This window comes from Methylobacterium phyllosphaerae (genome assembly GCF_001936175.1).
Taxonomy (GTDB): Bacteria; Pseudomonadota; Alphaproteobacteria; order Rhizobiales; family Beijerinckiaceae; genus Methylobacterium; species Methylobacterium fujisawaense.
The window spans coordinates 1,068,706-1,180,028 of record NZ_CP015367.1; the positions used below are offsets into that span (position 1 = coordinate 1,068,706).

Annotated in this window: 101 protein-coding genes, 2 tRNA genes and 2 pseudogenes (2 of these 105 only partly in view); 56 read left to right on the forward strand and 49 right to left on the reverse strand. The window is 73.2% G+C overall.

Annotated features, from left to right (window positions below; all coding sequences use genetic code 11):
* Positions 1 to 755: the 3' portion of a sigma-70 family RNA polymerase sigma factor gene (locus tag MCBMB27_RS04665; protein WP_043382349.1), read on the forward strand. The gene continues 7 nt to the left of window position 1, outside the view; the window shows 755 of its 762 coding nt (coding positions 8–762); its start codon lies off the left edge, out of view; it ends in the stop codon at positions 753 to 755.
* Between the two features lie 238 nt (positions 756 to 993).
* Here MCBMB27_RS04665 and MCBMB27_RS04670 read toward each other — a convergent pair whose 3' ends face one another.
* The 3 genes from MCBMB27_RS04670 to MCBMB27_RS04680 form a co-directional block, all read right to left on the reverse strand.
* Positions 994 to 1,239 carry a hypothetical protein gene (locus MCBMB27_RS04670; protein ID WP_075379958.1) on the reverse strand — a complete coding sequence of 82 codons (246 nt, stop codon included), beginning with the start codon at positions 1,237 to 1,239 and terminating at the stop codon, positions 994 to 996.
* Between the two features lie 73 nt (positions 1,240 to 1,312).
* On the reverse strand, positions 1,313 to 1,630 hold the full coding sequence (locus MCBMB27_RS04675; RefSeq protein WP_075379959.1) for a hypothetical protein: 318 nt from the start codon (positions 1,628 to 1,630) through the stop codon (positions 1,313 to 1,315).
* 67 nt (positions 1,631 to 1,697) lie between these two features.
* A complete protein-coding gene (locus tag MCBMB27_RS04680; RefSeq protein WP_075379960.1) occupies positions 1,698 to 2,255 on the reverse strand; it encodes a metallophosphoesterase in 558 nt (185 codons plus the stop codon).
* A 471-nt stretch (positions 2,256 to 2,726) separates the two neighbouring features.
* Here MCBMB27_RS04680 and MCBMB27_RS30510 point away from each other — a divergent pair, with 471 nt between their 5' ends.
* The 3 genes from MCBMB27_RS30510 (at position 2,727) to MCBMB27_RS04695 (ending at position 4,668) form a co-directional block, all read left to right on the forward strand.
* On the forward strand, positions 2,727 to 3,113 hold the full coding sequence (locus MCBMB27_RS30510; protein WP_236952902.1) for a DNA glycosylase family protein: 387 nt from the start codon (positions 2,727 to 2,729) through the stop codon (positions 3,111 to 3,113).
* Between the two features lie 37 nt (positions 3,114 to 3,150).
* Positions 3,151 to 3,226 (forward strand) — tRNA-Ile (locus tag MCBMB27_RS04690).
* Between the two features lie 338 nt (positions 3,227 to 3,564).
* Entirely contained in the window at positions 3,565 to 4,668 is a 1,104-nt protein-coding gene (locus MCBMB27_RS04695) for an adenylate/guanylate cyclase domain-containing protein (protein ID WP_043355495.1), read from the forward strand.
* A gap of 65 nt (positions 4,669 to 4,733) precedes the next feature.
* On the opposite strand, the gene MCBMB27_RS04700 is transcribed toward MCBMB27_RS04695, so the two are convergent.
* From MCBMB27_RS04700 to MCBMB27_RS04750, 11 genes are all read right to left on the reverse strand, one after another.
* Positions 4,734 to 5,108 (reverse strand): hypothetical protein, encoded by a 375-nt coding sequence (locus MCBMB27_RS04700; protein WP_053609755.1) that lies wholly within the window; start codon positions 5,106 to 5,108, stop codon positions 4,734 to 4,736.
* A complete protein-coding gene (locus tag MCBMB27_RS04705; protein ID WP_043355491.1) occupies positions 5,105 to 5,854 on the reverse strand; it encodes an SEL1-like repeat protein in 750 nt (249 codons plus the stop codon). The genes MCBMB27_RS04700 and MCBMB27_RS04705 overlap by 4 nt, the downstream gene beginning before the upstream one ends.
* The gene (locus tag MCBMB27_RS04710; protein ID WP_075379961.1) at positions 5,851 to 7,701 is read right to left on the reverse strand and encodes a reverse transcriptase family protein; all 1,851 of its coding nucleotides are present in this window, start codon (positions 7,699 to 7,701) and stop codon (positions 5,851 to 5,853) included. Before MCBMB27_RS04710 ends, MCBMB27_RS04705 begins: the two co-directional genes overlap by 4 nt.
* Before the next feature lie 328 nt (positions 7,702 to 8,029).
* The gene (locus MCBMB27_RS04715; protein WP_075379962.1) at positions 8,030 to 9,694 is read right to left on the reverse strand and encodes a hypothetical protein; all 1,665 of its coding nucleotides are present in this window, start codon (positions 9,692 to 9,694) and stop codon (positions 8,030 to 8,032) included.
* Complete coding sequence (locus tag MCBMB27_RS04720; protein ID WP_075379963.1) at positions 9,691 to 12,834, reverse strand: hypothetical protein; 3,144 nt, start codon at positions 12,832 to 12,834, stop codon at positions 9,691 to 9,693. The genes MCBMB27_RS04715 and MCBMB27_RS04720 overlap by 4 nt, the downstream gene beginning before the upstream one ends.
* Before the next feature lie 195 nt (positions 12,835 to 13,029).
* Positions 13,030 to 14,970: an SWIM zinc finger family protein gene (locus MCBMB27_RS04725; RefSeq protein WP_075379964.1), complete on the reverse strand. Its 1,941-nt coding sequence runs from the start codon at positions 14,968 to 14,970 to the stop codon at positions 13,030 to 13,032.
* A 9-nt stretch (positions 14,971 to 14,979) separates the two neighbouring features.
* Positions 14,980 to 16,110: a VWA domain-containing protein gene (locus tag MCBMB27_RS04730; protein ID WP_075379965.1), complete on the reverse strand. Its 1,131-nt coding sequence runs from the start codon at positions 16,108 to 16,110 to the stop codon at positions 14,980 to 14,982.
* Positions 16,107 to 19,997 carry a DUF4132 domain-containing protein gene (locus MCBMB27_RS04735; protein ID WP_075379966.1) on the reverse strand — a complete coding sequence of 1,297 codons (3,891 nt, stop codon included), beginning with the start codon at positions 19,995 to 19,997 and terminating at the stop codon, positions 16,107 to 16,109. The genes MCBMB27_RS04730 and MCBMB27_RS04735 overlap by 4 nt, the downstream gene beginning before the upstream one ends.
* Before the next feature lie 14 nt (positions 19,998 to 20,011).
* Positions 20,012 to 23,911, reverse strand: coding sequence for a DUF4132 domain-containing protein (locus tag MCBMB27_RS04740; protein WP_075379967.1), 3,900 nt, complete (start codon positions 23,909 to 23,911; stop codon positions 20,012 to 20,014).
* A 47-nt stretch (positions 23,912 to 23,958) separates the two neighbouring features.
* Entirely contained in the window at positions 23,959 to 26,259 is a 2,301-nt protein-coding gene (locus MCBMB27_RS04745; protein ID WP_075379968.1) for a DUF5682 family protein, read from the reverse strand.
* Positions 26,256 to 27,365: an ATP-binding protein gene (locus MCBMB27_RS04750; RefSeq protein WP_053609763.1), complete on the reverse strand. Its 1,110-nt coding sequence runs from the start codon at positions 27,363 to 27,365 to the stop codon at positions 26,256 to 26,258. Before MCBMB27_RS04750 ends, MCBMB27_RS04745 begins: the two co-directional genes overlap by 4 nt.
* A 634-nt stretch (positions 27,366 to 27,999) precedes the next feature.
* Between MCBMB27_RS04750 and MCBMB27_RS04755 the strand changes: the two genes are divergently transcribed.
* Both MCBMB27_RS04755 and MCBMB27_RS30145 read left to right on the forward strand, forming a co-directional pair.
* A complete protein-coding gene (locus MCBMB27_RS04755; RefSeq protein WP_075379969.1) occupies positions 28,000 to 28,296 on the forward strand; it encodes a hypothetical protein in 297 nt (98 codons plus the stop codon).
* Between the two features lie 455 nt (positions 28,297 to 28,751).
* Entirely contained in the window at positions 28,752 to 28,895 is a 144-nt protein-coding gene (locus MCBMB27_RS30145) for a hypothetical protein (protein WP_167380411.1), read from the forward strand.
* Positions 28,896 to 28,919: 24 nt separating this feature from the next.
* On the opposite strand, the pseudogene MCBMB27_RS04760 reads toward MCBMB27_RS30145, so the two are convergent.
* The 4 genes and pseudogenes from MCBMB27_RS04760 to MCBMB27_RS30900 all read right to left on the reverse strand — a co-directional run.
* Positions 28,920 to 29,069: pseudogene (locus MCBMB27_RS04760) on the reverse strand (methyl-accepting chemotaxis protein); the annotation flags it as partial.
* 355 nt (positions 29,070 to 29,424) lie between these two features.
* Complete coding sequence (locus tag MCBMB27_RS04765; protein ID WP_075379970.1) at positions 29,425 to 30,465, reverse strand: AraC-like ligand-binding domain-containing protein; 1,041 nt, start codon at positions 30,463 to 30,465, stop codon at positions 29,425 to 29,427.
* A gap of 236 nt (positions 30,466 to 30,701) precedes the next feature.
* Positions 30,702 to 30,881 carry a hypothetical protein gene (locus tag MCBMB27_RS30895; RefSeq protein ID WP_043355788.1) on the reverse strand — a complete coding sequence of 60 codons (180 nt, stop codon included), beginning with the start codon at positions 30,879 to 30,881 and terminating at the stop codon, positions 30,702 to 30,704.
* Positions 30,882 to 31,039: 158 nt separating this feature from the next.
* Positions 31,040 to 32,001, reverse strand: a pseudogene (locus MCBMB27_RS30900) (catalase family protein); the annotation flags it as partial.
* 171 nt (positions 32,002 to 32,172) lie between these two features.
* Here MCBMB27_RS30900 and MCBMB27_RS29455 point away from each other — a divergent pair.
* The 3 genes from MCBMB27_RS29455 (at position 32,173) to MCBMB27_RS04785 (ending at position 33,480) form a co-directional block, all read left to right on the forward strand.
* On the forward strand, positions 32,173 to 32,349 hold the full coding sequence (locus MCBMB27_RS29455; protein ID WP_159020300.1) for a hypothetical protein: 177 nt from the start codon (positions 32,173 to 32,175) through the stop codon (positions 32,347 to 32,349).
* Positions 32,350 to 32,557: 208 nt separating this feature from the next.
* Complete coding sequence (locus MCBMB27_RS04780) at positions 32,558 to 32,911, forward strand: hypothetical protein (RefSeq protein ID WP_043382308.1); 354 nt, start codon at positions 32,558 to 32,560, stop codon at positions 32,909 to 32,911.
* 311 nt (positions 32,912 to 33,222) lie between these two features.
* Positions 33,223 to 33,480: a hypothetical protein gene (locus MCBMB27_RS04785; protein WP_043756558.1), complete on the forward strand. Its 258-nt coding sequence runs from the start codon at positions 33,223 to 33,225 to the stop codon at positions 33,478 to 33,480.
* A 17-nt stretch (positions 33,481 to 33,497) separates the two neighbouring features.
* On the opposite strand, the gene MCBMB27_RS04790 is transcribed toward MCBMB27_RS04785, so the two are convergent.
* Positions 33,498 to 33,677 (reverse strand): hypothetical protein, encoded by a 180-nt coding sequence (locus MCBMB27_RS04790; protein WP_043355784.1) that lies wholly within the window; start codon positions 33,675 to 33,677, stop codon positions 33,498 to 33,500.
* Between the two features lie 246 nt (positions 33,678 to 33,923).
* Positions 33,924 to 34,406, reverse strand: coding sequence for a DUF2721 domain-containing protein (locus tag MCBMB27_RS04795; RefSeq protein WP_043355782.1), 483 nt, complete (start codon positions 34,404 to 34,406; stop codon positions 33,924 to 33,926).
* A gap of 1,024 nt (positions 34,407 to 35,430) precedes the next feature.
* On the opposite strand from MCBMB27_RS04795, the gene MCBMB27_RS04800 reads away from it, so the two are divergent.
* Positions 35,431 to 36,261 (forward strand): outer membrane protein, encoded by an 831-nt coding sequence (locus tag MCBMB27_RS04800; protein ID WP_083683394.1) that lies wholly within the window; start codon positions 35,431 to 35,433, stop codon positions 36,259 to 36,261.
* Between the two features lie 244 nt (positions 36,262 to 36,505).
* Here the strand turns inward: MCBMB27_RS04800 and MCBMB27_RS04805 are convergent, their stop codons facing one another.
* Entirely contained in the window at positions 36,506 to 37,066 is a 561-nt protein-coding gene (locus tag MCBMB27_RS04805) for a hypothetical protein (RefSeq protein ID WP_053609767.1), read from the reverse strand.
* A gap of 497 nt (positions 37,067 to 37,563) precedes the next feature.
* On the opposite strand from MCBMB27_RS04805, the gene MCBMB27_RS04815 reads away from it, so the two are divergent.
* From MCBMB27_RS04815 to MCBMB27_RS04835, 5 genes are all read left to right on the forward strand, one after another.
* Positions 37,564 to 37,833, forward strand: coding sequence for a GCG_CRPN prefix-to-repeats domain-containing protein (locus MCBMB27_RS04815; RefSeq protein ID WP_043756560.1), 270 nt, complete (start codon positions 37,564 to 37,566; stop codon positions 37,831 to 37,833).
* 337 nt (positions 37,834 to 38,170) lie between these two features.
* Complete coding sequence (locus MCBMB27_RS04820) at positions 38,171 to 38,713, forward strand: sigma-70 family RNA polymerase sigma factor (protein WP_043389281.1); 543 nt, start codon at positions 38,171 to 38,173, stop codon at positions 38,711 to 38,713.
* Complete coding sequence (locus MCBMB27_RS04825; protein ID WP_075379974.1) at positions 38,710 to 39,480, forward strand: anti-sigma factor family protein; 771 nt, start codon at positions 38,710 to 38,712, stop codon at positions 39,478 to 39,480. The genes MCBMB27_RS04820 and MCBMB27_RS04825 overlap by 4 nt, the downstream gene beginning before the upstream one ends.
* Positions 39,481 to 39,568: 88 nt before the next feature.
* Positions 39,569 to 40,243 (forward strand): helix-turn-helix transcriptional regulator, encoded by a 675-nt coding sequence (locus MCBMB27_RS04830; protein ID WP_236952904.1) that lies wholly within the window; start codon positions 39,569 to 39,571, stop codon positions 40,241 to 40,243.
* Positions 40,244 to 40,466: 223 nt separating this feature from the next.
* On the forward strand, positions 40,467 to 40,694 hold the full coding sequence (locus MCBMB27_RS04835) for a YjiS-like domain-containing protein (protein ID WP_075379975.1): 228 nt from the start codon (positions 40,467 to 40,469) through the stop codon (positions 40,692 to 40,694).
* Between the two features lie 25 nt (positions 40,695 to 40,719).
* Here MCBMB27_RS04835 and MCBMB27_RS04840 read toward each other — a convergent pair whose 3' ends face one another.
* Entirely contained in the window at positions 40,720 to 41,739 is a 1,020-nt protein-coding gene (locus MCBMB27_RS04840; protein WP_043354137.1) for a zinc-dependent alcohol dehydrogenase family protein, read from the reverse strand.
* 258 nt (positions 41,740 to 41,997) lie between these two features.
* Between MCBMB27_RS04840 and serA the strand changes: the two genes are divergently transcribed.
* The gene (serA, locus tag MCBMB27_RS04845; protein WP_075381875.1) at positions 41,998 to 43,221 is read left to right on the forward strand and encodes a phosphoglycerate dehydrogenase; all 1,224 of its coding nucleotides are present in this window, start codon (positions 41,998 to 42,000) and stop codon (positions 43,219 to 43,221) included.
* A gap of 227 nt (positions 43,222 to 43,448) precedes the next feature.
* On the opposite strand, the gene MCBMB27_RS04850 is transcribed toward serA, so the two are convergent.
* The 4 genes from MCBMB27_RS04850 to MCBMB27_RS04865 form a co-directional block, all read right to left on the reverse strand.
* Entirely contained in the window at positions 43,449 to 45,422 is a 1,974-nt protein-coding gene (locus MCBMB27_RS04850; protein ID WP_075379976.1) for a family 2A encapsulin nanocompartment cargo protein cysteine desulfurase, read from the reverse strand.
* Positions 45,409 to 46,860 (reverse strand): family 2B encapsulin nanocompartment shell protein, encoded by a 1,452-nt coding sequence (locus tag MCBMB27_RS30870; RefSeq protein WP_075379977.1) that lies wholly within the window; start codon positions 46,858 to 46,860, stop codon positions 45,409 to 45,411. Before MCBMB27_RS30870 ends, MCBMB27_RS04850 begins: the two co-directional genes overlap by 14 nt.
* 433 nt (positions 46,861 to 47,293) lie before the next feature.
* Positions 47,294 to 48,166: a serine O-acetyltransferase gene (gene cysE / locus MCBMB27_RS04860; protein ID WP_075379978.1), complete on the reverse strand. Its 873-nt coding sequence runs from the start codon at positions 48,164 to 48,166 to the stop codon at positions 47,294 to 47,296.
* 13 nt (positions 48,167 to 48,179) lie between these two features.
* The gene (locus tag MCBMB27_RS04865; protein WP_043354144.1) at positions 48,180 to 48,386 is read right to left on the reverse strand and encodes a hypothetical protein; all 207 of its coding nucleotides are present in this window, start codon (positions 48,384 to 48,386) and stop codon (positions 48,180 to 48,182) included.
* A gap of 535 nt (positions 48,387 to 48,921) precedes the next feature.
* On the opposite strand from MCBMB27_RS04865, the gene MCBMB27_RS04870 reads away from it, so the two are divergent.
* The 3 genes from MCBMB27_RS04870 to MCBMB27_RS04880 all read left to right on the forward strand — a co-directional run bounded on the left by MCBMB27_RS04870 (position 48,922) and on the right by MCBMB27_RS04880 (position 50,798).
* Positions 48,922 to 49,200 carry a hypothetical protein gene (locus tag MCBMB27_RS04870; RefSeq protein ID WP_043389298.1) on the forward strand — a complete coding sequence of 93 codons (279 nt, stop codon included), beginning with the start codon at positions 48,922 to 48,924 and terminating at the stop codon, positions 49,198 to 49,200.
* Positions 49,201 to 49,255: 55 nt separating this feature from the next.
* Positions 49,256 to 50,485, forward strand: a complete 1,230-nt coding sequence (locus MCBMB27_RS04875; protein WP_075379979.1) for a hypothetical protein — start codon at positions 49,256 to 49,258, stop codon at positions 50,483 to 50,485.
* Positions 50,486 to 50,576: 91 nt separating this feature from the next.
* Positions 50,577 to 50,798, forward strand: coding sequence for a hypothetical protein (locus tag MCBMB27_RS04880; RefSeq protein ID WP_075379980.1), 222 nt, complete (start codon positions 50,577 to 50,579; stop codon positions 50,796 to 50,798).
* A gap of 27 nt (positions 50,799 to 50,825) precedes the next feature.
* On the opposite strand, the gene MCBMB27_RS04885 is transcribed toward MCBMB27_RS04880, so the two are convergent.
* Genes MCBMB27_RS04885 through MCBMB27_RS04905 form a run of 5 tightly spaced genes read right to left on the reverse strand, consistent with a single transcriptional unit; the run spans position 50,826 to position 55,896 of the window.
* Positions 50,826 to 51,626, reverse strand: coding sequence for an ABC transporter ATP-binding protein (locus MCBMB27_RS04885; protein WP_075379981.1), 801 nt, complete (start codon positions 51,624 to 51,626; stop codon positions 50,826 to 50,828).
* Positions 51,627 to 51,633: 7 nt separating this feature from the next.
* Positions 51,634 to 53,001, reverse strand: a complete 1,368-nt coding sequence (locus MCBMB27_RS04890) for an ABC transporter substrate-binding protein (protein ID WP_075379982.1) — start codon at positions 52,999 to 53,001, stop codon at positions 51,634 to 51,636.
* Between the two features lie 33 nt (positions 53,002 to 53,034).
* Entirely contained in the window at positions 53,035 to 54,069 is a 1,035-nt protein-coding gene (locus tag MCBMB27_RS04895; protein ID WP_075379983.1) for a branched-chain amino acid ABC transporter permease, read from the reverse strand.
* 7 nt (positions 54,070 to 54,076) lie between these two features.
* Positions 54,077 to 54,970, reverse strand: coding sequence for a branched-chain amino acid ABC transporter permease (locus MCBMB27_RS04900; protein ID WP_075379984.1), 894 nt, complete (start codon positions 54,968 to 54,970; stop codon positions 54,077 to 54,079).
* Complete coding sequence (locus MCBMB27_RS04905) at positions 54,967 to 55,896, reverse strand: ABC transporter ATP-binding protein (RefSeq protein ID WP_043756571.1); 930 nt, start codon at positions 55,894 to 55,896, stop codon at positions 54,967 to 54,969. The genes MCBMB27_RS04900 and MCBMB27_RS04905 overlap by 4 nt, the downstream gene beginning before the upstream one ends.
* A 425-nt stretch (positions 55,897 to 56,321) precedes the next feature.
* Here MCBMB27_RS04905 and MCBMB27_RS04910 point away from each other — a divergent pair, with 425 nt between their 5' ends.
* Together MCBMB27_RS04910 and MCBMB27_RS04915 are read left to right on the forward strand one after the other, a co-directional pair.
* Entirely contained in the window at positions 56,322 to 57,053 is a 732-nt protein-coding gene (locus MCBMB27_RS04910; protein WP_075379985.1) for a Crp/Fnr family transcriptional regulator, read from the forward strand.
* A 57-nt stretch (positions 57,054 to 57,110) separates the two neighbouring features.
* Positions 57,111 to 57,827 carry an HWE histidine kinase domain-containing protein gene (locus MCBMB27_RS04915; protein ID WP_043355062.1) on the forward strand — a complete coding sequence of 239 codons (717 nt, stop codon included), beginning with the start codon at positions 57,111 to 57,113 and terminating at the stop codon, positions 57,825 to 57,827.
* A gap of 49 nt (positions 57,828 to 57,876) precedes the next feature.
* Here the strand turns inward: MCBMB27_RS04915 and MCBMB27_RS04920 are convergent, their stop codons facing one another.
* Together MCBMB27_RS04920 and MCBMB27_RS04925 are read right to left on the reverse strand one after the other, a co-directional pair.
* Positions 57,877 to 58,656 carry a Crp/Fnr family transcriptional regulator gene (locus tag MCBMB27_RS04920; RefSeq protein ID WP_043389319.1) on the reverse strand — a complete coding sequence of 260 codons (780 nt, stop codon included), beginning with the start codon at positions 58,654 to 58,656 and terminating at the stop codon, positions 57,877 to 57,879.
* A 308-nt stretch (positions 58,657 to 58,964) separates the two neighbouring features.
* Positions 58,965 to 59,183 (reverse strand): DUF6894 family protein, encoded by a 219-nt coding sequence (locus MCBMB27_RS04925; protein WP_043355064.1) that lies wholly within the window; start codon positions 59,181 to 59,183, stop codon positions 58,965 to 58,967.
* A gap of 326 nt (positions 59,184 to 59,509) precedes the next feature.
* Between MCBMB27_RS04925 and urtA the strand changes: the two genes are divergently transcribed.
* The 7 genes from urtA to MCBMB27_RS04960 all read left to right on the forward strand — a co-directional run bounded on the left by urtA (position 59,510) and on the right by MCBMB27_RS04960 (position 66,266).
* Positions 59,510 to 60,805 (forward strand): urea ABC transporter substrate-binding protein, encoded by a 1,296-nt coding sequence (gene urtA, locus MCBMB27_RS04930; RefSeq protein WP_043355066.1) that lies wholly within the window; start codon positions 59,510 to 59,512, stop codon positions 60,803 to 60,805.
* A 280-nt stretch (positions 60,806 to 61,085) separates the two neighbouring features.
* Positions 61,086 to 62,660 carry an urea ABC transporter permease subunit UrtB gene (gene urtB, locus MCBMB27_RS04935; RefSeq protein ID WP_075379986.1) on the forward strand — a complete coding sequence of 525 codons (1,575 nt, stop codon included), beginning with the start codon at positions 61,086 to 61,088 and terminating at the stop codon, positions 62,658 to 62,660.
* A 5-nt stretch (positions 62,661 to 62,665) separates the two neighbouring features.
* The gene (gene urtC / locus MCBMB27_RS04940) at positions 62,666 to 63,820 is read left to right on the forward strand and encodes an urea ABC transporter permease subunit UrtC (RefSeq protein ID WP_075379987.1); all 1,155 of its coding nucleotides are present in this window, start codon (positions 62,666 to 62,668) and stop codon (positions 63,818 to 63,820) included.
* Positions 63,817 to 64,614, forward strand: a complete 798-nt coding sequence (urtD, locus tag MCBMB27_RS04945) for an urea ABC transporter ATP-binding protein UrtD (RefSeq protein ID WP_075379988.1) — start codon at positions 63,817 to 63,819, stop codon at positions 64,612 to 64,614. Before urtC ends, urtD begins: the two co-directional genes overlap by 4 nt.
* Before the next feature lie 2 nt (positions 64,615 to 64,616).
* Positions 64,617 to 65,312 (forward strand): urea ABC transporter ATP-binding subunit UrtE, encoded by a 696-nt coding sequence (gene urtE, locus MCBMB27_RS04950; RefSeq protein WP_075379989.1) that lies wholly within the window; start codon positions 64,617 to 64,619, stop codon positions 65,310 to 65,312.
* A 371-nt stretch (positions 65,313 to 65,683) separates the two neighbouring features.
* Positions 65,684 to 65,821 carry a hypothetical protein gene (locus MCBMB27_RS04955; RefSeq protein ID WP_236952905.1) on the forward strand — a complete coding sequence of 46 codons (138 nt, stop codon included), beginning with the start codon at positions 65,684 to 65,686 and terminating at the stop codon, positions 65,819 to 65,821.
* Between the two features lie 160 nt (positions 65,822 to 65,981).
* Positions 65,982 to 66,266, forward strand: a complete 285-nt coding sequence (locus MCBMB27_RS04960; RefSeq protein ID WP_075379990.1) for a hypothetical protein — start codon at positions 65,982 to 65,984, stop codon at positions 66,264 to 66,266.
* A 31-nt stretch (positions 66,267 to 66,297) separates the two neighbouring features.
* On the opposite strand, the gene MCBMB27_RS04965 is transcribed toward MCBMB27_RS04960, so the two are convergent.
* The 3 genes from MCBMB27_RS04965 to MCBMB27_RS04975 form a co-directional block, all read right to left on the reverse strand.
* The gene (locus MCBMB27_RS04965; protein WP_075379991.1) at positions 66,298 to 67,944 is read right to left on the reverse strand and encodes a hybrid sensor histidine kinase/response regulator; all 1,647 of its coding nucleotides are present in this window, start codon (positions 67,942 to 67,944) and stop codon (positions 66,298 to 66,300) included.
* Positions 67,945 to 68,429: 485 nt separating this feature from the next.
* Positions 68,430 to 69,263 (reverse strand): hypothetical protein, encoded by an 834-nt coding sequence (locus MCBMB27_RS04970; RefSeq protein WP_075379992.1) that lies wholly within the window; start codon positions 69,261 to 69,263, stop codon positions 68,430 to 68,432.
* Positions 69,264 to 69,345: 82 nt separating this feature from the next.
* Entirely contained in the window at positions 69,346 to 69,978 is a 633-nt protein-coding gene (locus MCBMB27_RS04975; protein ID WP_043389341.1) for a LuxR C-terminal-related transcriptional regulator, read from the reverse strand.
* 274 nt (positions 69,979 to 70,252) lie between these two features.
* Here MCBMB27_RS04975 and MCBMB27_RS04980 point away from each other — a divergent pair, with 274 nt between their 5' ends.
* From MCBMB27_RS04980 to MCBMB27_RS05035, 12 genes are all read left to right on the forward strand, one after another.
* Entirely contained in the window at positions 70,253 to 70,846 is a 594-nt protein-coding gene (locus tag MCBMB27_RS04980) for a hypothetical protein (RefSeq protein WP_075379993.1), read from the forward strand.
* Positions 70,847 to 70,849: 3 nt separating this feature from the next.
* On the forward strand, positions 70,850 to 71,950 hold the full coding sequence (locus MCBMB27_RS04985; RefSeq protein WP_075379994.1) for an AAA family ATPase: 1,101 nt from the start codon (positions 70,850 to 70,852) through the stop codon (positions 71,948 to 71,950).
* Between the two features lie 69 nt (positions 71,951 to 72,019).
* Positions 72,020 to 73,972 (forward strand): AAA family ATPase, encoded by a 1,953-nt coding sequence (locus tag MCBMB27_RS04990; protein ID WP_075379995.1) that lies wholly within the window; start codon positions 72,020 to 72,022, stop codon positions 73,970 to 73,972.
* Between the two features lie 22 nt (positions 73,973 to 73,994).
* The gene (locus MCBMB27_RS04995; protein ID WP_043355316.1) at positions 73,995 to 75,356 is read left to right on the forward strand and encodes a hypothetical protein; all 1,362 of its coding nucleotides are present in this window, start codon (positions 73,995 to 73,997) and stop codon (positions 75,354 to 75,356) included.
* Entirely contained in the window at positions 75,353 to 76,804 is a 1,452-nt protein-coding gene (locus tag MCBMB27_RS05000) for a peptidoglycan-binding protein (RefSeq protein ID WP_075379996.1), read from the forward strand. The genes MCBMB27_RS04995 and MCBMB27_RS05000 overlap by 4 nt, the downstream gene beginning before the upstream one ends.
* Before the next feature lie 9 nt (positions 76,805 to 76,813).
* Positions 76,814 to 78,160 (forward strand): hypothetical protein, encoded by a 1,347-nt coding sequence (locus tag MCBMB27_RS05005; RefSeq protein ID WP_075379997.1) that lies wholly within the window; start codon positions 76,814 to 76,816, stop codon positions 78,158 to 78,160.
* A 53-nt stretch (positions 78,161 to 78,213) separates the two neighbouring features.
* On the forward strand, positions 78,214 to 78,987 hold the full coding sequence (locus MCBMB27_RS05010) for a hypothetical protein (protein WP_236952906.1): 774 nt from the start codon (positions 78,214 to 78,216) through the stop codon (positions 78,985 to 78,987).
* Positions 78,988 to 79,053: 66 nt separating this feature from the next.
* A complete protein-coding gene (locus MCBMB27_RS05015) occupies positions 79,054 to 79,854 on the forward strand; it encodes a hypothetical protein (RefSeq protein WP_075379998.1) in 801 nt (266 codons plus the stop codon).
* 121 nt (positions 79,855 to 79,975) lie between these two features.
* A complete protein-coding gene (locus tag MCBMB27_RS05020) occupies positions 79,976 to 80,395 on the forward strand; it encodes a hypothetical protein (protein ID WP_052083589.1) in 420 nt (139 codons plus the stop codon).
* Between the two features lie 138 nt (positions 80,396 to 80,533).
* The gene (locus MCBMB27_RS05025; RefSeq protein WP_236952907.1) at positions 80,534 to 81,424 is read left to right on the forward strand and encodes a lysozyme inhibitor LprI family protein; all 891 of its coding nucleotides are present in this window, start codon (positions 80,534 to 80,536) and stop codon (positions 81,422 to 81,424) included.
* Between the two features lie 158 nt (positions 81,425 to 81,582).
* Entirely contained in the window at positions 81,583 to 82,386 is an 804-nt protein-coding gene (locus MCBMB27_RS05030; RefSeq protein ID WP_236952908.1) for a hypothetical protein, read from the forward strand.
* On the forward strand, positions 82,383 to 82,727 hold the full coding sequence (locus tag MCBMB27_RS05035) for a hypothetical protein (protein ID WP_043356615.1): 345 nt from the start codon (positions 82,383 to 82,385) through the stop codon (positions 82,725 to 82,727). The genes MCBMB27_RS05030 and MCBMB27_RS05035 overlap by 4 nt, the downstream gene beginning before the upstream one ends.
* Positions 82,728 to 82,736: 9 nt before the next feature.
* Here MCBMB27_RS05035 and MCBMB27_RS05040 read toward each other — a convergent pair whose 3' ends face one another.
* Genes MCBMB27_RS05040 through MCBMB27_RS05055 form a run of 4 tightly spaced genes read right to left on the reverse strand, consistent with a single transcriptional unit; the run spans position 82,737 to position 86,030 of the window.
* Complete coding sequence (locus MCBMB27_RS05040; protein WP_075380000.1) at positions 82,737 to 83,036, reverse strand: hypothetical protein; 300 nt, start codon at positions 83,034 to 83,036, stop codon at positions 82,737 to 82,739.
* Positions 83,020 to 84,147 (reverse strand): hypothetical protein, encoded by a 1,128-nt coding sequence (locus MCBMB27_RS05045; protein WP_236952909.1) that lies wholly within the window; start codon positions 84,145 to 84,147, stop codon positions 83,020 to 83,022. The genes MCBMB27_RS05040 and MCBMB27_RS05045 overlap by 17 nt, the downstream gene beginning before the upstream one ends.
* Complete coding sequence (locus tag MCBMB27_RS05050) at positions 84,144 to 84,557, reverse strand: DUF4383 domain-containing protein (RefSeq protein WP_075380002.1); 414 nt, start codon at positions 84,555 to 84,557, stop codon at positions 84,144 to 84,146. The genes MCBMB27_RS05045 and MCBMB27_RS05050 overlap by 4 nt, the downstream gene beginning before the upstream one ends.
* 18 nt (positions 84,558 to 84,575) lie before the next feature.
* Complete coding sequence (locus MCBMB27_RS05055; protein ID WP_043356621.1) at positions 84,576 to 86,030, reverse strand: FAD-binding oxidoreductase; 1,455 nt, start codon at positions 86,028 to 86,030, stop codon at positions 84,576 to 84,578.
* An 883-nt stretch (positions 86,031 to 86,913) separates the two neighbouring features.
* On the opposite strand from MCBMB27_RS05055, the gene MCBMB27_RS05060 reads away from it, so the two are divergent.
* Complete coding sequence (locus MCBMB27_RS05060; RefSeq protein ID WP_043356624.1) at positions 86,914 to 87,168, forward strand: hypothetical protein; 255 nt, start codon at positions 86,914 to 86,916, stop codon at positions 87,166 to 87,168.
* A gap of 118 nt (positions 87,169 to 87,286) precedes the next feature.
* Here MCBMB27_RS05060 and MCBMB27_RS05065 read toward each other — a convergent pair whose 3' ends face one another.
* The 5 genes from MCBMB27_RS05065 to MCBMB27_RS05085 all read right to left on the reverse strand — a co-directional run bounded on the left by MCBMB27_RS05065 (position 87,287) and on the right by MCBMB27_RS05085 (position 93,519).
* Entirely contained in the window at positions 87,287 to 90,535 is a 3,249-nt protein-coding gene (locus MCBMB27_RS05065; protein WP_075380003.1) for an efflux RND transporter permease subunit, read from the reverse strand.
* 11 nt (positions 90,536 to 90,546) lie between these two features.
* Positions 90,547 to 91,890: an efflux RND transporter periplasmic adaptor subunit gene (locus MCBMB27_RS05070; RefSeq protein WP_075380004.1), complete on the reverse strand. Its 1,344-nt coding sequence runs from the start codon at positions 91,888 to 91,890 to the stop codon at positions 90,547 to 90,549.
* A gap of 125 nt (positions 91,891 to 92,015) precedes the next feature.
* A complete protein-coding gene (locus MCBMB27_RS05075) occupies positions 92,016 to 92,396 on the reverse strand; it encodes a hypothetical protein (protein WP_075380005.1) in 381 nt (126 codons plus the stop codon).
* A 406-nt stretch (positions 92,397 to 92,802) separates the two neighbouring features.
* A complete protein-coding gene (locus MCBMB27_RS05080; RefSeq protein WP_075380006.1) occupies positions 92,803 to 93,129 on the reverse strand; it encodes a YnfA family protein in 327 nt (108 codons plus the stop codon).
* Between the two features lie 186 nt (positions 93,130 to 93,315).
* On the reverse strand, positions 93,316 to 93,519 hold the full coding sequence (locus MCBMB27_RS05085) for a DUF1289 domain-containing protein (RefSeq protein WP_075380007.1): 204 nt from the start codon (positions 93,517 to 93,519) through the stop codon (positions 93,316 to 93,318).
* A gap of 88 nt (positions 93,520 to 93,607) precedes the next feature.
* Between MCBMB27_RS05085 and MCBMB27_RS05090 the strand changes: the two genes are divergently transcribed.
* The gene (locus tag MCBMB27_RS05090; protein ID WP_043389372.1) at positions 93,608 to 93,886 is read left to right on the forward strand and encodes a metal/formaldehyde-sensitive transcriptional repressor; all 279 of its coding nucleotides are present in this window, start codon (positions 93,608 to 93,610) and stop codon (positions 93,884 to 93,886) included.
* Positions 93,887 to 93,896: 10 nt separating this feature from the next.
* Positions 93,897 to 95,030 (forward strand): nickel/cobalt efflux transporter, encoded by a 1,134-nt coding sequence (locus MCBMB27_RS05095; protein ID WP_075380008.1) that lies wholly within the window; start codon positions 93,897 to 93,899, stop codon positions 95,028 to 95,030.
* A 174-nt stretch (positions 95,031 to 95,204) separates the two neighbouring features.
* Here MCBMB27_RS05095 and chrA read toward each other — a convergent pair whose 3' ends face one another.
* Positions 95,205 to 96,446 carry a chromate efflux transporter gene (chrA, locus tag MCBMB27_RS05100; RefSeq protein ID WP_075380009.1) on the reverse strand — a complete coding sequence of 414 codons (1,242 nt, stop codon included), beginning with the start codon at positions 96,444 to 96,446 and terminating at the stop codon, positions 95,205 to 95,207.
* Positions 96,447 to 96,866: 420 nt separating this feature from the next.
* Here chrA and MCBMB27_RS05105 point away from each other — a divergent pair, with 420 nt between their 5' ends.
* The 7 genes from MCBMB27_RS05105 (at position 96,867) to MCBMB27_RS30905 (ending at position 103,899) form a co-directional block, all read left to right on the forward strand.
* Positions 96,867 to 97,079: a heavy-metal-associated domain-containing protein gene (locus tag MCBMB27_RS05105; protein WP_043389375.1), complete on the forward strand. Its 213-nt coding sequence runs from the start codon at positions 96,867 to 96,869 to the stop codon at positions 97,077 to 97,079.
* A gap of 120 nt (positions 97,080 to 97,199) precedes the next feature.
* The gene (locus MCBMB27_RS05110; RefSeq protein WP_335633070.1) at positions 97,200 to 97,625 is read left to right on the forward strand and encodes a hypothetical protein; all 426 of its coding nucleotides are present in this window, start codon (positions 97,200 to 97,202) and stop codon (positions 97,623 to 97,625) included.
* 87 nt (positions 97,626 to 97,712) lie between these two features.
* On the forward strand, positions 97,713 to 99,446 hold the full coding sequence (locus MCBMB27_RS05115; protein WP_043389379.1) for an efflux RND transporter periplasmic adaptor subunit: 1,734 nt from the start codon (positions 97,713 to 97,715) through the stop codon (positions 99,444 to 99,446).
* An 11-nt stretch (positions 99,447 to 99,457) separates the two neighbouring features.
* On the forward strand, positions 99,458 to 102,607 hold the full coding sequence (locus MCBMB27_RS05120; protein ID WP_075380010.1) for an efflux RND transporter permease subunit: 3,150 nt from the start codon (positions 99,458 to 99,460) through the stop codon (positions 102,605 to 102,607).
* 19 nt (positions 102,608 to 102,626) lie between these two features.
* Entirely contained in the window at positions 102,627 to 102,992 is a 366-nt protein-coding gene (locus MCBMB27_RS05125) for a hypothetical protein (protein WP_043389384.1), read from the forward strand.
* Positions 102,993 to 103,017: 25 nt separating this feature from the next.
* Positions 103,018 to 103,410 carry a CopM family metallochaperone gene (gene copM, locus MCBMB27_RS05130; protein WP_075380011.1) on the forward strand — a complete coding sequence of 131 codons (393 nt, stop codon included), beginning with the start codon at positions 103,018 to 103,020 and terminating at the stop codon, positions 103,408 to 103,410.
* A gap of 315 nt (positions 103,411 to 103,725) precedes the next feature.
* Entirely contained in the window at positions 103,726 to 103,899 is a 174-nt protein-coding gene (locus tag MCBMB27_RS30905; RefSeq protein WP_335633071.1) for a hypothetical protein, read from the forward strand.
* 324 nt (positions 103,900 to 104,223) lie between these two features.
* Here MCBMB27_RS30905 and MCBMB27_RS05135 read toward each other — a convergent pair.
* Positions 104,224 to 104,299, reverse strand: a tRNA-Glu gene (locus MCBMB27_RS05135).
* A gap of 118 nt (positions 104,300 to 104,417) precedes the next feature.
* On the opposite strand from MCBMB27_RS05135, the gene cobU reads away from it, so the two are divergent.
* The 5 genes from cobU (at position 104,418) to MCBMB27_RS05160 (ending at position 108,726) form a co-directional block, all read left to right on the forward strand.
* Positions 104,418 to 104,960, forward strand: coding sequence for a bifunctional adenosylcobinamide kinase/adenosylcobinamide-phosphate guanylyltransferase (gene cobU, locus MCBMB27_RS05140; protein ID WP_170861817.1), 543 nt, complete (start codon positions 104,418 to 104,420; stop codon positions 104,958 to 104,960).
* Positions 104,957 to 105,559 (forward strand): cob(I)yrinic acid a,c-diamide adenosyltransferase, encoded by a 603-nt coding sequence (cobO, locus tag MCBMB27_RS05145; RefSeq protein ID WP_053609835.1) that lies wholly within the window; start codon positions 104,957 to 104,959, stop codon positions 105,557 to 105,559. The genes cobU and cobO overlap by 4 nt, the downstream gene beginning before the upstream one ends.
* Positions 105,560 to 105,582: 23 nt before the next feature.
* Complete coding sequence (locus MCBMB27_RS05150) at positions 105,583 to 107,025, forward strand: cobyric acid synthase (protein ID WP_075380012.1); 1,443 nt, start codon at positions 105,583 to 105,585, stop codon at positions 107,023 to 107,025.
* A 77-nt stretch (positions 107,026 to 107,102) separates the two neighbouring features.
* Positions 107,103 to 108,449, forward strand: a complete 1,347-nt coding sequence (locus MCBMB27_RS05155) for an MFS transporter (protein WP_043355965.1) — start codon at positions 107,103 to 107,105, stop codon at positions 108,447 to 108,449.
* A 52-nt stretch (positions 108,450 to 108,501) separates the two neighbouring features.
* Positions 108,502 to 108,726: a hypothetical protein gene (locus MCBMB27_RS05160; protein ID WP_043389407.1), complete on the forward strand. Its 225-nt coding sequence runs from the start codon at positions 108,502 to 108,504 to the stop codon at positions 108,724 to 108,726.
* 7 nt (positions 108,727 to 108,733) lie between these two features.
* On the opposite strand, the gene MCBMB27_RS05165 is transcribed toward MCBMB27_RS05160, so the two are convergent.
* Positions 108,734 to 109,648 carry an NAD(P)-dependent oxidoreductase gene (locus MCBMB27_RS05165; protein WP_043389408.1) on the reverse strand — a complete coding sequence of 305 codons (915 nt, stop codon included), beginning with the start codon at positions 109,646 to 109,648 and terminating at the stop codon, positions 108,734 to 108,736.
* A 100-nt stretch (positions 109,649 to 109,748) separates the two neighbouring features.
* Positions 109,749 to 110,744 carry an adenosylcobinamide-phosphate synthase CbiB gene (gene cbiB / locus MCBMB27_RS05170; protein WP_075380013.1) on the reverse strand — a complete coding sequence of 332 codons (996 nt, stop codon included), beginning with the start codon at positions 110,742 to 110,744 and terminating at the stop codon, positions 109,749 to 109,751.
* Here cbiB and cobD point away from each other — a divergent pair.
* Positions 110,736 to 111,323, forward strand: partial view of a threonine-phosphate decarboxylase CobD gene (gene cobD / locus MCBMB27_RS05175; protein WP_075380014.1) — the 5' portion only. Its footprint extends 432 nt past the window's final position; 588 of the gene's 1,020 nt are visible here — the first part of the coding sequence; it begins with the start codon at positions 110,736 to 110,738; its stop codon lies beyond the right edge, outside the window. The genes cbiB and cobD overlap by 9 nt on opposite strands.

Here is a 111,323-nt window from a genome sequence, read left to right on the forward strand (position 1 = left end):
ACACCGAAGGCTCATCGCTCCTCGATCCCGTGACGGATCGTGCAGAGGAGGCCGGGGCGGAGACCCGCCACGGCCTGCCGGAGGCCGTGCGGGCCCATCTCGGCACCCTGCTCGGCCGCGCCTACGACCGGATCGGCCTCGGGTCGGAGCCCGCCTCGGACCCCTTCGCCGACCTGCTGGCGCGCCTGGAGACGGCCCTCGCGCAGGCCGAGGGCGAGCGGGACAAGCTGTTCCGGGCGGGTCTGCTGGAGGTGGTGCCGGCGCTGCACCGATTCGCGGTCTCGCTGACCCGCGACCCGGCTGCGGCGGACGATCTCGTGCAGGACACCCTGCTGCGCGGCTGGCGCGGCCGCGGCGGCTTCACCCCCGGCACCAATCTGGAGGCGTGGCTGTTCACGATCCTCCGGAACGTCTTCTACAGCCAGCACCGCAAGCAGGGCCGCGAGGTCGCCGACACCGACGGCACCTATGCCGAGCGGCTGACCAGCATTCCCGAGCAGGGGGGCCATCTCGATCTTCAGGACGTGCGCGCCGCCCTCGACCGCCTCGCCCCGGTGATGCGGGAGGCGCTGGTTCTCGTGGCGATCGAGAACCTGAGCTATGACGAAGCCGCCGCCGTGATGAACTGCCGGATCGGGACCGTGAAGAGCCGCGTCTGGCGCGCCCGCGAACAGCTCGCGCGGATGCTCGGATACAGTGGAGCCGAGATCGGCAGCGACGGGGTCATGCTGTCGGTGACCGGCAGCTCGGCCTGATCGGGACGATTCTCCAGGTCGAATAAGCCAATTCGACACTCAGACCGCCGTATTCGGCAGGAAATTTGACTTAGGTGAAAGCGTCCGGGCCGGCGCCTGGGCGATATGAAGCGGGTTGGGTCGATCCGTCGACTCGGCTCGGCTCCCATCGGTGTGACATCCCCCCGATCCACCGATGGGGGCCTCTTCCCGCATCTCCGGCGGATGTGCCGGGCAGAGGTGGGGCCCAGCCCAGACCTCAGGTCGAACCGCCGCCCCGGTCCGTGTCGAGCTGCTGCAGCAGCTCCGCCAGTCGGGGATCCAGAGCCTCGTCGATCACCGGATCGTACATCGCCCGCATCTGGTGGCCGAGGCGCAGGCGCGTCTGCGCGTCGAGAACCGGGCTGCTCGAGAGGGGAACCACGCGCAGGGCGGAGGGCGCCGGGCCGGGGCCATAGCGTTCGGTCGGTCTCGGGGCTGCGCGCCGGCGTTCGGGATAAGGCATGCCTTCTACATCGGCCCGCACCCCCGCGACGGCAACCACCTGCCGGCGCGAAGGCGCGCCCGGGTCGTCCGCCTCACGCATCGTCCTCCGGCGCGAACACCTCGCCCCGCTCGGCGAGCACGGTGTTCGCGGCGTCCTGGGCCAACTCGTCCCGGGCCAGTTCGTCCCGGGCCACCGCCGGATCGGGGCGGCCGAGGGCGCGCGCCAGGGCGCCCTCCCAGCCGGCCGGAGGCGCGTGACCCTGGCCGGCGACGATCTCGCCGGCCCGTCGGCAGAGCCGCGTCCAGTCCGGCGCGGCGAGAGCGACCCAATCGGTGCCGAGGCCCAGTTCTGCCGCGGCCTGCGTCGCGGCGGCGGTCCAGCCCGACGGCGGGGCGGGGATGTCGGTCATGGCGATGCGGCCTCCTGCCGGGATCTCGCGTCTCCCGCGGACGATAGCGCGCGCCGGCGGCCTGTCATCAGCGCAGGCCGTGGGCCGCGAGTTCCTCCGGCACGCCCGCGGCCGCGTCCTGGCGGATCAGGATGGCGTCGAGGGTGACCGGACGGTCGTTCCAGGCATCCACGCCGACATCGCAGGAGCGCGTGGTGTCGGCGAGGCAGCCGTGGCTGTGCCCATAGAGGTGGCGCGTCTCCCGCCACAGCCCGGGCCAGGCCCGATGCGCGTAGTGCGACAGGAACAGGCGGTGCGGCCGCCCCTGCGCGTCCGCGACGGAGAGGCGGGCGCTCTCAACCGGCGGCTCCGCCCAGGGCAGGTCGAGGACGCGGTTCGAATCGTGATTGCCCCGGACCAGGCGCTTCGTGCCGTTCAGCCGCGCGAAGATCGCCGCGCAATGGGCGGGGCTCGCATGGGCGGCGAAGTCGCCGAGATGCCAGACGGCATCCTCCGGGCCGACCACGGCGTTCCACCCGGCGACCAGGGCCTCGTCGTGGGCCTCGAGGCTGCCGAACCGCGCCCCGCGGTGGCGGAGGATGTGCGGGTCGCCGAAATGCGTGTCCGCGGTGAAGAAGATCGCCATGCCGTCGAGACCTGGGCCGCCATCGCGTTCCGTCCAGACCGGCCGGAGAGGCCCGGACAAGATGGCGCTGCGCGGCATCCCGTCTGCCGGATTGGAAACGGGGCCGCGGCTCGGATACGGGTGCGGCGCGCGAGGCCGGCCGGCTCCCCGAGGGGCGGAGCGCCGTGCGGGCCGGATGGGCTGAGGCGATGCTCGATCCCGCGATCTACGCCCATCTCCTGGACGCGGCGCGCGCCCATCCGGCGCTGCGGGCCGCCCTCGTTCAGGCCGGTCCGATCCGGATCGAGCCGCCGGCGCATCCGCGCGTCGCCGACCGCCTGTTCGTCGAGGTGGTCAACCAGCAGCTTTCCACCCGGGCGGCCGGGGCGATCTGGGCCCGGATCGAGGCGGCCGCCGCGGCGGCGGATTCGAGCCCCCGGGGCCTGTTCGAGGCCGGCGACGCGGACCTCCTGCGGGATCTCGGGCAACAAGGTGCGGGCCCTCCAGGCGATCGTGGCGGCCGAGGCGGCGGGCCTGCTCGGCCCCGGCCTCGCCGGCCTGCCGCATCCCGAGCGGGCGGCGATCCTGTGCGGCATACGCGGCGTCGGCCCCTGGACGGCCGACATGGTCGGCATCTTCCATTTCCACGACCCCGACATCTGGCCCGCGGGCGACGTGGCGGCGGTGGGGTGCCTGCGCCGCCTCACCGGGCAGGCCGATGCCGGCGCGGTGGCGTCGGCCTTCGCACCGTACCGCTCGATCCTGGCGCGCTACCTGTGGCGCATCAAGGACGGGGCGCCCCTGCCGGGGGACGAATCAGCCCGTCAGGCCCCGGCCCCCCGGACCCGGCGCCTGCGCGGGGCGGCGAAATCCGGGTGACGGACGGCCGGGGATCGGCTATCCGTCGGCGCCTCCCGGGCCCGTAGCTCAATGGTTAGAGCCGGCCGCTCATAACGGTCTGGTTGCAGGTTCGAGTCCTGCCGGGCCCACCAGGCTGGCCGCGGGCAGCCGCACCACCCTCGCCGGCCCCCCGTATCCCGCATTCACGCGGTTCCGCCGACCCACAGGGGCCGAGCCCGGATCGGTCCCTCGCCCAGGAGCCGCTCACGACGGCGAGGCCGAACGCGCCCTGTGGCACGGCCGCGACACCGCCCGACACCGTGATGTGGACGGTGCGCATTGATCCCGATCGATCAAGCGCGAACGGGCAGTCTGCGACGCACCGAATCAGACCGAGTCTTCGCCGCGTTCGTCGCTCTCTCGCCTTCCTCCCGTGCCATCGCGTCGGTCGCACCGCGGCCGCCGCCACGCTCTCTCCCGCCGACAGCCCATGCTTCCGCACTACCGCTGGCTCTGGGCCCTGACCCTCCTCCTCGCCTGCGGCGGGGCGGGCCTCCTATACAATGTGCTCTTCGTCGGCGGGGCCTCGATGCTCGCCGGCCTCGTCTACGCCCTGGCAGTGGGCGGGACGGTGCTGGCCTTCGTCCCCGCCCTGACCCTGTCGGGTCTCCAGCCGCGGATCCGCCGCCTGCCGGCGCTGGTCTACATGCTCGCGGCCGAGTTGCTCTACGTGGTGCTGATCACCCTCGGCTGCGCCCTCGGCGGCCTGGTCGTCTGGGGGTTCGGCCTCACCGGCGACAGCCTGTCCACGGCCGTGCGCATCACGCCGCGGTTTCTCGCCTACTCCCTGGCCGTGTCGGCCCTCCTCGTCTTCGCCATGCGGATGCGCGACCTGATCGGCGGCGCCGTGTTCGTGAACTTCATGATCGGCCGCTACCACAAGCCGGTTCAGGAGGAGCGGATCTTCCTGTTCCTCGACGTCGTCGGCTCCACCGCCTTCGCCGAGACCCACGGCGATCTGCGCGCCCAGGAGTATCTCGGGGCCGTGTTCGCGACGCTGGCCGAGCCGGTGCGGCGCAACGGCGGCTCCGTGGACGACTATGTCGGCGATCTCGCCATGATCACCTGGCCGATGAGGCGCGGCCTCAAGGACGCGCGCTGCGTCACCGGCCTGTTCGCAGTGCTCGACCGGATCGAGGCGGATGCCGCGGCCTGGACCGCCCGGTTCGGGACGGTCCCGCGGCTGCGGGCGGCGCTGCATGGCGGCCCGGTGGTCACGGCCGAGGTCGGAGTCGACCGCCACAAGATCGCGTATTTCGGCGACGCCGTGAACGTGACGGCGCGGATCGAGGCCCTGTGCCGCCCGCTCGGCGTCGGCATCCTGATCTCGCAGGATCTCCTCGGACGGCTGGACCCGCTGCCCGACGGCGTCCGCGCCCGCCCCCTGGGCCTGCACGCCCTGCGCGGCCGGGGGGCGCCCCTGGCGGTCGCCACCCTCGAACGCGGAGCCGCGGTGGCGGAGAGGCCGATCCCGGGGCGGAGGCCGGATCCGAGGGCGCCGGATCGCCCGGAGGTCGTCGCGGAACGGCGCTAGGAGGTCGCATGCCGCGCAGCTCGACCGGCGCCCGGCGCGCGGCGTGGCCGGTCCGGGATCGCGTCTCAGCCGCGGCGGAAGCAGCGGTTCCAGAGGCGCCGCCCCCAGGCGACCGGCGCGCGCCGGGGGGCCGCCGCCGGGCTCGGCCCGTCGAACGCCGCAGCCAGTGCCGCCGGCAGGGTGTCGATGATCGCCGCCGGCCCCTCGATGTCCCAGCCGATCACGCAGCAGCCGCAGCCGGTGCTGCGCACGCAGGTGAGCCGGCCGGCATGGGCCAGCATCCAGTGCTCCGCTGCGGCGACGTCGTCCGCCTCGTCCACCTCCACGCACAGGCAGGCGCGCCTGAGGCCCGGGGCAGGGGGACCGGCCGGCCACGGATCGCTCCGCCCGTAGAGGGCCCGCAGGGCCTCGGGATCCGCCCCGGCCTCGCCGGACCTCACGGCGCGTCGTCCGCGCTGTCCGGCGGCGCGTCCATCTCGGCCACCTGCCGCTTGGCGAAGGCGCAGGCCGCGAAGTCCGGGTTGATCGCGCAGGCCATGTCGAACGCCGCCCGGGCGCGGGACGCCTCGGCGAGGACGCCCTCGCCGAGGCGGTAGGCCTGGCCGAGCATGGCGCAGCCCCAGGCGCCGCGCCGGTCGCAATCGAGGCGGAAGCTCCGGGCGAGGCAGGCGTCCGTGTCCGCGCGCGGCGCATCGCGGAAGGGATCGGCCGCGTAGCCGCCGTTGCGGATCCCGGCGGCCCGGTTGGTGCAGCCCGCCGGAAACCCGCCCGCGCAGGCGAGGGCGTAGAGGCGCTCCTTGTCGAGGATATCCGGGACGTCGAGGGAATGGTGCTCGAAGGCGAGGGCGAGGTCGAAGCAGGCCGGCGCGTTCGACCACCGGGTGCAGAGCACGAAGCAGGCCGCGGGTTCGCGCGCGCAGCGGCGCTCGGTGGGCCGCCGGGGCGCGAAGGCCCGCCGCCAGACCGGGCGCTCCCGCGCGAAGGTGTCGGCCGGGCAGGCCGGGAAGCTGCGCAGCAGCGCCGGGTCCTGCCGCAGCGGCTCCCCGATCCCCGCGGCCTCCGCCTTGTTGAAGATGATCGCGCCGGGCGCCTCCTCGGCCCGGGCCGCCGGTCCGCGCGCGAGGGCGAGGGCCGCAGCGAGGCTGGCCAGGATTCGCCCGGCCAGACGGCGCCGGGGCGGGCTCACCGGCGCCGGCGCCAGCGGCGCAGCAGGCGTCGGAGGCCGAGCACCAGGGCGACCACGAGGACGAGCAGCCCGAGCGCCGGATGCAGCAGGGCGCCCGCCTGGAACAGGACGAAGACCCCGAGGACCACCTTCCAGGGCTTCATGGGGGCGTCGTCGGCCTCCGCGACCGTGCCGGGCGCGGCCTGCGCGGGGGCGACCGGCTCGGGTGTACCGAACCGCGGGCGCCCGGAGGCCGGCACGCCGCTGCGGCCCGGCACCGGCGCGGCCGCGCGGGCCGCAGCCTCGGCGACCGCCCGCGCGGCAGCCGCCTCGGCCTCGGCCAGGATCGGGTCCGGCTCGGGCGCGGGACGGGGGGCCGGCGCCCACCAGCGGGCCAGCGGCATTGCTCCCCGCGCGGACCGGGCGCGGAAGTCCGGCTGCGGCCGCACCGCAGGCCGCAGCCCGTGGCGGTCCGCGAGGGCGCGGGCCTGCGCCACCAGCGGCGCACCGGTCTCCGGCGTGACCATCCGGACGAACTGCGCGAAGCCGACCGCGGCGCGGAGCACGTCGCCCTCGCCGGCCGCGCCCCAGCGCCGCCCGGCCGGCCCGTGCCGATCGAGCCCGTGCAGCAGCGCGCGGAAGCGGCGCAGGGTCTCCCGGGGCACGCCGACGCGCTCGTTGACGGTCAGCCCGGTCACCTCCTGGTGCCGGCCGCGGCGCATCACCCGGGTCTTGTCCGGATGGACGGTGAAGCCCTCCCCGGCGACGATGGCGTGGACGTATTTGAGCAGCGCGCCGACTTTCCCGGCGGCCGCGCCGGAGGCCGAGAAGGTCAGGTCGTCGGCGTAGCGCGTGTAGGTGAAGCCGAGGCTGGCGGCGAGGCCGGTGAGCCGGGCGTCGAGCCGGGTGCAGACGAGGTTGGTGAGCGCGGGGCTCGTCGGCGCGCCCTGCGGCAGCCGGCGGGGGCCCCGGGCGGCGTAGAGGCGCGCGCCGTCGATCTCGACCGCGTCCACGTCCGGCTCGGTGCAGAGCAGCGCCAGCACGGTGGCCACCGGCTCGGCGTAGCCCAAGCCCCGGAACTTCCCCTTGATCCGCCGGTAGTCGAGGCTCGGGAAGAAGTCCTTGAGGTCGAGATTGACCACCACGTCCCGCCCGACATGGGCGGCGGCGTTGGTGACGATCGAGCGGCCGGGCACGAAGCCGTGGGCCGCCCCGTGCACGGGAACGTGGGCGAGGAGCGCGTCGAGGATCCAGTACTGCGCCCGCTTCAGCCGCGGCATCGGCGCCGAGATGCGGCGCAGGCCGCCCGCCTTCTTGGGGATGGTGAAGCACCGGTAATGGCTCACCGCACTGAGCGCCCGGTCGTAGGCGAGGAAGCGCAGCTCGCCGAGGCCGATCCCCATGGCCTCCGCCAGCGCCTTCGGGCTCGCCAGGGCGGGAAGACCGGGGGCGGGCCCCCGCGCGGGCGCATCCGCGTTCGCGAGGCCGGCCGAGACGCCGTCGCCGAGATGGAGGATCTCCGCCTCCCGGCGCGCGTGCCACGCCTGCGCCCGGGCGTGGCGGTCGCGGGCGTTGCGCAGCTTCGTCTCGCGCCGCCGCTCCAGCGCCGCCGTCTTGCGGCGGCGATGCATCTCCTTGAGGGCGGCCTCGGGGTCGCGCCACGCCGCCTCCCGCCGGTGCAGATCGGCGAGGGCGCGGGCGATCTCGCCGCGGCGGCGGATCAGGTCGTCCGGCGGGTTGGGCTGCGCCGCCCCGTCCGGCCAGAATCCGAGCCGGATCATCTCCTCGAGGATGACCTCGTCCTTCGAGCTCTCGCGGATCCGGTCGTAGAGCTGCTGACGGGTCAGGCTGCCGGGCTGCGGGCTCATCGGCGGCCTCCGGCGCGGGCGGCGGGAGGCATGACGGGGGGAAGCGTGACGGGGGACGTCGGCCAGGATGCCTTCGTCAAGTCTCGGGACTGGCCCGGTCCACTCGACGCCGGCACGACCACCGGTGCGCGTTTGGGTTCAGCGAACCCAAACCGCGAACGCGCACCGGTGGTCAGTGCCGGCCCAGTGAAGAGCGGGCCAGTGACGCTTTGCCGGGCAGGGTGCAGGGACGGCGAATCGCCGCCCGAAATGCAAGGTCCGCCCCGGCCGACGCCCCTCGTCACGGTCAGGATAGGCCAGGCTTGCGGCCGCATCAATCGGGTCTGCCTCACGCCTGCCACCGCGCCGGCTTGCCCTCGACCTGGGCGTGGAAGAAGCGGCGCACGGCCAGCATGTGCGCGCAGGGGCCGCGGGTGAGCCGGTTGTGGGTGTAGAAGCCGCACTGGCAGGAGCCGCCGACCATGCGGTCGTCGGAATCGAGCTCCACCGCGGGCGTCAGGCTCCGGCCGTCATCCAGCACGGTCCCGCTCAGGCGCCGCCGGTCCCCCGCCTGCTCGACGGGCCCGAGGGTGACGAGCCCGGCCGCCAGGAACCGGTCGGCCTTGGCCTCCTGCTCGGAGGCGAAGCGCAGGGCGCCCGGCGCTAGTGGCTCCCGGGTCAGCTCCCGCAGGCGGTAGACCCGCTTGTCGAGGTCGAACATGGCGCGGCCCGCCTGCACGTAGCCGCCGAGCGCCGCCTCCACGGTCGACCGGTCGAGGCCGGTCTCGGCGGCGAGTTGCCCGGTCCCGGCGGCGTGGTGGCGCCGGAGCGCCGCGAAGACGCGGGCGGCGGTGTCGGCCTCGACCTCCCCCCGGGGGGCGAGCAGGTCGAACTGCCCGGCCCGGGACCAGTCGTTGGCGGTCCAGCCCGACAGGCCGAGGGTGAAGCGCAGGCCGCCGAAATCCACCACCGCGAAGCTCGGCAGGCCGGTGCCGAGGAGGTGCAGCCGCACCGACCGGGCGAGCGGCAGGGTCCGGGCCAGGATCGCGAGGCGCCGCCGGCCCCACAGGCGGATCTCCGCGGCCTCGCCGCCGCGGTAGATCGAGCGCCGGAAGGTCAGCCGCTCGTTCCAGGGCTCGATCAGCACGCTGACCGGCCGGTCGGGCTCGAGCAGGAACCGCAGGGCGCGCGGGCCGTGGCGCTCCCGGCGCGCGGCGAGGCGGGTCAGGATCGCGTGCATGTCGACCGGGTGCAGGTCCACCACGTGGGCGGGCTGCGCCATGGCGCTCGACACCTGCAGGAAGCCCCGCATCCAGGAATCCGGCAGCTCGATCTTGTCCTCGCGATAGGCGGCCTCGCCGGAGGTCTGGACCGCGAAGCCGGTCGGGTCGATCGCCAGCTCGGTGTCGCGGTAGCTGCGGATCTTCTGGAACTCGTCGTAGAGCGCGTGGCTGTAGTCGATGTTGGTCGTGCCGCAGGCCATGTCGCCGATCCGCGCGAAGGTGTCGTGGTCGCAGGACAGGCGCCCGTAGCTCGATTCGTCGAGGCTGAACGCTTCGAAGAAGACCTCGTCCGGATGGACGGTGATGACCGGGTCGAGGACGATCCAGGCGTCGAAATTCTCCCGGTAGAGGTAGTCGAAGTACCGCTTCCGCGCGTCGTAGAACGGCCGCATCACCGCGTCGGAACGGGCCGCGATGTCCCGGTGTTCGGCGCGCAGCGCCTCGATCTCGGCGCGCAGGCTGTCCTTCTCGGCGAGGGCCTCGGCCAGGAGTTCCTGCTCGTGGGCCTGGAGCCACGCGAAATAGGCGGTGCGGTCCTTCGGCTTGAAGCGCAGGTCCGACACGACGACGTGATGCAGGGCCGAGATCGCCTCGCGGAACGGCAGGTGTCGCGCCACCGTCCCGGCGAAGTAGGTCGGCTCGCGCAACGTGTCGGGGACGAAGCCGAGCCGGGTCGCGTCCGCATCCGAGACGGCCCGGCTCTCGCCGAGGTAGCGATGGACGAAGTTCATCGAGCCCCTTCCGAGACGGGTGCCGAGGGAGAGATGGGCCCCCGCACCTCCGGCGGCCGCCGGACGAGAGGCACGGCGAGGCCGGGATGGGCCTCGGCGATGTCGCGCAGCGCCAGGATCGCGGCGCTGCGGTCCCGGGCCGTGCCGCTCAGGGTGAGATCGGCGAAGAGCGGCAGCAGCGCCTCGGCGCGGGCGCGGCTGCGCAGGGCCTCGGCCCGGAGGAAGGCGGCCATCCGGTCCTTGGCGACCCGGCCCCGCAGCACCTGCAGCATCACGATGCGGGCGAGGGGGATCAGCCGTACGAAGGCCGCCTCGCTCGCCACGGCCTGCTCGGTCAGGAGTTCGGTGAGCAGGAGATGCATGGACGGAGCGGGGTGCTCCAGCAGGCGTAGCACCTGCCCCTCCGCATCCTCGGGCCGGAGCCGGCTGCGCAGGAGATGGCGGGCGAAGGCCAGGACCTCCGGCTTGACGCTGTCGGTGACCACGGCGAGCGCCCCGGGCGTCCAGGCAGCCTCCGGCCACGTTTCAAAAAAGCTGCGGGCGAAGGCGAGGGTGTCGGGCCAGTCGCTCTCCACGAGGAGCACGGCCTCGGCCGCCGCGGCCTGGAACCGAGCCGGGTCGGCCGCGAAGGCCGCCGTCGCCCAGTCCCGCACCGCCCGGTACGGGTGGCCGCCGAGGCGGGCGATCTGGCGGACGCTGAAGGCCGCCGGGTGGCGGTCGGGCAGGAGGGCGGCGCCGAGGCGGCGGGCGCCGTCAGCGCGGGCCTGCAGCAGGCGCCACAGGGTGCCGTCGTCGAGGGCGGCGCATTCCCCCGGCAGGGCCTCGCGCAGCAGGGCCACGACGTCGGCGGCGTAGGCGTCGTCGGGGGCCGCGCGGAACAGGCTGCCGATCAGCTCCCGGGCGAGGCGGGGGGCGAGACCCGGATCCGCCGCCGCGAGGCGCGCCACCAGGGGCCGGGCGGCCTGCCGGACGGCGCTGCCGGGCCCGCTGGCGAAGGCGACGATCCGCTCGGCGTAGGGTCCGAGCCGCGCGTCGTCGAGACGCGCCAGCAGGACCAGGGCGGCAATCCGGATGTCCTCGGAGCCCGTGCCGATCAGCGCGTCCCAGCTTTCCGGGGGCAGGCCGTCGGCTCCGGCAGGAGACTGCGCCAGGAGCGCGAGTCCGGCCGATCGGACGGCGGCGGCCGGGTGCGCGATCAGGGCGGCGGCAGTCTCGGGCTGCACCGGCAGGTCGTGGCCCGGCCACAGGAGGGGCAGGGCGGCGCGCAGGCCCCGGATCGCGGCCGTCGCGGCGGCGTCGGGCTCCGGCGGCATCGCCCGCAGCCACGCCACCAGCCGCGCGACCAGGGGCGCGACCAGGGGCGCCGCGAGCCCTGAGGGCAGCGCCCGGGCGAGCCCCGGGACCGCCGCCTGGACATCCGGCTCCGGGCTCGTGAGCAGCGCGGCGGCGAGGTCCGGATCCGACCAGACGACCGGCGCCCCGGCCTCGAGGCGCCGCAGGGCAAGCGCCCGCGCCTCCGGCAGGGCTGCGGCCAGCAGCGCCGCCACCAGGGCGGCGAGGTCGGCGGAATCGGCGATCCCGGCGGCGAGGCGCGCCTGGGCGATCTGGAAGGCGAAGATCCGCACGGCGTCGTGCGGGGCCGCCAGAAGGCGCCCGATCGCGGCGGAGTCCAGAGCCGCGCAGGCCCCCGGGTCCGCGCGCAGCACCCGCAGGCCCAGCCGCGCCACCGGCTCGATCCGCCCCTCCGCGGCGAGGCGGAGCGCCAGGTCCGGACGGGCGCTCCAGAGATCCGGGAAGGCCTCGTCGCGCCGGTCGGGATCGACGGCGCCGGTCTCCAGGAAGGTCAGCGATCCCGTCCGCGGCCGGGCCTCCGGGGCGTGGCGGTACAGGAGCTGGCTCGCCGTCCAGTTGCGGCCGAGCGGTCCCCGTGCCCGCGGCTGCCGGCCCCAGGTCCCGTCCGGCTTGCGCCCCCAGGCGGTCCAGCGGGTCGGGGGGTCGAGATCCTCCGGCCCGAGGGCCAGCAGGAAGCCCGTCGCCAGCGCGGTGAAGGCCGGGTCCTCGACGGCGCCGCGCTTGCGCAGGGCGCGCCAGATCCGCCGCTTCATGTAGGCGCGGGTGGCCGTGGACAGGCCGAGCCGCGCCTCCGGGCCGTGGCGCGCCGCGTCCACCGCGACGTAGCGCCGGAGGTCGGGGACGTAGGCGTGGCTCCGGCCGGCCTGGTACATCGCCTGCGCGGTCTCGAAGCGCTGGGCGGCGGCGCCGAACAGGGCGGCATCATCGGCCATCTCGGCGTGCTTGAACAGGCGCCGCAGGCCGATCAGGTAGGGCGGCCGCGCCGGCAGCCGGAGGAGGGCGGCGCAGAGCGTCGCGTGCAGCGCGGGCCGCCCCTGGACAAGCCGGCCCAGCGCCACCAGGGCCGGCCCGACCCGGCCGGGATCATGCCGGGCGAGGCCGTCCAGCGCCCCGCACAGGCCGTCGACGTCGCCCGCCTCGGCCGGCCGGGCGACCATGCCGGGCAGGTCCGGCTCGGCCTCCGGCGGGCGATACGCCCCGGTGAGCGGGGCGGCCAGGGCGAAGCGGGCGAGGTCCCGGACGACGCTTCCGGGGGCGTCGGCGGCGATCGCGTCCAGGATCGGGCCCGCCTCCGCGCCGGCCGCCCGGGCGAGCGCCCAGACCAGGGCGTAGCTCGCCTGCGCCGGACCGAGGGCCCGCGCCAGGGCGATCAGGTCCGGGGCGGCCGCGGCCAGCCGCAGCTCGCCGATGCGCCAGAGCAGGCGGTCGCGCTCCCGCTCGGGCCAGCGCTGGTGCAGGCAGGCGGAGAGCCGCGCCCGCAGCACCGCCGCGCGCCCGTCGGCCGACGGCTCGGACGCGGCGGACGGCTCCGGGCCGTCGATCCGCCGGTAGCCGCCGTTGATCTTCGCGACGATCACGCTGTCGAACACCCGGGCCGCCGCCTCGGCGGTGAGGGGCTGGGGTGTCTTCGAGCCCTCGCGCAGGGTCGCGCCGCGCCGGCCGTAGCGTGTGTTGACGAAGTAGCGCTCGGGCGTCCCGAGGGCCTCGTTCTCGATCAGATCGACGTCGTAGACCTTGTCGGAGGTGGCGTCCCGCAGGTGGAGGCGCGCCGCGCGGACGACCCTCATGCCACCGCGTGGGCGTGCGGGCCGCGCGCCGGACGAACGGGATGGCCCAGGCCTGGGCGACGATCGACGGATCCGCGCATTCGGGCTCCTCACGCAACGATCGGGACGGGACGGCCGGCGAATCACGGCGCCCGAAACCGCGGCAAGCTGCCCCAGGGCGCCGGATGGGGCAACCGCGTCCCCACGATTCCGTGATCAGCCCGCCGCCGGCCCGGGATCATCCCGCATGGCGGCGACCCAGAGGGCAGCCCGGGCGAAGGGATCGGGCTCCGCGCCCGGGGGGGCCAGGGCGGCGGCGAGGAAGGCCGAGAGCCGCGCGGCGGTGGCGGGATGCCCCGCCGCCGCGAGGCGCGCCACGAGGTCGGCCCCGCCGGCGCGGGCGTTCGCCGCGAAGGCCCGCCGCCCGGCATGGAGGGCGTTCGCCAGGAGTGCCGCCGCCTCGTCGAGGAGCGTGGCCGGCCCGAGGTCCGGTGCCGGCGGGATCGGGTGGCCGGCGCCGTCCGGGGCGGCGAGGTCGGGCACGACGAGCCGGTCGACCGACACCGACCAGGGATCGCAGACCAGGGCCCCGTCGGCGATCCGCACCGGGCCGGCGACCTGCCGCACCGGTCCCCAGCGCCCCGAGCAGGCGCCCGCGAGGGCGTCCAGGGCGTGCGGCGCGGCGGGGTCGTAGGCGCGGGCGAGATGCAGCGTGCCGCCCGCCTCCGGCAGTTCGACGGCGGCCTGCCACGTCTGGGCGCCCGGTGCCCAGGCCTGTCCCAGGACCGCGTCGACGGGGAAGACGTGGAAGGCCTCCAGCCGGTCGCGCGGCCGCAGGAAGGCCGGCGGCCGCTCGGCCAGACGGCGCAGGATCGACGGGACGTCCCGCGCCGCCAGGGGGGCCGGCACGGTCACGCGGGCGTCCCGCGGCAGCAGGGCCGTGCGGCCCTGCGCGCCCCGGCCGAGGGCGAGGAGCCCGTCCGCCCGGCGCCGGGCGACGCTGGTCAGGATCTGGCCCTGGCCGGTGCCCGAGACGGACAGGCCCGATCCCAGGAGCCGCCCGGGCAGGCTGCCGACGAAATCCACCTCGGCCTCGCCCGGCGCGAAATCGCGCTCCAGGGCCAGGAGCGCGCCGGTATCGGTGTCGGCCAGGGCCACCCGGGCGCTGGCGCCGCGCCCGCGGGCGAGGAGCCGGGCGCCCAGGGAAACGAGGCGCGTCCTGCCCATGGCGGTCTCGTAGGGCTGGCCGACGCCGAGGGCGGACTCCCCGCCCCGGACGCGGCCGAGGAGTTCCGTGGCGAGCGCCAGGACCACGGCCGCGTCGTAGGCGGCGTGACGCCCGGCATAGGCCGCGAGTTGCCCGGCCAGGTCCGCCTCGGCCAGCAGGATCTGCGTGGCGCCCCGCCTCTCGGCCGCCCGCCGCAGCCGGACGAGGGCGGCGTCGTGGGCTTCCGGACCGGATACCACCCCGGCCTCCAGCAGGCCGGCGACCACCCGGTCGGCGGCCTCCGCGAGGCCCTCCTCCGCCGGCCCCGCCTCCGCTCCGGCCGGCGCCGCCCCGCCCAGGCGAATCTCGGCGGCGCCCCCGGCCGCCCGGAAGGCGCGGATCGCCAGGGCGACGTGGGCGCAGCCGCCCCCGGCCGCGCAGTCGCAGCGGGCGTAGCCGACGGCGTCGGGCACGAGGAAGCGCACGGTCGCGGTCGGGAGCCGCGCGGCCGGCACGGCGCCGCGCTCCAGCCCGACCGTGATCCCACCCGCCAGGAGGCGCCGCAGCTCCGCCGCCGCCGCGCCGCCGAGCCCCGCCTCGAAGGCGGCGCCGTCGAGGCTGCCGGGATCCCAGGCGACCGCCGCGGGTGCGGCTGGCTGCGCCGGTCCATCCGCGACCGCCGCGGCCCGGTAGGCGACGACGAGGGCGACCCGGTGGCGGCACATCCCGCTCGCCGGGCAGGTGCAGCTGGCCTCGCCCGGGGGCCGGCCGGGGCCGAGCCGCGTGACCGTGCCGTCGGCGAAGCGCGCCTCGACGGTGCCGTCCTCGGCCTCCGCGAGGGCGGGCCCCTGGCCGGCGGCCACCTCGCGCAGCGCGCGCTTCACCAGGCCGGCATTGGCGAGCTGGACGAGGCCGTCATCCGTGAGGGCGCGGAGGTCGGGGCGGGCCATCGCCGCGGCTCAGCTCCGGATCGCGGCGGCGAGCCAGCCGGCGAGTTCGCCGGGCGTCATCGCGGCGATCTCGGCACCGGCCGCCACGAGCCGCTGGGCCATCGCCCGGTCGTAGGCGGGCCGGGCCGCCGAATCGAGGGCCGCGAGCCCGAGCACGCGGGTGCGCTGGCCGGAGAGCGCCCGCACCTGAGCGACCAGGGCGGCCTCGCTCGCGCCCTCGTAGAAGTCGGAGACCAAGACCACGATCGCCCGCTCCGGCGCGGTGATCAGGCCGGCCGCGTAGCGCAGGGCCCCGCCGATATCGGTGCCGCCGCCGAGCTGGACCTTCATGAGCAGCTCGCAGGCGTCGTCGCAATCGCGGGTCAGGTCCACCACCGCCGTGTCGAAGGCGACGAGATGGGTGCGGATGCCGGGGAGCTTCCACAGGCAGGCGGCCATCACGGAGGCGTGGATCACCGAATCGAGCATCGACCCGCTCTGGTCGACGAGCAGGATCACCTGCCAGGGCCGCATCTGCCGCCGGTCCCGAGCGAAGAAGTGCAGCCGCTCGACGGTGATCCGCCGGCTCTCGGGATCGTAGTGGCGCAGGTTGTCGCGGATCGTCCGGTTCAGGTCGAGGTCGCGGGCGCCGGGCAGGCGCGTGTGCCGCCGCCGGTCGAGCACCCCCGAGAACGCCACCGCGAGGTCCCGGGCCAGCCGCTCCATCAGCTGCCGCACCACCTCCTGGACGAGCTTGCGGGCCATCACCAGCACGTCGGGCGCCATCAGGTGCTTGGTGCGCAGGACCGCCTTCAGCAGCGTCTCGTTCGGCGCGACCCGGGCCAGCACCTCGGGGTTCGTGACCACGTCGTCGATGGCGTAGAGCTCGATCGCGTCGCGCTCCAGCCGCTCGATGGTCTCGCGGGGGAAGAGCGTGTGGACCGCGTTGATCCAGCCCGGCACCGTCAGGGTCGAGCCCTCGCGGCCGCCCTGGCGCCGCTCCCCCCGCGCCGTCCCCTCGGCGTCGCGGCCGTAGAGCCAGTCGAGGGCCTGATCCATGGCGGCGGCCTCCCCCGACAGGGCGCAGCCGGCCCCGGCGCAGGCGGACTCCGCCGCCTCGCCCAGGATGAGCCGCCAGCGCGTGACGGGGTCGAGGCTCACCGCAGCCGCGTCCCGGCGAGGAGGCTCGGTCCGCGCAGGAGCTCGCTCGCCGTCACCGGCGCGAGCGCGCCGAAGGTCCGCTGGCCCGGCTCCGTCCGGTTGCTCCAGGGCGAGCCGAGGGTCAGGTCGCCGAGGGTCTGCTCCCGGTCCTCGAACTCCACCGCGCCGGTGAACAGGCCCTCCGAGAAGATCAGCGAGGCCTGGCCGGCGGCGCCCCCCGGGAAGGTGACGGCGCGCTCGATCCACCAGACCACACCGCCATCCTGCGGTGACCCGAGGGGCCAGCCCTTCGCGGCCATGCCGCGCAGGCGGTTGGCCTCCACCACGGTCCCGGCGAAGCGGCTCGTGGTCGATGCGGCCGCCTCGGCCTCCGTGAAGGCGTAGGTCTCGCGGGCGAGCTGCGGGAAGGGCTGGACGATCTCGTAGTCGCCGAACAGCGCCCCCCAGGCGGCCAGGGCCCCGGGGTCGAGTTGCAGGGGATGGACGAGGCCGATCAGGCCCGGGGCCGCCCCGGTCAGGTCGAGGTCGAGCGGCGCGTCGTCGGCATCCGTGAAGGTCAGGTCCTCGGCCACCCGGAAGGTCAGGCCCGGGCCGGTCCGCGGGTCGGCATCCGCGAAGGTGGCCCAGACGAGGCGCTGGGCGAGGTGGCGCACGAGCGGGTGGGCGGCGAAGCAGGGGCCGAACACCGTCGGCTGGACCCGGCGGGCGCCGGCGAGCATCGCCTCCAGGCGGGCCACCTGCAGGCTCGCCACGGCCCGCGCGTCCTTCTTCAGGGCACCCCAGCGGGCCACCGCCGCCGCGGCCTTGCCGGCATCGTCGGCCTTGGCGGGCTTGGGCAGGTCCTTGAGCCTCTGGCCGGCGGCGTCCCGGACCCAGGGCTTCAGGGTCTCGTCGAACCCGACCCGGAAGCCGCGGGGGCCGAAATCGAGGTCGAGGCCGCCGCGCTCGTCGAGGTCGAGGTCGGGGGCGAGCCGGTCGGCCAGCTCCTCGGGGGTGAGGCCGCGGGCCTCGGCGAGCTGGGCGATCTTCTGCCGGGCCTTCTCCTGGAGCCCCTTGAACTTCAGCTTCTCGGCGATGCCGTTGAGGTTCATCAGCGCGACGTCGGTGCCGATATCGACCAGCACGTCGAGTCCGGTGACCGCGCGGGCGTGGGCGGCCTCGCCGGGCCAGCGGCGGATCAGGCGGGTCAGGTCGCGGGCCGTGGCGTCGGTGCCGAACCAGCCCAGCGCGCGCAGGGCCCAGCCGTCCTTCGAGGGCGTCCCGGCGGCGATCCAGGCGGAGAACAGGTCCCACGCGAAGGCCGCGAGGCTCGCCTCGGTGCAGGCCTCGCGGACCATCGGCACGCCGGCATAGACGGCGTCCGGGTTGGTGAAGGACAGCATCTCGCAGAGGGTCAGGATCGCCGCGTCCGGCAGGGCGGTCCCGTCCCGCAGACGCGGGCGGGTCAGCATGGACGGCACGACCCAGGCGGGCGGCTTGCCGACCTTGGCGGGGACGCGGGCGAGAGGATCGCGGTCGAGCACCTGCGCGACCGCCTCCGTCACGTCCGGTGCCTGGTCCGCGTAGCGCGCGGCCACGGAAGTGATGATGGCGCGGCCGTCCGCCCGGTCCTGCGCCAGCACGCGCAGGGCGTGCTCGGCGGCATCGCGCAGCGCCCCGGGCCGGCCCACGGCGTCGGGCAGCAGGCGGATGAGGGCGGTCTCGGGATGGCGGCGCAGCCACGCCAGGGCCGGCTCGCGGGCCTTCTTGAGCTTCGTGAGGGCGCGGGCGGCGGGCACGGCGAGACGGCCATCGTCCACCGCCAGGACCGCCGGCAGGAGCCCGACCGGATCGGCCTCGACCAGCCCGACGAGGCCCGGCATCGCCCGCTCGCCGAACCGCGACAGCATCGCCCACACGATCTCCGGCCATTGCGAGACGTGGAAGCATCCCGCAACGACGCGCGACTGGGCCCAGAGGGCGAGCGCCAGGGGCTCGGGCTGCCGCTCCAGGCTGCCGACCAGTTGGCGATAGGGCGAGTTCGCCCAGTAGCGGCAGGCCTCGTCGATCTGGGCGACGCGGGCGGCGACCCAGGCGATCAGGGCCGGCGGGTCGTCGCGCGGCGGCTCGGAGAGCGGGGGCGGGATCCGGCTCCAGCCCTGCGTCGGATGGGAAAGCTCGGTGGCCGCCACGAAGGCCGACAGCGCCTCCGGGCCGTCGAGGGTCACGGCGTTCCGCGCCCGCCAGTAGCTCGGGGCGACCTCCGGCACCGCGTGCGCGAACGGCGTCGGCAGCGGCGCGAGGGCGAGGACGAGGTCGTCCCGGGTCCGGGCCTTGGCCCGCCAGGGCGGATCACGCAGCACCCGCGGCCAGGCGGCGGGCTCCGCCAGGGGCACGGCGCGGGCCTCCGCCAGGGCATCGAGGATGCCGGCCCCGCGCCCGCCCGACGCCGCGAGCCAGCCGCGGACCGTGTCGAGGCCGTGGATATCGAGCGCCCGGTTCACCCGGGCGCGCAGGGCCGGCTCCGATCGGCCGCCCGCGAGGGCGGCGAGGCAGCGGGGCAGGATCGCGGCGGGATCGGCCTCCAGTGCCGCGTCGAGGGCCGCCGCGACGGGCTTCTCGTGGAGATGGGGCAGCAGGGCCGGCAGCGCGCCGGCCTCCCCCGTCGACAGGATCGCCAGGGCGACCGTCCGGCGCTGGTCGTCGGTGGCGTAGTGCAGCAGCCAGTCGAGGGGCGGCAGGGCCGGCTGCCCGGCGGCGCGAGCGACCGCCAGCAGGGTCGCGGCCGCCTCCCCCGCGTCGACGGCGCAGTAGACGAAGTAGAAATGGTAGCTGCGCTTGGTCCGCCAGGGCGCCACCGCGTCCGGCGGCGCATCGGCGAGCAGCGGCACGAAGGCCGTATCGGCCGTCACGTCGATCCCCGCGGAAGCGGCGGCTTCGAGCACGGCGCGGGGCTGGAGCGGGTGCGGGGCGGGCCGGTCGTCGGCCAGGATGAACGCGCAGGCGCAGGCCGCCGGCCAGTCGTGGTCCTCGGCGATCCGCGCGTTCAGGAACGCGACGGCCGCGTCGTAATCGGCCTCCGGGGCGTGCACCAGGGCGGCCCGCAGGGCGAGGTGGAGCGGCTCCGCCCAGGACAGGCGCTGGTAGGGGCGCGGCGTCTTCGGGGTCGGGCGGCGCCGGTCGGCCAGCCGGGCGACGGCCTCCGTCCCGCCCCGGGCCACGGCGTAGCGGAGGATCGCCTCCAGCGCCCGCCGCAGGATGGCGTCGCCGGTGGCGGCCCGGGACGGATTTCCCTGTCGGCGCGCCTCCGCGGCGTCGACGATCGCGTCCAGCCAGGCGGCGAGGCCGTCCCGGTCCGGCGGCGCCCCGGCGAGGCGCGCGGCCTCGGCATCGCCGAGCGCGGCCGCCAACGGCGCCGCGATCGCCCGCCAAGCCTCCGCCGCGTCCGGGCGCGGACCGGGGCGCAGGCGGGTCGGCAGCGGCACCGCCTCGAAGACCGCGGCCGGGGCGGGGGGCGGGACGGGCTCCGCCGGGGCAGCCGGCGGGGGCTCGGCGGGCGGCGGGGCGGCCGGCTCCGCGGCCCGCTCCGCGGCTGGCTCGACAACCGTCTCGCCGGCCGGCCCGGACGCCTGCGCCGGGGCGGGCTTCCTGGCGGCGGCGGTCGGTGCCGGGGCGGACGCCGCGACCGGGGCGGGCGCCGCTCCGTCGGCGCGGACGTAGCCCTTGGCGGTCTTCTCGCGGACGAGCTTGTCCTTCTCCTTCACGGCCGCGGCCGCATCGGCGCAGGTCTTGTCCTTGCTCTGGCCCTGGGTGCCGAGGCGCCCGAAGCGGACGGTGAGCGTCGGGCCGGAGACGCCGACCTCCCAGAACTTGGCCGCGCTGCCCTCGACCAGCTCGTAGCGTTCCATGGGCTGTCTCCCTCTCACGCGTCGCCGGCGGCGGCGAGCAGGCTCGGCGTGCGCAGGACCTCGCTGGCGGTCACCGGATCGAGGTCGCCGAACCGGTGGGTCGCCGCGGCGCGCCAGCCGGTCTCGGACAGGATCAGGGTCCGCAGCGTCTGGATCCCGTCGCCCTCTGGGCCGGGCCGGTGCCAGAACCCGTCCTCGAAGCGCAGGACCGCGACGAGGCGGGTTCCGTCGGGCAGCGCGACCGGCCGCTGCACCGCATGGACGTGCTCGCCACCGGTGTCGGTCGACCAGCCCTGGGGCCGCAGGCCGCGCAGGCGGCGGCCGCCCACCCGGATTCCGTCGAAGCGCGGGGTCTCGGCGCCGCCCCGCTCGGCCTCGGTGAACGCGAAGGTCTCGCGGGCGAGTTGCGGGAAGGGCTGGGCGATCTCGTAATCGGCGAACAAGCCGCTCCAGGCCGCCAGCGCTTCCGGGTCGAGGTGCAGGGGATGGACGAGGCCGACCACGCCCTCGGCCGCCGCGACGTCGAGGGCGAGGGCGTCGTCCGCGGCGTCGGTCGGCGAGAGATCCTCCGCGAGGCGGAAGACGTGCCCCGGCGGCGTCGCGGGCGCACCGTCCGGATAGAGCCCCCAGACGAGGCGCCCGGCGAGGTGGCGGATCAGCGGGTGGGCGGCGAAGAACGGCCAGAACACCCCGGGGGCGACGCGGCGCTGGGACGCCAGCATGGCCTCGAGCCGGGTGACCTGCAGGCCGGCGGCGGCTTCCGCGTCCTTGCGCAGGGCCGCCCAGTGCCGGGACGCCGCCTTGGCGACCTCGGGATCGTCCGCCTTGGTCGGGCGGGGCAGGGCGGCGAGCCGCCGGCCCTCGGCGTCGCGCAGGACGGGCTTCAGCGTCTCGTCGAAGCCGACCCGGAACCGGCGCTCCCCGAAGGACAGGTCGAGCCCGCCCCGGGCGTCGAGGCCGAGATCGGGGGAGAGCCGGTCGGCGAGGTCGACCTCGTCGAGGCCGCGCGCCTCGGCGGCGTCGACGATGGCGGCGCGGGCAGCCTCGCGCAGTTGCAGCAGCGGGCTCTTCTCGGCGATGGCGCTGAGGTTCATCAGCGCCACGTCGGTGCCGATCCCGGCGAGCACGGCGATGCCGGCCCGGCCGCGGGGCTTCAGGCCGGCCTGCCCCCAGGCGCGGATCTGACGGGTGAGGTCGCGGGCGGCGTGGTCGCCGCCGATCAGGGCCAGCGCCTGCAGGGCCCATTCCCCCGTCGCCTTGGCGCCGGCGGCGATCCAGGACTGGAACAGCGCGACCGCGAAAGCGTCGAGGCTCTCCGGCGTGCAGGCGGCGCGGACCTGCGCGACGCCCGCGTAGGGCGTCAGCGGGTCCGAGAAGGCGAGCATCTCGCACAGGGCGGTGACGGCGGCGTCGGGCAGGGCGCCGCCGCTCCGCAGGACCGGGCGGGGCAGGGCGGCGGGGACCACCCAGTCGGGGAGCTTCGGCGGCTTGGCCGGCACCTGCTCCAGCGGGTCGCTGCCGACCCCGGCGGCCACCGCCTCGGTCACGCCGGGATCCCGCTCCGCATAGGCCGCGACGGCGGCGTCGAGGGCGGCGCGCCCCGCGGGCTCGGCGGCGAGGAAGCGCAGGGCAGCGTCGGCGGCGTCGCGGTCCGGGCCGGCGGGCCCGAGGGTCTCGGGCAGGAGCCGCAGCGCCGCAGTGCGGGGATGGGCGCGCAGCCACGCGGCCGCGGCCGGCCGGAGCTTGCGGGTGCGGTGGAAGACCCGGGCGGCGACCGGAGCGAGGTCGGCGGCGTCCACCGGCTCGACCTCCGGCAGGAGCTGCGCCGGATCCGCCGCGACGAGGCGGACGAGGCCGGGCACGGCCCGCTCGCCGAAGCGGGACAGCATCACCGCGATGGCGCGCCGCCACGCCACGTAATGGGCGCGCTGCGGCCCGGTCTTCTCCCACAGCATCAGCGCCAGGGGCTCGGGCTGCCACCCGACCATCCGGAACCAGGGCCCGTAGTTGAAGTAGAAGAAGCCCGTGAACTGCTCGCGGGTGAGGTCGAGCCGGCGGTCGAGCCAGGCCAGGGCCGCCGCGGGATCCGCGTCGGCGGCCGGCACGGGCTCGGCCGGCGGCGGGATCGGCATGTCGTAGAGAGCCTCCGCCTCGGTGGCGCAGATCCGCGCCGCGAGGTCCGTCATGGCCTCCACAAGCGTTCCGGCCTGGAAGTAGAAGGTGCTGCGGTCGAGGGCCTGCTCGGGGTCGAAGCCGTGCGCGAAGGGCGTCGGGATCGGCGCCACCACCCGTTCCGGCCGGGCGCGCGCGGCCCCGCGCCGCCGCCAGGGCGGGTCCCGGAGCACGGGCGGCAGGGCCTCCGGCGCCGCCTGCGGCCCGCTGCCGGCGGCGAGCAGCCGGTCCAGGCGCCCCGCGCCCCGGCCCCCGTCGGCCGCCGCCCAGGCGCGGGCGGTCTCATGTCCGTGGCGCTCGGCGAGCGTGACGGCTCGCGGGCCGAAGGCGGGCTCCCCCTTGCCATGGAGCGCCCCGAGATAGGCCCGCAGCATCCAGTCGGGGAAGGCCGCGTCTGCGGCGTCGAGGGCGTCGCGGACCAGCTTGGTGCCCACGAAGGGCAGGAGGGCGTCGAGGGCGTCGGCGGCCCGGGTCTCCAGGAGCGCCCGGGCGATGAGCGTGCGCTCGGGTCCGACCGCTCCCTCCAGGAGCCAGACGAGGGCGGGGGTGGCCGGCTCGCCGGCCGCGTCGGCGACGGCGATCACCGTGGCGGCGGCCTCCTCGGCCCCGACATCGCAGGTCGCCAGGGTCGCCCGGTGGAACGGCGCGGCGTACCAGGGCGCGGCCTGGCTCGGCGGCAGGTCGACGATCAGCGGCAGGGCGGCGTGGGAATTGCCGTAGGCCTTGGGATCCGGCGGGTCGCAGCGCGCGAGCACCGCGCGGGCGCAGAGGGCATGGTCGGCGCCGGGCCGGTCATCCGCGAAGACCGCCGCGAGCCAGCGGGCGAGGGTCGGCTCCGGCTCCGCGGCGGCGAGCCGGAGGGCTGCCTCCAGGGCCTCCGCGTATTCCGCCTCGGGGGCGGCGGCCAGGGCGGCCCGGATGCCGAAGGCGGTGGGCATGTCCCAGGCCGAGACCGGCAGGGAGCCGTACCGGCCGGAGGGGCGGGGCTGCAGCCGGTCGAACAGGGCCACGAGCGTCCCGGTGCCGGAGCGGGCTACGAGCCAGCGGGCGAAATGGGTGAACGCCGCCCGGGCCGCCGGCCCCTGCGGTCCGGGCTTGGCACCCCAGAGGCGCTGGTTCAGCGCCGGGCAGGCCGCCTCGAGCTGCTCCAGCCAGTGCCGGGCCTCGGCGTGGTCGGGGGCCGGCGGCGCACCGTCGAGCCGGGCGGCGAGGGCCTCGGCCGGCGCGCGGGCCTCGTCGGGAGCGGTTTCCAGAAGCGGGCGGATCCGCGCCGCGAAGGCGGCCCAGTCGGCGGCGGCGTCGAGGGGCGGCCCGGGGCGGGTGCGCGTGGGCAGGGGCGTGCCGGAGAAGATCGGGGCGCCGCCGGTTGCCGGGGTGCAGCGCGCCTCCGCCCGGGCGGCGGGGGCCGGCGAAGCCTCGGCGGTTTCGGAATCGGCGGCCCGGGCAACCGTGGCCTGGGCAACCGTGGCCTGGGCAACCGTGGCCTGGGCAACCGTGGCCTGGGCTGTCGCCCCGGCGGCCGAAGCCGGTGCGGCGTCGCCGGCCGGGCGATAGCCCTTGGCGGTCTTCTCCCGCACCAGCCGGTCGAGCTCGACCCGAGCCGCCTGCGCGCTCGCGAAGCTCTTGGTCTTGGACTGCCCCTGCGTGCCGAGCCGGCCGAATCTCACGATGAGAACGCTGTCCTCGGTCCCGGCCTCCCAGAACTTCGCCGATGATCCCGCCGTCAGCTCGTAACGCTGCATGCAGTCCTCTCCCCGTGGCGCGGCGGTAAAATTTTCCTTGTCGCGTCTCAGGTCAACCCGTAGCGGGCGAGCCGCGCGGCGACCCGCGCCTCGCGGGCCAGGGCCTCCGCCTGATCGGCCGGGCGGGCGCGCTGGCGCATCCAGGCCAGGGCCTCGACCTGGGCCCGGGCCTCGCCGAGGCCGCTCCGGCGCAGGATTGCCACGGCGATGCGCTCACGCTCCCGGGGCGGGAACCACGCGAAGGCCATCCGCAGGGACGGCAGCGCCCGCAGGAAATCCTCATCGCCCCAGGCGGCCACCAGCCCCTCGACGGAGGCGAGGGTGGCGTCGGCGGCGATCTCCTCGCGGGCGAGGGCGAACAGGCCGGCGAGGAAGTCGCCCAGCGTCGCGGGCAGGCCGAAGCGGCGCAGCCGGGACAGGGCGGCCTCCGGGTCCGAGCCGGCCGCGCCGCAGGCGACCCGGAAGCCGAGGGCCGCCCCCGCGAGGGCCGGGGGCGTCTCCGGGTCGGCGAGGCGCCGGCCGAGCATGGCGGCGAAGGGCCCGCGCAGCTCGTCGAGGCCCGCAACCTCGGCGCCGACCTCGCGGAACAGGTCGCGGCAGGCGAGGAGCAGCGGGATGGCGCCGAGCCCCGCGCGGGGCTCCCGGATGCCTTCGACGACGAAGAGCGCCCGGGCCGCCAGAGCGGCGCAGAGGCGGGCGAGGGCGGGCCGCGAAGGCGCGAAGGCGTCGCCGAACCGGTACAGCCGCACGATCCCGGCCCCGGCGGCGCCCAAAGCGGCCACGTCGTGCGCCGCCGCGATGCCGGCGCTCAAGCGGGCCAGCAGATCGCCCTCCAGGGTCAGCCCGGCGAACAGCGCGTCGGACAGGGCCCCGGTGAGAACGGCGAGGGAATCCGGCGCCGCCTCGACCCGGGCGGAGATCCGGGCGGCGGCGGCCATCTCCAGTGTGCCGCCCCAGAGCGAGGCCTCGATCAGGGCGCCGAGCCAGTGCGGGTGGCGCACGAGCGTGAAGCGCTCCCGCGGCAGGCCGGGCTCGGCGCGGTCCGGCCCCTCGCGGGCGATCCCCGGCAGCCCGAGCAGCGCCAGCCGGTGCAGCAGGTGCGCCCGCGCCCGGTCGCCCGGCGCGGCCCAGTCGAGGTCGATGCTGCGGCGCGCCGGCCCCGGCTCCAGATCGGCGGCGCGCAGACGCTCGGCGACGTCGGCCACCAGGGGCGGCTGCCGGGTGCCGGGAGCGAGGCGTCCCTCGCGCCGGCCGGTGAGCGCCCGCAGCATCGCGGCGAGCGCGGGGTGGCCGGGCGCAGCGCCGCCGGCCGCCCAGGCGGGCGGGCGGTCGAGAGCGTCCTTCACCAGGGCGGCGAGAGCCGCGTCGATCAGGTCGGCGCGCAGGATCGCCGGATGGGCGCGCAGCCGGGCGAGGGCCTCGGCATGGACCCGCCAGGCGATGCGGTCGGCGGTGGAGACGACCTGCCCGGCCTCACGCAGGGCCGCGGTGATCGCCGTCATCGCCCAGTCGGCCGCGGGGGCGAGGCCCGCCTCGGCCACGCGCTCGTAGTAGCCCGGCGCCGGCATGCCGGCCGCGTAGCCCGAGAACCGGTCGAGCCGGAGATAGGCGTAGGGCACCACGTAGCTGCCGGTGCGCAGGTCCGGCTCCGGCGGCGCCGGCTCGGGCCGGGTCCCGTCCGCCTGCGCGGCGTGGCGCCGGACGGCGTCCGCGTGCCAGCCGCCGCAGACGAGGACCACCGGCCGGTCGCCGGCCGCGCGCAGGGCGTGGGCCGCGTAGGCGCCCATGAAGCGCTCGCGGGCCGCCTCGGCGGGATCGTCCGTGCCCGGCGGGCGCAGCAGGGCGAAGTAGCGGTCGAGCCGGGCCGGCAGCTCCGCCTCGGAGGCCGCCTCGGCGAGGACGTCCCAGAGGGCGTCCTGGTCGGCGACGCCGAGGGCGGCGGCCAGCGCCCGCTCGGCGGCCTCGGCGCGGGCCCCGTGCGGGTCGGCGTAACGGTTGGCGCGGCGTCCGAAGGCCGGGTCCCAGGCCGGCAGGTCGCAGAACAGCGTCTGCGCACCCACCGCCCGGCCCGCCTCCAGCGCCTGCCATTCCGGCGAGAAGGCGCAGAACGGCGTGTAGGAGGCGGCGCTGCCGGTCGCATCCGCCCGGAACGAGAAGATCGCCACCGGCAGGTCGTGGCCGAGGGCGAGGTCGGGCAGGTGCGGGTTGAAGTCCACCGGACCCTCGATCAGCACGAAGGCCGGCCGCAACGCCGCGATCCTGCGCCGGACGAGCCCGGCGCAGGCCGGGGAATGGTGGCGTACGCCGATGACGGTCAGGCGGCCGGAATCCGGCGCGGGACCGCTCATTGCGGGGTGAGGAGGTGCCGCGCCGCGTAGAGCTGGCGCCACACCGCGCCGGAGCGGCGGCTGACGCGCTGGTCGAGATAGCGGCGCAGGCGGGCGAGATCCTCCGCGTCGTCCTTGGCGGCGGTGCCGGCGAGGCAGGCGACGATGTCCTCCGGCTGGCCGGCATCGCCCCGCAGGAAATGGCCCTTCACCCCGATGGCGTGGGCGACGCTGACCGCCTCCGCGGTGCTCATCACGGAGGAGAGCCGCTCCATGCCGGTGCCCTCCGTATCCACGGCCTCGCGCAGCTCCCGGAAGCAGGTCACGAGGAGTTCGAGCACCTCCGGATCCGGGCTGCGGGGCACGCCGGACCGGGCCAGAAGCGCGGTGGCCTCGCGCTGCACCAGGGCGAGTTCGGCCTCAAGATCGGCGATCGGGAACACGGTCTCGAAGCCGAACCGGCGCTTGAGGGCCGCCGACATCTCGTTCACGCCCCGGTCGCGGGTGTTGGCGGTGGCGATGAGGTTGAAGCCGTCGCGCGCGTAGACCATCCCGTCCGCGCCGGTGAGTTCCGGCACGGCGAGCACCCGGTCGGACAGGACCGAGAGCAGGCTGTCCTGCACCTCCAGCGGGCAGCGGGTCAGCTCCTCGAAGCGGACGATCCGCCCCGCGCTGAGGCCGGTATGGAGGGCGCCCGGCACCAGGGCGCGGGGGCTCGGCCCCTCGGCGACGAGCAGCGCGTAGTTCCAGCCGTAGCGGATCTGGTCCTCGGTCAGCGACGCACCGCCCTGGATCGTCAGGGTCGAGCACCCGCTGATCGCGGCGGCGAGGAGTTCCGAGAGCAGGCTCTTGGCGGTCCCGGGCTCCCCGATCAGCAGGAGGGCGCGCGAGGTCGCCAGGGTGACCATGGCCCGCTCCACCAGCGCGGGCGCGCAGACCACCTTGGCGGGGGTCGCGCCGTCACCGCAGATGAAGCGCCGCACGGCCTGGAGCGAGAGCTGCCAGCCGGGCGGCCGCGGCGCCGAATCCTCGGCCCGCAGGCGGGCGAGTTCCGCAGCGTGGACGTCCTCGGCCGGGGGTCTCTGACGCGCCTCGCGATCGCCGCCCGCCCGCACCGCCTTCGCCATGCACCCGTCCCCTGCCGTCGCGCTGATCCTGTCGGCGTGTCCTGCGATCGGCAGAGCATGCCCCGGCACGGGCATGTCTCTCAAGCGCCTCCGAGCATCTCCGAGCATCTCCAAGCATTGGTGGCCCGACGCATGCGTCCGGCCGGCCCGCACGGCACCGGACGGGCCAGATCGGATGTCTTTCCGAGAGCATCTACATCGACACCAAGCACAACGTCAGGATCGCGATCTCGAAGACGATCCAGCCACCGAAGACGACGACCAGCTCCCAGTCGGTTCTCTCTTTGGTCTTGGCCAAAGCGTACATGCTCGACCTCCTCGCGCAGCCCGTGAGGCCACAAGCGAATTCAGTCACCACGATAGGACGCGACGTATATGAATATTCAATCAGATTCTGCCGTGGATTGCAATTGTTCGAGCCCACGCAAGCCCGAAGATAAATCAATACATCACTCCGCAAAACGCGCGCCGCGCCTTCTCGGACGCGGAAATATTGCATCGCAGCAAGTATTTCCCCGCAGGCCCGGCGCTCGCGCAACCCCGATCCCGGGGACGTGAACGGGATCCGTCCGGCCGCGTTGCTCCCGACAGGCCCGGTAGAGGCAGCCTGGGGAAGCGTTCCGAGGATTCACACATGAAGACGTTGATCAGCCTGACCGTCGCGGGCCTCCTGGCGACGGGCGCGGCCGCCACGGCCGCGGAGAATACCGGCCCCCGCATGCAGGGCTCGCCCAATCCGGCCGGCTATACGGGCAAGGACGAGACGGGGAAGGGCGCGACGACGGGCACGACGACGGGCACGACGACCGGATCACCGGGCTCGGAGATGCCGCAACAGGACGGCCGGATGAAGGGACCGCCAAATGCGGCTGGCTTCCAGCCGGGCGGCGACAAGGCCGGCGGCGCGGCCGGAGCCCCGGACCGTCGCTGATTCGCCTCATGCCGGGGCGGGATCCGGCCCACGATCCCGCCCCTGAAGCCGGAGCCCCAGCCGCGACAGGCGGGGGCGGCAACCGGACGGGCCGCGCAATGCGGCGGCCCCATGGAGCACGGTGCGCGCAACGATATCCCCGCCACGGCGACGGCGATCAAAGGGCGGGGCCGTGATGGCCCAGGTCGAGGCGGAGCCGGTCGCAGGGCCCTGACGAAGGCCGTCGACCTGCCGGAGACGCCGGGATTCGAGGACGGCGGCGCCGTCCCCCTGCGCGCCCGGGCAGCGAACGTTCTGCTCGTGAAGCCGTCGCGGCACCGCGGCGGCGCACCGCGGCGGCATCGCGGCAGCAGCATAGCCGGGACCTGTGCCGCTGCGGCGGCCCCGTCATCCAGCCGTCATCGGGCCGGCCTAGGGCGGCGCCTCCCGCCCACCCGACCGGCTGTACTCACCTGATGGATTGGTCCGACCTGCCCGAAGACATCCCCCCGTCGTCGGCCGCCGACGCGAGCCGGATGCGGCTGTACATCACCGTCGGGCTGATCGGCATGGGGGCGCTCGGCATGGTCGGCGGGATGCTGCACATCCTCCCGGCCTGAGCGAGACCGCCGCCGCCCCGGCCCGGCCCGTTCGGTCGCCGCCTGGATCGCGGCGATCCGGCCGCCGATCTCGTCCGTCGTCCGGGCGGTCTGTCCGGCGGTCACCTTCACCGCCGCGGCGACCACGGCGAAGCCACGGCCCGCCTCACCGGCGCGGGCGGCCTCGATCGGGGCGACGCCGCATCATTCAGCGAACCAGGATCGATCCCCCGCACCAGACCGGCGCCCCCCTGCCGCAGGAACCGGAAGGTCCCGGCGGGCGGTGCGTCGCAGCGCGGCTCCATCGGCTGGACGACGCTGCCGCCGGGCCGGCGGCAGGCTACCGGACGGGATCGGGCAAGGCTGAAGCCGCAGCGCCGGGGAGGCGATCCCGGCTGCTTCCATGCGGATCGCCCGATGGCAGCGCCACGGGAGGTGCCCTGAGAGGCCGGGATCGACACCCGCGGGTGCCGCTGCCGAATCCCGGAGGTCATCGCGGCTCCAGAGCGCCCGCCGGAGCCGGGGCACGCGGTTCGGAGCCCGAATCCGCTCAGGCCGCCAGCTTGAGAACCCAATCGTAGAAGTCGGTCCAGGTCTCCGACGGGGCCGCCGGCTCTGTGCCCGACGATTTCCCGGGTTCGATCGCGACCTGCGCGCGGACATCCCGAGGGGCGCAGCCGAACTCTGCGCGGAAGGCCTGGGTGAAATGTGCGGGGCTCTCGAACCGCCAGCGATACGCCACATCGGAGATGCGGGCGAAGCGGCCGTCGCCGGCGGCGAGGTCCCGATAGGCGCGGGCGAGCCGGCGCTGCCGTATATAGCCGGACACGCCCCCGAGGGGGACGAACAGCCGGTACAGGGCGCTGCGCGAGACGCCGAACCGCTGCCCGATCGCCTCGGCGGTCAGGTCCGTGGACGCAAGCTCGGCCTCGATGAAGCGCCGGATGGCGACGAGCAGGGGGGCCCGCTCGAGTGGCTGGACGCCCCCATCCTCCTGCGGCAGGCCCAAGGCCGCCACACCGAGCAGCGCCGCCGTGGCCTCAGCTGCCGCAGCGGCCTCCGGCTCCGAGAACCCGGTCGCGTGCGTGCTGAGGGAGCGCAGGTGGTCGGTGAGCATCCGGCCGAACGGCGTCGCACCCCGGATCACCGCCCCGTGCAGGGTGTCGAGCGCGCTTTGCCGGACGCCGAAGAGCGGCCGCGGCAGGACGACCGTGATCGCCTCGTAATCCGTGGAGGCGGCGGAGAGGGGCCGCGACAGGTCGAACAGGCAGATGTCCCCCGGCGCGCAATCCTGCTCCCTGCCGCTGACCGCCACCCTCGATTGTCCGGAGACACGCATGTGGGCGACGATGTGATCGACGCCCATCCGGGCCACCAGGCCACGCTCGCGCACGAACCGGAGCCCGGAGGCGCGGGCGCTGCAGACGATCGCGGTGCCGAGGTGCCGAACCCGCGACTGACCGCGGAAATCGGACAGATCTTCCTTGCGGATCGTGAAGTCCCAAAACGGCGCGACGGCGTCGCGCCAATCGTCGGCTTGACGATGACCGGGGCTCTCACCCGTGAGCAGCAGGATCGGTTTTGGTCGCATCGCCCGTGTTGTGGTCCGGACCGCGCACATGGCATCGGCCCCGCCGCCAGTATGGCGATTCCTGCTGCTTAGAAAAGTGGCACTCCGTTCCAAACACCGGACTCTGCGCTCCGGGCTCGTCCTGTCCTGCGGGATCCGGTGCCGGAGGTGGAACGTCCCGCAGGCCGGTCGGCCGCGGGACGGGACGGGACACGGTTGTGAGGATCGCGGACTGCGATCCTGATGGTCGAGCCCCGTTACCGTCCGCTCGGGGCTGCGCCGCTGCCGGTGGCACCGTTGCCGGTGCTGTTGTCGCCCGCAGGGGCGCCGGGGGACGAGGTGTTGCCGTTGGGCGTGCTCTGCGCGGCGGCTATCCCAGCGCTGCCGGCGACGAGGGCGAGAGCGAGCAGGGCGGATTGAACGGTTCGGCTGGTCATGGCTCTCCTGGATCCCGATCGGATTCTCGACGTGCCGGCCCATGCCGGCTTGCCTTCGAGAACCGCCCCCGGCCCGCCCTGTTCCCGCCCGGACGGGAGCGGCGCGAATCGGCCGCGGACCTCGGGCATGCCCGTGCAAGCATCCAGACCCGGAATGCGGCCGCGCTGCCCGGCTCGTGGATCGGGCAGCCGTTGTGCTCGGCCCGGAAGCCGGCCGAGCGGGGATAGACCACTCGGCGCGCGCATGAGGGCGTCGAGCGGACGATGGGCGGCGAGGCCGTGCCAAGGACTGAGGACGAGGCCGTCATCGCGAGCCCGCGCCTTCGCGTCGCTCCAGGCCTCCTGACGCGGCACGGTGATGCGCGCCACAGGGCGATAGGGGCTCTCGGCCTCGGGCCAGGGGACCGAAGCGTCCTCGACCGGCATCGTCTCGCGATTGGTGAGGAGTTGAGCCCGGATTTCCCAGACGCCCGCCTGCGCGGCGAAGAAGGCCGCGACCGCCTCGCGCAGGCCGTTCGGCTTGCCGTTGACGTTCAGGGCGGCGCCCGTGAGCGCGGTCAGTTCGGGCGAGACCGGCGCCACCGCGACCTTCGCGACGTAATCGCCCCAGCGCAGGGGCGCCTGGCTGTAGAAGGCCTCGCCCAGGATGTGGGTTTCGGGATGACCGCCGAGGGCGATGACTATCGGGCTCTTCGTGCCGAGTCCCTCAAGCACCGCTTCGACGCCGCGCAGCAGGGCCGAGAAGCCCTTCTTGAACACCTGCGGGGTGTCTGTGGCGCTCGCCGGCAACGCCGAGAATCCTGATGGCGAGGCCCCGGGGTGTCGACACGCTGTCGTCGAGGATGTCGCCGGGATTGGTCGAGAAGCGCAAAACCACATCGTGGCGCCCCGGCGCCGCGAAGGCGCCCTGGGCGAACGCGGGGGACAGTCCGGGCAGCACCTCCAGGGAGCCGACCAGCAGGCCGTGCGCCTTGGCATGAACCCCGCGCACCGCGTGGCCGTCATCCTTCAGGGTGGTGCCCTGGATCTTGGCGAATTGCTCGACCATGCCCGCATGGACCGCCGCTTCATTGGGCTGCGGAGCCTCCAGGTCGGGCGTGTAGCGAATGAAGTCGGTCATGGGCCTCGGGGAAGACTCGGGGGCGCCGGGCAGCGGATCCGAGCCGCAAACCGTTCGGATGCAGGCCGTTCCGGGCATTTAGGGCGGCGGGAGCTGCGGGCCGCGCCGTTTCCGCCGGGAACACCCGGCAGCCCCCCGAGCTTGTCCGAAGGTCGAGACCTGGGGCGTGGCGTGAAGGTGTTCCGGATCATGCAGGCGGCGACGGGGGCGATCCTCTGGATCGGCTCCGCGCTCGATCCCCTTGCAGCCCTCGACGCGATGGCGCGCGCAGCCGGCTTCCGCGACAGCACCCGGATCCCGAGCCACCTGCGGGCCGGAGGCCTCCATGTCGAAGAGGTGGAGGTCTGAATCCGCGCCGCGCCGAGCAACGGGCCGGGCGGCTGGACGTGCGGCTGGACGTGCGGCGCCGATATCCCATCCCGGGCTGGCGGATCGAGATGCGCTCGCCGGAACCGACCACAGCGACCGCTGTGTGCATCGGGGAGAACAGGGGGGTTGCCGACAAGTGTAGCGATGCCGTTCACGCGTCTTCAGGGAACGCCACGGAGGGTACGGCATGAACTCCGCCGATCCGACACCGCGCCTGCTCGCGGCCGGGGCGTCCCTCACCGGGACCGGCATCCTGATGTGCCGGACCGAGCCGTCCTGGGACGGGATCCTCATCGGCCTGCTTTGCCTCGGGCTCTGGGCCCTCGGAACCCTCGCGACACGTCCGGGGCCCGTGACGCGGCCCACACGGACGATGCGGCCGGTCCTGCTTGAGGCGGTCGTCGTCGAGCGCCCCCGACCGCCGCCCCTGTTGCTGCCCGCGCCCCGGACGTCGGCCGACGACCGGGCCGGATCGAGCCCATCCCGCCTGCCGGACAGGCCGACGCACCGCCCACGCGTCATCGGGCGCCGGCGCGGCTAGGGCCCCATGGCCGGCCCGGGATGCCGCTGACCCGGCAGGCGAGCAGGGGCGAGAACCGCGCTTCGAGAGCCTTGAGACGTGTCACCGGGGTGCCCCGGCGACGGCCGGGGCGGCCGCGAAGACCGCGGCGGGGAGCCCCGCCCGCGCCGAAGGAATCTGGTAAGGAGGTGAGCCAGTCATCGATCCCAGGCCGGCCGGATGTCCTGCGGCGTCCTCGCCATCCGGACCGACAAACGGCCGCCGTCCGGAATCCTGCGTCGCCGCGCCGGCTCTGGCGGCGCGCCGCCCTCATGACCGGCCAGGAGATCGCCATGGCCCCGATCGAGACCCCGGTGCCCTACCGGCTGCAATGCATCGTCCACCGGGAGAGTGCCGGCGGCATCATTATCCACGACGAGCAGATTCCCGGCGCCACCGACGAAGCGGCGGTCGCCACCGCGAAGGCACGCTTCACGCAGCTGCTCTCCGGCCGGTCGGGCTCGGCGGCTCTGAGGGACCCCGCAGGCCGGGTCGTCTGGTCTGCCCGGCAGACGCCGCCGCCCGGCACGGTGGAATCCGGCATCCCGTAGGTTACCTCCCGGCGAGGTCAGGGGGTGTGGCGCGCCTCGAGATCGATCACCGGGCCGCCCAGATCGAAGAACTCATCCTCGTACGGGAGCAGGTCCTGCGGTTCCTCAGCCTCCCGCCCCCCGAACGGCAGGAGCGCGGACAGGACTCCGAGGCAGAGCGCTCCGGCAACGAGGGCAATCATAATCGCGAAGCTCATCACGGAACACTCAGGCGAAGCCGACGGCGGCATCAGGCCGTCGGAAGATTAAGGCCCGGTTCCCGCACGCCGCAATCGTTCATGGCCGTCCGCGCGACCACGGATCGACCGTTCTGCACTCTGAACGGCGCCCCGCACGCCCCGAAGCGCCACGAAGCGCCACGGGGGCACCGCTGGCGCACCGTTGCGGGGCGCATTCGAGGATTGGACCGGCCCCGGCGCGGCCCGGGTGATTCGGATGCGGAATCACCGTGGCGTCGTGACCGCATCCTGACGGTGCTCGACCTCGTCGCGCACACCGCGGCCGGCCATGAGGATCTCGGTCATGAACGCCGCGATCGCCGCCACCGTGCAGATCAGCGCCGCGCCGAAGCAGGCGAACAGGACGGAGGCGGTCGCCGCGTCGCGCAGGGCCCCGACGAACAGGGTCAGCACCGCCAGGCCGATCAGCCCGCCTCCGAGCGAGGCCAGGACCACCGCCACGTCCAGCACGAAGGAGCGCCGCCGCAGGAAGGTCAGACGGCGGGTGAGGCGGACAGCCTCGGCGGCCGTGGCCCGGGCGGTCTCCGCCGAGAGGCTGTCGACCTTGTCGGAGATCCGGCCGAGTCGGGTCGAGAACACGTTGAGCAGCGTCGCCAGGGCCGACAGCAGGAAGGCGGGCGCGAGCGCCACCTGGATGATGTGCGCGACGCTGTCAGGCTCGGTCGCATTGAGGGAGAAGCCGAACATCGACGCGCTACGCTCGCGGACATGTCATGTCCCGGCGCGGCCGGGCATCGGTGCGGATGGAGGCGCGGGTGCGCACGGGTCCCGGGCGGAGCAGCCTACCATAGGAGCCCCTCCGCCTGCAGCCCGGCCACCAGCAGGAACAGCGCCGAGAGGAACGCGACCGCGATGTAGGGGGCCGGCGTGTCCGTCACCGAAGCCTCCCGGCGGGCGTGGGGCACAGATGCCCGATCCCGATACGGGCCGGGAGGACCGGCATCGAAGGCAGCGCGACGGGTCCCATGCGCGTCTCCTGAACTCTCCACCGATGACGAGGCCGGGCAGATAGGGCCTGATATGCGCCGGGAAAGCCGCGGCCGTTCGGCCGTGCGGCGGCCGCAGGTTCTTCTCCACAGGCCGGGCGGAGCGGGTCCGCACCGGGAGCCGGCGCCGGGTCTTGCGCGAGATCTGCGGCGCCCCGGGAGATCGGTCCATGGGGCCGCGGCCGGACTCACGGTCGTCCGCCCGAGATCCGGATCCGGCCGGGCCCCCTATTCGCGCGGGCGCATCCGCCGTCGGACGCCGGAAGATCAGGGCCGGGCCGGCGCGAACCCGACGGGCAACGATCCGATACGCTCCCGGACCGGAGCAGATCTCCCGCCTCGCGCAAGCGGGCAATCCGGGGGACCGATCTGGGCTGTTCGTAAATTAATGTTAACCGCTCTTCGGGTCGCAGACGGACTTGCGGGCCGCCTGCCGGTAGGCTCTAGTGAATGTCGAAGCTTCCTGGTTGGTCCTGGGAACGTTTACGAACGAACTTCAGCCCCGTCCGCACCGCGCGGCGGGGCTTTTTGTTCTCGGAAACACTCCGATACACATGGTCGAGAGCGCTTCGACCAATCCCGATCGGGATGTGCCCCAGCACACTTGGCTGTCTTGGCGGGAGGGCCCGTATCCGGGCTGTTGCGGCGACGCACTATCGCCCTGGCGCGCCCTGTCGTTCTGTCCGCCCCGCACACATCCCGCACAACGGGAGACAGAGGACCAGATGATCAAGAAGCTTCTTCTCGCGAGCGCCGCCACGGCCCTCCTGACCGGCGCCGCCTCGGCCGCTGACCTGCCGCGCCGCGCCGCCCCGCCGCCGGTCTTCACCCCCGTCCCGGTCTTCACCTGGACCGGCGCCTACTTCGGTATCAACGCCGGCTACGCCTTCGACGCCAGCAGCAACAACACCAACAGCTTCGCCGTGCCCTTCCCGTACGGCAACGGCACCACCGCCTTCTTCAACCAGCGCAACCAGGAAGGCTTCTCCGGCGGTGGCCAGGTTGGCTACAACTTCCAGTTCACCCCCGGCTCCGGCATCGTCGTCGGTATCGAGGCGGACGCCCAGTACCTCGACTTCGGTCGCAACCGGAACAACGCCTTCGTCGTCGGCCCGCTGGCCCCCGGCTACTACGTCACCGACCCGCGCGGCCTCTCCAGCCTCGACTTCTTCGGCACCGTCCGCGGCCGCATCGGTTACGCCTTCGATCGCGTGCTGTTCTACGGCACCGGCGGCTTCGCCTACGGCTCGGGCAGCGCCGACCGCTCCTTCGGCGGCTTCGCCGGCAATGACAGCTTCCGCACCGGCTACGCCGTCGGCGGCGGCATCGAGTACGCGCTCCCCACCGACTCCTTCCTGAACTTCTTCCGCTCGTCGGCCGTGACGCTCAAGGTCGAAGGCCTGTACGTCAACCTCGACCGCAACACCCGCAACCAGGGCGCGTTCGTCATCAACGCCGCCAACAACTTCCCGGTGGCGTACAACACCATTGGCCGCCGCGATGACGAGTTCGCCGTCGTCCGCGCCGGCCTGAACTACAAGTTCGGCTCGTACTGAGATCCTCGCGCGATTGCGCCCCCCGCGCCGCGGGGGGCTGCGTCCCGGCCACCGGGACAGCGCGAGGCCCTCTGAGCAGGCCGTATCCTTTCTCGACCTGAGCATCCCCAGCCCGATCAAACTGGCCGCTTGAGCCGAGGAGCGTCCCGGGAGTCATTCCCGGGACGTCTTGCCCGGGACGTCTTGCCCGGGACGTCTTGCCCGGGACGTCTTGCGTCCTGGCGATGGCCCTCCGCGTCACGCCTCAGGCGTGGACCGCGTGTTCCAGTTGCGCCTTCGACATCCGCGACCGGCCAGGCACGTTCTGAGCGCGGGCCTTGCGCATGAGCTCGGCCTTTGTCGGCTCCGACCGGCTGGAGCCCTTGCCGGACGCCTTGCCCTGTCCGGCAGACCTGCCGTCCTTCCTGCCGTCCTTGCGCGCTGCGGCGGCCTTTTCGGCGGCGGCCTCCGGCTGCTTCGAGAACTGCTTGCCCTTGCGGGTATCGGCCCGCTTCTTGGCCGTGCTGGCGGCATATTCCTTGTCCGTCAGACTCTCGCGGGCCTTCTTGGGCAGGTACCGTTCACCGGTCTTGCCGCTCTCTTCGCCCGATTTCGTGCCCCATTCCTCGTCGGTCCATTGCCGGAGATGGTTGTCGGCCGTCTTCTTGCCGGCATAGCCACCGCCTTCCTTCTTGTATTCGGCGGTCGCCATCTGCGCCTTGCGCGCCGACCACTGCCCAGGCTTGCCACCCTTGTCCGATTTCGTGACTTGCGTCTTGACCTTCTCCCACAGCTTGGGGTCGGTCTTCTTCGCTGTACCCGACATCGTCGCGCCTCGTGAAAAAGATTTGGCAGACAACACGAGCCCTGCGGCTCTGTTCCTGCGGCGCGTTCACTCCCCGCGCCCCGCCCGGTACGGTCCCGCGCCCCGGCGCCCCGCGATGCCATCCCCGGGGAGGGGACGCGTCTCGGAGCGGAGCGGGATCGGCCCGACGGCGGCCAGGATTGAGCGCCTTTCAAGGCGCGGGAACGGGAGCGGAAGACGCAGCAGCCCGATCCGGCGCAAGCCCCTGCGCAAGCCCCTGCGCGAGCCGAAGGGCGTCATCGTCGGCGGCCGAGGCCCCCCATCCGCAGCGCCTCAGGAACCTTCGATCACGCCGGTTCGGACCGGAAGTCTGCTCTCGGCGGTCGCCGCCGGAGGGTTCCGGAATGTTTGTTTCTGGACGGTTATGGCGGAGGTCAGCCCACATTCAGGCGAGACGACCATTCTATCGTGGCCTTGTGTCGGTCCCGACCGGCACAAATCGAACAGAAGGTCAGATCATGATGCACGTGAAGATGTTCGCGGCGACCGCGGCCGTCATCGGCGGCCTCGGCCTCGTCTCCGCCAGCGCGGCGCCCCTGGCACCCGCCGGAGCCGCCGCGATCACCGGCCCCGCGTCTGTCAGCACCGTCGCCTTCGGCTGTGGACCCGGCTGGGCGCCCGGCCCGTACGGGCGCTGCCGGCCGATCTACCGTCGTCCGCGCTTCTACGGCCCCCGCTGCTTCTTCCGCCCGACTCCCTGGGGCCCGCGGCGGGTCTGCCGCTACTGATCCGACGGCTCGGGATCGATCGCGGCACCGAACCGTGACGCGAGCCGCGAGCTGATCCAGGGGCAGGCGCCGTCTCCGAGGAGGCGGCCCTGCCCCTTCCCGTTGGAAGGGACGCGGACGCCCGGGATCGCGCATCCGGCCCGTGCCGCCAGGCAGGCCGGGGCCCGGCCGCAGAGCCGCGCGCCGTCGGACCGAAAGTCCCGGCGCGGGGCGGGAATAAATCCCGCCGCCCACCGGTTCCTGATCGTGTGGCACGACGCTGCGGTCTGGAGCACGAGGGTCGGGACCCCATGGCTTCGCAGGCTCTCGACGGGGCGGGCCCGGCCCGGCCGCCGACATGACGACCCTGGCGCGGGCGCGCTTCAGCCAGTTCGTCCTGCCGCGCCTCGACGAGGGTTACCGGCTCGCGCACTGGCTCACCGGAAATGCCACCGACGCCGAGGACGTGATGCAGGAGGCGTGTCTGCGCGCGTACCGGGCGATCGAGGGGTTCGCCGAAGGCAATGCCCGCGCCTGGTTCCTGACGATCGTCCGCAACACCGGCTATTCCTGGCTGCAGCGGCACCGGCCGCGGGCGGTGGTCTTCGCCGACGACCTCGCCCCCGAAGCCCGCGCCGAACTGGAGACCGGAGGCGCCCTGGCCGAGGCCCCGGAGACGCCCGAGTCGACCCTCATCGCCCGCGACGAGGCGGGGCAGCTCGCCCGGGCGGTCGGGTCCCTGCCGGTGGCCTTCCGGGAGGCGCTGATCCTGCGCGAGTACCACGGCCTCAGCTATCGGGAGATCGCCGCGGTGACCGGCGTCCCGATCGGAACCGTGATGTCGCGCCTCGGCCGCGCGCGGCAGCATCTGCTTGTACGGCTCGCGAAGGACGGGCGATGACCGACGACGAGACCCTTCAGCTCCTCAGCGCCTACGCGGACGGCGAACTGTCCCCTGGCGAAGTCCTGGCCATGGAGCGCCGTCTCGCCGCGGACCCCGCGGCGCGGGCGATGGCAGAGCGCCTCCGCGACCTCTCGCGCGCCCTGCGCGGCCCTCTGGCGGGACCGTCGGCCCCGGAGACCCTGCGGGCGGGCGTGATCGAGCAGATCGGCTTCTCCGATCCGCCCCCATCCCGCACCCGGCTCGGCTCCTGGCAGGTGCTGGCCGCGACGCTGCTCCTCGGTCTCGCCGGCGGCGCCGCGCTCGGCGCCGGGGCCGTCTATCTCGACCGCCCCGGCGGCGCCCCCGATACGGGCGCGTCCGTGCTCGCCGGCCACCTCCGCGGCCTCGCGGCGCCCCAGCCCTTCGACGTCGCCTCCTCGGACCGGCACGTGGTGAAACCCTGGTTCAACGGACGGACCACCATCGCGCCCGAGGCTCCGGACCTGTCGGACCGGGGCTTCCCGTTGATCGGCGGCCGGGTCGACATCGTCGCCGGCACCCCCGTGCCGACCCTGGTCTATCGCCGCGACCGGCACGTGATCAGCGTCACGGTGGTCTCCGCCGCCGACGGGGCTCCGGACGGCGAGGGACGGCGGGACGGGTCCACGATCGAGCGCTGGCACCTCGGCGACCTCACCTACTGGGCGGTGTCGGACCTCAACCCGCGCGACCTGCGCGCCTTCGCCGACCTGTTCCGGTCTCGGGCCGGCGGACGCCCGAGCTGAAACGGGAATAATCGGCATTTCCGACGGGTTGTTACTGATATCGGGGAGTCGATGCGGCGAGGAACCTGGCGTGATCAGTCAATCGCACATGAACATCCGCAGAACCGGGGGCATGCCGGAGGCCGGCCCGGTGCACGCGCGGCGGTCCCAGTCCGGCGGCGCCCCCACCGTCCCGGACGCGTTCGTGGTGGAGGCCGCGCTCCACCTCCTGGCGGAGCATCTCGAACAGGGGCTGGCCGTGACCGACCGGAGCGGTCGGCCCTATTTCCTGAACCGGGCTGCGCAATCCCTCATCGACCGGGGCCTTCTGCGCCTCGAGCACGGCGGCCTGCGCGGCGCGGGGCCGGAGGACAGCGCGACGCTCCGCCGCGTCATCGACCGCTGCGCCGCCGGCCAGCGCGGCGCCGCGGTGCGCCTGGACGGCCCCGACGGGACACTCCTGGTCGCCGCCTGCGCGATCCCCGGGGCCTTCCGCCCGATCGCCGAGGGCGCGGTTCTCCTGCGCCTCATCGACCCCGCGGCGCCACGCCTGCCGGATCCCGGCGTTCTGCAGGATCAGTTCGGTTTTACCCCCGCGGAGGCGGCCCTGGCCATCGACATCCTGGCGGGGAACGACCTCGCGGCGAGCGCGACGCGCCGCCAGATCACCCGGAACACGGCACGCGTGCACCTGCGTCACCTCTTCGAGAAGACGGGGACGCGCCGCCAGGCCGAGTTGATGCGCCTGCTCCTGCTCTGCCCGCAGCCGATCGCGGGTGTGTAGAGCCGTCCTCGGTTTCCCGTGCGGGACGGAGGGGCGTCGTCTGGACCGGCAGAGCCTGCCCCGTCAGGCGGCAGGCCGCAACAGGCTCGCCCCCGGCAAACAAGTCTACTTCGACAACACGCAGTAACCTGAACAGATGATGCGAGAAAGAGACGATTCATCGACACTGATCCGGCCGAAATTGGATAAAGAACCAATTTTTCGGCACAACGGAGACCAGATCATGATCCTCTCGTTCGTTAAATACATTCGAAAAAACCGCATCGCCGCGCGAAACATTCGCATCTTATCGGCCCTCGACGACGATATGTTGAGCGATATCGGGCTCGACCGGCGCACGCTCCGCGCCTTCTGCGAGAACGGCTGTTCGCACATGCTGGCCCGGCCGAGCCAGCCGGAGGCATCCCGGACGGTCGCACTGCCCACGACGCTCGGGATCGCCGTCCGCTGAACCGGCCAGACCCCTTCAGGCCCGCTCAGATCGCGATGCAGATCTTGCCGAAGTGGCGGTTGCTTTCCTGGTGGCGGAACGCCGCCACGAGCTCGTCGAGGGGGTAGCGGCTGTCGACCACCGGCCGCAGGCCGCAGGCTTCGATGCCACGGACCATCTCGATCTGGTGGCGGCGGCTGCCGACCAGCACGCCCTGCAGACGGATCTGCTTCAGGAGCGCCGGCACCAGGGGCAATTCCCCGGCCACGCCCGACAGGATGCCGATCACCGAGATGTGGCCGGCGACGCGGACGGCGGCCATGGACTGCTCCAGCGTCGCCGGACCGCCGACGTCGACGACGTGGTCGACGCCGCGCCCATCGGTCAGCCGCCGGGCGGTCTCGCCCCAGGCCGGGTCGGCGCGGTAGTTGATGACGTGGTCGGCGCCGAGCCCGCGCAGGCGCTCCAGCTTGTCGTCGCTGGACGAGGTGGCGATCACCGTGGCCCCCGCCGCCTTGGCGAATTGCAGGGCGAACAGCGACACGCCGCCGGTCCCCTGCACCAGCACGACGTCGCCGCTCTTCAGGCCGGCATCGGCGTGGAGCGCGCGCCATGCGGTGAGCGCCGCGGTGGTCAGGGTCGCCGCCTCGGCGTGGTCCCAGCCCTTCGGCGCGTGGGTGAAGGCGCTGGCCGGCGCGGTGACCCGCTCCCGGGCATAGCCGTCGACCCCGTCGCCCGGCACGGTGGCGAAGCCCTCGACCCGCGGCGTGCCCTCGGTCCAGGTCGGGAAGAACGTGCTGACCACCCGGTCGCCGACCGCGAAGTCGTTCGGGCCGGGTCCCACGGCCTCGACCTCGCCGGCGCCGTCCGACATCGGGACGCGCGGCTCGCTCGGCCCCCACATCCCGCTGACCACGGCATAGTCGTGATAGTTGAGGGAACTCGCCCGCAGGCGGACGGTGATCGCGCCGGGCCCCGGCTCGGGCACCGGCCGCTCCCCGAAAGTCACCTTGTCGAAGCCGCCGCCCGGCTGGACGATGACGGCCCGGGCTGTCGATCCGGTCATGATGCACCTGTCGCTCCGCGGCCGCGGCCGCCGGGAGGCGGACACTGGCAGGCCCCACGCCCGGCGTCGAGACGACGGACGGGGACCGTCCGCCGCGGGGGCCGGGGCGGACGGCCCGCAACGGGCGCTCCGGTCCGGGACCGGCGCGCGCAGGAGCCGGGCGCAGGAGCCGGGCGCATGCCCCTCCCGCCCTTGCCGCTCCGCGACGCCAGCGGCAAGGTCGCGGATCGCATCCCGTCCGGGGAAGGAGCACAGACCGTGTCGACCGAGCGCGTCGTTCTGACCGAAAGCATAGCGCCGACGGCGTCCAGGATCTTCACGCAGGCCGGGATCGGCGACATCCGCCAGCTGCCTCGTGCCGTCAGCCCCGATGATACCCGGGATCTGGCCGACGTCACCGTCCTCGGCATCCGCTCCCGCACGCACGTCACCGCCGCGCTGCTCGACGCCCTGCCCGATCTCACCGCCATCGGCTGCTTCAGCGTCGGGACCAATCAGGTCGACCTCGAGACGGCGCGCGCCCGGGGCGTGCCCGTCTTCAACGCGCCGTTCTCGAACACGCGCAGCGTCGCCGAACTCACGATCGGCGAGATCGTGATGCTGCTCCGGCGCATCCTGCCACGCTCGATCGCCGCCCATGCCGGCGGCTGGGACAAGTCGGCCTCCGGCGCCTTCGAGGTGCGCGGCAAGACGCTGGGGATCGTCGGCTACGGAAACATCGGCGCGCAGCTCTCGAACCTCGCGGAGGCGATGGGCATGCGCGTGATCTTCTACGATCTGACCGACAAGCTGCGTCACGGGAACACCGAGCCGGCCGAGAGTTTCGACGCGCTGCTCGCCGCCAGCGACGTGGTCAGCCTGCACGTCCCGGAGACGCCGCTGACCCACGGGCTCATGGGCGCGGAGCGCATCCGCGCGATGAAGCCCGGCGCCTACCTCATCAACAACAGCCGGGGCACGGTCGTGGACCTGGACGCCCTGGCGGCGGCCCTGCGCGACGGCCATCTCGCCGGAGCCGCGATCGACGTCTTCCCGGTCGAGCCCACCTCCAACGCGGAGCGCTTCGTCTCGCCCCTGCAGGGGCTGCCGAACGTCATCCTCACCCCGCATATCGGCGGCTCGACGGAGGAGGCCCAGGACCGCATCGGCGCGGAGGTGGCCCGCAAGCTGGTCGACTACGCCCAGACCGGCTCGACGCTCGGCGCGGTGAACTTCCCGCAGGTTCAGCTGCCGCCGCGCCGGTCCGGCGCCCGCTTCCTCCACGTCCACCGGAACGTGCCCGGCGTGCTCGGGCAGATCAACGCGGTCTTCTCGGGCCGGTCGCTCAACATCGACGCGCAGTACCTGCAGACGGACGGCGAGTACGGCTACGTCGTGGTGGACGCGTCGGTGGGGCTTGGCGAGGCGGACGCGGTACTCGGCGCGCTACGGGCCATCGACGGTACGGTGCGGACGCGGCACCTCCGGCCGGCGGTGGCGTGAGGCTGACGCCGACGGCTGCCCCACCTCGTCGCCCCGTGCGGGCGACGAGGTCCACACCGCTGCGCGTGCGCCTCCCACAGAGCTCGGGCTCGCCCGAGATCTGTTCCTGGCAAGCCCGCACGGGCGAGGGGACCCGCGCCCCGTCCTGAGACCCATGGGCAAGACCCGAGATCGCGTCGCCGCCCTGCAGAGGACGAGCGCGGCGCGGATCCGATCGCCCCCCGGGGTCAGTGCCGCGGCAGGGTGTGCAGCGCCGTCAGGAAGGCGTCGACCTCCGCGCGGGTGTTGTAGAAGGCCAGCGACGCCCGCACCGACTGGTCGACCCCGAACCGGCGGAGCGCCGGCAGGGCGCAGTGATGGCCCGAACGGACCGCGATGCCGCGGGCATCGAGGTGGTGGGCGACCGCCTCGTTCTCCTGGCCTTCGATCACGAAGGACATCACGCTCGCCTTCTCCCGAGCCGTGCCGATCAGGCGCAAGCCCTTCACGTCGGCAAGACCGGCCTGCGCATAGGCCAGCAGGTCGTGCTCGTAGGCGGCGATCGCCGGCAGGCCGATCCGCGCGAGGTAGTCGAGGGCCGCCCCGAGCCCCACCGCCCCGGCAATGTCGGGCGTGCCGGCCTCGAATTTTTCCGGCGCGCCCTTGTACACCGTCTTCGCGAAGGTGACGTCCTCGATCATGTGGCCGCCGCCCTGCCAGGGGGGCATCGCCGCGAGCAGGTGCGCCTTGCCGTAGAGCGCGCCGATGCCCGTCGGCCCGAACACCTTGTGGCCGGAGAAGACCAGGAAGTCGGCGTCCAGCGCCTGCACGTCGAGCGGCATGTGCGGCGCGGATTGCGCCGCATCGACCAGCACCGGCACCCCGTAGGCATGGGCGAGCTGGATGATCTCCCGCACCGGGTTCACGGTGCCGAGCGCGTTGGCCACCTGCGTCACCGAGACGATCTTGGTGCGGCCCGACAGCAAGGCCGCGTATTGCGCGAAGATGATCTCGCCCCGGTCGTTGACCGGGATCACCCGGAGCGTCGCCCCGGTCTGCTGGGCCAGCATCTGCCAGGGCACGATGTTGGCGTGGTGCTCGATGGTCGAGACGATGATCTCGTCGCCCGGGCCGATCTGCGCCCGGCCGTAGGAATGGGCGACGAGGTTGATCGCCTCCGTGGTGCCGCGCAGGAAGACGATGTCGTCCTTGGAGGGCGCGTTGAGGAAGCGGCGCACCGCCTCGCGCCCGCCCTCGAACAGGTCGGTGGCGCGCGCCGCCAGGGTGTGGGCGGCGCGGTGGATGTTGGAATTGTGCCGGGCGTAGAACGCGTTCGTCGCGTCGATCACGGCTTTCGGCTTGTGGGTCGTCGCGGCGTTGTCGAGCCACACCAGCGGATGGCCGTTGACGCTCTGGTGCAGGGCCGGGAAGTCCCGGCGGATAGACGCCACGTCGAAGGGCGCCGCGACCGGGCTCGACCCGTGCGAGAGCGCCCGCGGCGCGGGGCCCGGCGCGCGGCTCGGCTCGACGCGCGGCGTCGCGGGAGCCGTCCGGGCCGGGCGGGGGCCGAGGGTCAGGAAGTAATAGTCCGACAGGTTGTCGGCGGCCGGTTCGGGCGCCCGCGAGAGGCGGCCGGTCCTGCGAAAGCTCTCCTGCGCCTCGTCCACGCCCGCCTGCGACGGGTCGGCCGGGACGAGGTGCGGGGCGAGCGCATGCGCGAAGGCCTGGGCGCGGGGGTGATCCGCCGCGACCTGCCGGTGCAGTTCAGGCCCGCCCGGAAACGAGATGTCCGGCAGGGCCGGAAGCGGGCTCACCGGGTGGACCGGCGGGATCGTGGCGGTCCCGGCGAAGGCCGGGCCGCCGGGGGCGAGATTCGGCAGGCCCGGGCCGGTGAGGCCCGGGACGCCGGCCGGCGACGCGCCGAAGGCGCGGGCCCCGAGGGCGGACAGGTCGGGCTGGATCCCCGCGGGCAGCCCGGCGGCCGGTGCCGAGGGCACGCCCACGGCACCGCTCGGCAGCGGAGCGCCGCCGAACCCCTGAGGCACGCTGTCGAGCGCCTGCGGGACCTGCGGGCCCGCGGGGAGGGTGGGGGCGAAGGGCTGGCTCGCCGCCTGCCCCTGACCGTAGATCTCGCGGGCGAGGCGCCCGACGAGATCCGCGTGCGCGAGGTCGCCCGGGCTCGCTCCGGGCACCGCGAGGGCCGTCGCCTCAGGCATAGTCATGGTAGTTGCCCAGGAGCACGTTATCGAGGCGGGCGATCGCGTCCTCGACCAGCACGGCGGCCGAGAAGTAGCGGGTCACGAGGTGCGAGGCGATCGAATGGTCGTTGGTGCCCATGTAGCGCACCGACAGGCCGGGCTCGATCTCGCCGGTCACCCCGGATTTCTGCAGGCCGACGACGCCCTGCTCGCCCTCGCCGACCCGCAGCAGCAGGATCGAGGTGGTCTGCGCGCCGGTCACCGGGTCGATGTCGATGGGCAGCTTGTCGCTAGGCACCAGCGGCACGCCGCGCCACGTGATGAACGGCGCGCCGAACAGGTGGACGACGACCGGCGGCACGCCCCGGCGGGTCGCCTCCCGGCCGAAGGCCGCGATGGCGCGGGGATGGGCCACGAAATAGGCGGGCTTCTTCCAGACCAGCGTCAGCAGCTCGTCGAGATCATCCGGGGTGGGCGGGCCGCCGCGGGTCGGGATGCGCTGGCGCGGACCGACTTCGTGGAGCAGGCCGAACTGCGAATTGTTCAGGAGTTCCCACTCCTCGCGCTCCTTCACGGCATCGACCGTGAGACGGATCTGCTCGCGGAGCTGGTCGATCTCGTTGGAGTAGAGGTCGGTCACCCGTGTATGGGTGTTGAGGATCGTCTGGATGGTCGAGAGGTGATACTCGCGCGGATCGACCTCGTAATCCACGAAGGTCGTGGGCAGGCGCGGCTCGCCGGTATGGACAGCCAGCAGCTCGATGCCCTGCTCGCCGTAGGAGTTGGTGTGGCCCGTGAGGCGGTCGCGCTCCTCGCGGTACTGGGCGATCCTGGCGCGGATCTCCTCGCTCTCCACCGCGGCGGCGTCCAGCGTCAGGAGGGTCACCGCCGACAGGGCCTTCACGGCCGGGGCGGGCGCACGCTCGCCGGCCAAGCCGGCATCGCCGAAATAGTCGCCCTTCGTGGCCAGGCCCTGCCGCAGGCGGCCCTTGTAGGGGCCCGACAGGGTCAGCTCGACGGTGCCGTCGGCGACCACCGTGAGGCTGCGGCCGGAGGCGCCCTCCTCGTGGATCACATCGCCGGCCTTGTGCCGGCTCTCGGTGAACTGAGCCGCCAGGGCCGCGAGCTCCGCATCGCCCAGCCGGCTGAACAACGGCACGGCCCGCAGGGAGGCGGGGCGGATCACCCGGCGCTTGCCGTCTCCCTTGCCGTCTCCCTCTCCCTTGCCGTCTCCCTCTCCCTTGCCGTCTCCCTTCTCCTCGGCGGCGAGATCGATCCGGCCGGGGCGCGCCAGCACGACGGCGCGGCGGTTGACGCGGTAGACCCCGCCCGCCACGTCAACGAAGGGCAGAAGCCGGAGCAGCCAGCGCGGCGTATTGGCCGCGTTCTGGACCGAGGTGACGGTCGCCGTCGCGAGATTGCGTGCCGCCGTGGCGCTCACGCTCAGACCCGGTCCGCTCATCGTTCGTCCTCACTCCATTCAGGGTTGCAGGCGCGCCGCATCCATCCGCAAGCAGCGGTTCGTCCCGCAGCGTATGCGGGGTCGGCGCGAGACGTCTTGATCAGGACTTGATGATGATCACGGGCCGATAGAGCGCATGACCGCCAGTCGAATGATGTATTTTCCAGCGATCGGACAATCCTTGTCCGCCGCTTATCCGGCCTCAGTCCTTGTTCGGCCCGACAGGATCTGGATAAGGCCCGACTCGCCCAAGGGTCAACGGAATGATTTCCCTATTTTAGGCCGCTTCATAGGAATTGCATCTTTGGCATACCCGACGCAAAGGACATAGCGATCGTGCGATCGCCGGATCGAAGAATTTAGTTTCATCCCATCGGGGCGCGCGGCGCAGGCCGGGCGACTTTGTTTCACGGGAAGGATTTTCCGGCGCGCCTCAGATGCCGTCCCCGTAACCGAAGGACTGGTCCATGCTGAGCGCCGGCTCCTCGCCGACGGGCAGGCGCGAGACGACCCGGGCCGGCACGCCCGCCACGGTCGTGTGGGGCGGCACGTCCTGCAGCACCACCGCGGCGGCCGCCACCTTGGCACCCGCGCCGACCCGGATATTGCCCAAAACCTTAGCCCCGACGCTCAGCAGCACCCCGCGCTCGATCTTGGGATGCCGGTCGCCGCTCTCCTTGCCGTTGCCGCCGAGCGTCACAGACTGGAGGATCGAGACGTCGTCGGCGATCACCGCCGTCTCGCCGATCACCACCCCGGTGGCGTGGTCGATGAACACCCCCGAGCCGATCCGGGCCGCCGGGTGGATGTCGCAGCCGAACACCTCCGAGATCCGGCTCTGGACGTGCAGCGCCAGGGTCGCCCGGCCCTGGTGCCAGAGCCAGTGGCCGACCCGGTAGGCCTCCAGCGCCGCCAGCCCCTTGTAGAACAGGACCGGATCGAGGAAGCGGCGGCAGGTCGGGTCGCGCTCGCGGATCGCCACGAGGTCGCGCACCGCGTGGGCGCCCGCCTGCGGATCCGCCTCGAAGGCCGAGAGACACAGGTCGCGCATCGACAGCCGGGCGAGGTCGCCGTCCCCGAGCCGGTGCGCGAGGCGGTAGGCGAAGGCCTGGGCCAGGGAGCGCTGATCGAGGATCGTGGCCTGGATGATGCCGGCATAGAGCGGCTCCTCGATCAGGGCCGCCTCAGCCTCGGCGCGCAGGTCCGCCCAGACCTCGGCCTCAGCCGTGCCGCGGCTCGTGACGCGCAGCGGCGGCTGGACCACGGCCAATGTGGCCCCCGCGGGGGGCAGGGCGGCGTGATGCATCGGGCGCCGCCGGTCACCGCACCGGGCGGAACAGGTCGGGCAGATAACGTTTCAGGGTGTCGTGCCCCTGGAACTTCACATCCACGGTGGCCGGGGCATTGCCCGGGGGGTGGATGCCCACCACACGGCCCCGGGCATGCCGCCAGATCCCCAGAATCTCCGCGAGGTCGATCCGCGCGAACACGACCTCGTCGCCCTGCATCATCCGCCCTGGGGTCATGGTGTCGGCTCTCCTTGAACGGCCGGTCGCGGCGGCCTGATTCGGCGGCCAACGGCGCCGGAACCGGGCCGGCGGCGTTGGCGGGAAGTCTTTTCCGGGCACCCCGGTCCGGCGGAGAAGGTTTCGACCGTGCGCGGGCGAAACGGGAGCATCATCTTCGCTAAGCCCTTGTTATATATTGATATTTACGCATCGCCCCTGCCTTGGCAAGCCCCGTGTGCCCGGCCTCGGACCGGAACGGGCGTCCTCGATCGCGGCCACGATGCCGGCCTGCCCGGGCCGGACCTGAGCTTCTGCTCCAGGATGCGCCTTCGACGAACGACCTGCGCTGCAAGTCCTCGCCAATTTGGCAGCACATTCTCGGCCCCGGCCTCTAGATTGACGGTGTCGGCGCGCAGTCGACGCAGAGCCGAATGGAGGTTTGCCGTGATCGTGAGCAAGAAACGGATCGCCGGGACGACTGCGCCGTGTCTGCCGTGTTGCCGCATCCAGGACGAGGAGAGCGCACGACATCAGACACGAAAGGCGAACACCGATGCTGACCTATGACACGAGCCGGAGCACCCAGCCCGACCTGAGCGCCGAAGCGGCCGTTTCCCTCGGCCGAATCCTGACCCGGAGCGTCCGCTCCCATCCCTCCCATGAACGCGCCGCCCTCGCGAGCGCCCTCGACGACGGCCTGATGCCCGACGAGGTCGACCGGATCCTCGCCGGCCGCCGGGTGGCCGAGGCCTTCCCGATCCGCCGGGGCGAGAGCCCGGAAGCCTACGCGTCACGGGCCGTGTCCGAGATGTTCGTCGCCTACCTCCAGTAGGCGCGCCGCGTCCGGCCACGCCGGCCTCCCCGAACACGAACGATGGACACCTGTCATGTCGGTCTTCCCCCCCGGGTGGAGGCGCCGGACGGGGACGGCTGCCTGCGCCCTCGCCCTGGCGCTGGGAGCCGCCGGCCCGGCCGCCGCGCACCCGCCGAAGGGCCGCGGCGCGGCCTCCGCGGCGTCTGCCGCCGATGGGCCGGCCGTCCCGGCCCGGCTCACGGTCGGGCCGGGCGGCCGGGACCTGCGACTCGCCGGCGATCTCACCGAGGGTGTGGCCGCACGGGTCGCCGCACTCCTCGCCGCGCACCCGCAGATCGCGCGCCTCCATCTCACCAGCGACGGCGGCCTGGTGGAGGAGGGGGCGGCGATCGGGGCGCTCGTGGCGGCGCGGGGGCTCGCCACCTACGTCCCCGACGCCTGCGCCTCGGCCTGCACGCTGATCTTCGTCCGCGGCCGGACGCGCTACCTCGCGACCGGCGGCCGGCTCGGCTTCCACGCCCCCTACGAGATCGGGGCGCAGGGCCGGATGCGCCCGGTAAATTCCGCGCCGGAACGGGCGGCCTACCGGGCCGCCGGCCTGCCAGCGGCCTTCGTGGCGCGGGCCCTGGCGGTGCCTCCGGCCGGGATCTGGATCCCGGCCGCGGCCGAGCTGCGCGCGGCCGGCATCGTCACCGAGGTCGTCGGCCCGGACCGCTTCCCCGATTCGACCCTGGACGCGGATCCGAGCGCGGCCGGGGCCCGGGCCGAGATCCTGCGAACCCTGCCGATCCTGCAGCAGGCCGACGCGGCGGGGCTCGACCCGATCGCCCGGTGGTACAGGGACGGCTACGCCGCCGGCCGACCCGAGGCGGAGGCCGCGGCAGGCCTGAGGCGGATGGCCGCCAGCTACCTGCAGCGGCGCTTCCGGGCGGCCGATGACGGGGTCGTCCGGGCCCTGGGACACCGGATCCTGGCGATGATGCGAAGTGCCGGATCGCAGGATACGGCCGCCTGCGGCATCCTCGCGGCCGGCGACCTCGTGGCGCTCGATGCGCGGCTGCGGGCCGAGCGGCCGGCGTCGCGCGGGCTCGCACCGCTCCTCGCCCGGACGCAGGCGGGGCGGCCGGACGGTGCGGAGGCGGCCGCGGCAGCCCCGGACGCCGCCCGGTCGGCGGATTGCGCCGCCCGGATCGCCGGCACGCGGCACGCCCTCGGCCTGCCGCCCCACGCGGCGGCCGCCGCGCTGCGGGCGCTGTTCCTCGCCGCGCCGCAGCAGATCCTGGCGAACGGCGCCGGGCCGTAGCGGCCCGCCCCTCTCGACACGCCGCGCAGGCGCCTATCTTCGCATCCGCCGCCAAACCTCAGGCAGCCTGGTCGGAAACGGGAGTCGATGGATGCCGGATTATCGCCTGCGCGGGGCGGTTCGTGGCGCGGACGGGGAGATCGGCGCGCCGCGCCTCGACGAGATGCTCACGGCCGCGGACGCGAAGGAAGCGGTACGCCTCGCCAACAAACGCTCACTGACGATCGAGGACGATGCGGTGAATGCCCTGTGGCTGGTCGACGCGAACGGGACCATGCTCTGGTCCCTGCGCCGGGCCGATCTGGAATCCTGACGCAGGCCCCACGGAAGGCCAGAGCCGTCAGGCCGGCGCGCGGCGGCGCGCCTCGGGCGGCGCCGCCGCCTCGGGGCACTCGGCCCCCCCGAGATACAGGGACCGGACATCGTCCCGCGCCCGCAGGGACGCGGCACTGCCGGCCAGCGCGCTGCGTCCGTTCTCCAGCACGACGGCGTGGTGGGCGTGGCGCAGGGCGAGACGGACATTCTGCTCGGCCACCAGCAGGGTCAGGCCCTCGGCCCGGTTCAGGCCGGCGAGCACCCGGTAGATCTCCTCCACCACCCGGGGGGCGAGCCCCATGGACGGCTCGTCGAGGACGAGCAGCCGGGGCCGTCCCATCAGGGCCCGGCCGATCGCCGCCATCTGCTGCTCGCCGCCCGAAAGGAGGCCGGCGGCGACCTCCCGCTTCGCGGCGAGGCGCGGGAACAGGCCGTAGACCCGCTCCAGGTCGGCGCGCACGTCGCTGCGGCCCGAGCCGCGCCCGAGTCCGCCCGCGACGAGATTCTCCTGGACGCTCAGTCCCCGGAAGCAGTGACGGCCCTCCAGCACGCCCACGAGCCCGGCGCGGACGAGGGCGTCGGTCCGGGTCCGCGTCACGTCGCGTCCGTCATAGGCGAGGCGCCCGGCCGTGACCTGGCCGCGCAGGGCCGGCAGCAGGTTCGACACCGCCCGCAGCAGGGTCGTCTTGCCGGCGCCGTTGGCGCCGACCAGGGCGACGATCTCCCCCGCCCGGACCGCGAGGTCGACGCCGTGCAGGGCGTGCACCGCCCCGCTGTAGACGACCTCCAGGGCCTCGACCTGCAGGAGGGTCGGCGCGGCGCTCATCGGGCGCTCACCGGGCCGCCGCGGCGGCCTGCTTGCCGGCCGCGTCCGCGGCCTCCTCCGCCGCGCAGTCGCGCGGGGTGAGGCCGTGCTCCTTGGCGTAGGCGGTCGCGGAGGCCTCGATGATCGGGCGCAGGCTCGCCCAGTCGGGGGCGATCCAGTCGGACACCACAGTCCACTTCGCCCCGTCCCATTGCTGGAAGGTGACGCGGCCCTCGCCCTCGTGGTTGGCGCAGGTGACGTTGATCGAGTGGAACAGGCCCTTGGCGCCGAGCGCCGCCACCCGGGCCTCGTCGAGGCGCAGGTGCTCGAAGCCCCAGCGCACCTCGTCGCCGGTGAGCGTGCGCGCACCGAACTTGCCTTGCGCGATCCGCACCGCCTCGACGTTGAGGATGCCGTTCAGCACACCGAGATTGTGGTAGACGCTGCCGATCCGCTTCCTGTCGGCGAGGTTGCCGTTGCCGGCCCCGTAGACCTTGCCGACGACCTCCTGGATCACCGGATAGGCGGTCCCCGAGGCCTGGGTGGTGATGGCGACGTAGCCCTTGGCGGCGTCGCCTGCCGGGATCACGTCCTCCTCCGAGTTCGACCAGACATTGCCGACGATGCGGTCGGCCGGGAAGCCGGTCTTCTGGGCGGTCTTGAGGGCCACCGGGTTCATCACGCCCCAGCCGCGCAGCACCACGAAATCGGGCCGCAGGCGCCGGATCGTCAGCCATTGCGACTGCTGCTCGTTGCCGGGATGGGGCACCTCGATCTGCGCGACGGTGAAGCCGTACCGCTCGGCGAGCTGCGCGTAGATCGGGATCGTCTCCTTGCCGTAGGGCGAGCCATGGTAGAGCACCGCGACGGTCTTGCCCTTGAGCTTGTCGAGGCCGCCCGCGCGGGTGCCGAGATACTGGATGATGCCGCTCGTCTCGCTGTAGGGGTTGAGCAGCAGCGGGAAGACGTAGGGAAAGACGCGCCCGTCGGTGGAATCGGTGCGGCCGTGGTTGATCGTGACCAGCGGCACCCTGTCGGCGGTGATGCGGTCGATCATCGCGTAGGCGATGCCCACCGAGAGCGGGTTCCAGGCGGCGATGCCGGGCCGGGACTTCAGCCGCTCGTAGACCTCGACCCCGCGCTCGACCTCGTACTGGGTCTCGCCCTCGCTCCAGGTGAGCTTGACGCCGTTCACGCCGCCGTCCCGGGCGTTGATCAGATTGAGATAGTCGATGAAGCCGCCGAAGAAGCCGGTCCCGCCGGCCGCGTAGGGGCCGACCCGGTAGCTCTGGAGCGGGAAATACTGCTCGTCGGCCCATCCGGCGCGCGGCGCGGCGCCGGCGAGCATCACGGTGCCGGCTAGGAGCGCGGCGCGGAGGCGGGTCGTCAGGGGCATGGTCGTCCTGGGGTTGGTCAGACGGGGAAGGGATCAGGCGGCGCGGCGGCCGAGGCGGCGGCCGGCCCGGTCGAGGAGGGCGGCGAGGCCCGCGGGCTCGCGGATCAGCACGGCCACGATCAGGGCGCCGAGGACGATGCGCTGGACCATCTCCAGGGTGCCGGAATCGAAGCCGTCGCCGAGGAGCGCCGCGCCGAGGCGGGCCAGCAGCAGGGGCAGCACCACGATGAAGCCCGCGCCCAGGAAGGCGCCGCGCAGGGTGCCCAGGCCGCCGATGATGACGATGAACAGGATCTGGAAGGAGCGGTCGAGGTTGAACCCCGCCGGCTCGACGGTGCGCAGATACGCGAAGGCCCACAGCGCCCCGGCGATCCCGATCACGAAGGACGAGACCGCGAAGGCCAGGAGCTTGGTCCGGGCGACCTTCACGCCGACGAGGCGGGCGGCGGTCTCGTTGTCGCGGATCGCCACGAGGTTGCGGCCCGTGGGGGAGCTCACGAGCCTCCACGCGACGAGGGTCAGCAGCGTGACCACCGTGAGCGAGACCAGGTAGCGCCCGCGCGGATCGTCGAAGGACAGGCCGGCCACCACCAGTCGGGGAGCGGTGATGACGCCCGAGGGGCTGTCGTCGGAGATCCAGCCGATCCGGTTCAGCGCCCAGGCGACGAAGAACTGCACGGCGAGCGTCGAGACCGCGAGGTAGAAGCCCCGCAGGCGCAGGGCCGGCAGCCCCGCCGCCAGCCCGGCGAGCGCCGCCACGAAGCCGGCGAGCAGGAGCGACGCCGGGAGCGGCAGGCCGGGCAGGCGCAGCGACAGGTTGAAGGCCGCGTAGGCCCCGACCGCCATGAAGGCGGCCGAGCCGAGGGAGAGCAGCCCGGCATAGCCGGTGAGCAGGTTGAGCCCGAGGCCGGCCAGCGCCAGGGCCAGGAACGGCGTCAGCAGCGCCTCGAACAGGTAGCTCGTGCCGGTGAGCGGCACGATCCCGTAGGCCAGGACCAGCAGGGCGCCGAGGCCGAGGGCTCCGGCGGGCAGGTGAAGGCGCGGCGCGGCGCGGGGGAGGGCGTCCATGGCGTCTTCAGACCCGCTCGACGGCGCGCAGGCCGAATAGGCCCGACGGCCGGACCAGCAGGAAGCCCAGCGCCGCCACGTAGGCGATCCAGCCCTCGATGCCGCCGCCGATGACGGGCCCGAGATAGACCTCCGACAGCTTCTCCACCGCACCGACGATCAGCCCGGCCACGATCGCACCGGCGATGGAATCGAAGCCGCCGAGCACGAGCACCGGCAGGGCCTTCAGCACCACCAGCGACAGGGAGAACTGCACGCCGAGCCGCGCGCCCCAGAGCAGCCCTGCCACCAGCGCGACGATCCCGGCGGCGATCCAGACCGCCGACCAGATCCGGGGCAGGCGCAGGCCGGTGTTGAGGGCGGCCAGCGGATCGTCCGCCACCGCCCGGAAGGCGAGGCCGGTGCGGGTGTAGCGGAAGAAGGCGGAGAGGAGCGCCACCATCAGGCCGGCGGTCGCGGCGGCGAACAGATCGAACCGGCTCACCAGCACGCCGCCGAGATCGATCGGCGTGTCGTCGATGCCGAGGTCGAGCCCGTGGACCTGGGTGCCCCAGGCGAGCTGGGCCGCGCCCTCGATCACGTAGGCGACGCCCAGCGTCGCCATGAACAGGGTGATCGGCGGCTGGTTGACCAGCGGCCGCAGCACCGTCCGCTCCACCGCGAGGCCGACCACCCCCATCGCGGCGAGGGTCGCGGCGAGCGCTGCGGGAAAGGGCAGGCCGCGCTCGGTCAGGCTCACGAAGGTGAGGGCGGCGAACAGCACCATCGCGCCCTGCGCGAAGTTCAGCACGCCCGAAGTCTTGTAGATCAGCACGAAGCCGATCGCCACGAGGGCGTACATCACGCCCGACAGGAGGCCGCCGACCACGACCTCGATCAGGAAGGCGAGATCCGGGCTCATGCGGCGGCCGCGCCCGTGTCGGCATCCCCGTCCGCATCCCCGTCCGCGAGTCCCAGATAGGCGGCGATGACCGCCGGGTCCGCCTGCACCTCCGCCGGCGTGCCGGTGGCGATGCGGCGGCCGTGGTCGAGCACGGTCACCCGGTCGGAGAGGCGCATGACGACGCCGATATCGTGCTCGATCAGGACGATCGCGGCCCCGGACGTCTCCCGCGCCGCCCGGATGAAGCCGGTCATCTCGGCCTTCTCGGTCGCCGTCATGCCGGCCATCGGCTCGTCGAGGAGCAGGAGTCGCGGCCGGGCCACCAGGGCCCGGCCGAGTTCGACCCGCTTCTGGAGCCCGTAGGGGAGGCTGCCCGCCGGACGGTCGGCCACGGCTCCGAGGCCGAGGCGGCCGATCACGGCCTCGGCGGCGTCGCGGTGCGCCCGCGCCTCCCGCCGGGCCGACGGCAGGCCCAGGATCTGGGCCCCGAGCCCGGCGCGCCGCGCCGCCGCGAGCCCCGCCAGGACGTTGTCGCGGACGCTCAGGCCCGTGAACAGGGCGAGATTCTGGAAGGTCCGGGCCACGCCCAGTGCGGCGAGCCGCCCGGCCGGCACCCGGGCGAAGGATTCCGCGCCGATCCGCACCCGCCCGGCCTGAGGCGCATAGAGGCCGGTGATCGCGTTGATCAGCGAGGATTTGCCGGCGCCGTTCGGCCCGATCACCGCATGGATCTCGCCGGCCCCGACCGCGAGGTCGATTTCCGCGAAGGCCACCGTGCCGCCGAAAGCGAGGGACAGCCCCTCGACCGACAGGACCCGTCCCGCCCGGTCCCGATGCGGGCTCCCGCCGGGGGCGGGGACGGCAGCCGGGCGGGGGGCGGGCCCCGGGAGGAGGGGCCGATTGCCGTCCCGTCCCGTTCGAACGAGGCGCAGCGCAGGCTGCATGATCCGGATTCCGTTCAGGACAGGCCGCCCGCTTCGGCGCGAACCGGCGGCACCCGTTGAGAGAAGACGAGACGCAAGACGATGATCCGTCCCGGGAGGACAGTTCGACGCTCCTGCTGTTCAAATCCTGCTGCTCAGCGCGGATGAAGTCAAAAGCACAGTCTTTCCAATTTCAGGACGACACGCGAACATTCTCCCGCCGGGGAGCGGCGGCACGAGATCGCCTCCATCGTCGCGCCGACGGGCCGCACGGGACGGCCAGATCTTGCCCTGCCGGCGCGGCGACAGAGCCCGGACATCGCTGAATCAGCCCGGCAGCAGGGGCGGAAAGACACCTTGTGGTAGCATAAACTAATCTATGTAAGTATTCATGCGCGGAAACAAAATGTAGGGTTGCACGCTCAGGCCGTTGCGGAGATGCAGCCATGCCAAGCCCGCTCGCGCACAAGCTCAATTGCTACGTCCGGCTCTCGGAAGACGACCGGATGTGCTTGGCCGACGCCATGGGCCCGAGCCGCATGGTCGCCCCGCGCACCGACATCATCCACGAGGGCGACGATCCCCGCGCCATCAACGTGATCCTCGACGGCTGGGCCTGCCGGTACCGGCAGTTCGCCAACGGGCGCCGCCAGATCGTCTCGCTCCTGCTTCCGGGGGATCCGTGCGATCCGCATGTGTTCCTCCTCGACGAGATGGATCACACGATCGGGGCGATCACGCCCGTGCTCCTCGGCCAGATCTCCGGCAGCGCGATGCGGGATCTGACCGCCCGCAGCCCGCGGCTCGACCTGGCCTTCCATCGCGAGAGCCTGGCCACCGCGGCGATCCAGCGCGAGTGGACCGTCAGCCTCGGCAGCCGGACCGGCATCGAGCGCCTCGCCCACCTGTTCTGCGAGCTGTATGCGCGGCTGACGGCGATCGGGCTGGCGGACGGCAATACCTGCGCGATGCCGATGACGCAGAACGATCTCGGCGACGCCATGGGCCAGACCAGCGTGCACATCAATCGGACGCTTCAGGAGCTGCGCGGCCTGGGGTTGATCACCCTGCGCAGCCGGCGCCTGACCATCCACGACCCGGCGGCGCTCGCCCGGCTCGCGCATTTCGACGCCGCCTATCTGCACCGCACGGAGGTCGACCGCATCGTCGCATGCTGAACCCTGCCGGCCCCGTGGCGATTGAGGCAGGTTGAACGACATCCGGAGTGGCCCGGCATGACAGACCCTCGCGACCCGGCGGAGCGACTCTCGGCTCTGGAGGCCGACAACGCACGCCTGCGCCGGCTGCTCGACGAAGCCGGCCTTCCGGACAGCCTGCGCCACGGGATGCGCAACACGATGGCGATGCTGCGCACGGTCATGCACCGGTCCGCCGAGAGCGCCGCGGATGTCGAGAGCTACGTGGCGCATCTCGACGGACGGTTCGGCGCGATCATGCGCGTGCAGGCCGCGACGGACGCGTTCGGCGATGCCGACCTGCACACCCTGATCTCCGACGAGTTGATGTTCCACCTCGCGCGGGAAGGGGAGCAGGCGACCCTCGCCGGCCCGCGGGTCCGCCTCCGCCCCAAGACCGCCCAGGTTCTTGCGCTGGCCCTGCACGAACTGACCAGCAACGCGGTGGAACACGGATCCCTGGCGCTCCCGCAGGGCCGGATCCGCGCCACGTGGCGGGTGAACCTGGAGGTCGAGCCGCCTGTCCTCAGCCTCGCCTGGGCCGAGACCGGCGGCAGCGGGATCACGGCCCCGTGCCGGCGCGGCTTCGGCACGGACGTGCTGACGGAGATGCTGGCCTACGAGCTCGGCGCGGCGGTCGATCTGCACTTTGCGCCGGATGGGCTGCGCTGCGCGATCCGCGTGCCGCTCACCGCCCGGATCGGGCGCCACGTCGCCGAGGATCCCGAGACGGCGTGGGACGGCGACAGCCGGTGAGATCCGGGCCCGGGAGGACGATGCGGGCCCCCACCGGCCCCGGCGGCGCTCACGGTCCCGACGCCGCCCGCACCTGGCCGGTCATCTGGGGGAGCGCGCCGAGCGCCTCCGGGGCCTGGGTCGATCCGGGCAGGAGGAGGTAATCCGGCGTGAAGCCGGAAAAGTCCTGCAGTCGCTTCAGGTTCGGCACGCGCACGCTCTTGCGTCCGCTCTCGATCAGTCCGGCCCTGCGCAGATCCGAGAGGACCCGCGAGAGGTGGACGTTCGAGAGCCCCGCCGTGTCGGCCAGTTCCGACTGCGCCAGCGGCAGGCGGTAGTCGGGCTCCAGGCCGAGGCCGACGGCATTCAGGCGGGCGAAGAGTTCGCAGATGATATGGGCGACCTGCCGGTCGGCGGACCGGCGCCCCACCCCGACCAGCCATTCCTGGAGCACGGCTTCGTCGACCAGAACCGACCACCACAGGGCGCGGTAGATGTTGGGCCGGCGGGCGGCGAGCTCCTTGATCGTCCGGTAGGGCACGGAGGCGACGGTGCAGGGCGTCAGCGTCGCCACGGAGTGGATCGCCCGGTTGAGGAGGGAGGCGTGCAGGTCGCAGCCGTCGCCGGGCACCAGATAGGCGAGGATCGATCGCCCCCCGTCGGGCACGAGCTTGTAGCGGCAGGCAAATCCCTGAAGGATCACGTAGGCGGCGTCGGGCCGCTCGCCTTCCGAGACCAAGTCGCGCCCCGCCTCGACCTGCGCGGTCGCGCTGGTCGCAGCGTCCAGCGCGGCCATGTCGGCCTCATCCAGGTCTGCGCGCAGCGCCAGCTTGCGAAGGAAGGGGTTCAAGGGATGTTCCGGAAGCACCGCGCCGCATCAGGAGCCGCGCCAGCGTAAACGCGCGACCGCCTATTCCTACTCCCTCGGGTCATCACATCACCGTCTCGTCCGGCCCCGGATGCCGACGGCCTCGATCCGCCGGACCATTGAACGGCCGGGCATACCGCTGCCCAGATGCGGCGTTCAGCAGAACCGGGCAAGAGCCGGACCGTTTGGGATCCACAGCCTGCGCCGGGACGAGCCACGCGACGGAAAGGCCGTGCAGACCCGCCCGTCAGGCCCAGGCTCGGCCGGATCGCGCGGGTGAGCCCGGCGCATCAGGAAAGCCGAAGCGTGCGCAGGACGGTGCCGGCCCCGTCGTGGATCTCCATGCGCCAGCCCTCCCCGGCGTCCGGCAGCTCGCCGGCGCGCCGGAACTCCTCGATCAGCACCAGCGCCTCCGCTTCCGCTTGCGCGATCGACGCGGCCAGGACGCCCACCTCGTCCTCGATCGTCTCGCCGTCGCTGCTCAGGCGAAAATAGTAGCGCTCTGCCATATCATCCTTCTGCACAGGCCCGGACCCGATTTCGACCCGCCCGCGGGCTGCCGCCCGTCGGGCGACGCGTCCGCGCGCCGCGGGTTGAGGTAAGTGGCATCGATCCGCGCCCGATCAACGTGTCGGCGAAAACCCGATGGCAGATGCCCACCGGTTGATCCCGCCGCCGACCGAAGCAGCATGAAGCTGCCGGTCTCGCGGGCGAAACGCCGCCGATCTGTGCGCCGCTCCGGCCGGGCCGCCGCGCGATGAGGCATGCCTAAATATGTGGCATACGATTTGCGAAGCCCCGAACCGTCGCAAGGAAGACGACGCAGGGGACCGCCATGAAGGCATTTGGAACTTGGGCTTCGGCCGCCGCGCTGGCCGCCGGGCTCGCGATGGGCGCCCTGGGGGCAGGCCCCGCGCGGGCTCAGGAGACCATCAAGGTCGGCATCCTGCACTCGCTCTCGGGCACGATGGCGATCTCGGAGACCACCCTCAAGGACGCGATGCTGATGCTCATCGCCGAGCAGAACGCCAAGGGCGGCGTGCTCGGCAAGAAGCTGGAGCCGGTGGTGGTCGACCCGGCCTCGAACTGGCCGCTCTTCGCCGAGAAGGCCCGCGAGCTGATCAGCAAGGACAAGGTCGCGGCCGTGTTCGGCTGCTGGACCAGCGTGTCGCGCAAGTCGGTGCTGCCGGTGTTCAAGGAACTCGACAACATCCTGTTCTACCCCGTCCAGTACGAGGGCGAGGAGAGCGAGCGGAACGTGTTCTACACCGGCGCCGCCCCGAACCAGCAGGCGATCCCGGCCGTCGACTACCTGATGTCGGAGGATGGCGGCGGCGCCAAGCGCTGGGTGCTGGAGGGGACCGACTACGTCTATCCCCGCACCACCAACAAGATCCTCGAAGCCTACCTCAAGTCCAAGGGCGTCAAGGACGAGGACATCCTGATCAACTACACGCCGTTCGGCTTCTCGGACTGGCAGACCGAGGTGTCGAAGATCAAGGCCTTCGGCTCGGCCGGCAAGAAGACCGCCGTGGTCTCGACCATCAACGGCGACGCCAACGTGCCGTTCTACAAGGAACTCGGCAACCAGGGCATCAAGGCGACCGACATCCCGGTCGTCGCCTTCTCGGTGGGCGAGGAGGAGCTCGCCGGCATCGACGCCAAGCCGCTGGTCGGCCACCTCGCCGCCTGGAACTACTTCGAATCGATCAAGACGCCGGAGAACGAGGCCTTCATCAAGAAGTGGCAGGCGTTCAAGAAGAACCCCAAGGCCGTCACCAACGACCCGATGGAGGCCCACTATATCGGCTTCAACATGTGGGTGAAGGCGGTCGAGAAGGCCGGCACCACCGACCCCGACAAGGTGATCGACGCGCTGCCGGGCATCGAGCAGAAGAACCTCACCGGCGGCACCGCCACGATGCTGCCGAACCACCACATCACCAAGCCGGTCTTCATCGGCGAGATCGAGGCGAACGGCCAGTTCGACGTGGTGTGGAAGACCGACACGCTGATCCCCGGCGAGGCGTGGTCGAAGCAGCTCGAGGGCTCGAAGGACCTCGAGGCCGACTGGGTCAAGCTCAAGTGCGGCAACTACAACACCAAGACCAAGACCTGCGGCGGCGCCTGAGGGGCGCTCCCGCTGAACGGAGGTGCCGGACCTCCAGTTCGGTCCGGCACCTTCGGATCGCGGTGAGGCGCGGGTCCCCTCTCCCGTGCGGGAGAGGGACAGGGTGAGGGATCGGGTCCTTCCGGACAGCGCGCACCCCTCACCCCAACCCTCTCCCGCCCGGGAGAGGGGGCCTGTCGCGCCTCGCATCGACCGATCCGTGCAGACCACGGCCGCCCGTTGGCGAACTCAGGTGCCGCACGCGTCCCCGTCCCGCTTCACAGGCGCAACGAAAGTCTCGATGCTCCGTCTCCTCACCCTCCTCGTCCTGCTGCTGGCCGCCCCCGCGCTGGCCCAGGCGCCCGATCCCTACGGCCAGCTCGCCGGAGACGGCTACGCCGAGATCGAGGCGGGCGTCTCCGGCCTCGCCGCCAGCGGCGACCTGCGCGCGGACGCGATCCTGTCGGCCCTGTCGGACGGACGGCTGCTGGTGCGCCCCGCCGACAGAACCCTGCTGATCCGGCAGGGCGGCACTCTGGTCGACGCCCGGACCGGCGCCGCCGCCGCCGACAGTCCCGACCTCAAGCCCGTGCGCGCCAACAACCGGGTCCGCCGGGCGATCGAGGCCGCCCGCGGGCAGCTCGACCTCGCGAGCCCCGATCCGGGAAAGCGGCGCATCGCCGCCGACGCGGTGTTCAAGGCAAGGGACGCGGCGGCCCTGCCGGCCCTCGACGCCGCCCTGGCGCGCGAGACCAGCGCGCCCGTCCGGCAGGCTTTGACCGAGGCCCGCGCCGCCGTGCTGCTCGCCAGGCCCGGCACCGCGGAGACCGACCGGATTGCCGCAATTCCCGCCATCCAGGCCCGGGGCGATGGCGACGCGATGGGCATCCTGCGCGGTCTGGCGGCGGATCCGAGCGAGGCGGTGCGCAATGCCGCCGCCCGGGGCATCGCGGCGATCGAGACGCGGCTCGCGATCCTCGGGGCCCTCCAGAACGTCTGGTACGGGATCTCGCTGGGCTCGGTCCTGCTGCTCGCCGCCATCGGACTCGCCATCACCTTCGGGGTGATGGGCGTGATCAACATGGCCCACGGCGAGATGGTGATGCTCGGCGCCTACACGACCTATGGCGTGCAGGAGGTGATCCGCACCCAGGCGCCGTCCCTGTTCGGCTGGTCGCTGGCGATCAGCATCCCCTGCGCGTTCCTGGTCGCCGGCCTCGTCGGCGTGCTGATCGAGCGGTTCATCATCCGTTTCCTCTACGGGCGCCCGCTGGAGACGCTGCTCGCCACCTTCGGGGTCAGCCTCGCGCTCCAGCAGGGCGTGCGCTCGATCTTCGGTCCGACCAACCGCGAGGTCGGCGCCCCCGCCTTCATGAGCGGCGCTTTCGATTTCTACGGCCTGTCGATCACCTGGGGCCGGATGTGGATCATCGCGTTCGCGCTGGCCGTGTTCCTGGGCCTGCTGTTCGTGCTCAGAAGAACGTCGTTCGGCCTGAAGACCCGGGCGGTCACCCAGAACCGGCGCATGGCCGCCGCCATGGGCATCCGCACCCCCTACGTCGATGCCCTGACCTTCGGGCTCGGCTCCGGCATCGCCGGCATCGCCGGGGTGGCGCTGTCGCAGATCGACAACGTCTCGCCCAATCTCGGCCAGGGCTACATCATCGACTCTTTCCTCGTGGTCGTGTTCGGCGGCGTCGGCAACCTCTGGGGGACGCTGGTGGCGGCGCTGACACTCGGCGTCGTCAACAAGCTCGCCGAGCCGTATGTCGGCGCGGTGCTCGCCAAGATCGGCCTCCTGGTCTTCATCATCCTGTTCATCCAGAAGCGCCCGCGCGGCCTGTTCGCGCTCAAGGGCCGGGCGGTGGAATCGTGAGCCCCATGCCGTCCCGCGCGCCCCTCATCGACCTGAAGGGCTGGATCTTCCTCGCCGTCCTGGCCGCCTTCTGCGGCGCCGTGCCGGTGCTGAACCTCGCGGTGCCGGAGGGCTCCGGCCTGCACCTGCCGACCTACCTCGTGTCGCTGTTCGGCAAGTACCTCGCCTACGCGCTGCTCGCGGTGAGCCTCGACCTCGTCTGGGGCTATTGCGGCATCCTCTCGCTCGGCCACGCGGCGTTCTTCGCGCTGGGCGGCTACGCGATGGGTATGTACCTGATGCGCCAGATCGGCTCCCGGGGCGTCTACGGCAACCCGGTCCTGCCCGACTTCATGGTGTTCCTGAACTACAAGGCCCTGCCCTGGTACTGGTACGGGTTCGACCACTTCGCCTTCGCGGCCCTCATGGTGCTGCTGGTGCCGGGGCTGCTCGCCTTCGTGTTCGGCTGGCTCGCCTTCCGGTCGCGGGTCACGGGCGTCTACCTGTCGATCATCACCCAGGCGCTGACCTACGCGCTGATGCTCGCCTTCTTCCGCAACGACATGGGGCTCGGCGGCAACAACGGGCTCACCGACTTCAAGGACCTTCTGGGATTTTCGGTCCAGGCGCAGGGTTTTCGCGTGGGCATCTTCGTGGCCACCGGCGTGGCGCTGGCGCTCGGCTACCTGATCGCCCGGGTCATGACGGTCTCGGCCTACGGCAAGATCCTGATCGCCGTGCGCGATGCCGAGAGCCGCACGCGCTTCCTCGGCTACCGGCCGGAGCACTTCAAGACGCTGGCCTTCACGGTCTCGGCCATGATGGCCGGCGTCGCCGGCGCCCTCTACGTGCCGCAGGTCGGCATCATCAACCCGGGGGAGTTCGCCCCCACCAACTCCATCGAGACGGTGATCTGGGTGGCGGTGGGCGGGCGCGGCACGCTGGTCGGCGCGGCTCTGGGCGCCGTGCTGGTCAACTACGCCAAAACCGTGCTCACCGGCGTGATGCCCGACGCGTGGCTGTTCGCGCTCGGCGGCCTGTTCGTGGTCGTGACGCTGTTCCTGCCGCGCGGCCTCGTCGGCACTGCGATCGAGCGTCTCGGCTCCCGGCGCGCCGCCGCCACGCTGCCGCCGGAGCCCGACATCGCCCCGAAACTCGCCGAAGAAGGGCAGGGCTCGTGAGCACCGACCTCGTTGAGCGCCCGGACGCCCGGGGGCCCGCCAACCGGAAGCGGGAGACGGACGCGCTCCTCTACCTCGACGACCTGCGGGTCACCTTCGACGGCTACAAGGCCCTGCGCGGCCTGTCGCTGACCCTGGCCCGGGGCGAGTTGCGGGCGATCATCGGGCCGAACGGCGCCGGCAAGACCACCATGATGGACTGCATCACCGGCAAGACCCGGCCGGACAGCGGCATCGCGCTGTTCGACGGCACCCATGACCTGCTCAGGAGCGACGAGCCGGCGATCGCCGACCTCGGCATCGGCCGCAAGTTCCAGAAGCCGACCGTGTTCGAGAGCCACACGGTCGCCGACAACATCCTGCTCGCCCTCAAAGGCCCCCGCGCGGCCTTCGCCTCCCTGTTCGGCTGGCGCAACCGGGTGGAGGCCGCGCGGATCGACGCCCTCTTGGAGACCGTCGGCCTGCTGGCCCACCGGGGCCGCCCGGCCGCCGATCTCAGCCACGGCCAGAAGCAGTGGCTGGAGATCGGCATGCTCCTCGCCCAGGACCCCAAGCTCCTGCTGGTCGACGAGCCTGTGGCCGGCATGACCGACGCTGAGACCGCCGAGACCGCCCGGCTGCTCCGGCGGATCGCGGGCGAGCACGCCGTCCTCGTGGTGGAGCACGACATGCACTTCGTCCGCGACCTCGGCTGCCGGGTCACCTGCCTGCACGAGGGCGCGGTGCTGGCCGAGGGCTCGATCGACGCGGTCTCGGCCGACCCGCGGGTGGTCGAAGTCTATCTGGGACGATGACCATGCTCAGTGTCGAAGGCATCGACCTCTATTACGGCGCCGCCCAGGCGCTCCGCGGCGTCTCCCTGACGGCCGAGGCCGGGCAGGTGACGACGGTGCTCGGCCGCAACGGCGTGGGCAAGACCTCGCTCATGCGGGCGATCGTCGGCCAGCAGCCGGTGCGCTCCGGCGTGATCCGGCTCGACGGCCGTCCCATCCAGAACCTCGCCCCCTACGACCGGGCGCGGGCCGGGATCGCCTTCGTGCCCCAGGGCCGCGAGATCTTCCCGCTGCTCACCGTCAAGGAGAACCTGGAGACCGGCTTCGCGCCGCTGAAGCGCCGCGACCGCCACATCCCGGGGGAGATCTACGACCTGTTCCCGGTGCTCAAGGACATGCTGCACCGGCGCGGCGGCGATCTCTCGGGGGGCCAGCAGCAGCAGCTCGCCATCGCCCGGGCGCTGGTGACCCGGCCGAAGCTCCTCGTGCTCGACGAGCCCACGGAGGGCATCCAGCCCTCGATCATCAAGGATATCGGCCGGGCGATCACCTATCTCCGGTCCAGGGGCGAGATGGCGATCGTGCTGGTCGAGCAGTATTTCGCGTGGGCGCGCGACCTCTGCGATTCCTACGCGGTGATGGATCGCGGGCAGGTGGTGCTCGCCGGCCCCCGGGCCGGGATGGTGGAGGCCGACGTGCTCCGGTGGATGTCGGTGTAGGGCGCGCCGGTCGCCACGCCCCTGCCGGTGCTGCGCCGGAGGCACTTGGGAATCCGGACCTCCGATCCGATTATTCGGACGGATGTTCAGCAATCAGACGATGGGCATCCGAAACGCCGGTCACGAAATCTGTGTTCACCGCCTCGTTCGGCCAAGGTTAAACCACAATTTGGGTTCGCCATGCGGGCCAACCACGGGGGCGCCCATGACGATCCTGGATCCGATCACCGGCGAGCTGGTCACCATCTCCCTACCAAGGCCGCGTCCGCAGACCGGTCCGCGCTGACAGGCGGTGGGGCCTCATGACGAACGCGACCGATCGAAGAACCGGACGCCGCGGCGGTCGTAGCGGCCGCCCCCAGATCCGGACGATGCCGCCGGGTCTGCTGCTGGCCGGCGGCACGGGGGCGAACGCCGCGCTGACGGCCATCGACCTCATCGCCCAGGCCCGCGCGGCCCGCCGAGAGGCCGAATCGCGCGACGGTGCGGACCGCGCGGAGCAGGGCTGACGGCGGCGACCGATTCGGTCACGCCATCGCCCGCCTGTGAGAATCGGGCTCCGCGCGACGCGGGCGTCCCGCCGGCTGCCGGGCCGGCACGGTCCGGCTTGAAAGCACCCGCGCAGGAGGGTCAGAAGGCGCCAGCCTCGCAACCGCTGACGGGTGACTCATGAAGATCGGCGTCCTGATCCTGGCCGGAGCCTGCGGCGTGATCGTCGGGATCGTCATCGGATACGTGGCGGGCACGCGCGTCAGCCAGGCCTTCGCACGGCTGCCGGTGACCGACCGCTCCCCCGCCGCCCAGGCGCTCCGGATCGTCTCGCAGATCGCCACCGAGCACGGCCTCACCCGGGACGCGCCGCTGAAGGCGATGATCGACTTTCAGGCCGGCGGGGAGGGGACGGAGCGTCCCGGCAAGGGTACCGGCAAGGACCGGCGCGATCTGGCCCGGTAAGGGGAAATCCGCGACCGCATGCGTGCCGGCCTCACGCGACCGGCACCGGCCGCGGGCGCAGCCTGATGCTGGCGGCGATGAGGACGGAGCGCAGCTCGGCCGGCCGAACCGGCTTCGAGAGGATCGGGATGTCCGGTGCGCCCAGATCCTCGCGCACGCGCGCCTCGTCATGGCCGCTCATCACCACCGCCGGCAGCGCACGGCCCGCCAGGTCGCGGACCGCCGCGATGCACTCCGTTCCCGTCACGCCGCTCCCGAGTTCGAAGTCGGTGATGAGGAGGTCGATCTCGGGCAGCGCAGCGGGGATCCCGGCCTCGGCCTGAACGCGGCATCCCCATTTGCGCAGCAGGCTGGCCGTCGCCCGCAGGACGGCGCCGTCATCCTCCACCAGCAGCACGCGCAGCCCGCCGATCGTCGCCGGCGGGTCGAGGGCGTCGCGCGCGGCCGCGGGCACCGGAGCCTCGGCGAGGGGGAGGTCGCCGATGGTCACGCAGGTTCCGCGCCCCGGCACCGAGCGCAGGGTCACCGCCAGGTCCAGCAGCGCGCCGAGCCGCCGGACGATCGGCAGGCCCAGGCCCACGCCCTCGACGTCCCGGTCGCCGCGGCGGCGGATCTGGTAGAATTCGTCGAAGACCCTGTCCTGATGCTCGGCCGGGATTCCCGGGCCGCGATCGTAGACCTGGATGGCGAGCCGACCGCCCCGCCGCCGGCACGCGATCAGGATCGGCCGGCCGGGCGCGTACTTGATCGCGTTGTTGACGACGTTCTGCAGCATCGTCGTGAGCAGCGCCCGGTCGGTGTCCACGACGCTGGCGCAGGCACGGCGGCGCAGGACCGTCCCGGCAAGCTGGGCGGCCTCCGAATTCTGGCGCCACACGTCGTCGAGGATGTCGTTGATCGGGACAGGCTCGGGGCGGGGCACCACCCGGCCGCTGTCGAGGGTCGAGATATCCAGAAGCGACTTGAACAGGCGCGAGACGCTCTGCAGCGACCGGTCGATGTTCTCGACCATCTGCAGTTCCTCCCGACCCAGCGCGGCGTCCCGCAGGCAGGCGGTGAACAGGCTGATGGCATGGATCGGCTGGCGCAGATCGTGGCTCGCCTGAGCCAGGAAGCGCGACTTGGACAGGTTCGCCTCCTGCTCGCGCTCATAGGCGCGGCGCAGACGCTCCAGGAGGCTGTAGATGTAGGTCGGCACGAGGACGGTGATGGCCGCCAGCGTCAGGACGAGAAACGGATTGCCGCGCCAGTACGCGTTGAAATACGTCGTGACCGCGAGCGAGACCAGGGCCGCGGCCGTGGACGCCTTCAGGGAGGTGCCCCCGTAGCGCAGGCCGTTGCCGACGATCAGCCGGATGACGATCGCGTAGAGCGGCAGGAACGGCGCGCCGCCCACGGCCATCGCGTAGGTCATTCCGCCGAGATCGAGGGCGAAGGTGACGACGCGGCGCGGCGTGTTGCTGCCGGGATGCCGGGCGATCCAGCCGTACAGCGCGACGGCGAAGACCCAATGGCCGGTCACGAGATAGGCGACGAACCGGGCTTCCGGCGGGGCGATGCCACCGTAGATCTGGGGCAGGAGATACAGGCAGGCGCAGCCGATGACGACGGCTCGGATGAGGGCCTGCGCCTTCTCGTTGTCGTACGCCTCGTCCCGCTGGCGGCGCGGCTGGAACATCGGCGATCAGGCCGGGCCGGAAGCGAACGGCACGGCCCCGACGCCGTCCCGGGACTTCACGGGGGCTGCGCCTCCGGCATACGGCCCGCCCCCCCTCCTGCCGGCCCCGGTATCCTGCTGTCGCGTCATCGTGCGAACTGCCCAGCCGTATCACCGCCCGGACCCGGGTAACGGCCGCAACCGTCGCCGACCGAGGACAGATCTCTCAAGCCTACCTGAGGGTGAGCAGCACTACCAGTGGTAAAAAGAAGGGGCGATCGGGCGACGCGGACGGCATTTCCGGGCGCCGGGCGGCTATACAATCCTCGACAATCCTCGGCACAGCCCAGTCCGATCATCGCAACAACATCGATTTGGAAAATATTCAGTGTGATCTTGTTTACGACACTGCAAAAATAGTTTCGCTCCACGGCCGAGTGCTCCCGGCGACCGGCACCCCGTGGCGTGGCGGGTGGCCCTCCGGGAGGCCGGCCGGGTGGCCGGCCTCAGCGGTAGGTGCCGGAGGCCGGGTCGAATCGATAGAGGCGGGCATCCCGGTCCGTGGCCGGACGCAGGCTGCCGTCCGCGCCCAGCACGGTGCCGCTGAGGGTGACCCGGACCGGGGGCCACGCGGCGGGATCGCGGGGATCCTCCGGCCGGATCTCCAGCCGGCCCTCGCTCGTGCCCATCCGGCAGGGCTCCTCCTCGACGCAGGCGGCCGAGCCGTCCGAGCCGGCCGAAACCTCGCCCGCCAGCACCCAGCGCGTCGGCGCCCCGTAGAACTGCAGGAGGAGGAAGGAGAAGTCGCGGGCCCCGGCCGCACCGGAAGCGGCAAGGCGCAGGCCCATCAGGAGGCGCCCCCGGCTCAGCGGCTTGAACACCGCGCCTCGCTGCTCGTCCACCGCCGGGGCGCTGCCGTTGCGGTTTCCGGTCCCGATCCGCCCGGACAGGGTCTGCACCCCCGCGAGACGCCAGCGCATGTCCTTGAGGGCGTAGGTGGCGGCCGCGACGCTCCGCCGGTTGGGCGCGGCGGCATCCTCACCCGGCGCCGGCATCGTAACGAACCCGGTGAACCAGCTCCCGGTCTCGGTGGAGAACATCGCGGCGGTCCAGAACTCCGCCGTGCGGCCGTCCTTCATCCGGCAGGTCTCGGCTTCCTTGTCGGCGGGCCGCCCGCAGATCGCCGCCAGCACCGTGGCATGCGGCAGCATGGCGAGGTCGGGATCGGCCGCAGCGGGCCGGGCGGCCAGTCCGGACAGCCCCGCCAGGCCCAGACCCGCCAGACCCGCCAGACGCCGCATGCGGGCCGGACGCCCGACCCCGTGTCCCGATCGCCTCATGCCCCGGCCTTTGCCACGGGGTCCGCGACGGCGACATTCGGACAGGTGTACGATCGGACGCGCCGCAGCCGCCCCGCCCCCCTCATTCACCGACACCGGCCGTCGCGGCTTTCGCGGCCGCCGCGGAACGGGAGGTGACGTCGAGGGCCCGCAGGAGCGCCGAGACGTGGATGCGGACGGTGAAGGGCGAGATGTCCAGTTCCCGGGCGATCTCCTTGTTGGTGTGCCCCCGGGCGACGAGGCGCAGCACGTCGCGCTGGCGCTGCGTCAGGGGCGGGAGCGGTCCGCGCGGTAGGGCGAGGCCCGAGACGGGGCTTCGCCGGATCACGAACTCCCCGTCGCGAATCGCCGCGATCGCCTGGGCGATCTCCGCTGCCGGCAACGCCTTGCCGATGAAGCCGTCGGCGCCCTCGGCCATGACGGTCCGGATCAGGCCCTCGTCGTCGGTCATCGACACGACGACGATCGAGGCCCGCTCGAACTCGACGCGCAGCGCTCCGATGGAGTGCCGGGGATCGAGGCCGGGGAACAGAAGGTCGAGGAAGAACGCCCGGGGCGGCGGCCCGGTGCGGGCCATTGCCAGGACCTGCTCCATCGTGGCGGCCTCCCGGACGAGGGCCTGGGGATAGAGCCGTTCGGTGATGCGCCGCATGCCCTCGCGGAACAGCGGATGATCGTCGGCGACGATGAGGGTCTCGCGCGCGGAGCCGTTCATTCCACTCCCGATCGCAGCATCGGAATCTTTCCCCACGACGTCCCCAGCACAGGGCCATGCCGGATGAAATCCAGGCCCTGTCAAGGGTGCGACGATAGGTCAGATACACTAGTAGACCGGTTTTTTCCGCATGCCTAGAAGTCAGCCCGTCATGATGACAGGCATCGGCCGCCGGTTCTTTTGAATCTTTCCAAAAACATCAAGGCTGTTTGTCCTGTCGTGCGTGCCGATGCGGCGCACGAATTACGTCGTTCCATGTTCGGGGGCCTGCTGGATGTCGGAAGTCGAGCGCCAGAATGCTGAGCGGCAGGCTCAGGACAGGCTGTCCGGTCCCCACGCGGCCCCGAGCCCGGCGGCATCCGCCAAGCCGGCCCTGTCGCCGAGCCTCATCGCGATCGTGGGCGGGCTGGTGGCAGCGGGCGCCGTCGCGGGCGTGCTGCTCTCGGGCGGCGGCGAGACCGCCGGGACGGCCGAGCGGCCGGCCCTGAACCTCGTCAAGACGGGCCAGATCGACAAGGCCGCCGAAACCCTGCCCGCCGACGAGAAGGACAAGATCGTCGCCGAAGCCAAGGCCTGCCGGGCGCCCCTGGGCCTGATGCGCCTGTCGAAGACGAAGGCCGATGCCGGCGGCGTGGTGCGCATCCGCGCCGGGAACTACCTGTCGCCGGCCTTCAACATCACCGACGGGCCGATCAACATCGCGGTCCCGTTCCCGGCCCCCTACGAGGCCGGCAAGGGCGAGATCGTCATCGAGGGCGCCGCCAAGGACGTGTTCGTCGAGCTCACCCCGGGTTTGACGGTCGATACCACCGCGGGCGTCAGGCGGATCCCCGTGATCTGGAACACCAGCAAGCCCTGCGGAGGCTGACGGATGTCGAAATCCGCCATCCTCCCCTTCGTCGTCTCCGGCCTCGTGGTCGCGGTCCTCACGCCGCTCCTGCTGAGCACCGATTACGGCCCGGTCGCCTGGTGGAACGCCGCCGGAGCGGAGCTGCGGTGGAGGGCGGCGATCGGGATCGCCGTCGCCCTGCTGGCGGCGATGGGCCTCGCCGCGACCGCGACGGCCGCCCGCAAGGCGGAGTCCGGCCTCGGGCAGCCGGCCGGGGGCCTGCTCGCCCTGCCGCGCCTGATCGTGGCGCCGCGCCGGGTCGTGGAGGCCCGGTCTCCCGAGGCCGTGATCGCGAATCTGGAGAACATGGTCGGGCTCGCGCCGGTCAAGCGCGAGGTCAACGCCCTGATCGCGCGGCTGGAACTGGAGCAGCGGCGGCGCGCCGAGGGCCTGCCGGTGGCGGCGATCAGCCAGCACATGGTGTTCACCGGGCCTCCCGGCGTCGGCAAGACCGAGGTCGCCCGGGCGATCGGCGAGATCTACCGGTCCCTCGAGGTGCTGCGCCGCGGGCATCTCGTGGAGGTCGACCGCGCGGCCCTGGTGGCGGGCTATGTCGGCCAGACCGCGGCCAAGACCCTGGAGAAGTGCCACGAGGCCCTCGACGGCATCCTGTTCATCGACGAGGCCTACACCCTGGCCGCCGGCGGCGGCGGCGGGAGCGACTTCGGCAAGGAGGCGATCGACACCCTCCTCAAGTTCATGGAGGACAACCGCGACCGGATCATCGTGATCGTCGCCGGCTACACCAACGACATGCGCCGGTTCATCGACACGAATCCGGGACTGGCCGGCCGCTTCACCAAGACCATCGAATTCCCGCCCTACAGCCCGAAGGATCTCTGCGAGATCCTGAAGCGCATGGCGGCCCGGCAGCAATTCGCGCTCCCCGAGGGGTTCGAGGCGGCGCTCACCCCCTGGCTCGCGCAGCGGTCCCGCGCCGAGGACTGGTCGAACGCCCGCGAGATGCGGACCCTCCTGGAGAAGGCCCGCGAGGCCCAGGCCGCCCGGGTCGCCCTGCAGGGCGGCGACCTGCGCCGCCTGGAGATCGTCGATCTGCTCCGCGCCACCGGCGAGGACGCCTGACGGCGAGACGATCGCGGGACGCCCCGCGCCCGTTCAGCACCACGGCCAGCACCAAGGTTTGTCACGTCCATGGAACGCCTCGACAAGCATCCGGTCGCGCTCTTCGCGGTCATCGTGCTGGGTGCCACCGGCCTGCTGGTCGCCCTGCGGCCGGACCTGCTCGGACCGCTCGCCGCGACGCCCGCGGCCCTGCTGCGCAACGGCCTGATCCTCGGCGGCCTCGTCGGGGGCCTCCTGGCGGCGAGCTACATCCCGGCGCGGATCGAGGCGACGCGGCGCGCCCTGGACCAGGCCCGGGCGAGCCGCAGGATCCGCCCGATCCGCTTCGTGGACGACGGCGCGGGCGCGGAGAAGAAGGACCTCCTGGCCACCGCGCTCGCGACCCTCGACGGCATGGTCGGCCTCGACCCCGTGAAGCTGGAGGTGAAGGGCGTCATCGCCCGGATGCAGGTGGAGCAGCAGCGCCGCGCCCAGAACCTGCCGGTGGCGGCCATGAGCCAGCACATGGTGTTCACCGGGCCCCCCGGCGTCGGCAAGACCGAGGTCGCCCGGATCCTCGGCAACGTCTTCAAGGCGCTGAAGGTGCTGCGCAAGGGCCACGTCGTGGAGGTCGACCGGGCCGGGCTGGTGGCGGGCTATGCCGGCCAGACCGCGATCAAGACCCTGGAGCGCTGCCGCGAGGCCCTCGACGGCATCCTGTTCATCGACGAGGCCTACACCCTGGCCGCCGGCGGCGGCGGCGGGGACTTCGGCAAGGAGGCGATCGACACCCTCCTCAAGTTCATGGAGGACAACCGCGACCGGATCATCGTGATCGTCGCCGGCTACACCAACGACATGCGCCGGTTCATCGACACGAATCCGGGGCTTGCCAGCCGCTTCACCAAGACCGTCGAGTTCCCGCCCTACAGCCCGCCGGAACTCGCCGAGATCCTGAAGCGCATGGCGGCCGGCCAGGGCTTCGTCATGCCGGAGGGGTTCGAGAAGGACCTCGCGGCCTATGTCGGCGCCCGGTCCAAGGCCGAGGACTGGGCCAATGCCCGCGAGATGCGCACGGTGCTGGAGAAGGCCCGCCAGGCGCAGGCGCTGCGCCTCGCCGCCAGCCCCGGCGGCGACATCAACCGGCTCGAGCCCGCCGACATCGCCGCGGCCCTCGGCCGCCAGGCCGGCGGCGCGGTCGACATGGACGCCGCCCGGAAGGTCATGGCCCGCCTCGACGCGATGATCGGGCTCGCGCCGGTCAAGGAGCAGGTGAAGACCGTGGCGGCGCGGGTGCTGGTCGATGCCCGGCGCCGCGCCGAGGGCATCGAGGTCGGCGCGGTGAGCCAGCACATGGTGTTCACCGGCCCGCCCGGCGTCGGCAAGACCGAGGTGGCGCGCATCATGGGCGACATCTTCCGGGCGCTCGGCGTCCTGCGGAAGGGGCACGTGGTCGAGGTCGACCGGGCCGGGCTGGTGGCGGGCTATGTCGGCCAGACCGCGGCCAAGACCCTGGAGCGCTGCCGCGAGGCCCTCGACGGCATCCTGTTCATCGACGAGGCCTACACCCTGGCCGAGGGCGGCGGGGGCGGAAGCGACTTCGGCAAGGAGGCGATCGACACGCTCCTCAAGTTCATGGAGGACAACCGCGACCGGATCATCGTGATCGTCGCTGGCTACACCGGCGACATGGCGCGGTTCATCGACACGAATCCGGGACTGGCCGGCCGCTTCACCAAGACCGTCGAATTCCCGGCTTACGATCCTTACGACCTCGTCGAGATCCTGCGCCTGATGGCGTCGCGGCAATCCTTCCGGCTGCCGCCGCGCTTCGAGACCCTGCTGATCCCGTGGGTCGAGCAGCGCGCGCAGCGGCACGACTGGGCGAATGCCCGCGCGATGCGCACCCTCCTGGAACGCCTGCGCGAGGCCCAGGCGATGCGGCTCGCCAGCGATCCCCTGGGCGATTACGGCCAGTTCGAGCTCGTGGATTTCGAGCGGGCGCTCGGCGGCGGCGCCCCGCGCCTCGCCGCATTGTCGTGACGGCGCGGGAGCCGTCGCGGCCATGAGCATCGCACGCGAGGACTGGCTGCGCGCGCACGCGACCCTCTGGTACGACGATCGCCGCTACCGCCTGGCTTGGCTCGCCCTGCCGCAGGCCGTGACCTGCGCGGTGGCGGGCCTGTGCATGGCGCTGGCCGCGCAGGGCGTCTGGGGTCAGCCGGCCACCGCCTCGAAGGCGCGGATCGCCGAGCTGAGCGCCCTGCGCGACCGGGCCGGCAAGGACGGCGACCGCACGGCGTTCGACGCGCTGACCGCCGCGGCCACCCGGGGCCAGATCGACGCCGCGACCAAGCTCGGGACGCTCTACGACCCGCTGACCGCCGCCTACTTCCCCAGCAAGCCCGCGCCGAACGATTTCGCCCGGGCGGCCGCCCTCTACGGACCGGGCGCCGCGATCGGCGACCTCCTGGCGGTCGCGCGCCTCGCGGACGTGCTGCTCGATCCGGCCAACCCCAACCGCGACCTCCGGCGCGGCTGCCGCCTCGCCCAGACCTGGTTCGACGATCCCGAGACGCTTGAGCGCACGATCACCGGCGAGGAGCGGCTCACCGTCAAGCTCGCCACCTGCTACGTCGAGCCCGAGAGCGGCCTGCCGCAGGACCCGGTCCGGGCCGGGGGGCTGGTGACCGCGGTGCTGTGGCGCAAGCACCGGCCGACGATGGACGCCTTCATCAACAATCTCGGCCAGCAGAACCCCGCCCTGGTGTCGGGCCTCCAGCGGCATCTGGCCGAGCAGCGCCGCTATATCGGCCCCGTGGACGGGCGGCCCAATCCCGGGATCATCACGGCCCTCCAGGTGGAGGCGGGGATCACCAACACGGTCGCGACCCCGCGGCCCGAGCCGCGGCGGATGGCGCCCAAGGGCCCGGATCCGGAGGTGATCGCCCTCGCGACCGCCGCCCGGGCCGGCGACCGGCGGAAGCTGGCCGAGCTCAAGGGCCGGGCCGATGCCGGGGACGCGGACGCGCTCACCGCCTATGCGCGCCTGTTCAACCCGGTGATGAACAAGGGCGACGTCTTCGCGCCGGACGCGCAGGTCGCCGTGGCCGCCTACGAGCGCGCCGCGGCCGCCGGGCACGGCATGGCGGCGGGCGAGGCCGCGGTGCTCTACGATTCCGGCTACGGCAACGTCGCCAAGGATCCCCGGAAGGCCGCGGCCCTCGCCCTGCGGGGCATCGACCTCAAGGACGACCAGATCACCTTCTGGCTGCTGTTCCCCGAGGCGGGGCACTGGAGCGACGGGTTCTGGGGCGCCCTTCAGGCCGAACTGACCACCCGCGGCTTCTACACGCTCCCGGTCGAGAACACGCGCAATCCGGCGGTCATCACGGCCCTGCGCGCCTACATGAAAGCCAAGTCATGAGCGGCGTCTTGATCGGGACCGACCGGCTCCGGGCGCACGCGACGCTCTGGTACGCGGATGCGCGCTACCGCCTCGCCTGGCTGGTCCTGCCCCAGGCCGCGGTCGCGCTCCTGGCCGGCCTCGCCCTCGCGCTGCTGAAGCCCGCGGGCGAGTGGGGTAAGCCCGCCGACAGCAAGGAGAACGAGAAGCTCTATCTCGACCTGCTCGACAAGGCCGGCAAGGACGGCGACAGGGCCGCCTTCGAGAAGCTCAAGGCGGGTGCCGAGGCCGGCGACGTCAGCGCCCGCTCGTTCATGGGCGCCCTCTACAATCCCGAATGGGCCGCGCTCTACGTCAAGAATCCCGTCAAGCCCGATGCCGCCAAGGCCCTGACCTACTACCAGAAGCCCGCCGACCTCGGCTTCCCCGGGGCCCAGCGCGGCATGACCGAGCTCCTGCTCAACAGAGGCCGCGGCCAATACGATCTCAAGCGGGGCTGCCGCTACGGGCTGGCCTTCCACGCGAACCCGGTCGCCGCCCGGAACGCCTATCTCGATTCCTGGTCGACGCTCTACTGGATCGCCGGCTGCTACACCGATGCCGAGAGCGGCGTCCCGCGCGATCCGCAGAAGGCCGCCGACCTCTACATGGACACGGTGGCGGCCAAGCTGCCGCTGGCGGTCAGCACCTTCACGGACGAGCTCGGCCGCCAGCCCCCCGACCTCGTGGCGGCGATCCAGCGCAATCTCGCGAAGCGCGGCTTCTACACGGGCCCCGCCGACGGGTCGGCGACGCCGCAGACGCGCGCGGCCGTGCAGGCGCTGGCCGGCAGGGCCGCCGGCCCGCAGACCAATCCGGGGACCGGCAATCCAGGGGCGGGCAATTCCGGGGCTGGCAATTCCGGGGCGGGCAATTCCGGCCCCGGAAAGCCGGGCACGCCGCCGCCCGCGACACCGCCCGCGACACCGCCCGCCTCCGCGCCGAGCGTCGAGGCGTTGATGGCGCTGTTCAAGAGCGCGACCACCAACGCCGCCGACGAGGCGAAGCTCAGGAGCCTGGCGGAGAGCGGGGTCTCGGTGGCGCAGTATCTCTACGCGCTGCTCCTGTCGCCGGCGAACACGGAGCAGCGGATCACCGCCCCCGACGGCCTCTTGGCGCGGCGGTATCTGGAGCGCCTCGCGGGCGAGGCCTCCTTCGCCCCCGCGGCGGCCTCGGCGGCGTTCCTGTTCGATATCGGCGGCGCCGGCCTGCAGCGGGATCCCGGCAAGGCGGCCGACATGACGATCCGCGCCCTCGAACTCAAGTCCACCGAGATCCTGCAGAACCTCGAGCAGGACAAATGGGGCGTCGGCTTCTGGGCCGCGCTCCAGCAACGCCTCGCCGACCGGAATCTCTACCAGGGCCGCGTCGTCGACCAGCGCAACGACCGCACCATCCAGGCGGCCCGCCGCCTCCTCGGCAATCCATAGGAGACGGCCATGGCCCCCCGCCGCCGTTCGAATCCTGCGCGGTTCCCGGCCCCTCGGGCCGGGCGCCGCCTCGCCCTCTTCGCCGCCGCCCTGTCGGCCGGCCTCCTCCTGCCCGCCGCCGCGCAGGCGCAGATCAAGGTCCGCAAGGCCGATTGCTTCTTCGCAGCCGACGGCAGGACCGTCATCGACGGGGTCTGCGAGTTCCTGACCGACGCGCGCAGCTACGGCGTGGGCGGGTTCCGCCTCGCCACCTACGACAACGGCTACCTGCGCGACGGCGTGGTCGTGTCGGTGACGGCGCCGGGCCGGGGCACGGCCACCTGGAACCGGGAGCCCGGCGGCAAGCCCGAGGACGGCCCCGCCGACGGCGTCACGTCGGAGGGCGCCTGCTGGACCGGGTCCCGGAGCCGGGTCTGCGCCTGGAAGGTCGGCGAGGGCCGCCCCGGCTTCGGCGGGGCTCCCGCGGCGGCGCCCGAGACCGGCGCGCCGCGGGCCGCCGATTGCTACCTCGAGGTCGCCGGCGATGTCCGCCTCGACGGAGCCTGCCAGTTCCGGGCGGAGACCGGGCAGACCGGTGCCCGCGGCTTCGAGATCCGCTCCTATTCCGGGAGCAAGCTCGACGTCGTGGCGCAGCTCGTCCGCGACCCGCAGAACCCGCTGAAGGCCACCGCCTTCTGGAACGGGTCGTCCGGTGGCCTGCGCGCCGCCGAATCCCTCGGCGCCCTGTCCCCGAGCGGCCCCTGCTGGGACAATGACGGCGTCCGTCTCTGCGTCTGGCAGCCCGGCCAGCCTCGCGGCGGCTGGGACCGGCGGGACGGCGGGACCGCGCCTTCCCGCGATCGGCCCGCCGAAGCGCGGGCTCCGGCCCCGCCCGACACGCCGCCGTCACCGTCGCCTTCGCCGTCTCCACCGCCCGCGCCCCGCGACACCGCGGAGGCGCGGGACCCGCCGCCGGGCACGTTCCTCAAGCTGTCCTTCAAGGGCCGCTGCGAATCCCTGGTGATGGACGGGGAGGACCTCACCGCCCTCTGCGCCTCGGGTGCGGTGAACACCTCCGTCGTCGGGAGCCCGAAGGCCGGGTTCATCTTCGGCACCACCGACGGCAAGGCCATGGCGTTCCTGGCCTCGGCGAAGGGCCTCGTCGCGGGCGGCACCCTGCGCCAGCCCATCGACGAGCTGATGTACGCCGAGCGCGACCAGTCCACCATCAAGGTGAAGGGCACCTGCGAGTTGCCCAACCCGATGGGCGGCCCGGTGGTCATCACGTGCAACGCCCAGTCGACGAACAGCACCTACGCGGTCCGGTTCCGCACCGATGGCGGCAAGCCGGTCCTGGAGCGCTCCGACCCGAAGTGAGCGTCCCGCCCGCGGTCCACGACCGCCTGTCCCGCAGGCCGAGGAGGAATCCCATGGCACACAGCGTCCCGAAGACGAGAGCGGCCGGGGTCGTGCGGCCTGGGCGACCCGGCGTCATCGGCCTCCTCATCGGCCTCCTCGGGCTCTGCCTCGCGGGGCCGGCGCTCGCCGGATCCACGAGCGTGACCGCGCGCCCCGGACAGCGGATCCGCCTCGACGGCTACGCCACCCACGAGACCCGGCCGGGCTGCCCGTCGGTTCCGGCGGCCGCGGTCGAACTGGTCACGCCGCCCCGCGGCGGACGGATCGAGCAGCGGCGCGAATTCCTGGTCCTCGGCCGGAACACCGACGGCACCCCGTCGCGGGACGGCTGCCAGGATGTCGAGCGGGACGCGCGGGCGCTCTACTACACGGCCCGGCCCGATTTCTCCGGCCTGGACACGGTGTCGGTGATCGTCACCTTCGTCACCGGCGAGGAGGCGACCTACACCTACAGGATCACGGTGCCCGAGGGCGAAGGCCGGCGGGCGCCGGCGGTGTCCCAGGCACCCGCCCCCCGCGACGCGGGCCTCTCGCGGCCGGCCCCGACGGCGCGCGCCGCTCCGGCCGAGCGAGCGGCTCCGGCTCCGGCGCCCCAGGAGGCCAGCACCGGCGACTTCCTGCGCGACGCGGTCCGGGGCGCGGTCCCGGCCGGCCGGCCGGCACCGGCTTCGCCGCCCCCGAAGGCCGCAGAGGCCGCGGCGCCCGTATCCGGCACGCCCGCACCGCCCGCGTTGCCGCCACAGCAGCTGGCACCGCCGCGGCCGCCCGCCGCGCCGCAGCTCTGACGCGCCGCGGACGGTCAGCCCTGCGGCGGAGGCCGCGCCCCCATCGCCAAGCCGAGGACGAGTCCCGTGCATCAGCGCCTTCCGAACGCTCCCCGATCCGCAGCACCGACCCGACCGCGGCGGCGCACCGGCGCCGGCGTCCTGGCCCTCGGGTCGGCGCTCGGCTCAGCGCTCTGCCTGCCGCTCTGCCTCGCCCTGCCGGCCCGGGCGGAGGTGGAGAACAAGACCGCGCGCCCCGGCCAGCGGATCTTCCTCCAGGGCTTCACCTACTACTTCGCCACGCAGGAGTGCCGCTCGCGCGCGGCCACGATCGAACTCGTCAGGCCGCCGCGCGGCGGGCGCATCGAGCAGCGGCGGGAATTCCGGATCCTCAGCGGCAAGGTCGACGAGACCGGGGCGCAGATCCGGCAGCCGGACGGCTGCGAGGACGCCAAAAAGGATGCGATGTCGCTCTACTACACGGCACGCACCGACTTCTCCGGCCTCGACACCCTGTCGGTCGCCGTCACCTTCGGGGACGGGTCCACGGTGCCGTACACGTTCCGGATCACCGTGCCGCCGGGCGAGCCCCGCCGGGCCCCGGCGGTGTCGCAGGTGCCGGTGCCGCGCGACGGCGGCAGCGGCCAGGCCGCACCGGCGGCCCGGGCGGCGCCGGCTCCGGCGTCCCGGGAGGCCGGCACCAGCACCGGCGATTTCCTGCGCGACACGGTCCGCGGCTCGGTCGCGGCCCCGCGGCCGGCGCCGGTCGCTGAGCCTCCGAAGGCGGAGGCGGCCGCGTCCGGCGCGGTGCCGCGGACCGAGCCCCCGGCACCGCGCGCGATGGCGCCGCCGCCGCGCCCCCGGCCACCGGCCGCGCCGCAGCTCTGAGACCCTGCGGGGGGCCGGCCGGCGCGGACTGGCCTCCCGCACCCGTACGGATCGACGCCCGACCGGGACCCGGCCGCGCAGGTCCGCCAAGTCCACGCCAGAACGAAGTGAGAGGCGCCCCATGGGATCGATGCAAACCGCGTTCGTCCACGCGGCAATCCTGTCCACACTCGCGCTCCCGGCGGCCGCGGCGGAGACATGCCGCGACCATTACCGGAGCGAGGGGACGCCGATGCTTCAGGCCATCACCTACAAGACGTGGATGATCTTCCCCTCGGTCAGCCCCAAGGCCGCGTTCGACCGGGTGACGCGGGCGGTCCTGGCCGAAGGCTTCGTGGGCGTGCACGTCGAGAAGCAGCTCGGGACCCTGACGGCCCAGCAGGAGACATCCGGCTCGGGGCGACCGCAGACGCTGCGGGTCGTCGTGCGCAAGGCCGGGACGGGCAGCCGGGTCGACGCCCTCTTCATGGTGCAGGCCGGTCAGATCGGTCAGGACGTCGACCAGAACCTGTGCCGCGTCGTCGATGCCGCGGCGCAGTAGGGCCCGGATGGCGCGCGGCTGCGGGCGTCCGCCCGCACCCCGCGGCCTGTCACGGGGGAGCGGCGTGGCTCCGCGGCGCTGCCCGGGCGCGCGGTCCGGATGCGAGGTTCAGATGCGCCGTTCAGTGCGAGGCCGGCCGTGACGCGGCTCCTGGTGGCGGCCGTCGCCGCATCCCTCCTGGCGCCGTCTGCGGCCCGGGCGATCGACTGCCGCAGGGCGGCCAGCCCGCTCGAGCGCATGATCTGCGCCGACGCGGCGCTCCGGAAAGCCGATGCCGCCCTGGGTTCGGCCTATGCCGGCCTCCTGCACGGCACGGACGACGCCGAGATCCGGGCGATGCTGATCGCCAGCCAGAAGCGCTGGGTGGCGGCCCGGGACACGTGGCTCGGCGACCTGGACGCGGCCGACGCGCGCACCATCGTGCTGGGGGCGATCCGGGCCCGGACCGAGGACCTGTCCGGCCGCGCGACGAGCGATCCGGCCCGGCCGCACTGGATCGCGGCGGCGCTGCGCCAGCGGGCCTTCGCGGCACGGTTCACCGGCGGCCCCTTCGCGGGGTTCGACACGGCCTGCTATTTCCTGCCCGTCGGGCAGGACCGGGTCTACGGCTGCTTCGGCAGCCGGCGCTTCCAGAACGGCGACCGGGTCTGCACGCTGTCCGACGACTGGGCGAGCGGGCACACCACCGAGACGCGCACGGTCGGGCGGGTCGTCGACGGCGCCGTGCGAACGGTCGCGACCTGCACGATCGGCGGGGGCGACGACGCGGAATGCCCGGGTCCCGAAAACCCCGCCGGCCGCTGGACGCGGCCTGCCGCCCCGGCGGCCGCGACTGCCAGCGCGACGACGGCGCCCGCAGGCCCTCGGGCCCTCCTCGATGTCGAGCTGGCCTCGGACGCCGAGGCCGAGACCTGGCTCTCGACCTGCCTGACAGACCCCGCCTATCCGCCGCCCGACCCGGTTCCGGCGGCCGGGACGGAACCGGGGTCGCGCCCGCCGGCGCGCGCGGGCGACCCGAACGGGAAGTGACGATGAGACCGGACGCCCCCTTGCCGGACCCGGCCCGCAGCCGCCTTCCGGGTGACGCCGGCCTTCGGCTGCGCGCAGGCTGTGGCGCAGCCGGGGAAGCTCCTCGGCGCCCGCGCATCGGCCGAGCCGGCCGGGCACCCGCCCTGGCCCTCGGCCTGATGCTCGGTCTGATGCTCGGCCTGCCCCTCGCCGAGCCGGCCGGGGCGCAGGACGGGCCGCCGGCGCCGCGGGTCGCCTCCGCCGTGAAGAACCTGCGCTTCGTGCCCCTCGCCGCGCTGCCGCGGGCCCCGGGCGGGGCGGGGCGCCAGGCCGGCTGCCCGGGCGAGGTCGTCCCGGCACAATCGGAGGCGGCGCAGGCTGTGGCCGCCCGGGACTGGTTCGTCACCGGCGAAGCGGCGCTGGGCCGCTACCGGGCCGTCAGCTTCGCCAGCGACCTGCAGCAGGGGACGAGCGGCACCTGCTTCATCGCGGACGGCAATGTCGGCCTCTTCGACGGGACGCGCCTCGTCGCCCTCGTGTACGGCGCCGGCCGGACCGGCGCGGTCGGCCGGATCGCGGCGCGCGCCGGCGGCGTGCGCCTCTGGGACGGCGACCTGCCGCCCTCTCCGGTGGGCGACCTGACCCTGCGCCCGGACGGGACCCTGTCCCTGGAGCCGCTTCCCGCGGTCGAATCCGTCTGCGGTGGCCGCGGAGCGGTCCCCGCCATCCGCGGCCAGCCGATCGACACGGCCCGGGCGGCGCTGATCGCCGCGGGCTGGACGCCGGTGAAGGGTCCGCCGAGCGACGATGCGCGGGAGCGGGATCTCGCCCGGCGCGGCGTGATCGAGGTCGACGGCTGTTCCGGGACGGGCCTCGCCTATTGCAGCTTCCGGTATGCGGGGGCCGCCGGCGCGCTCTCGGTGACCACGACGGGCGACGGGGACCTGCCCGAGGTCCACGAATACGGAGTCACGTGCCGATGAGACGGATCCTGCGGGCGCTGGCGCTGATCGCGGCGACGGGGCCGGCCGCGACCGCCGTGGTCGCGGCGCCCGCGCCGCCCTGCGCGGCCGAGGCCGAGCGGCAGGCCCTCAAGCTGCTGCGCTTCCACAGCGACGGCGACGCGCGGGCCACGGTCGATCCCGCTTCCGTTCGGTCCGTCGGCACCGTCGCGTCCCTGGTCGGGACGCGGCGCTTCCAGGTGATCGAGGCGGAGGGCAGCATCGACAAGGGCGATTATCGGATCCGGCTGATCTACGCGCCGATGCCCGGGAGCTGCGTGCTGATGGGGCAGGAGATCCTCGAGCGGTCCGATCCCTACTGAGCACCGCCCTCAGCGCGCGCCGAGGCAGCCGGTCCCGGGGGCCGGCAGGACCAGCCAGGCGCCCCCCGCGTAGAGGCGCCGGACCGCGCCCGGCGCGGCGGGCCGGATCACCAGATACGCGCGGCCGGCCGAGACCAGGGCCCCGTCGTCGGCGGCCGCCAGGGCGGCGGGGTTCCCGAGCGCCACCACGGTCTCCGGCTGGACCGCGAGGGCGGTCAGCGCGGTCACGCCGAGCCACCCGGCGAGCGCCGCCGCCACCGGGGCGACCGGCAGGCCGCGCCGGGGGCGCCGATCAGTAATCGTAGGCATGCTCGAACCGGCCCCCCGCGGCCTCGACGGCGCGGATCTGTTCGACGAGCTGCTCCACCGCGGTGTCGTAGCCGACGCGCTGCCAGCCCGGCTCGGACTGGATCGGCATCGCGAACAGCGGCTCGGCCCCGGCGAGGGCGACCGTCCGGCCCGGCGGCAGGAGGACGGTGGTGAGGATTCGGTCGTTGCCGGCGATCTCCAGCACGGTCCGGCCGCGCGCCCCCAGGCCCCGCAGGATCTCCGTGAAGGCCCGGTAGCGCGGCGTCTCGATCAGGGCGGCCGGTCCGCCATCGCCGGCCGGGACGGGGCCGAGGCGGGTGATGCGCGGGTCGGCGGCCGCGTCGGCGGCGTCGAGCCCCGCCACGACGCTGCGGATCGTCAGGCCGGCCGGGTCCATCCCGGCGAGCCACACGATCCCCTGCGCGTAGGCCCATTTCACCCCGTATTGCAGCGAGAGCGCGCCGCGCCGCTCGACCGCCCGCAGGGACGGCGTGAACGGGACATCGCGCCAGAGCCGGGACAGCTCCGCGTCGAACGGGTAGCGGTACCAGGGGGTCTGGCGCAGGAACACGGCGTAATCCGCGAGCAGCCGGGCGTTGAACCGGTCCTCCTCCGTGGGCTCGGGCCCCCGCCACCACGCGGTCAGCGCCCCGACGGTGCGCTCGTAGGCGCCCTGGATCAGCATCTCGGCCGTGAAGCTGAGGCCGATGACGTAGTTGGTGACCTTCTGGCCCGCGGTGACGTCGCCGGTGCGCCCGGCCGCCCGGGTCGCCCCGCACAGGCTCGTCCAGAAGCCGGTGGTCGCCGCCCAGTAGTCGAAGGCCGATTCCGAGGCGGATCGCGTCACCCCGGCGAGGTCCGCGTAGGCGTGGACGATGTCCCATTCGGGGAAGGTCAGGTAGCTGTCGCCGGCCGCGCGCTTGTAGCCGTCGGCGGCGATCCCGAAGCGCGAGCCGCCCCCCGCACGCTCCTGCAGGGTGGGATCGGGCGCGACCGCGCAGCCGCCCTCGATCGCCGCGACCGGCAGGGCGCAGGCGAGCGCGAGGAGGGCCAGGCCGGCGGCCGCCCAGCGGGCGGCCCGCCGGCGGCGACGGGCGGGACGGGGGCTCACGCCGCGCCCGCCGCGGCGGCGCGCCACGGCCACCAGCCGAGCACCACGCCGGCGAGCCCGAGGCTCAGGTGCGGGCCGTTCGAGAGGAACGGGCTGTCCTGGAAGCCCTTCAGGAACAGCGACAGGTCGAGGAAGCTCGACCCGGTGATCACCCCGACCATGCCGTCGAGGAGGTAGATCGCCCCGAAGGCCCGCAGGAAGGTCACGGCGGCGTGCCGCGACCACAGGGCGGCGACGAGCGCCCACAGGCCGGAGGCGAGGTGGAGCGCGTCCTTGTAGACGTCGAGCCGGAACAGGCCGAAGACGCGGCCCTCCGCGTCCCGGAAGGCCGGGATGTAGTCGGTGGCGGCGGCGAACAGCAGGATGGCCGCGAAGGCGAGGGCGGCCGCCTGTGGGGGTGTGGGTCTCATGAGCGGATCCTTGCGCGGTCAGGCCATGGAGGTCGACCAGAGGGCGTTCCGGAACAGCAGCCCGGGATCGTACCGGCGCTTGGCCGCCACGAAAGCGTCGAGCCTGGGATAGGCCCGGGCCATCTGGTCGCGCCGGGCATGCAGGCGGTAGGGCAGGTAATAGGCCCCGCCGAGCGCCACGACGCGCTCGATCAGGGCCTCGGTCATGCGCATCATCGCGGCCTCGTCGCCGGGGGTGAGCCCCTGCGAGAACGACATCACGGCACCGATGCGGGGAGAAGGCGCGTAGGCCAGCGTCGAGTCCGGGTCCGCCGCCACGTAGCGCAGGGTCACGTTGAGGCAGTCGCAGCCCGAGCCCGGGATGATCTCCCGGCAGGCGGCGCGGAACGCGTCGAACCGCTCGGGCGGGACGAAATACTCGTGCAGGATGTCGGTGCGGTTGCGGTCGCGCGAGGCGAGGTTCGCCACCGGCTCGTTCATCAGGCTGTTGCGGGTGGCGAGGCCGGGGTCGAGCGTCGGGTTGAGCCGGGTCTCGGCGATCCAGCGGGCGCGCTTGCCGAACTCGCTGCCGACCTGGGCGCGGTAGATCTCCCGCGAGACCGCCGAGAACGCCCCCTGCGCGGCCGCGGCGGGCAAGACCTGCGGCGGGTGCTCCGCCTCCGCGTAGGTGACGAGGATCGCCTCCTCGAAGAACCCGGCCTGCGCCACCGAGAGGCGGCCGTAGGCCATGCGCAGCCGCGGGTCGCGCTCCACCGCCGCCACGAAGGCCGGCGCGAACTCCGCGGCCGGCATCACCGCGAAGGTCGGCGTCAGGAGGCGGTTCGGCACCATCTCGACCACGAGGTCGACCACGATCCCGAACAGGCCGTAGCCGCCCATCGCCAGCCCGAACAGCTCGGCGTTCTCGGTGCGGGAGCAGGTGACGAGGCTGCCATCGGCCAGGACGAGGCGGAGGGCGCGGACGGTGGAGCCGAAGGGCCCGCGCGGGGCCGGCCAGCCATGGGCGTTGACGCTGAAGGTCGAGCCGACCCCGAAATCGCTGTTCGACTGCATCACCGCGGGCGAGAACCCGATCCGGTCGAGCTGACGGATGACCTGCGACCAGCGCGCGCCGGCCCCGACCCGGTAGAGGCCGGCAGCGGTGTCGGGCTCGATCGGGCCGCCCTCCAGGGTCACGGCCGTCCCGTCGCGGGCGAGGCTCTGGCCGCCCATGGAATGGCGGGCGACGCCGACCGCCACCGGCCGCCCGGCGGCGGCGGCGTCCCGGATCTCGGCGCGCACGGCCTCGATCAGGGCCTCGGTCGACCCTGTCGGGAGCACGGCGTGGCGGGCCACCGGGGTCGGGTTGAGGCCGCTCGCATCGTTCAGGATGATCCGCGGCGCGGCCCGGGCCGCCCGCGGCAGCAGCGCGGCGGCCGCCAGGGCGCCGCCGCCCGCGAGGATCCTGCGCCTGCTCGGTCGTATCCCCGCCATGACCGTCGCCCCCAGCCCTCAATTCGCACCGGCGGGGCGACCGGCTCGCCCCGCCGGCTTACCCTGCGACGGGTCCGGGCCCGCCGGCGTGAGATCGCGCACGGAGCGCGATACGGCCAAACAAACCGACCGGCCCTCTTCGCACGCGGCGGCTCGTTCGCCCCTACCAGCGGCCGGCCGCGCGGTTAACCGCACGCCTGCGCGGGTCCTGCGCCTGCTCAAGGCCCGCCAGGATGCCGTCTTGCGTGACCTGCTGCCCGCGGTCCTGCCCACAGGCGCCCGTGACGGCGAGCCTGCCGCCTTATGAGGTCCGCCCCGTCCAACGGGAGGACGAAGCCCTGCGGGGCGCGCGGGGTAAGACGGGCGCCGCATCGTCGGTCGGCCGCCCGTCCGTCCGGCCAGGGCCCGTGGCGACACCCGATCGGCCCTGTGACGCCCGCCTGTCCCGAGAGCGTGATTCTGGCCGGATCCGGCGCGTGTCCGGCTCCGGGATCGGAGTGTTCTGCGTGCGCGGAGACAACCGGCCGTCGCCCCCGCGGGACTTCCGAGATTCTTCGTGCCGCCCGGCGGCCGAAGCCATCTCAAAGCACGCGATTGTCCATCGCGGCTTGACACTGACCTTCCGCCTCGTGGCCACTCGCCGGCCTTCATCCCCTGCGCTGGAACGGATATCGGCCGCGGCGGGACCAGCGGCGCCTGCAGATCCGTTGCCGGAGGCGGATCCGACGCGACGCCATTCGGCCTCTTAAGCATGCCCGAGGCGGCGCGCGCGCCGTGCGGAACGGTGTCGTGAGCTTGGCTGTTGCCTAACTGCCGACCAGTCCCTGGCCGGCACCGAGCCGCCGGCGATGACCGGCGCGCCGACACCCTGAGAGGAACGCCTATGAGGAAGTCCCTGCTGGTCGTCGCCGTCCTGGCCGCCTTCGGCGCGGCCGGCGCCGCGACCTCGGCCTCGGCCGCGCCCGGCCTGCCCGGCGCCGTGAGCGCCCCGTCGGACGTGGTCTCCGTCCGCATGGACCGGATGCACGGCCACCATCACCACCGGATGATGCGCCATCACCGCCACGGGCACATGATGCGCCATCACCATCATCGCGGGCACATGACGCGGCATATGCACCGCCATCACCGCATGTGAGCTGGTCGGGGCCCCCGAGGGGCCCCGTTCCCCGGGATCCGGCGTGCGGCCCGGCCCTGCGACCGGCGCGACATGAGCCGGGCCAGGCCGCCCCAGCGGGAGGACTGACCGCACGCCTCTACTCTGCGGCCTCGCGGTGGACCGGCTCCGGCTGGCGCGCCCGGGACGTGGCCGTCGCGGGCCGGACCCTGCCGAAGCGGGCGTAGAGGGCCGGCAGCACCACCAGCGTCAGCAGGGTCGCGCTGATCAGGCCGCCGATGACCACGGTGGCGAGCGGCCGCTGGATCTCGGCCCCGGTCTCGGTGGCGATGGCCATCGGCACGAAGCCGAGCGAAGCGACCAGCGCCGTCATCGCCACCGGCCGCAGCCGGATCATCGCGCCCTCCAGGATGGCCTCCCGCTTCGGGCGCCCCTCCGCCACGAGCTGCTTGATGAAGGTCAGCATCACGAGCCCGTTCAGGACCGCCACGCCCGACAGCGCGATGAAGCCGACCGCCGCCGGCACCGAGACCGGCATGCCGCGCAGCCACAGGGCCACGATGCCGCCGGTCAGCGCCAGCGGCACCGCGCTGAACACCAGCAGCGCGTCCCGCGGCGAGCCCAGGGCCGAGTAGAGCAGCAGGAAGATCAGGAAGAAGCACGCCGGCACCACCACCATCAGCCGCTGCTTGGCCGAGGCGAGGTTCTCGAACTGGCCGCCCCAGGTCACGAAGGAGCCCGGCGGCAACGGCACTTGCCGCCCGACCTCGGCCTGCGCCTCCGCCACGAGGGAGCCGATGTCGCGCCCGCGCACGTTGGCGGTGACGACCACCCGGCGCTTGCCGTTCTCGCGGCTGATCTGGTTCGGCCCCTCCGTGACCGAGAAGCCCGCCACCTGCTTGAGCAGGACCGAACGCGCACGGCCGTTCGGGCCGGGCGGCAGGGGCACCGGGATATTCTCCAGGGCCTCGCGGTCCTCGCGCACCGTGTCGGTGAGGCGCACCACGATGGGAAAGCGCCGGTCGCCCTCGAAGACGACGCCGGCATCCTTGCCGCCGATGGCCGCGCCGATGACCTCCTGGATGGCGCCCGTGCTGAGGCCGTAGCGGGCGGCCTCGGCCTTGTTGATCTTGATCTCCAGGAACGGCAGGCCCGCCGTCTGCTCGACCTTCACGTCCTCGGCGCCGTCGATGCCCTTCAGGACCGCCGCGATCTGGTTGGCGGTCTTCAGCATCGGCTCGAACTCCTCGCCGAACACCTTCACGGCGAGGTCGCCCCGGGTGCCGGCGAGCAGCTCGTTGAAGCGGAGCTGGATCGGCTGCGAGAACTCGTAGACGTTGCCGGCGAGCGCCCCCACCGCCGTCTCGATCTGCGCCTGCAGGTCGGCCTTCGACAGACTCGGGTCCGGCCACGCCTCCTGCGGTCTGAGCATGACGAAGGTGTCGGAGGAGTTCGGCGGCATCGGGTCGGAGGCGACCTCCGCCGTGCCGGTCTTCGAGAACACGTAGGCGACCTGCGGGAACTTGGAGACCACCTGCTCGACCTTGAGCTGCATCGCCTGCGACTGGGTCAACGAGGTCGAGGGGATGCGGGTGGCGTTGAGCGCGATGCTCTTCTCGTCGAGTTGCGGGATGAACTCGGTCCCGAGCCGGGTGAACAGGACGCCCGCCCCGACCAGCAGCAACAGGGCCGCCCCGAGAAAGGCGAGGGGACCGCGCACCGCAGCCCCGAGCACCGGCCGGTAGGCCGCCTTCAGCGCCCGGATGATGAGGTTGTCCTTCTCGGTGACCGTGCCGGTGATGACGATGGCGATCAGCGCCGGCACGAAGGTCAGCGACAGGATGAAGGCCGAGACCAGCGCGATGATGACGGTCAGCGCCATCGGCGCGAACATCTTGCCCTCGACCCCGGTGAAGGTCAGGAGCGGCACGTAGACCAGGATGATGATGGCTTGCCCGTAGAGGGACGGCTTGATCATCTCCTCGGCCGACGCCCGCACCGTCTGAATGCGCTCCTCGGTCTCGAGGGCCCGCCCGAGGGCGTGTTGCTTCTCGGCGAGATGGCGCAGGGCGTTCTCGGTGATGATCACCGCCCCGTCGACGATGAGGCCGAAGTCGAGGGCGCCGAGCGACATCAGGTTCGCCGAGATCTTCGCCTCGACCATCCCGGTCAGGGTCATCAGCATCGCCACCGGGATGACCAGCGCCGTGATGACGGCCGCCCGGATGTTGCCGAGCAGCAGGAACAGGATGACGATGACGAGGGCCGCGCCCTCGGACAGGTTCTTCACCACCGTCCTCACCGTCGCCTCGACGAGACGGGTCCGGTCGAGGACGGTCTGGACCGCGACGCCGGGGGGCAGGCTCCTGCGGATCTGGTCCATCTTGGCGTCGACCGCGGCGGCCACCGTGCGGCTGTTCTCGCCGATCAGCATCAGGGCGGTGCCGATGACGACCTCCTGGCCGTCCTCGCTGCCCGAGCCGGTGCGCAGGTCGCGCCCGATGCGGACCTCGGCGATGTCCCGGATCCGGACCGGCACGCCGCCGCGGGTCGCGACCACGACGTTGCCGATGTCGTCCATGTCCTCGAGGCGTCCGGCGGCGCGCACGACGTAGCCCTCGCCGTTATCCTCCAGGTAGCGGGCGCCCTGGTTGGCGTTGTTCGCCTCCAGCGCCCGGGCGACGTCCGAGAAGGACAGGTCGAGGGAGGCGAGCTTATCGGGGTCGGGCTGGACGTGGTACTGCTTCTCGAAGCCGCCGATCCCGTCGACGCCGGCCACGCCGGGCACGGTCTTGATCTGGGGCCGGATGATCCAGTCCTGAACCGTGCGCAGGTACGCGGTCTGCTCCAGCGCCGTCCTGAGGCGCTGGCCCTCGGGGGTCAGGTAGCTTCCGTCGGGCTGCCAGCCCGGCGCGCCCGCCTTCGAGAGCGTTCGCTCGCCGGGCTTCGCGTAGTGGATCGACCACATGTAGATCTCACCGAGGCCCGTGGAGATCGGGCCCATGGCGGGCTCTGCCCCGGGGGGCAGGTCCCGCCTCACCTGGGCGAGGCGCTCGGCCACCTGCTGGCGGGCGAAGTAGATGTCGAGCGTCTCGGCGAAGACGGCGGTGACCTGCGAGAAGCCGTTGCGCGAGAGCGAGCGGGTGTATTCGAGCCCCTTGATGCCGGCGAGGGCGGTCTCGACCGGGTAGGTGACCTGCTTCTCGATATCGACCGGCGCGAGCGAGGGCGCGGTCGTGTTGATCTGCACCTGATTGTTGGTGATGTCCGGGACCGCATCGATGGGCAGCTGCGTCACCGCGTAGCCGCCGAAGCCGGCGGCGAGCAGCGACAGCAGCAGCACGAGCCAGCGCTGGCGGACCGAGACGTCGAGGATGCGGCTGATCATGTCTCGGCCCCTCAATGGTCGTGGCCGGCTTCGCTCTTCCCGAGCTCGGCCTTGAGGAGGAAGGTATTGGCGACCGCGATGTCTTCGCCGGCCCTGAGGCCGGAGACCACCTCGTAGGCGTCGTCATCCGCGCGCCCGAGCTCGACCTCGCGCTTCTCGAAGCCCTCGTCGGTGCGCACGAAGACGACGCGCTTGCCCTCGACGGTCTGGAGCGCGGCCTTGGCCACCCGGACGGGCACTCGATCCGTCTCGGTCTCGACCTCGGCGGTGACGTAGGTCCCCGGACGCCAGGCCATGTCCTGGTTGGGCAGCGAGACCACCACCCGGGCGGACCGGGTGTCGGCGTTCAGCAGCGGGCTGACGAACACCACCTTCCCCTGCACGCTGCGGCCGCCGCGGTTCACGGTGACCCGGGCGCCTTCCCGGACCTCGTCGAGGTCCGAGGTCGGCACCGCGAGCTCGATCCAGACGGTGGAGAGGTCGGCCACGGTGTAGACGTCGGCCGGGTCGCCCTCCTTGCCGACGGCGGTGCCCACGTCGACCTTGCGCTCGACGATGCGGCCGGAGATGGGCGCCCGCAGCTCGTACTGGCGCAGGGTCGAGGCGTTGGGCGTCGCCTCGTCGCGTTTCTGCGCGGCGGCGACCTCGGCGGCGTTCAGGCCGAGCGCCGAGAGCTTCTGGCGGGCGAGGTCGACGCGGAGCTGGTTCTCCTGGAACACGGCCTTGGCGTTGTCGAACGCCGCCTGGGATGCCGCCGCGGATGCCAGCAGCCTCTGCTGGCGCTCGAAATTGACCTTCTGGAGGTCGGACTGGACCATGGCGGTGAGGTACTCGCTCTTGGCGTCGGCGACCTCGCGGCTGTCGAGGACGGCGACGACGTCCCCCTTCCGCACGTCGTCGCCGAGGCGCTTGCGCATCTCGGACACCGTGCCGACGACGCGGACCGGGACGCGGGCGATCCGGTCCGTGTCCGGCGTGATCGTGCCGGGGACGAGGATGTGCCTCGACAGCAGGCCGCCTTCCGCCTTGGCCACCTTGATGTCCTGGTTCTCGATCTGCTCGGCGGTCATCGTGACGTGCCCCTCCGCGCCCTCGGCCTCGGAAGGCTCGTGCGCTCCGTGAGCGTGGCCTGCGCCCGCCTTGGGGGCGGCGGCCTTGCCGTGGTCGTGGCCGCCGCCCGCTTCGTGGCGGGGCTCGCCCGGCGATGCGGGGCCAGGCCCGGCGGCGAAGGTGTGGAGGGCCGGCGGCAACCCGGCCGCGGCGAGGAGGCCGCGAACGAAGCCGGACACGGCGGGAACGGCGGCGCCCACGAGGACGCCGGCGGCCACCAGGGCCGCGGTCAGGAGAATGCGCATGATGCCTGCTCGTCGGGGCGCCGGTGCCGTGGCGGCTTCCGGGCCGGTCCCGTTGCGATGACGTGAGGAAGCGGCCCCGGGGCCTCGGACCCGGGGTTCAGGACGCGCGCCGTCGCGGCGTCACCTCAGGCGCGCGGCGGACGCGGCAGGCGGTCGGGGGAGATCGAGGCGCACGCCGCGTCGACCGGGGCGTAGCAGGGTCGGGACGGCAGGGCGGGCGGAACGGGGGCGAGGCCGTCCGACGGCATGGCCACGTGGCAGCCGCAATGGACGTGGCAGGCGATGCCGGGATCCGCCGCCCGGGCCGAGGCCGGCGTCAGGTCCGACGCCATGACCAGCTCCGTCCGGTCGTGTCCCGGATGGTTCTGATGATACGCCAGGTCCTCGGCGAGGCCGGCGGTCGGGAGAGCGACGGCCAGCGCCAGGACGAGCGCGAGCGCGCGGGCGGCAATCGCCCACCACCCCGTCCAGGCCCCGAAGGCTCGCTGGCGTCCCGCCGACTTCATCGTGCTCCTTATGGGCGATGCGGGCGTCGGGCCACAAGACGCGGGGGCGAAACGCCGGGCGGTCAGGTCGCCGGTCCGGCCGACGGAGTGCGGAATGTCACCGTCCGTCGCGGCTCAACGCCGTCGCGACAGCCTGGCTCGGCCGGCATCGGGAGAGACCCGACAGGAGACGACGCCTCTTCGCCCTGGCGGCAGCCGCCCAATCCTCCGCGGGCGGCTCCGGCGACCGGCGGCCGCACGACCACGTCGACATCGACGTCGGCCGGCATCACCATCCGCGCCGCGACGAGGACAGGTCGTTCTTCGATGAACGGGGCCCCATCCCCCCAACCACGACTTCGCCGACGGAACGGACCGCCCCGGACCGCCCCGGACCGAACGACGGTCCGGCGCGGTCGGCGGAGGCTCAGGCGCCCCGCGGCCCGAGCAGGATGAGGGCGCTGCCGAGCACGCATACGAGGCCGCCGGCGATGTCCCAGCGGTCGGGCCGGTGGCCTTCGAAGCCCCAGAGCCACAGGATGGCCGCGACGACGTAGATGCCGCCGTAGGCCGCATAGGCGCGTCCCGCCGCCCCGCTCTCCACGAGAGTCAGCAGGGAGGCGAACAGCGCCAGCGAGGCCATCCCCGGGACGAGCCACCACGGGGATCTGTCGAGGCGCAGCCACGCCCAGAAGGCGAAGCAACCGGCGATCTCGGCCAAGGCGGCCGCGGCGAAGGCGGGATAGGTGAGCATGGGCGCGTGTTCGCATGCGCCGTGCGTGCGGCAAACCGGCGACACGGGCCGGAGGCGCCGGTCCTGACCACGCGGCGGGCCGGCGCCGTCTCGACCTCCTCCCGTCCCGGCTTGAGGCGGCCGAGCCGTGCGGGCGCCGCCGGAGCCAAGCTGCGCCCGGGCGCACGCTGCCGTCCACGCGCCACGTCAGGTCCTGCCGGGACCGGCTTGGGCCTGTACGGCGGCGATCTGCCGTATCCGCCGCGGCAGGTCGCGAACGAGAGCGGTCTTCCGGTAGGGCGTCATCTTCCGCCACGCGCGGATCTCCGGGACCGTGCGGCCGCATCCGAGGCACCAGCCGGTCCGCCCGTCCCACTGGCAAACCCCGATGCAGGGGTCGTCCGTCTTCATGTTAGGGCTCCGTACGCCAGGCGGCCCGTCCGCCGCTGGACACATATAGGGTACCCCCCTATACGTCACTACGACGAGGAAGCCCGCGATGGCCCACACGGTCAAGGAAAAGGCCAAGCTCCTGGCGCGGGTGCGCCGGATCAAGGGACAGGCGGAAGCCGTCGAGCGGGCCCTGGAGGCCGAACTCGGCTGCGCCGACGTCCTGATGCTGGTCGCCTCGATGCGCGGGGCCATCAACGGCCTGACCGCCGAGCTGATGGAAGACCACATCCGTCACCACGTCGTGAACCCGGACGCGGAACCGGACGCCGAGCGCGCCCGGGGCGCCGCCGAGCTGATCGAGGTGGTCCGGACCTACCTCAAATGAAGGCCGCCCCATGACGCCGTTCGCCGACCTGCTGCAGCAGGGGACCGCCCATGCCTGGCTGTTCGTGCCGAGCGCGATCCTGCTGGGCGCCCTCCACGGCCTGGAGCCCGGTCACGCGAAGACCATGATGGCGGCGTTCATCATCGCCGTGCGCGGCACGGTCCTGCAGGCGGTCCTGCTCGGGCTGGCGGCGACGCTCTCCCACACGGCGGTGGTCTGGACCATCGCGCTGGGCGGCCAGTACCTCGGCCGGGAATGGGGCGGCGAGGCCGCCGAGCCGTATTTCCAGCTCGCCTCGGCCGCCCTCATCCTCGGCGTCGCGTTCTGGATGGCGTGGCGGACCTGGCGCGAGCAGCATCACGCGCACGACCATCACCACCCTGACGCGCATCGGCCCATCGTCACGCGCGACGGTGCGCTGACGCTGGAGGTGTTCGAGGACGGCGTGCCGCCGCGCTGGCGCCTGCGGGCCGAGGGCGGATCGTTGCCGGTCCCCGCGGCCGTCACGGTCGAGACGGTGCGCCCGGATGGCGCCCGGCAGGCGTTCGGATTCGTCGCGCGCGAAGGCTTCCTGGAGAGCCGGGACGAGATCCCCGAGCCCCACGCGTTCACGGCGCGTGTCCGCCTCGACGGCCCGGCCGGGTCGGAGATGCACGAGGTCGCCTTCGCGGAGCACGACCACGACCACGATCATATGAACCTCGGCGACGAGGACGACGCCCATGCCAGGGCGCATGCGGAGGACATCCGCCGCCGCTTCCAGGGCCGCACCGTGACCACGGGGCAGATCGTGCTGTTCGGCCTGACCGGCGGGCTCATCCCGTGCCCAGCCGCCATCACGGTGCTGCTGCTGTGCATCCAGCTCAAGCAGTTGAGCCTCGGCTTCGCGCTGGTCGCCTGCTTCAGCATCGGGCTGGCGCTCACGATGGTCTCGGCCGGCGTCGTCGCGGCCTTGAGCGTGCGGCACGTGGCCGGCCGCTGGTCCGGGTTCGGCGCGTTCGCACGCCGGGCGCCGTACGCCTCGGCGGCGCTGATCGTGCTGGTCGGCCTCTACACCGGCTGGCTCGGCTGGGACGGCCTCCGCCACGCCGCCGCGGCGCAGGCGGCCCAGTCCGGGACATCGGTCGGGACATCGGTCGGGTGAGCGACGACTGCCGGGTCTGAAACGCCGGCGGCGGCCTCGACCTTCCGGCCCAGGGCTGAAAGCCTATCGCACGGCCGGAAACGGACGGGCTCGGGCATGGCAGGCGATTCCCCCAGAAGGTCTCAGCAGGCGGCCGGATCGCGCACGGCTGCCCGAGGCCTCGACAGCGATCCGTCAGAGCAGGGCCAGGGCGACGCCGCCCAGGGCCGTGAGTGCGACGACCATCCAGGGCGGCGTCCGGCCGACGGTCAGGAGCCCGAAGGCGAGCACGGCCACCGCGTAGTCGCGCGCGTTCCCGACCGCGCTGGTCCAGACGGGATCGTAGAGCGCGGAGCCGAGGATTCCGACCACCGCCGCGTTGGTCCCGCGCATGGCCGCCTGGGCCAGCGGTCGCGTCCGGAGCGCGTCCCAGTAGGGCAGCATGCCGTAGACCAGCAGCAGACCGGGCAGAAAGATCGCGACCAGCGCGATGGCCGCACCGACCACGCCGTGGGGTGCCGGTCCGGCGACGGCTCCGAGATAGGCCGCGAAGGTGAACAGCGGCCCGGGCACGGCCTGGGCGGCCCCGTATCCGGCGAGGAAGGTGCCGGGGCCGACCCAGCCCGGGGCGACCACCTCGGCCTGCAGCAGCGGAAGGACCACGTGGCCGCCGCCGAACACCAGAGCCCCGGAGCGGTAGAAGGCATCGAACAGCGCCAGAGCCTGGGATTGCAGACTGGCGGCCAGCAGGTGAGGGACGACGAGGAGCAGCGCGAAGGCGACCAGGCCGATTGCGCCGGCCCGTCGGGACACCGGGAAGGCGAGAAGCCCGGCCTGCTCCTGCGGCGGCAGCCGGCAGAGCACGAGGCCGGCGAGGGCACCGAGCGCGATGGCCCCGACCTGACCGACCGACCCGGCGACGAACACGGTGAGGAACAGCGCCGCCACCGCGATGCCGGCGCGCGGCCGATCCGGCGCCAGCGCGCGGGCCATGCCCCAGACCGCCTGCGCGACCACCGCGACGGCGACCAGCTTGAGCCCGTGGATCGCGCCCTCGGCCACCGGGCCGGACAGGGCGCCGGCGCCGGAGGCGAAGGCCAGAAGCAGCAGGGCGGAGGGCAGGGTGAAGGCCGTCCAGGCCGCGAGCCCGCCGAGAAGCCCGCCGCGCAGGACCCCGAGCGAGAACCCGACTTGGCTTGACGCCGGCCCGGGCAGGAACTGGCACAGCGCCACGAGGTCGGCATAGCCACGCTCGTCCAGCCACCGGCGCCGGATGACCAACTCGTCGCGGAAATAGCCGAGATGCGCGACCGGGCCGCCGAACGAGGTCAGGCCGAGCTTGAAGAAGGCGCGGAATACCTCCCCGGCGGAGCCGGACGCGCCCGCCGAGGCGGGATCGGTACGCCGCGCCTCGGCGGCCGCGGGGGCTTCGGTCATGGGCGGCCTCGCTCCATCGTGCCGGCGGGGGGACGGCCGGCCATGCGTTCGCGAGCGGCGTCCCGCATCGGACGGCCTCCGACGGCGCCCCCGCGAAGCCCGCCGCGCCCTGCGGTCGCATCCGTCGGGATCGCGGCGCCATCCTGCGGTGTCGCATGTCGGTATCGGGATCGAGGGACCGGTACAAGCCACCCGCGCAGGCCTGTCTCGCCCCGGTCCCGCCGGGGATCGCCCCCCGGCAAGGTCATCGGCAAAACGGCCGACAACGGCCCGGGACCGGCCACCGGTCTACGCCGTCACGCCGAGGCCCGCCGGCACGCCGAGGCCCGCCGGCACGCCGAGGCCCGACGATCCCGGGGGCTTGACCTTCCAACGGTGGGAAGCCCCATCTCGTCGGGACGGCATCCGAAGGAGAACGTCATGGTCCGCTTCAAGGTCGACAGGATGGGCTGCGGTGGCTGCGCCGAATCCGTGACCCGCGCCGTTCAAGCCATCGATCCCGGCGCCCATGTCGAGGTCGACCTCGGTGCGAAGCGCGTCACCGTGTCGAACGCCTCGGCTCCGGCCGAGCGGATCGCCCGGGTTCTCGTCGCCGCCGGCTATCCGGCCGAGCCGATGCTCGCGGCGGCCTGATGCTTCGGGCCGCCAACCCAACCTGCGCTGTGCATGGACGTCCCATGCCCGACATGGTCCCGCCACCCGAACCGGTGTAATCCTGATTCCATGTGCTTCGACCGGCAGATCGCGCGCCTGATGGCGGCGATGATCCTCGCGATCATCGCCTACGTCGCGCCGTCCGCCGCCCAGGCCCACGAGGGCCATGGGGGTCATGGCGGCCATGGGGGCCACGGCCGCCACATGGCCGCGGCGCAGCCACAGCCGAAGGCGGCGGCGGCGGCGAAGCCGACGGTTCGCGCCGCGGCGCCCACGTGGTCCAAGGTCGTCACCACGGCCGTCGAGGCGGCGTACATCGCGCCGACCGGGGACGCGTGTTGCCGGCCCGGTTGCAAGACCCGCTGCTGCGGGACGATGTCCTGCTGCGCGACCGGCGTCCTGTCCGGGTCCGACGCCCTCGTCCCGTCCCTGTTCCGGACCGGCACGCAGATCCCGGGGGACGTCTCCGGCCGCGTCGGCACCGCCCCCGAGACCCTGCCCAAACCCCCACGAACCCTCGCCTGAGATGAGGCGCGCCCGAGGCGCGCGACGCCCGAGCTGCGCCCGCGAACGGCCGCGCCCGGCATCCCCACCGCGAGGAATACCGTTTCCATGTCGACCCGTCTTGCCGCCGCCCTGGGCGCGATGGCGCCGCTTGCCGCCGTTCTGGCGGGATCCGCGCTCGCCCATGAGGGCCATGACCACGGCGCGGCCCCGCCGCCCGTCTCGAAGACCATCGCCCCCCGCGGCGAGGCCCTCTCGGAGACCTTCGAACTGGTCGCCGTCCCGCGCGACGGCACCCTGACGCTGTTCCTCGACCGCTTCCGGACGAACGAGCCGGTGACCGGCGCGACCATCGATGTCGAGACGCCGGACGGCCCGAAGACCGCGACCGCCACGCCGGAGGGCGGCTACGCGCTCACGGCCCCGTGGATGTCGGCGCCCGGCCGGCACGAATTCGTCGCCACCGTCACGGCGGGCGGGGACGTCGACGTCCTGACCGTCGCGGTCGCCGTGCCGGACCCCTCCGGCCGCGCGGCCGCGGCGCCCGCCGAGCCGTCACCGGGGCGGGCCGCCCTGTCGCGCGTGTCCGAGGTCGCCCAGGGGGTTCGCGCGCGCCTCGGGCAGAAGGATCCGACCCTGGTCGGCGCGGTCGTCGTCGCCTTCCTGCTCGGCATGCTGGTGACCGGGCTCGCGCGCGGGCGCCGCAGCGTCCCGGCGGTGGCGTTGCTCGCCATCGGCATCACCCTCGTCCTCGGCACGGCCGCCTTCGCGCATGGCGACGAGGACCACGGCCCGGCCGTGCAGGGTGCCGCCCTGACCGAGCCGCGCCCGTCCGGATCCTCCGATCTCGCCCAGCGCCTGCCCGACGGCTCCGTCTTCGTGCCCAAGCCCACCCAGCGGTTGCTGGTTCTGCGCACGACGATGACCGAGCAGGGCCGGTTCCACCGCGCGGTGGAACTCCCCGGCCGCATCATCCCGGATCCGAATGCGAGCGGCGTCGTGCAATCCTCGGTCGGCGGCCGCCTCTCGCCTCCGGCCTCGGGGCTGTTTCCCCGCCTCGGCACCCGGGTGCGCCGGGGCGAGGTGCTGGCCACCGTCACCCCGCCGATCCAGGCCGTCGACCTCTCCGACATGCGCCAGACGCAGGGCGACCTCGACCAGCAGATCTCCATCGTCGAGCGCCGGGTCGACCGCTACAGGCGTCTCGCCCTGACGGGGGCGGTGGCCCAGACCCAGCTCGACGACGCCCTGGCCGAGTTCAAGGGCCTGCAGGACCGGCGCGCGGCCCTCGACCGGATCCGCCGGGAGCCCGAGCCGCTGGTTTCCCCGGTGGATGGCGTGGTCGCGCAGGCCGCGGCGGTCGCCGGGCAGATGGCGAGCCCCGGGCAGATGGTCTTCCAGATCGTCGACCCGAACCGCCTCTGGGTCGAGGCGCTGAGTTTCGATGCCCTCACGGCGGCGCAGGACGCCACGGCGCGGCTCGCCGACGGCCGGCTCCTGACGCTCGCCTACCAGGGCTCGGGGCTCGCCGACCGCAACCAGGCCATCCCGGTCCAGTTCGCGGTCCAGGGCGACGCGTCGGGCCTGCGCGTCGGGCAGTTCGTCACCGTGCTCGCCGGGACGGACCGCGAGCAGGCGGGCTTGGCCCTGCCGCGCGCGGCGGTCGTGCGGACCGGCAACGGGCAGGACGTCGTCTACGAGCACACCAGCGCCGAGCGGTTCGAGGCGCGGCCGGTGCGCGTCGAGCCGCTCGACGGCGACCGCGTGCTGGTCGCCGAGGGGATGGGGCCCGGCCGGCGGGTCGTGACCCAGGGTGCCGAACTCCTCGACCAAGTGCGCTGAGGAGGCCCGCGATGTTCACCGTCCTCGTCGGCCAGTCGGTCCGCAACCGCCTGCTCGTCCTCGCGCTCGCCGCGGCGCTGGTGCTGTACGGCGCCTTCGCCGCCACCAAGCTGCCGGTCGACGTCTTCCCCGACCTCAACAAGCCGACCGTCACCCTCATGACGGAGGCGGAGGGGTACGCCCCCCAGGAGGTCGAGCAGCTCGTCACCTACCCCATCGAGACCCGGATGAACGGACTCCCGGGCGTCACCCGGGTGCGCTCGGTCTCGGGCGTGGGGCTGTCTATCACCTATGTCGAGTTCGACTGGGGCACCGACATCTACCGGAATCGCCAGCAGGTCGCGGAGCGTCTGGCGCTCGTGCAGAACCAGCTGCCCCGGGGCGTGACCCCGGTGATGGCCCCCATCTCCTCCATCATGGGCCAGATCCTGCTGGTGGCGGTCACGAGCGCGACGGCGAGCCCGATGCAGGTGCGCGAGGTCGCGGACTTCACCCTGCGGCCGCGGCTGCTGACCATTCCGGGCGTCGCGCAGGTCATCCCCATCGGCGGTGAGGTGCGCCAGTTCCGGATCGGCCCGAACCCGGCCGCCATGCGCGCGCTCGGGGTGACCAACGCGCAGCTGGAGACCGCGCTCGCGCAGTTCGGCACGAATGCCGGCGGAGGCTTCACCGACCAGAACGCCCGCGAGTACCTGATCCGGAACATCGGCCGCACCCTGAGCCTCGACGACCTGCGCAACCTCGTGGTCGCGACGGTCAACGACGCGCCCGTATCCCTGCGCCAGGTTGCCGAGGTCTCCTTCGCCGCGAAGGTGAAGCGCGGCGACGCCGGGTACATGGCCAAGCCCGCGGTCATCGTCTCGGTGGAGAAGCAGCCCGACGTCGATACGGTGCGGCTGACCCGCAGGATCGAGACCGCCCTGAAGGAGATGGCGCCGACGCTGCCGGCCGGCATCCGGGCCGACCGGATCCTGTTCCGGCAGGCCGACTTCATCGAGACCTCGATCCGCAACGTCGAGGGCGTCCTCGTCGAGGCGGTGCTGGTGGTGGCGGTGGTGCTGTTCGCCTTCCTGCTGAACGTCCGGACCACGGCCATCTCGCTGCTCGCCATCCCGGTCTCGGTGCTGACGACCGCCGCGGTGTTCCACCTGTTCGGGCTCTCCATCAACACGATGACGCTCGGCGGCCTCGCCATCGCCATCGGCGAACTCGTCGACGACGCGGTGGTCGACGTCGAGAACATTTTTCGCCGGCTCGGCGAGAACCGGAAGGCCGGCAACCCGAAGAGCGTGTTCCAGGTGGTGGTGGAGGCCTCGAACGAGGTCCGGTCCGGCATCGTCTACGCGACGCTGATCATCATCCTGGTCTTCGTCCCGCTCTTCGCGCTGTCGGGCATCGAGGGCCGGCTCTTCGCCCCCCTGGGGCAGGCCTACATCATCTCCATCCTGGCGAGCCTGCTCACCTCCATCACCCTGACCCCGGTGCTGGCCTCCCTGCTGCTGCCGGGGCTCAGGAACCTGGAGCAACACGACAGCCGCTTCCTGGCCCTGCTCAAGCGGGCCAACGCCGCCCTGCTGGGGGCCGCCTTCCGGCACCAGGGCCGGCTCGTCGGCGCCGTCGCCGTGGCGGTGGTGGCCGCGAGCGTGGCCGCCTGGAACCTGCCCCGGGCCTTCCTGCCGCCGTTCAACGAGGGCTCCTTCACGGTCAACATGACGTTCCGCCCGGGCATCTCCCTCGCCGAGAGCGACCGGGTCGGGCTCATCGCCGAGCGGCTGCTCCTCGACATCCGGGGCGTGAAGGCGGTGGGCCGCAGGACCGGCCGCGCCGAACTCGACGAGCACGCCGAGGGGGTCCACGCCTCCGAGATCGAGGTCGCCCTCGACGCGGACGCCGCGCGTCCGAAGGAGGCGCTCGTCGCCGACATCCGCGGACGCCTCGCCGCCCTGCCGGTGGCGGTGAATGTCGGCCAGCCGATCGCGCACCGGCTCGACCACATGCTCTCGGGCGTCCGCGCCGAGATCGCCCTGAAGGTGTTCGGCGACGACCTCGACGGCCTGCGCCGGGTGGCCAACGCCCTGCGCGACCGGCTGGCGGCGATTCCGGGCCTCGCCGACCTGCAGATCGAGCGGCAGGTGCGCATCCCGCAGCTGGAGGTGCGGGTCGACTATACCCGGGCGGCCCTCTACGGGGTTCAGCCGGCCGCAATCGTCGAGCAGATCAGCCGCCTGTCGAACGGGCGGGTGGTCTCGACGATCGTGGATGGCGTGCGCCGCTTCGACGTGGTGCTGCGCCTGTCCGAGGACCGGCGGACGACCGCGGGGCTGGGCGATCTCCTCCTGGAGACACCGTCGGGCTGGGTGCCGGCGCGGCAGCTGGCCGACATCCGCGAGACGGACGGGCCGAACCAGATCCTGCGCGAGAACGCCCGCCGCCGCATCGTCGTCCAGGCCAACACCGACGGCGCAAGCGACATGGCGACCGTGGTGGCGGCCATCCGCGAGGCCGTGGCCAAGGAGCCGCTGCCGCCCGGCTTCTTCACCAGCCTGGAGGGCACCTTCCAGGCGCAGGAGGAGGCGAGCCGGACCATCGCGGCGCTTTCCGCGCTGTCCCTGGCCCTGGTCTTCGCCATCCTGTTCAGCCGCTACCGCTCGGCCGCCCTCGCCCTGATCATCATGGGCAACGTCCCGCTGGCGCTCATCGGCTCGGTGGCCGCCCTCTGGCTCGTGGGCCAGCCGCTCTCGGTGGCGTCGATGATCGGCTTCATCACGCTGACCGGGATCGTCGCGCGCAACGGCATCCTGAAGATCAGCCACTACCTGAACCTGTCGCTGCACGAGGGCGTGCCGTTCGGGCCCGACCTCGCGGTGCGCGGCAGCCTGGAGCGGCTGACCCCCGTGCTGATGACGGCGCTCTCGGCGGGCGTCGCGCTGGTGCCGCTGCTCTACGATGCGGCGAGCCCCGGCAAGGAAATCCTGCACCCGGTGGCGGTGACGATCTTCGGCGGCCTCGTCAGCGCGACGCTGCTCGACACCGTCCTGACCCCCGTCCTGTTCCTGCGCTTCGGCCGCACGTCGCTGGAACGGCTGCGCGCCCTCCACGCCGAAGCCCCGGCCCACCCATCGCCGTCGGGCACGCCCCCGCGCCCGGCCGAGGCGTACTGACCCCCGAGGAGACACGCGCATGATCCGACCGAGCCTGACCCTTGCCGCCGGCCTGCTGGCCGCAACCGCCGCCGACGCCCACGAGACTGCGGGCCGGCACGGCGGGCGCGTCGCCGACGCCGGCGACTTCCACGTCGAACTCGTCACCCGGGGCGAGACCGTCGACGTCTACGTGTCGGACGGCACGCAGGCGCCGGTCCCCGTCGCGGGTTTCAGGGGCACGGCCATCCTCGTGGCCGGCGGCAAGCCCGCCCGCGTGCCGCTGGAGCCGGCGGACGGCAACCGCCTGACCGGGAAGGCCCCGGCGGCGCTCGGCGACCGCCCGAAGGGCGCCGTGCAGCTCGCCGCCCCGGACGGGGCCACCGTCAGCGGCAAGTTCAACTGAACCGACCACCGAAGGGATCTCTTCCATGACCGTCGCTCGGACCCTCCTCGCCGCCGCCCTGCTGACCGCAGGCCTCGCCGGCACCGCCCGCACACAGGGCCTGCACGACCACGGTTCCATGTCCGGCCAGGGGAGGGGATCGATGAAGCCGGACCCGAAGGACGACGCCTCGACCCGGGCGTTCAAGGCCGCCGACCAGGCGATGATGACGGACATGGACGTCCCCTACACCGGCGACCCCGACGTCGACTTCCGCACGCACATGATCCCGCACCACAAGGGCGCGGTCGCCATGGCCGAGGTCGCGCTGAAATACGCCCGGGACCCCGCCACGCAGGCGATGGCCCGGAAGATCATCGCCGACCAGACCACGGAGATCGCCGACATGGAGGCGTGGCTGAAGCGGCACGGCCGGTAGTCGCCGCCGGGGCCGGGCCGCCCACAGGGGCGCCCCGGCCCGCGTCCCGATTCCACCCGCGCCTGTCCAGGGGCAACCGATGCATGCCGCCCGCAAGGCCACGCTCCACCGCATGGCCCCCTCCGAGCGCCTCTGTCCCTCCGGCCTGAAGGCCGAGGACCTGCGCGAATGCGGGGGCTTCGCGATCGAGGACCGCAGGCTCACGGCCCGCGATGAGGCCGAACGCCTCAAGGACGAGCCCCCGGTCAAACCGACGCCCCGGACCTTCATCGACGACCTGCAGCGCCGTCTCGGCAAGGCGGCCCACGCCCGAACATGCCGACCTCCGTGCCGGCCAACGCGGTGTTCAAGGCGGTCGACCTCGAAGGGCGCGACATCGAGTGCGCCTGCGCCGGCGGGGCGAGCACGGTGCCGCCCGGCTTCGTCGGGCTGACCGAGAGCGTGATGATGGTCGCCCTGGCGGTCCGGATGCTGGCGATGCCCCCGTGAGCGGGGTTTTCGGCCTCTTCCCGCGGGGCCGGCCGCTCCCTGCGGCTCTTCAACCCGGCGATCCGGCCCCCGGCTGAGACGCGTGGGGCATGTGGTCCGGCCCGTCGGCGCCCGCTCGCCGTGGACTGAGGCCCCTTCCGCGGGCGGCACGCCACGCTGGAGGCGCACCACCACGGGACGGTCAGCCTCCGAGCGGGCCGCGTACGCCCCTCACGTGCCGAACGGGCATCACTCGCGGGTCCATGGCCTGGCACGGTCTGAGCGAACGGTGTGAAACAGCCATGTGAGCCGCACCAGCACCTTCAGCTACGGGCTTGAATGTGCTGGCGCGCCCTACGGGAATCGAACCCGTGTTTTCGCCGTGAAAGGGCGACGTCCTGGACCGCTAGACGAAGGGCGCTCTGGCTAGGCCGGGGTTCTATAGTCGGACCGGAGACGCCCGGCAACCGTTCATGCGCGGCACTGGTGCCACAGGACCCAGGTTTGACCGCGGGCCGGGTTGGGGCGATGGAGGACGGATGCCCCAATCCCCCCCTCGCATGACCCTCGTCCTCGGCGGGGCGCGGTCCGGCAAGAGCGCCTACGCGGAGGGGTTGATCGAAGCCTGCCCCGGCCCGTGGCTGTATCTCGCCACCGCGCAGGCCTTCGACGACGAGATGGTCGCGCGCATCGCCCAGCACCGCGCCCGGCGCGCCGGGGCGTGGCGCACCCGCGACGTGCCGCTCGCCCTGCCGGAGGCGGTCGCCGCGTCCGAAGGGCCGGTCCTGGTCGATTGCCTCACGCTCTGGCTCACCAACCTGATCCTCGCCGAGGCCGATCTGGACGCTGCGACGGCGCGCCTCCTCGCAGCCTGCGCCGGCGCGCCCGGCCCGGTGGTGCTGGTCGGCAACGAGGTCGGGCTCGGGATCGTGCCCGACAACGCCCTCGCCCGCCGCTTCCGCGATGCGGCCGGCCGCCTGCACCAGCAGCTCGCCGCCCGGGCCGACCGGGTCGTGCTCACCGTGGCCGGCCTGCCGCTGGTCGTGAAGCCGCAAGCCCCCACCGCAGGAGCCTCCGCATGAGCGACGACGACGCCCGCCACCGCGCCAAGATGGAGAAGCGCAAGGCCGTCCAGGATGCCGAGGTGGCCGCCAAGACCCTCGAGAAGGGCCTGCTCCTCGTCCATACCGGTCCGGGCAAGGGCAAGAGCACGGCGGCGCTGGGGCTGATGCTGCGGGCGCTCGGCCGCGGCTGGCGGGTCGGCATGGTGCAGTTCATCAAGGGCGGCTGGGATACCGGCGAGCGCCACGCTGTGGCGGCCTTCGGCGACCGGGTCGTGTGGCACACCCTGGGCGAGGGCTTCACCTGGGAGACCCAGGACAAGGCCCGGGACATCGCCGCCTGCCGCCACGCCTGGGACGTCGCCGCCGGCCTGATGGCCGATCCGACGATCCGCCTGCTCGTCCTCGACGAACTGAACATCGCGCTGCGCTACGACTATCTCGACCTCGACGCCGTCGTCGAAGCCCTCCGCACGCGGCGGCCGGACCTGCACGTGGTCGTCACCGGCCGCAACGCCAAGCCGGCCCTGATCGAGGCCGCCGACCTCGTCACCGAGATGGGCAGCGTCAAGCACCACTTCGCCGCCGGCGTGAAGGCGCAGGAAGGGATCGAGTTCTGAGCCCGCCGCGGACAAAGGCCCTGATGATCCAGGGCACCGGCTCCGATGTCGGCAAGTCGCTGCTCGTGGCGGGGCTGGCGCGCGCCTTCACGGAGCGGGGCTTAAGGGTCCGGCCGTTCAAGCCGCAGAACATGTCGAACAACGCCGCCGTCACCGCCGATGGCGGCGAGATCGGCCGCGCGCAGGCCCTCCAGGCCCGGGCCGCCCGGGTGGCGCCCTCCGTCCACATGAACCCGGTCCTGCTCAAGCCGCAGAGCGAGGTCGGCTCCCAGGTGGTGGTGCAGGGCCGGATGGTCGCCACCGTGAAGGCGCGCGACTACCAGGCCTGGAAGCCCCGGCTGATGTCGGCCGTCCTCGACAGCTTCTCCCGGCTCGCCGGGGAGGCGGATCTGGTCCTCGTCGAGGGCGCGGGCTCGGCCTCAGAGGTGAACCTGCGGGCCGGCGACATCGCCAATATGGGCTTCGCCCGGGCCACCGACACGCCGGTGGTGCTGGTCGGCGACATCGACCGGGGCGGGGTGATCGCGAGCCTCGTCGGCACCAAGGCGGTGATCGACCCGGAGGACGCCGCCCTGATCGCGGGCTTCCTCGTCAACCGCTTCCGCGGCGATCCGAGCCTGTTCGCCGACGGCATGCGGCTGATCGCCGAGCGCACCGGCTGGGCGGCTCTGGGCCTCGTGCCGCACTTCCCCGATGCCGCGCGCCTGCCGGCCGAGGACGTGCTGGGGCTCGCCGGCTCGGAGTCGCGCGGGCCCGGAGCCGTCACGGTGGCGGTGCCGGTGCTGCCGCGCATCGCCAATTTCGACGACCTCGACCCCTTGCGGGCAGAGCCGAACGTGTCGGTGGTGCTGGTCCGGCCCAGCACGCCGATCCCCGCCGAGGCCGCCCTCGTGCTGCTGCCGGGCTCCAAGACCACGATCGACGACCTGGAGGCCTTTCGCCAGGAGGGCTGGGACGTCGACCTGCGCGCCCATGTCCGCCGGGGCGGGCGGGTGCTCGGCCTGTGCGGCGGCTACCAGATGCTGGGCAACAGCCTCGCCGACCCGCACGGGATCGAGGGCGCGCCCCGCACGGTGGCGGGCCTCGGGCTCCTCGACGTCGACACCGTCATGACCCCCGAGAAGCGCCTCGCGGCGGTCACCGGCACGAGCCTGCCGGACGGCGTTCATTTTGCCGGCTACGAGATGCATATCGGCGCGACGGAGGGCCCCGACGCCGCCCGGCCGCTCCTGCGCCTCGCCGACGGGCGCCTGGACGGGGCGGTCTCGGCGGACGGGCGCGTGGCCGGCACCTACGTGCACGGCCTGTTCGCCCACGATGCCCAGCGGGCGGCCTGGCTCGCGCGCCTCGGGACGGCCTCGGACGGCCCGGGCTACGAGGCCGGGGTCGAGGCGGCGCTGGACGGCCTCGCGCGACACATCGCGGCCCATGTCGACTGCGACCGCCTCCTGGCGCTTGCCCGGTAGGCGCGGGCCGCGCCAGGGATTACTCTGTGTAATGCCGGTCCCGCCACGAAGGGCCGCACGCGCCAGAGGAACGCCCCATGCCCCCCACGCAATCCCCCGTCGGGGAGGATCTCGGCGCGAGCACCGTCCGCACCGTGACCCTGCGGCTGATGCCGCTCCTCGGCCTGCTCTACCTGATCGCCTATATCGACCGGCAGAACGTCTCCTACGCCAAGCTGGAGATGGTCGGCAGCCTCGGCCTCTCCGAGACCGCCTACGGGCTCGGGGCCTCGCTGTTCTTCCTCGGCTACTTCCTGTTCGAGGTGCCGGCCAACGTCTTCCTGGAGCGGGTCGGCGCCCGGATCTGGTTCGCCCGGATCATGATCACCTGGGGGATCGTCACCGTCCTGCTGGGCTTCACCCAGGGCACGGCGATGTTCTACGTGCTCCGCTTCCTGCTCGGCGCCGCGGAGGCCGGCTTCTTCCCGGGCGTGCTGTTCGCCCTGACCCTGTGGTTCCCGCAAGGACACCGGGCGCGGATGATCGGCTGGTTCATGATCGCCAGCGCGGTGGCCAACGCGGTGGGCGCGGCGGTGGGCGGCGCGCTGCTCGGCCTCGACGGGCTCCTCGGCCTCCAGGGCTGGCAATGGGTGTTCCTGGCCACCGGCGCGCCGGCGATCCTCATGGCCGCGGTGGTGCTGGTGGTCCTGCCGGACGGTCCCGAGACGGCGCCCTGGCTGTCGCAGGCGCAGCGCGACTGGCTCGCCCGCACCCTGCGGGCCGAGCGCGAGGAGGGCGGCCATGTCGACCACGGCAACCCCTTCGCGGCGCTCCTCGACCGGCGGGTGCTGATGCTCGCCGGGGTCTACGTCTCCCTGCCGCTCGCCGCCTACGGACTGGGCTACTGGCTCCCCACCGTGGTCAAGGGCTTCGGCGTCTCGAACCTCACCAACGGCTTCCTCAACATCATCCCCTGGATGGCCACGGCCGTCGCCCTCTGGTGGGTGCCGCGCCACGCCGCCCGCACGGGCGCGCAGGGCAATGCCCTGACCTGGCACGTCGTCGGGCCGGCGCTGGTGGGGGCGGCGGGCCTCGCGCTCTCCGTCGTCCTGCCGGGCAACGCCGTGAAGTTCGCCTGCCTGTGCGTGGCCGCCGCCGGGACCTTCGCGGCCCAGCCGGTCTTCTGGTCGATGCCCGGGACCTTCCTGCGCGGCGCCTCGGCGGCGGCCGGGATCGCGGCGATCAACTCGGTGGGCAATCTCGGCGGCTTCGTCGCCCAGAACGCGGTGCCGTTCATCCGCGACCAGACCCGGAGCGACCTCGTGCCGATGCTGTTCCTGGCCGCCTGCCTCGCCGTGGGCGCCGGCCTGATGTTCGTGGTGCTCTCCGCCCTGCGCCGGGACGCGGCGCGGCGGGCGGCGCCGAATGGGGCACGTCCGGCCTGAACATGGGCCGGATCCGTGCGTTATCCTTCCTCAAGCCGGATCGTCCGGCAGGATGATGCAGGACCGCATCCCGCGGGACAGCGTCGAGGAGGACTACACGATGAGCCAGGGATTTCCCCTTATGATTCTCGCCTTCGGGACGCTCGGCGGCATCTGGTTCCTGGCCGCCGCAGCCCGGAAGCAGGTCGCCGACGCCAAGGGCAGCCCGGAACGCTCCAACCTGATCCACCAGCACGGCGGCACGCCGCGGCCGAACATGCCGGGCACCGAGCACTGAGGCTCCGTCAGCCGGCGGCGATCCGCCGGCAATGATCGAGGGCGGCGCCGATCAGGTTGTCGCTGGCCTCCGGCGTCCGGAACGCCGAATGCGCCGAGAGGGTGACGGTGGGCAGGGACACCAGCGGGTGGTCCGCCGGCAGGGGCTCGACCGTGAACACGTCGAGCCCGGCCTGCGCGACGCGGCCGCTGCGCAGGGCCTCGACCAGGGCGGCCTCGTCGATCAGGGCCCCGCGGGCGGTGTTGATCAGGAGGACGCCGGGCTTCATCGCGGCGATGCGCGCGGCCGAGAGGAAGCCGCGGGTCTCGTCGGTCAGGAGCAGGTGGAGCGAGACCACGTCGCTCTCGGCGAGCAGCCGCTCCAGCGGCACGAAGGTCACGTCCGGATGCGCCTTGGGCGTCCGGTTCCAGGCGAGCACCCGCATGCCGATGCCCCGGCAGAGCCGTGCCATCTCGGCCGCGATCCCCCCGAACCCGACGAGGCCGACCGTCTTGCCGGTGAGCTGGACCGCCTCGCGGCGCAGCCAGGTGCCGGCACGCATCGCCCGGTCCATCTCGGGCAGGCCGCGGGCCGCCGCCCACATCAGCGCGAAGGCGCATTCGGCCACCGCCGTGTCGCCGTACCCCTTGATGGTGTGGACCGTGATCCCGCATTCGGCCGCGAGGGCCTCCGGGTCCATGTAGCTGCGGGCGCCGGTGCCGAGGAACACCACGTGCCTCAGGCCCCCGCAGGCCCGGGCCACCGCGCGGGGGAGGGCGGTGTGGTCGATCACGGCGATCTCCGCCCCGGACAGGAGGCCGGGCAGGTCCTGCGGAGCGATGCCGGGATCGGCGTGGATCGCGAAGGGCGGGTCGTCCGGCCGCAGCAGCCGCCGGGCCACCGCCGCCAGGGTCTCGTTGGCATCCACGAACACCGCGCGCATCGGGGTCTCCCTGTCCGGTCCCGTCACGATGCGTCGGGAGCGCGGGCCGTGCCAAGGCCCGGTCGGGCGGGGCGGCCGGGGGGCGGCCGGGGCGGACGGGTCAGCCCGCCAGCGCCAGGGACAGGGCGAGCAGCCCCAGGACGAGCCCGCCCTGGAGCCAGCAGGCCGTCCGGTAGAGCGCCAGCGCCCGGGCGATGTCGTCGGCCGTGGCCTCGGCCCGCCCGTCGCCCATATGGGCGTCCGGGACGAGGGTGCCGTCATAGACCCGCGGTCCCGCGAGCCGCAGGCCGAGCGCCCCGGCCATGGCGGATTCGGGCCAGCCGGCATTGGGCGAGCGGTGGCGGCGCGCGTCCCGGGCCATCGCCCGGAGCGCGCCCCGCGCGTCGGCGCCGCGCAGGAGCGCCGACCCGGCGATCAGCAGGCCCGCGAGCCGGGAGGCCGGCAGGTTCACCCCGTCGTCGAGTCGCGCCGCAGCCCAGCCGAAGGCTTCGTAGCGGGGCGTCCGGTGGCCGATCATGCTGTCGGCGGTGTTGATCGCCTTGTAGAGGGCGCCCCCCGGCAGGCCGAGGCCGCCGATCCAGAAGGCCGGCGCCACGATCCCGTCGGAGAAGTTTTCCGACAGGCTCTCGATCGCGGCGCGGCAGACCGCCGGTTCGTCGAGGCGCTCGGGGTCGCGCCCGACGATCATCGCCACCGCCCGGCGCCCGGCCTCCAGGCCGCCGGTGCGCAAGGCCTTCTCCACGGCGGCGACGTGCTGGTGCAGGCTGCGCTGCGCCGGCAGGCTCGCGCAGAGCAGGCCGAGGAGGAGCAGGGCGGGGAGGGGGCCGGCCAATCCCGCCAGCACCGTGAGGGCGAGGGCCGGCAGGCCCACCGCGGCAAGCAGGCAGGCCAGCGCGGCGCAGCCGGCGATCCGCCGCCGCCGCGCGGAGCCGCGGTTGAGGCCGCGCTCCAGGGCGGCGATCAGCCGGCCGATCCAGGTGACAGGGTGACCGGCCGCCCTGTAGAGCGCGTCGGGATAGCCGGCCGCCGCCTCGATCCCGAGGGCGACGGCGAGGACGGCAAGCGCGTCGGCAAACGTACCGGGCAGATGGACCATTCGGTGTGGAGCGTTCCCACGCGTGAGGTCGCCCCGATCGCGCATGGCGGCGATCTCGGCGGACTCCGCAAAGCCTTTCCCGACGCGCCGGAGCCCTGGCTCGACCTCTCGACGGGGATCAATCCGGTCCCGTACCCCGTGCCGCCGGTGGAGGCCAGCGCCTGGACGCGGCTGCCCGAGGCCGCCGAGCTCGGGGCGCTCCGGGCGGCGGCCGTCGCGGCCTACGGCGCGCCGGCCGCCGCGCATGTCGTGCCCGCCCCCGGCACCCAGATCCTGATCGAGACCCTGCCCCGGCTGATGGCGCCGACCCGCGTCGCGGTGCTCGGGCCCACCTATGCCGAGCACGCCGCCGCCTGGGCGCGCGCCGGGCACGCGGTGACGGAGATCCGGAATCTCGATGCCCTCGGCGAGGCCCGGGTGGCGGTGATCGTCGATCCCAACAACCCGGACGGGCGGACCCTGCCCCTGGCCGAGCGCCGGGCCCTGGCCGCGGCCCTCGGCAAGCGGGGCGGCCTGCTCATCGCCGACGAGGCCTTCGCGGATCTGGAGCCGGTGGAGAGCCTGTGCCCACACGCGGCG

Coding starts and splice junctions, on each gene's coding strand:
- MCBMB27_RS04670 (WP_075379958.1), bottom strand. CDS start 1,239: ATGCCTTATCCCGAACGCCGGCGCGCAGCCCCGAGACCGACCGAACGC.
- MCBMB27_RS04675 (WP_075379959.1), bottom strand. CDS start 1,630: ATGACCGACATCCCCGCCCCGCCGTCGGGCTGGACCGCCGCCGCGACG.
- MCBMB27_RS04680 (WP_075379960.1), bottom strand. CDS start 2,255: ATGGCGATCTTCTTCACCGCGGACACGCATTTCGGCGACCCGCACATC.
- MCBMB27_RS04695 (WP_043355495.1), top strand. CDS start 3,565: ATGCTTCCGCACTACCGCTGGCTCTGGGCCCTGACCCTCCTCCTCGCC.
- MCBMB27_RS04710 (WP_075379961.1), bottom strand. CDS start 7,701: ATGAGCCCGCAGCCCGGCAGCCTGACCCGTCAGCAGCTCTACGACCGG.
- MCBMB27_RS04715 (WP_075379962.1), bottom strand. CDS start 9,694: ATGAACTTCGTCCATCGCTACCTCGGCGAGAGCCGGGCCGTCTCGGAT.
- MCBMB27_RS04720 (WP_075379963.1), bottom strand. CDS start 12,834: ATGAGGGTCGTCCGCGCGGCGCGCCTCCACCTGCGGGACGCCACCTCC.
- MCBMB27_RS04725 (WP_075379964.1), bottom strand. CDS start 14,970: ATGGCCCGCCCCGACCTCCGCGCCCTCACGGATGACGGCCTCGTCCAG.
- MCBMB27_RS04735 (WP_075379966.1), bottom strand. CDS start 19,997: ATGGAACGCTACGAGCTGGTCGAGGGCAGCGCGGCCAAGTTCTGGGAG.
- MCBMB27_RS04740 (WP_075379967.1), bottom strand. CDS start 23,911: ATGCAGCGTTACGAGCTGACGGCGGGATCATCGGCGAAGTTCTGGGAG.
- MCBMB27_RS04745 (WP_075379968.1), bottom strand. CDS start 26,259: ATGAGCGGTCCCGCGCCGGATTCCGGCCGCCTGACCGTCATCGGCGTA.
- MCBMB27_RS04750 (WP_053609763.1), bottom strand. CDS start 27,365: ATGGCGAAGGCGGTGCGGGCGGGCGGCGATCGCGAGGCGCGTCAGAGA.
- MCBMB27_RS04755 (WP_075379969.1), top strand. CDS start 28,000: ATGAAGACGTTGATCAGCCTGACCGTCGCGGGCCTCCTGGCGACGGGC.
- MCBMB27_RS30145 (WP_167380411.1), top strand. CDS start 28,752: ATGGATTGGTCCGACCTGCCCGAAGACATCCCCCCGTCGTCGGCCGCC.
- MCBMB27_RS04765 (WP_075379970.1), bottom strand. CDS start 30,465: ATGCGACCAAAACCGATCCTGCTGCTCACGGGTGAGAGCCCCGGTCAT.
- MCBMB27_RS30895 (WP_043355788.1), bottom strand. CDS start 30,881: ATGACCAGCCGAACCGTTCAATCCGCCCTGCTCGCTCTCGCCCTCGTC.
- MCBMB27_RS04780 (WP_043382308.1), top strand. CDS start 32,558: ATGAACTCCGCCGATCCGACACCGCGCCTGCTCGCGGCCGGGGCGTCC.
- MCBMB27_RS04785 (WP_043756558.1), top strand. CDS start 33,223: ATGGCCCCGATCGAGACCCCGGTGCCCTACCGGCTGCAATGCATCGTC.
- MCBMB27_RS04790 (WP_043355784.1), bottom strand. CDS start 33,677: ATGAGCTTCGCGATTATGATTGCCCTCGTTGCCGGAGCGCTCTGCCTC.
- MCBMB27_RS04795 (WP_043355782.1), bottom strand. CDS start 34,406: ATGTTCGGCTTCTCCCTCAATGCGACCGAGCCTGACAGCGTCGCGCAC.
- MCBMB27_RS04800 (WP_083683394.1), top strand. CDS start 35,431: ATGATCAAGAAGCTTCTTCTCGCGAGCGCCGCCACGGCCCTCCTGACC.
- MCBMB27_RS04805 (WP_053609767.1), bottom strand. CDS start 37,066: ATGTCGGGTACAGCGAAGAAGACCGACCCCAAGCTGTGGGAGAAGGTC.
- MCBMB27_RS04815 (WP_043756560.1), top strand. CDS start 37,564: ATGATGCACGTGAAGATGTTCGCGGCGACCGCGGCCGTCATCGGCGGC.
- MCBMB27_RS04820 (WP_043389281.1), top strand. CDS start 38,171: ATGACGACCCTGGCGCGGGCGCGCTTCAGCCAGTTCGTCCTGCCGCGC.
- MCBMB27_RS04825 (WP_075379974.1), top strand. CDS start 38,710: ATGACCGACGACGAGACCCTTCAGCTCCTCAGCGCCTACGCGGACGGC.
- MCBMB27_RS04830 (WP_236952904.1), top strand. CDS start 39,569: ATGAACATCCGCAGAACCGGGGGCATGCCGGAGGCCGGCCCGGTGCAC.
- MCBMB27_RS04835 (WP_075379975.1), top strand. CDS start 40,467: ATGATCCTCTCGTTCGTTAAATACATTCGAAAAAACCGCATCGCCGCG.
- MCBMB27_RS04840 (WP_043354137.1), bottom strand. CDS start 41,739: ATGACCGGATCGACAGCCCGGGCCGTCATCGTCCAGCCGGGCGGCGGC.
- MCBMB27_RS04850 (WP_075379976.1), bottom strand. CDS start 45,422: ATGACTATGCCTGAGGCGACGGCCCTCGCGGTGCCCGGAGCGAGCCCG.
- MCBMB27_RS30870 (WP_075379977.1), bottom strand. CDS start 46,860: ATGAGCGGACCGGGTCTGAGCGTGAGCGCCACGGCGGCACGCAATCTC.
- cysE (WP_075379978.1), bottom strand. CDS start 48,166: ATGCATCACGCCGCCCTGCCCCCCGCGGGGGCCACATTGGCCGTGGTC.
- MCBMB27_RS04865 (WP_043354144.1), bottom strand. CDS start 48,386: ATGACCCCAGGGCGGATGATGCAGGGCGACGAGGTCGTGTTCGCGCGG.
- MCBMB27_RS04870 (WP_043389298.1), top strand. CDS start 48,922: ATGCTGACCTATGACACGAGCCGGAGCACCCAGCCCGACCTGAGCGCC.
- MCBMB27_RS04875 (WP_075379979.1), top strand. CDS start 49,256: ATGTCGGTCTTCCCCCCCGGGTGGAGGCGCCGGACGGGGACGGCTGCC.
- MCBMB27_RS04880 (WP_075379980.1), top strand. CDS start 50,577: ATGCCGGATTATCGCCTGCGCGGGGCGGTTCGTGGCGCGGACGGGGAG.
- MCBMB27_RS04885 (WP_075379981.1), bottom strand. CDS start 51,626: ATGAGCGCCGCGCCGACCCTCCTGCAGGTCGAGGCCCTGGAGGTCGTC.
- MCBMB27_RS04890 (WP_075379982.1), bottom strand. CDS start 53,001: ATGCCCCTGACGACCCGCCTCCGCGCCGCGCTCCTAGCCGGCACCGTG.
- MCBMB27_RS04895 (WP_075379983.1), bottom strand. CDS start 54,069: ATGGACGCCCTCCCCCGCGCCGCGCCGCGCCTTCACCTGCCCGCCGGA.
- MCBMB27_RS04900 (WP_075379984.1), bottom strand. CDS start 54,970: ATGAGCCCGGATCTCGCCTTCCTGATCGAGGTCGTGGTCGGCGGCCTC.
- MCBMB27_RS04905 (WP_043756571.1), bottom strand. CDS start 55,896: ATGCAGCCTGCGCTGCGCCTCGTTCGAACGGGACGGGACGGCAATCGG.
- MCBMB27_RS04910 (WP_075379985.1), top strand. CDS start 56,322: ATGCCAAGCCCGCTCGCGCACAAGCTCAATTGCTACGTCCGGCTCTCG.
- MCBMB27_RS04915 (WP_043355062.1), top strand. CDS start 57,111: ATGACAGACCCTCGCGACCCGGCGGAGCGACTCTCGGCTCTGGAGGCC.
- MCBMB27_RS04925 (WP_043355064.1), bottom strand. CDS start 59,183: ATGGCAGAGCGCTACTATTTTCGCCTGAGCAGCGACGGCGAGACGATC.
- urtA (WP_043355066.1), top strand. CDS start 59,510: ATGAAGGCATTTGGAACTTGGGCTTCGGCCGCCGCGCTGGCCGCCGGG.
- urtB (WP_075379986.1), top strand. CDS start 61,086: ATGCTCCGTCTCCTCACCCTCCTCGTCCTGCTGCTGGCCGCCCCCGCG.
- urtC (WP_075379987.1), top strand. CDS start 62,666: ATGCCGTCCCGCGCGCCCCTCATCGACCTGAAGGGCTGGATCTTCCTC.
- urtE (WP_075379989.1), top strand. CDS start 64,617: ATGCTCAGTGTCGAAGGCATCGACCTCTATTACGGCGCCGCCCAGGCG.
- MCBMB27_RS04955 (WP_236952905.1), top strand. CDS start 65,684: ATGCCGCCGGGTCTGCTGCTGGCCGGCGGCACGGGGGCGAACGCCGCG.
- MCBMB27_RS04960 (WP_075379990.1), top strand. CDS start 65,982: ATGAAGATCGGCGTCCTGATCCTGGCCGGAGCCTGCGGCGTGATCGTC.
- MCBMB27_RS04965 (WP_075379991.1), bottom strand. CDS start 67,944: ATGTTCCAGCCGCGCCGCCAGCGGGACGAGGCGTACGACAACGAGAAG.
- MCBMB27_RS04970 (WP_075379992.1), bottom strand. CDS start 69,263: ATGAGGCGATCGGGACACGGGGTCGGGCGTCCGGCCCGCATGCGGCGT.
- MCBMB27_RS04975 (WP_043389341.1), bottom strand. CDS start 69,978: ATGAACGGCTCCGCGCGCGAGACCCTCATCGTCGCCGACGATCATCCG.
- MCBMB27_RS04980 (WP_075379993.1), top strand. CDS start 70,253: ATGTCGGAAGTCGAGCGCCAGAATGCTGAGCGGCAGGCTCAGGACAGG.
- MCBMB27_RS04985 (WP_075379994.1), top strand. CDS start 70,850: ATGTCGAAATCCGCCATCCTCCCCTTCGTCGTCTCCGGCCTCGTGGTC.
- MCBMB27_RS04990 (WP_075379995.1), top strand. CDS start 72,020: ATGGAACGCCTCGACAAGCATCCGGTCGCGCTCTTCGCGGTCATCGTG.
- MCBMB27_RS04995 (WP_043355316.1), top strand. CDS start 73,995: ATGAGCATCGCACGCGAGGACTGGCTGCGCGCGCACGCGACCCTCTGG.
- MCBMB27_RS05000 (WP_075379996.1), top strand. CDS start 75,353: ATGAGCGGCGTCTTGATCGGGACCGACCGGCTCCGGGCGCACGCGACG.
- MCBMB27_RS05005 (WP_075379997.1), top strand. CDS start 76,814: ATGGCCCCCCGCCGCCGTTCGAATCCTGCGCGGTTCCCGGCCCCTCGG.
- MCBMB27_RS05010 (WP_236952906.1), top strand. CDS start 78,214: ATGGCACACAGCGTCCCGAAGACGAGAGCGGCCGGGGTCGTGCGGCCT.
- MCBMB27_RS05020 (WP_052083589.1), top strand. CDS start 79,976: ATGGGATCGATGCAAACCGCGTTCGTCCACGCGGCAATCCTGTCCACA.
- MCBMB27_RS05030 (WP_236952908.1), top strand. CDS start 81,583: ATGCTCGGTCTGATGCTCGGCCTGCCCCTCGCCGAGCCGGCCGGGGCG.
- MCBMB27_RS05035 (WP_043356615.1), top strand. CDS start 82,383: ATGAGACGGATCCTGCGGGCGCTGGCGCTGATCGCGGCGACGGGGCCG.
- MCBMB27_RS05040 (WP_075380000.1), bottom strand. CDS start 83,036: ATGCCTACGATTACTGATCGGCGCCCCCGGCGCGGCCTGCCGGTCGCC.
- MCBMB27_RS05050 (WP_075380002.1), bottom strand. CDS start 84,557: ATGAGACCCACACCCCCACAGGCGGCCGCCCTCGCCTTCGCGGCCATC.
- MCBMB27_RS05055 (WP_043356621.1), bottom strand. CDS start 86,030: ATGGCGGGGATACGACCGAGCAGGCGCAGGATCCTCGCGGGCGGCGGC.
- MCBMB27_RS05060 (WP_043356624.1), top strand. CDS start 86,914: ATGAGGAAGTCCCTGCTGGTCGTCGCCGTCCTGGCCGCCTTCGGCGCG.
- MCBMB27_RS05065 (WP_075380003.1), bottom strand. CDS start 90,535: ATGATCAGCCGCATCCTCGACGTCTCGGTCCGCCAGCGCTGGCTCGTG.
- MCBMB27_RS05070 (WP_075380004.1), bottom strand. CDS start 91,890: ATGCGCATTCTCCTGACCGCGGCCCTGGTGGCCGCCGGCGTCCTCGTG.
- MCBMB27_RS05075 (WP_075380005.1), bottom strand. CDS start 92,396: ATGAAGTCGGCGGGACGCCAGCGAGCCTTCGGGGCCTGGACGGGGTGG.
- MCBMB27_RS05080 (WP_075380006.1), bottom strand. CDS start 93,129: ATGCTCACCTATCCCGCCTTCGCCGCGGCCGCCTTGGCCGAGATCGCC.
- MCBMB27_RS05085 (WP_075380007.1), bottom strand. CDS start 93,519: ATGAAGACGGACGACCCCTGCATCGGGGTTTGCCAGTGGGACGGGCGG.
- MCBMB27_RS05090 (WP_043389372.1), top strand. CDS start 93,608: ATGGCCCACACGGTCAAGGAAAAGGCCAAGCTCCTGGCGCGGGTGCGC.
- MCBMB27_RS05095 (WP_075380008.1), top strand. CDS start 93,897: ATGACGCCGTTCGCCGACCTGCTGCAGCAGGGGACCGCCCATGCCTGG.
- chrA (WP_075380009.1), bottom strand. CDS start 96,446: ATGACCGAAGCCCCCGCGGCCGCCGAGGCGCGGCGTACCGATCCCGCC.
- MCBMB27_RS05105 (WP_043389375.1), top strand. CDS start 96,867: ATGGTCCGCTTCAAGGTCGACAGGATGGGCTGCGGTGGCTGCGCCGAA.
- MCBMB27_RS05110 (WP_335633070.1), top strand. CDS start 97,200: ATGGCGGCGATGATCCTCGCGATCATCGCCTACGTCGCGCCGTCCGCC.
- MCBMB27_RS05115 (WP_043389379.1), top strand. CDS start 97,713: ATGTCGACCCGTCTTGCCGCCGCCCTGGGCGCGATGGCGCCGCTTGCC.
- MCBMB27_RS05120 (WP_075380010.1), top strand. CDS start 99,458: ATGTTCACCGTCCTCGTCGGCCAGTCGGTCCGCAACCGCCTGCTCGTC.
- MCBMB27_RS05125 (WP_043389384.1), top strand. CDS start 102,627: ATGATCCGACCGAGCCTGACCCTTGCCGCCGGCCTGCTGGCCGCAACC.
- copM (WP_075380011.1), top strand. CDS start 103,018: ATGACCGTCGCTCGGACCCTCCTCGCCGCCGCCCTGCTGACCGCAGGC.
- MCBMB27_RS30905 (WP_335633071.1), top strand. CDS start 103,726: ATGCCGACCTCCGTGCCGGCCAACGCGGTGTTCAAGGCGGTCGACCTC.
- cobU (WP_170861817.1), top strand. CDS start 104,418: ATGCCCCAATCCCCCCCTCGCATGACCCTCGTCCTCGGCGGGGCGCGG.
- cobO (WP_053609835.1), top strand. CDS start 104,957: ATGAGCGACGACGACGCCCGCCACCGCGCCAAGATGGAGAAGCGCAAG.
- MCBMB27_RS05150 (WP_075380012.1), top strand. CDS start 105,583: ATGATCCAGGGCACCGGCTCCGATGTCGGCAAGTCGCTGCTCGTGGCG.
- MCBMB27_RS05155 (WP_043355965.1), top strand. CDS start 107,103: ATGCCCCCCACGCAATCCCCCGTCGGGGAGGATCTCGGCGCGAGCACC.
- MCBMB27_RS05160 (WP_043389407.1), top strand. CDS start 108,502: ATGATGCAGGACCGCATCCCGCGGGACAGCGTCGAGGAGGACTACACG.
- MCBMB27_RS05165 (WP_043389408.1), bottom strand. CDS start 109,648: ATGCGCGCGGTGTTCGTGGATGCCAACGAGACCCTGGCGGCGGTGGCC.
- cbiB (WP_075380013.1), bottom strand. CDS start 110,744: ATGGTCCATCTGCCCGGTACGTTTGCCGACGCGCTTGCCGTCCTCGCC.